Origin of the sequence: Ammoniphilus sp. YIM 78166, from assembly GCF_004522215.1 — a bacterium.
In the GTDB taxonomy this organism is placed as follows: Bacteria; Bacillota; Bacilli; order Aneurinibacillales; family RAOX-1; genus YIM-78166.
In genome coordinates this window covers 1-115,343 of sequence record NZ_SDLR01000004.1, presented here as the reverse complement: position 1 = coordinate 115,343, position 115,343 = coordinate 1, and the positions used below count along the sequence as shown (strand labels likewise).

Here is a 115,343-nt window from a genome sequence, read left to right as displayed (position 1 = left end):
TCCATTTCCCATATAGATGCCCACGTGGCCTACTGTCTTGTCGCTTCTAAATCGCCCAGGGACAGAAAAGTAAAGCAGATCGCCTGGTTTTAAATTAGCGACAGCGATGCGATTTCCTCTAGTGGCTTGAGCTCGGGCTGTACGAGGGAGCCGAATTCCTTGCTTTCCATATAAATATTGCACATAGGAAGAGCAGTCAAACGTACGGGTTTGGCCTGTTCGCGCTCCGAACTCATAAGGTCTGCCGAGATACTTTCTACCCATACTAATAATTCGGTTTGCTTCAGCTGATGAGACGGTCGGTGTTGCTTCTGTGTCCTCCTCTTTAAAGTTCTCCCAGCCATGGTCTTCTTCGGGAAAGAGGGAATTACCTACTGGTGTGACCACGAGGGAATCAGCCGTCTGTTGAACTTGATACGCATCCCCAAGCAAGGCTTGCAAGCTGGCTACGGTGGCGTAGGTTTTATTCTCAATGGTCGTTACGGTATGAGGCAAGTCCACTTGACGTTCATCCACTGTGGCTTGGGTACTGTCCTCTGTGATGGTGAAGATAGGATCCGTGTAGCCAATTTGAATTTCGCCTTGATTAGCCCGGGAAACATTATAACCAAGTGTTTGAAATAAGTTTTCAATAGGGACATAGGTCTGATCGGCTTGACGTACAATAGGAAGAGCTCCTGTATTTTCACCTTCCACAATGAGTGATAGACTGGTGTTCCCTCTTTCTTCTGGTGCAGCTGGGTTATTTAATACTCTTACAGGCTGGTTTTGGTTTTCTAAAGCCCGGGTACCCCCTTGGGCTTGTGGTTGGAAATTAGCGCAACCGCTGAGAATGATCGTCGCGCTTAAGAGGCCAATCATGGATTTTTTTAGCATATGTAATAACCTCCACCTTAACATTAATCTTCGTTTATAGCGTTCCTTACGGCAGAGGTTGTTATTCCAATTTCATTTTGACTAAGAAGAGGTTTTGGTTTACCATGGGAACATCAGAAAGCTGTAGCTTGTCAGGTGGTGGGGATTGTGAATATTAACAAGCTTAATATCAATCAAATGACAGAAAGTCAAATCTTGCTTGTCGTCATTAAGCTTATGAAGGAATTGAAGAAAGAAGACTTTAAGCTGATTATGGAGGAACTTCAGCCCTATGATATAGCCCATTTATATAAAAACTTACCAGAAAAACATCGCCATAAGTTTTTAACCTTTCTTTCCTCTAAGCAGGTAGCGATACTTCTCCAAGAATTAGATACTGATCTACAATTGCAAATCCTCCACAAGTTGGGAGTCGCTAAGTCGTCTGAGGTCATGGACCTGATGGAAAATGATGATTTGGTTGACTTGCTTCATGAGTTAACCATTGAGAATAGTGAAGAGTTCCTTGCTTCCATGAAGAAAGAAGAATCCCAAACGGTCAAGAACCTTATGCAATATCCGCGTGATACAGCTGGGGGTCTGATGACGAACCGGTTTGTCTGGATTCGGAATTACTATACCGTACGAGAAGCTGTAGATAAGCTTAAAGCTTTTGCCTCTATGGCAGAAAATATTTACTACCTCTATGTCTTAAATGAAGAGAAAAAGCTAGTGGGTGTCGTTTCATACCGAGATCTTTTGCTCGCTAACCTCAATGACAAAGTAGACAATATTATGTTTACGCGTGTGATTTCTGTTCCTGTCGATGCAGACCAAGAAGAAGTAGCTAGCTTAATTGAACGATATGATTTTATTGCTGTACCTGTGGTGGATCATGAAGAGCACGTAGTCGGGATTGTTACAGTCGATGACGTGTTGGACGTTATCATTCAAGAAGCGAATGAGGATATAGAAAAGCTATCCGCTTCAGGGAAATCCATTGATTTTCAAACGGGTGCTTTTGTTGCGTCTTTTCGGCGCTTGCCCTGGTTGATCCTTCTCTTATTTATTGGACTCATATCAGGAAGTATTATTAGCCAGTTCGAAGATACACTCCAGCAGGTAGTGTCTCTCGCGTTCTTTATGCCGATGATTGCAGGGATGACCGGAAATACAGGAACTCAATCTCTTGCTGTTGTCGTTCGTGGTCTAGTTTCTCAAGATATCGATCGGAGAACGGTCATTAAATTGGTGGTTCGAGAGTTCGGTGTCGGTTTAATTATTGGGATTGTGTGTAGTGTATTAATTACCATTGTGGCTTATGTGTGGAGAGACGACCTCGTCTTGGGCTTAGTGGTAGGAAGCTCTTTGCTGCTGACGCTAATTATTGGAACCCTTGCAGGAACGGTGATTCCTTTGTTGTTATATCGCTTTGATATAGACCCTGCTGTGGCATCCGGCCCTTTAATCACCACGTTGAATGACATTTTCTCTTTATTCGTCTACTTTGGAATTGCCTCCATGTTTTTAGCCCACATTACAGGTTGAGAAGGGTCAGAGTAATCTGGCCTTTTTTTTTTTGCAGATAAGAATTTATAAGATATCTAGAATTCTATATCTGCATAAGGGCAACTAGGCTGTCGCACAACTCACTTGATATAAAGATGTCAAGTGGAGTTTTCTGCGCCAAAGCTTGGCGCCAGCCAAGTTTTCTTTACTGATAAGGTCTGATAAGGTCGAATTTTATCAGATCTGATAGGAATTTTTGGAATAATAAATAGAGGAAACGATGATGGTTTACGAGAAACTTTAGTATTAGTAAATATACACCTAAGGGGAGAGTTTCTTTGGCAAACATCAGTGTGGTTTTAGTGGATGATAATAAGGAATTTACAGACATCCTAGCGGATTATATAGGAAGTCAAGCGGATATGTCTGTTGAGGGCATTGCCTATAATGGCAATGAGGTGTTTACTGTTCTGGAGAAGGGCATTCCAGATGTATTAATTCTCGACATTATTATGCCAAACTTAGATGGATTAGCCGTATTAGAATACTTAAGAACGATGAATTTGGCTAAGCAGCCCAAAGTTATTGTACTTACCGGATTCGGTCATGAAGACATCACGAAGCGGGCTCTTGAACTAGGGGCAAATTACTATATCTTAAAGCCTTTTAATATGGACCTTCTGATTAAGCGAATCAGGGAGGTGAGCGGCAGTGCAGACTCCACTCCCATGCCGTCACTGGTTCCGGCAGAATCCTCTTTTTCAGTGAAAAAAGGCGTAGAGTTGAACAATGGAAAGTCCCTTGATCAAATCGTGACGTCTTACTTGGTGGAGATGGGCATCCCCGCCCACATTAAAGGTTATCTCTATCTACGGGAAGCCATTTCTATGGTGTATCGTGATATTGAATTATTAGGTTCTATTACCAAGGTCCTATACCCTGATCTGGCTAAGAAGTACAATACCACGTCGGCGAGGGTAGAAAGGGCCATCAGGCATGCAATTGATGTAGGGTGGTCCAGAGGAAATATGGAATCGATAAATTCTCTATTCGGCTACACTGTTAATAAAATGAAGTGCAAACCCACGAATTCAGAGTTTATTGCAATGCTGGCCGACCAGATTCGTTTGCAATCTGTAGCAAATTAGAATAGCCAGAACAAAAAGGGCTGTAGCTAAAAGTCGATTCTCCGACCTTTAGCTACAGCTTCTTTTTCTTCTAGGAAAATCTGCAGCCCACTCACAAAATGTAGCTGCTTCAGCGGAGGAACAGCTAGCGTCGATGGAGGAGATCTCTAATTCTTCTCTCTCTTTAGGTAAGATGGCGGAGGATTTAAGAGGCATGATTGGAAAATTCAAAGTATAAGTGATGAAGGGTGACCCCATGGCTACTAGGGTCACCCTTCTTTTTTCTCTAAACTGCTTTCGTATTCGTTTCTTCGGTTTGAAGAGAAGCCGGTTGGTTTCTGTTCAGCCATTTACCTAATCCGATGACAAACACTACGCTTAAGACAGGCAGGAGCCAATTGGATCCTGGGATATTCGAAAGAATATAGGATTGGGTAAGTTTATCATGGGTAATCATCGTTCCAGCGGTGTACGCCAGGATCCCTGCTCCGATGTAAACAATGATAGGGAAACGATTCATCCAAGCTGCAATCCACTTACTTCCCCAAACCACAATCGGGATGCTGATCGCTAGACCTAGCACGACAAGGACCATATTTCCGTGAGCCGCACCGGCAATCGCTAGTACGTTATCTAAGCCCATAATCAGGTCTGCTACCACGATCGTTTGGATCGCTTGTTTTAAGGTCATCCCCGCTTGAATATGTTCGGTTTCTTCTTCGTTCTTCAGTAGCTTAATAGCCACATAGATAAGTAGAATTCCACCAATCGCTTGAAGAAGCGGAATCTTCAAAAGCCATACGGCAACTAGGGTTAAGAGTATCCGGATCACGACGGCTCCGAAGGTTCCCCACAAAATGGCTTTGTTGCGCTGGTCAGCAGGCAGGTTACGACTAGCTAGAGCAATAACAACAGCGTTGTCACCCGCGAGTACTAAATCAATTGCAATAATCGTTAATAAGGCCATCCAAAACTCGGTTTCAAACAACACGCTACCCTCTCCTTACATGAATTTTGATGTCCTTATGGCAAAAATAAAAAGACCTCTGCCATAAGGCAAAGGTCTTGCTAAGTACAAGAATATGTACCAACAAAGCCGGTGGAATCTTAATTCCACGTAATGACGACTTTGTTTCAGGAAAATCCTGAAAGCTACTCCCCTTTGTTCCAACTGATATTCATTATACTATCTAGTGGGAGGATAAATGTCAAGATAAAAAATAAACTAAATATTTATTATATTCATCTTCAAGCAGACGGTTCCGGAAAATGAAAAGAAAAAACAGCCTAAAAAGGCTGTTCTTAGCAATGCATAGGGGAGAGCTATGAGGGAGTCTCACCCAGTACAGTAATCTTTCCATTGGAGCCAGGTTCCCAGTCTAGAAATCCTTCTTGCTGCAGGGCCTTCAAATGACGGGATACCGTATTGAATGACCGTATTCCAGTCAATTCCATAATATTCTGAACGGTGGGTGAACCCTGATTCGTCTGCACGAACCCGATAACGGCTCCCAAAATCTTTTGGCGCTTTATCTCACCTTTGGACAAACCCAACGCACTCATCACCAATCCTTCAGGATATAATGGCTTTCTATAAATATATATGAATTTTAGCATAAAAATAACCCGCTGTGTACATTTCAAGCGTCGAAAAGGAGGGTTTGCCGTCATATAACAAAAAGGGCAGGAATTCCTGCCCTTCTATGTAATAAAACTCCCCCAAGTTTTAATACACAACTGCATTACTGTTGCTGCAACCATTCATAGGATCGTAAACGGATGAGTTCGATAGAGATCTGATGCAGCATCTGATCCCAATTCAGCGTCGGAAGCTGGATGTTACACTGATAGGAAGTGGCGGAGCTGTACAACACGCAGTTGACTTCCAGCGATTGTACTTCCACGTCTTTATAGAATGGGTGCTCACACTGTAAAAAAACTTCCGAAACGTTAACGAGTGTCATCCGATTCACTCCCCTTGAACTGTTGATAAGTCTATCTTAACAGTAACACCACCATCAAGGTGTGATGTAAATCACACCTTATTTCGAAGCCTGTACAAAATTATCCGGAATAAAACCCGTAACGGTCCCTGCCTTGATTTGTATCCAGCGATCCTTCTTCCCTAGGATTTGAACGGCTTGGCCATTTTTGACTGTGGCGTGAGGCTTAGTGGCAAAGCTTGGATTCTTGCGAACTCCAACCACCACGGTCGATTTAATCTTGCCTTGCACCGTGGCCGGGGTCGATCTTGAGACGACTACAGGCTGTGCTTTCGGTTGAGCAACCGTCACGCTGGGCTTTACTGCAGGGGCAGGGGGAATGGCTGCAGCGGTTACCGTTGCTGGAGGCGCTGATGTAGGCGCAGGTGCTGGTTCCGTTACGGGAATGGGTTGAGAAACCACGAGGGACGTTGAAGGTTTAGCAACCGACAATGACGTACCTGGGTAATAGAAGGATAGAATGTTCTCCATCTTCAACCCCTGATCCGCCATAGCTTTAGCCCCATACTGGCTCATCCCCACTCCATGGCCGAACCCATTTCCCTTCACGGTGTAAGATGTGCCTAAGTCTTCAACCGGCTCGACAAAGTAGCTTCTAAAGATGTGGGCTCCCCCCACCATTTTCCGTACTTCAACAAGCGAGAGGTCGCTGCGTTCAAAGCGCTGCTGTTGAGTCGTGCCTTGGGGCTCTCTGACAAGAAACTCGATAATAATCGAAGCCCTGGTTTCTCTTCCTCCTAAGGTTTTAACATTGGCCCATTCAAACTTGGGTACGGAGGTGATTTTGAGCTCTCGGCCTGCCCATCCGTTCTGCTGGAGCCAGGTTCTCATGGCATTCATCAGGCTAAGATCTTTTTCAAAGGTAGTGGTCCACCAAAGCTGCGGTTGTGACAAATCGAGAGAAGTGACATCGATCTGCTGCTTAGAGAAGGAAATGGACCATGGATTTTTGGGATCATAAGGATCATCCTGCGACAGGAGGTAGTCAAAGGGCCTCCATAAGCTGCCGCTAGCTTCCGTTTTTCCTCCGTTACTAGAAGAGTAGACAGTCTCGACCCATTCTCCTTTAAAAGTCAATACTTGCCCACTGGTTTCATTCGCTGCTTGTGTGCTGTTGACGAGCTGATTAAAGCCTCCATAGACTTGGAAATTCGTCGTATCATCAATCACTTGATTCTGGCGTCGGATTGCATAGGTCCGAATAGCAACGGCCTGAGCCTTCAATGCTTCTATGTTCCAAGATGCTGGCATTTCAAAGGGAATGACGCCTTTTACATAATCCTCAATAGGCAAGGTATTTACGGGACGGATGGTTTTCCCATTCTCCAGCGTAAAGTTCATCATTCCTAAATAGGGGCGCTGGTTAATTTTCATTATCAATTGGCCCGAGCTAGGTTTTAACGTCAAGCCCGCTTGGTTGGTGAGATACGCTTGTCCATTCTGAGAGAGGGTAAGTCTTTCATTTTCAATTCGGATTTCATAAGCCCCAGCAGCTAAGGTTAAAGAGCTTCCGTCTACGGTATAATTACCGTTTAGTTCGATTGTGAGTCGCGTTGGGTTCCCGATAAAATTAACGAGCTTTACGGAGATGGATGGTTCTTGAGCAACAGGGTTCGCGTTGCTGACCGTAGGGAAAAGCAAGGTGGTGGAGAGCATGAGTGCTAAACCCCATTTGCTTATTCTAGCTATGTATTCTTTGGTGAGCATGTTGACCTCCTTTTTCTAGTAATCTCCTATTGTATTTAGACGCATGAAGCGGAACTTGGTTCCTCGAAGATGTGACAATTACGAGGAATATATTCTATTAGTTATATCGGCTAATAAAGAAGAAAGATGAGAGTGGGGGAGGAGATTCTTTATCTGAAAATTACCCTGGAAATAAAATTAGTTTATATAGAAATAAAAATAAAAAGACCCTCAATTGAGGGTCCCGACCTTTGAAACAGCTTATTTACCTAGGAACGAACGCAGCATCCACGCGTGCTTCTCAAGAGAGGAATGAATAGCAAGAAGCATATCCCCTGTAGTCTCATCATCCTTTTGCTCAGCGATGCTCATGCCTTCTTTTAATTCTCCAATAATTTGGGAGAAATCATGGATAACCGATTGAACCATTTCCTCAGCCACTTCATTTCCCTTCGCTTCTTGTACGGAAGCCAGTTCCATTGCCCCCTTCATGGTAGCCACTGGCTGACCGCCTAGAGCAAGCAAACGCTCCGCTAACTCATCAATATGGAGGGAGGCTTCAGTATAAAGCTCCTCGAATTTCGTATGCAGGGTAAAGAATTGAGGTCCTTTCACATACCAGTGGAAGTTATGTAACTTGATGTATAATACGGACCAGTTCGCAATTTGCTTGTTTAATACCTGGGTAAGATTGGTGCCCATGATAATGCCTCCTCATGCTTATTGGATGATTTTGGATCGTTTTTCAGTATACCATTTTTTGTTGTATAATTCTTAATTAAAAATTAAGAAATTGTGAACGCCGTGATTTCTGGTCGGCAAAAAAATCGCACGGGTAAGGTGCTTGTTCCGATGCCGCGGTTTACATAGAGGGGCAGTTGTTTCTCTCCTATATAATACAAGCCATCGACATATTGCTTTGCGCCTAGGGGAGTGACGACATGACCGATCAAAGGGATCCGTACTTGCCCACCATGAGAGTGGCCAGAAAACTGAACACATACCGGATAGTCCTGACTTCGTACCACAAAATCAGGCTCGTGTACCATGAGCATAACGCAGTCTTGGTTTGATAAACCATCTAGAGCTATATCTAAATTGGGGCGACCATAGAGAACATCCTCTACTCCAGCGATATATAAACGTTGCCTCTCGTTTTCTATGAATCGGTGAGTATTTTCCAACACGGTAAACTCAGAAGCAGCAAGAGACACTTTAACTTGTTCTCTTGACCAATAATCATGGTTTCCCAACACGGCCCATTTTCCCCCTCGTGGCGTCTTTAGCTCAGATAAAAGGGAAATGGCTTGCGCAGGCCAGGGGGAGCCGGTATTGACGAGATCTCCTGTAAACAGTAGGATATCAGGATTAAGCTCATTTATTATCTCAATCACTCGTCTAAAATGCTTGGCATCATAATAAAAGCCCAGATGGGCATCACTAAAATGAACAATCTTCCAGCCCTTAAAGGCATCAGGGAGATTTTTTACGGTTAGCGGAAATGTATTAATTTTATACCAGAAACGTTCGCCCATAACGGAGAAAGCTGTACCTAGCATCCCTGTTCCCAGCAACCCTAAGTAAAACCTTGCAGACTTTTTCAGGAAAGCACGACGATTGGTTTTGGGTACGGTCACGTAGCGTGAGGCTCCTTTCCAGTGCTTGATTTTCATACAGAATATACCATATTTATCATTTTGGTAACAACTTTATGGTTACGTGCCTCTCTCATCGCTGCACCAAACTATAATCTTCAGCTTCCTAAAATAAAATAAGAGCCCTTCTGGGCTCTTATTTTAGGTTCTCAATCACCCGATCCAATACAGAAAAGCATATCTCCATTTCTTTTGGATCAATTCCCTTTGAGGTTTCTGCTAGCGTTTTCAACACAAGGGAGATTAATTCTTTTTGAATTTCACTGCCAAAAGGGCTTAAATAAATTAAATTTGTGCGTCGGTCCGTAGGATGGGGTACTCTTTTTACTAAATTCCGCTTGATCATATTATCAATTAAACGAGAGACGCTAGGCTGATCCTTATCTGTTAGGATGGCTAGATCGTTTTGAGTGAGTCCGTCATTCTCCCAGAGCTGAACCATAATGGACCATTGTTCAACCGTAATGGGCAAACCATGCTCTCGAAAGGTTTGGTTGAGGCGGTTAGTTAAAAGGCGGGATGATTTTGCTAGTTTATAACCGAGAGATTTATCTAATGAGTAATCGTGATAGTCCATAGGATCCCCCTTTATAGCTTCTCAGTTTTTGATATTACAGAATGTGAAACGTTTGTGCAAGGTCAATATGCTTGTTCAAGAAAAAAGGTTTGACAGTTTTAGTGATATTGATTATCATTAATTCTAGAAAGTTGATAGTGATTATCATTTATAAACACTCCCGTATTATTGTTTGTTCAATTGATGCATATACATTACTTGTTGTATTAATAATTGTCTAAACAATATTAAGTCACAAAGACTGAGGAAAAAGAAATGAAAAAAAGATACCTAGTCGCAGCGTTGCTTATTCTATCGTTTATCTCTTTATTTATTGGTGTTAAAGATATTCATCCATTACATATATTTTCACTCAGTGAGGATCAGCTAGAGACACTCCTCATTAGCAGGGTTCCTCGGCTTGTCAGTATAATCGTCGCGGGAATAAGCTTGAGCGTCAGTGGATTGATCATGCAGCAGCTTAGCAGAAACAAATTTGTATCACCAACTACTGCCGGAACGGATGATTCAGCAAGATTAGGAATCTTAGTGGCTATCATGCTATTCGGTTCAGCAAGCCCTCTGGCGAAGATGTTCGTGGCTTTTGCTTTTGCTTTAGCTGGCACCTTCATTTTCATGAAGATCCTCGACAGGATCAAATTCAAGGACGCGGTATTCATCCCGCTTGTAGGACTCATGTTTGGGGGGATTGTCAGCTCCGTAACGACCTTTTTTGCCTACAAGCATAATCTAATTCAAAATATTTCATCCTGGATGCAAGGAGACTTTTCTATCATCCTAAAAGGTCGATACGAGCTGATTTACTTGAGTATTCCGGTATTGATCCTTGCATATTTATACGCTCACCGCTTTACGGTAGCGGGAATGGGAGAAGAGTTTTCTAAGAATCTAGGCTTGAATTATAAATCCGTAGTGAACATTGGCTTGATCATTGTCGCTCTTATTTCATCGGTTGTGATGCTGACTGTAGGATTGATCCCCTTCTTAGGGCTCATTATCCCAAACATTGTCACCCTGTATCAGGGCGATAATCTGGAGAGAAGCTTGCCCCATACCGCTTTGTTAGGAGCTGTATTCGTACTAGCTTGTGATATTCTGGGGCGAATCATCATCTATCCTTTTGAGATTCCGATCGGTCTCATGGTGGGCGTCATCGGCAGCGGCATTTTTCTGTATTTATTGTTAAGGGGAAGGGCTTATGAATCCTAGAGTCAAAATCAGTTTCCTTGCGGTATTCGCCGTCATGCTTATTGCTACTTTTCTTTTTATTAAATTGGGGAGCAATTGGGGGTATGTTCTTCCTCGGAGAGGGACGAAGATCCTGGCCATTGTTCTGACAGGAACGGCCATCGGATTTTCGACGGTAATCTTTCAGACTATCACCAACAACCGAATTTTAACGCCAAGCATACTCGGGATTGACTCCCTTTATATGCTTGTACAGACCTTTGTCATTTTTTTGTTTGGATCCATGAGCTTCGCCATTACTAGTAAGGAGTTTAATTTCTTGCTTTCGGTTGGTATCATGGTCCTGTTTACGGGATTACTTTTTAAACTCCTGTTTCAAGGGGGAGGCAAGAATCTTTACCTACTGCTTCTCATCGGTGTCGTCTTTGGGACCTTGTTTCAGAGCCTAACCACCTTTATGCAGGTTCTCATAGACCCTAATGAATTCTTAGTCGTGCAAGATCGCATGTTTGCCAGCTTTAATAACGTCAATACCGATATTCTCACGCTGGCGATTGCCGGATTAGTATTAGCTACCCTCTATTTTATCCGGCTGTATAAATATCTAGATGTGTTGTCCTTAGGACGAGAGGCGGCTATTAACTTGGGGGTGGATTACGATTATGTAGTAAAAAGACTCCTTGTGATTATTGCTATTCTGACCTCGATTTCTACAGCTTTAGTTGGACCGATTACGTTCCTAGGTCTTCTTGTCGTCAATGTTGCGCATGAATTCCTCAAAAGCTATCAGCACAAGTACTTGATTATCGGTTCCGTTTTGATTGCTATTGTCGCTTTAGTAGGCGGGCAGCTGATTGTGGAGAGAGTGTTTACCTTCTCAACCACGTTGAGTGTCATTATTAACTTTATTGGTGGGATTTACTTTATTTATCTTCTATTAAGGGAGAATAAGTCATGGTAGAAGTTAGAAATATTACAAAGCGTTATGGCAACAAAACTGTAGTGGAAAGTGTCTCGGTCAAGATTGAAAAAGGGAAGATTACCTCTTTTATTGGGCCGAATGGAGCAGGAAAAAGCACCTTGTTATCGATGATCAGTAGACTAGCTGATCAGGATAGCGGGGAAGTCATTATTGAGAATAAGAATCTTAATCAATGGAAAAGCAATGAGCTGGCGAAAAAAGTCTCCATCCTCAAGCAATCCAACCATATCAACATTCGATTAACGATTCGCGATCTCGTAAGCTTTGGCCGCTTCCCTTATTCGCAAGGAAAACTGTCCAAGGAAGATTGGCGTCACGTGGATGATGCGATTAAGTATATGGAACTGCAAGATATGCAGGATAAATTTCTAGATCAGCTAAGTGGAGGGCAAAGACAACGGGCTTACATCGCAATGGTTTTAGCTCAAGATACGGAGTACATTCTCTTAGATGAACCGCTCAATAATCTGGATATGAAGCATTCCGTGCAGATCATGAAGGTGCTAAGAAGGCTGGTAGATGAACTAGGCAAAACCATCGTGATTGTTATCCATGATATTAACTTTGCCTCTTGCTACTCTGATTATATTGTAGCCTTGAAGAATGGCAAAGTGATAAAAGAGGGCCATACGCATGAGATTATTCAATCTCCTGTGCTCAGAGATGTCTATGACATGGATATTCAGATTGAAAGCATCAATGAAAACAAAATTTGCGTTTACTATGCATGAGTTTCATTCGATGGCTACCCATCGAGTAACTATAAAAAAGTTAATATAAAGGAGAAGAGAAGGATGAAGAGATTATCAATACTATTTTTGATGTTCATATTAGCTGTGGCTACAGCAGCTTGCGGAGGTCAAAGCGCTGCACCTGAGCAAGCTACTTCTGCGGCAGCAGCACCTGCACCGGAAGAAACAGAAATGACGATTACCCATAATCTTGGAGAAACAAAAGTAAAGAAAAATCCAGAAAAAGTCGTTGTGTTTGATTTTGGCGTATTAGATTCTTTAGACAAATTAGGAGTAGAGATTACAGCCTTGCCACAGTCTAATGTCCCTAAGTATCTTTCCAAGTATACAGATAGCAAGTATGTGAATGTTGGAACATTAAAAGAGCCAGACTTCGAGAAAATCAGCGAAATCAATCCAGATCTCATTATTATCTCCGGAAGACAACAAGAGTTGTACGACGAATTTAGCAAGCTTGGACCCACCATTTTCATGGGAGTAGATTCGGCGAAATATATGGAGTCTTATACAGAGAATGCGAAACGGCTAGGAAGCTTGTTCGGGAAAGAAGCACAGGTTGACGAAGAGCTAGCGAAAGTCAATGCGTCTCTTGAAGCTTTAAATGCAAAGGCTTCTGCAAGTGGAAAAAATGCGTTAATTATTCTTGCTAATGAAGGAAATATCAGTGCCTATGGAGCAGGTTCCCGCTTCGGGATTATCCATGATGTGATGGGCTTTAAACCAGTCGATGAGTCGATCCAGGTTACTACGCACGGACAAAGTATTTCTTTCGAATATATTGCTGAGAAAAATCCAGATTACTTGTTTGTTATTGACCGCAATGTAGCCGTTGGAACCTCCGATGCTGGAGCAAAGCAACTAGTGGAAAACCAATTAGTTCAAAAGACAAAAGCTTATGCGGATGGAAACATTGTATACCTAGATCCTGACTACTGGTACTTGTCTGGCGGCGGTTTGATCTCCGTAGCCGAGATGGTAAAGCAAATGGAAGAGGCGGCGAAGTAATGTTTATTGAAACGAAAACCATCATCGTGCAAGAAGGTCATGCGCAAAAGATCGTTGAGCGATTCAGCAAGGAAGGCGCAATTGAAAAGTCACCGGGATTCATTGATCTAAGCATTCTCGTCAAGAAAGTAAGTCGCGGGGACGAAGAAGTGATGATCTTCATCCGCTGGGAATCGGAAGAGGCTTGGAAGAATTGGGAAAAGAGTGATGTCCATATCCAAGCTCATCGTGAAAACCGAGGAAAGCCACAGCCAGAGTTTATCCTTAGCCGAGGTCATGCGAATTATTGTGTGGCAGCAACGAAACAGGCTGTTACCGTATAGGTGAGTAGGAAAGCCCCTGAGATGGGGCTTTTTTGGCAGATAAGAATCTAAACCTGAGGTACCGCCTGGCTCAGTTTTTTTCAGGGTTTGGGGTCATTTTAGTCTGGTTTTTTATGAGTGCTCTCTAAACTTTCGTTTAGAGCCTCCGATATTAAGCTGATTTTTAGGTGATTAGGCTTTTACTTTTCATCATGGCTTGGTCCTGGACCGTATGACTACTGTTTCGGTTCGGATGCTCACAAAAATTCTGATTTGCTCACGGAAAAGTGGTGGATGCTCACGAGTTGGTATCGTTTGTTCACGTACCTGTAACCATTCCAGCTAATCTCGTAGGTTTGGTCACGATACTCGGTGAGTTGCTCCCGAAACCGTAATGGATACAATTAAGATGGAGTCACTTGCTTACTTTTCTCGGGAAGCGATCGGGCATCCTGGATCACCCTGTGATCAAGCACCAAATTTAATGCCGGGGATTTTCATATTAACCCGTAGTAGGTGTAGCACCTTAATGCTAGTAAAAAACTTTTCTGAATTAGCTCCAGTCTTTCACCGTATTTTCACTAACCTTGTTTATATTTTATCTATGGTAAGTAACACCAAAACAAATACAAGGTTATGGAGGAATGAATTATGATGAAAAAGAAATTACTCGCGACAACTCTAGGTGCTGTATTTGCTTTAAGTGCATTAGGGCATGCTTTGGCAGCTGAAACTACAACAACGCAAACTCCGGTAAATCCAGCAACTCAAGTGGAGAAAACCTTCTTTGGTAAAAAAGGAGCCAAGCTTGAAGCTCTAGCAGCAGAAAAAGGAATTACTGTAGATGAACTGAAAGCTCAAATGGAAAAAGAGCGTGAAGCCAAACTAGCGGAATTAGCTGCTCAAAAAGGAGTGACCGTTGAGGAGCTTAAGGTAGAGATGGAGAAAAACCGTCCAGCTAACAAAGGCTTTGGAGGAAAAAGAAAAGTAGACTTGGAAGCCTTAGCTCAAGAAAAAGGCATCACCGTAGATGAGCTAAAAGCTCAAATGGAAGCTGAACGCGAGGCAAAACTCGCTGAGCTGGCAACCCAAAAAGGAATTACGGTTGAGGAACTAAAGGCAGAGATGGAGAAAAACCGCCCAGCTAAAAGAAGCTTAAGCCAAAGCGCAGAATAAACGGAATCGCAACTAATATCAAAAAGAAGGACTTCTCCCAACTATTATGTTAATGAGAAGTCCTTCTCTTTTTGTGTTATTGCTACCGATAACCAGAGAGGGTCTACCTCTTAAGTGGCGTAAAATTCACAATAAAGTAGCTAATGACCAGAACCAAAATAACAAAAGCATACAGCAAGGTCTTCATGGCATCATAATGATCTGCGATGATCAAGCGGATCATGGCGGTGATGCCGATGTAGAGAAGATAGCGTAAGGGAAAATGGTAGTTCTCTTGAAAATAACGGACGATCATGGCGATAAACTCAAAGTAGAGAAAAAAGACAAGAATTTGTTCCAAGAAATGTTGAAAATCCGTGTTTTGCTCAAAGAAGATCGTTTTGATGAAATGATAAACCTCTTTGGATAGTAAGAAGCATAGGATAATGGCTAACATGATCAAGGATGCATTCAAAAAGCTTTGTAGATGTCCAGCAATAAATGATAACTTGGGCTTAGCGGACTCGGATAGGGTCGCCGCCGATTCTTTTCTTCTTCCCACACCAGCAATAAGCATAGCGCTTATCCTCCCTTCTTTTCATCTCATCCAATAGATTACAAGGTAAAAATGAAGCTGGCTTTAATTCAATGTAAGGTTTTATCCTTTTCTAGTCAAAGCTTCTGTAAGATCATATGACGATGGAATCAAGAGAGCTTGAAAATGCAAGGAAATCGAATCAACCAAACGAAAATGAAGGATGATCTCCGTTTTCATTGGTTTTCAATGGCAATGATGGTCGTTTTCATGAGGGAATACGGACTTTGTCAAAAAAATCAGCAAAGAGGATAATAAAGGTACATCATTCCTGAAGGAGGTTGACGTTATGCTTAAGCTTTTGAGTGAAATCCTGGATATCGTAGACGAAGCAATCCGTTTAAGAGATGAGAGCATCCGTAAATACGGATATATGATGATCGACTAATTATGGAAAGGCTCGTTATGGTGGATAGATGAAGATGAATCAAAAAGTATGACCCTACGTTCCTCGTAAGAAGGAAAGGTAGGGTCTTTTTGCAATTTTCGATTTCCACCTTTCTCATATATCTCTCCTGATGATTTATTGATACGCTTAGCTTATGAACAAAACTTGCTAAACGAGGGATCAATAGCATGATCAATAATTTACTAAAACCCATGCTTTTGCATAAATCAGACGCCGTGCCGAGCGGTGATTTTATATACCAATTGAAGTGGGATGGGTTTCGTTGCCTATTGCACTTCGAGAAAAACCAGGTTCGTCTCTTTACCCGCAATCAAAATGAATGCACGCTCCAGTTCCCAGAGATGAAGAAAATCCAGTTAGATGTGGATAGTGTCATTCTAGACGGAGAAATGCTGGTATTAGATGAAGAGAATAAGCCATGCTTTGAAAGTGTAATGACTCGATTCCAATCCTCTAACGAATTCACGGGTAGAAGGTTGATGAAAACCTTGCCGGCCCATTTTGTAGCTTACGATATCTTATATTTAAATGGGGAGGATGTAACGAAGCTTCCAATAGAGGAACGGTTATCTATGCTTTATGAGATTGTCCATTTCTCACCCGAGATTTCGGCTTGTGAGAGCTTTGAAGATGGACAAGAGCTATTTCACTCCGTCTCTCAGATGGGGCTGGAAGGGATTGTGTCGAAGAAAAAAGGAAGCAAGTACTATTTGGATATGCGCAGTCACGACTGGATTAAAGTGAAAAATTATCAGTATGATGTCGTTGAGATTGGCGGGATACGCAAAGGGGAGTTTGCTTGGTCGCTTCATAAAGAGGGGAAATACGTAGGGACGGCTGAATTTGTTCCGTCTGCCGAACGAAGCGCCTTCTATGAAATTTCCAAGCAGCTGATTCGTGGAGAGGACAAGGAATGGATCTACTTGGACCCCTTGATCAAGTGCCAAGTGAAATTTCAATGCTGGACCAAGACGGGTGTCATGAGAACACCTAGTTTTGTGAAATTTGAGTTTTAACCCTCAAAGTTCAAATATTTCTGCTCTGAACCGGAAGAATAATGGGGAAGAGCCGGAATATAAAGGAGGGTCTTATGGATCTAGAAAAACTTGCTACGTCAGAGATGGGAACGCTGTGGACCACCTACGAGCACGACAGCATGATGGCTTATCTTTATCAGCATGCCTTCGAACGGGCGGAGGATGAAAGGTTAAAAGGAATACTGGAATCCGCCAGAGATTTTTTTCAGGGAAATATCATCGCGATAAGGGCCCTATTTCAAAAGAACGATTTTCCTATTCCACTAGGATTCACGGATAAAGACTTTCATCCGAATGCACCCAAGCTATTTACGGATGATTTTTGGGTCTACCATATCCACTTGGAATCAGCCCACTGGCTAACAGGATATGAGTTAGGGTTAACGACGGCCTCACGTGAGGATGTTCGGCGATTTTTCAAGACCTGTATCCAGAAGGCGATGGATCTCTATGAGGGGTCTTTAGCGGAACTGATGCAAAAAGGGATCTACCGCCTTCCTCCTTCGGTTTCCACTCCGAAAGAAGTGGGATTTTCGCATAAGCAAAGTCTCCTTACGGGATGGATGGGGGATCGGAGGCCCGTTAATGCGATGGAAATTACCAGCCTATTCTTCAATATTAAGAAGGAACAGCTGACAGAAGCCCTGATGCTGGGCTTTAGTCAAGTCGCCAAAGAAAGAGAATCGCGCAAGTTTTTGACAAGGATCAGAGAAGTGTGCTCTAAGCAAATTGAAGTGATGAGCTCGATTCTAGACGAAGACTTCCTTTCTTCTTCCGGTTCGTGGGAGCCGCATGTCACCGATTCTACGGCAGCCCCTTTTTCCGATAAGCTGATGATGTTTCACGGGCAAACCATGCTGAACTCTTCCATTATTTATTTTGGGGCGGGCCTCGGAACGGCGCTTCGAAGAGACCTAGGAGTTCATTATACGCGAGCGATTGCAGAGCGCATGAAACTAGCGGAAGATGGCATGAATATTGCCATTGAACATGGCTGGGTAGAGAAGCCGCCTCAAGCCGAGGATCGGAAAGCCTTAACCAAGGTATAGAGCCTTGGTTTTTTCTTGTGAAAAAATGAAAAGCCGCCAGCACTAAGCTGGCAGCTATGTCTAAAAGGAGGGGTTACTTATTATGCTCCACTTCCTAGGGTTTATACCATATACTTGATAATTCCCATAAAGTTAATTGTAAAAAGAAATTGACAAGGGATTGGATTCCCAACTATACTCTAACCTAGAGCTTTAATCCAAGCGTTTTGATCAGAATTGGAGGAAGAGACGGTGTTTCTAACAGTAAGTCAGCTTAAGAAAGCTTTCCCCCAAAAGAATAAAGAAGATTATACGGTTTTTAGTAAAATAGAGTTTGAGGTTCAAGAAGGGGAGTTTGTCTCCATTTTAGGACCATCCGGGTGCGGGAAGTCTACCTTGCTTCATATTATCGGTGGTCTAGAGCAACCGACTGAAGGCAAAGTCCTTATGAATGGGGAGGAAATCTCGGAAGCGGGACCCGATCGAGGGTTTGTGTTTCAAGAAGCTGCCTTAATGCCTTGGTTATCGGTTCAAGAAAATGTGATGTTCGGTCTTAAGCATCTACCTAAAGAGGAAGCCAAGCAGGTAGCTCTTGACCATTTAAAGCTTGTTCATCTCAGTCGATTTGCTGATTCTTATCCTCATGAGCTCTCAGGAGGGATGAGACAGCGTGTATCCATCGCGCGAGCGCTGGCCATGAATCCGAACGTTCTCTTGATGGATGAACCCTTTGGAGCATTGGATGAGCAAACGAGAATGATGATGCATAAGGAGCTTCAAGATATTTGGATGAAAACAAAGAAAACGATTCTTTTCATCACCCATAATATCCGGGAAGCCATTCAGCTTTCGGACCGTATTATTGTGATGGGAACACGTCCAGGGAGAATTATGAAAGAAATCACAGTAGACATTCCTCGCCCTAGACCATCCACCCATCCAGATTTTATTCAGTTGGAGACAGAAATTATGGATCAGCTGTCCGGTGAAATCTCCAAAGTGATGCAGGAGGAGCTCGGATATGACTATAGCATTTAGAAGGTTCGTCTTTTTTGGAGGGTTATTGCTTCTTTGGGAGTTGGTGTTCCGGCTTCAACTATGGACGCCGACGATGTTTCCAGGGCCGGTTGGGGTTGCCGATGCGCTGTTTACGGGGTTAAAGGAAGGAACGCTCGTTCTAGCCACGCTTAACAGTATGAAAAGGCTGCTTCTTGGTTTCGTGATCGCTGTCATTATCGGAACATTAATCGGCGTTCTGCTCGCTAAGTATAAATGGGCAGATGAGACCATCGGCTCTTTGGTTATCGCCTTGCAAAGTATTCCAAGTATCGTATGGCTTCCGTTGGCCATGGTATGGTTCCACTTCTCAGAAAAGGCCATTATCTTTGTCGTTATCTTAGGTGGAATGTGGTCCATGATCATGAACATGCGGATGGGCTTTAAGAATGTTCAGCCGATCCTGATTAAAGCAGCGAAAACCATGGGATCCACCGGCTTTGATTTATTCCGTCGAGTCATGATTCCCGCCTCCATTCCTTATGCGATTACCGGGATGAGATTATCTTGGGCTTTTGCCTGGAGAGCGCTGATGGCCGGAGAACTCATCGGGCCTGGACCTGGATTGGGTTATATGCTGATCTTTAGCCGAGATATGGGAAATATGAACCTCGTTGTAGCCTTGATGGTGATTATTGCGGTGATTGGAGCGATTATGGACTATGTCGTATTCCAGCCGCTAGAGAGAAAGGTATTAACACGTTGGGGCTTTGAAAAAGCAGCCTAGCGTCATGAGATGAGAGAGGATGATAATGATGAAAAAGTTAAAGCTAGCTTTATTAGCTACAACCATATTGGGCAGCATGATGCTGACCGCTTGCGGTGGCTCTGACAGTCAAACCACAGCTTCTACAGAAAAGCAAGAGATCCGTTTGGGCTACTTCCCTAATCTAGATCATGCCCCTGCCATTGTAGGGGTTAAGAAGGAAATCTTTGCGAAACAATTAGAAGGAACGAAAATATCGACTCAGGTATTCCCGGATGGAAATGCTTTTATGGACGCCTTGAACAGTAATAACTTGGATATCGGTTATGTAGGACCGGGTCCTGCGATCAATCGTTTTCTGAGCGGAAATGATGTTGTGATCTTAGCGTCTGCAGCGAATGGAGCAACATTGGTTGTCGCTCGTGAAGGTTCCGATATCGCAACGGTAAAGGACTTGGACGGAAAGAAATTCTGCTCCCCAGGAATTGGGTGCACCCATAACGTACAGCTAGAAAAAATGATGGCAGACTTAGGTCTTTACTCCAACCGTACTGGCGGTACTGTCATTCATCAGAAGCAAAACCCTGCGAACGTGCAAGCTTTATTTGAAACCAAGCAAATGGATGCAGCCGCGTTGCCTGAGCCTTGGGGAACGTATCTAGTGGAAACCGCTGGTGCAAAAGTTATCGTGGAATGGGATGAAGTGGCTTGGGGAACGACACTTCCAAGTGTAGTACTGGTTACGCGCAAAGCGTTCATGGAGGAAAACCCAGAGCTAGTGAAAAACTTCTTGAAGAGCCATGTTGAAGCGATTGACTACGTGAACAACAATAAAGAAGACTCTATTAAGGCCATCAATGAATCTTTATATGAACTTACGCAAAAGAAGCTCCCAGAAGAAGTGTTAACGAAGTCTTGGGATCGTATGACCTTCTCTGCTGAAGTACACCAGGATGCCCTGCAAGAATGGGCGGATGCCTCCTATGAGCTGAAGTTCATTAAGGAGCAACCGAAATTAGACGGTTTAGTGGACCTAACCTTGCTGGAGCAAGTATCAGGAAAATAATATAATGAGAGAGAAGCTTGTTTACCCATGCTTCTCTTTTCTTTTATATAGTCCCTAAATTTAAAGGAGATGTTAAGAGATGAATGTCTTTCAAAATATATCGGAGCTAGTCGGAAGAACGCCGCTTGTCCGTTTACAGCGCATTGTCCCAAGTGGAGCGGCGGATGTCTATGTGAAAATAGAGAAATTTAATCCTTCCGGAAGTGTTAAGGATCGTGCGGCTTATAATCTTATTGTGACAGCTGAAGAGCAAGGGCTAATTCAACCTGGGGACACCATCATTGAGCCGACGAGCGGAAATACCGGCATCGGGTTGGCGATGATGGCTGCAGCAAAAGGTTATAAGGCGATCTTGATTATGCCCGACAACATGTCTAAAGAGCGTATTAATCTATTAAAAGCTTATGGAGCAGACGTCGTCTTAACTCCAGCTGAACAGAGAATGCCGGGCTGTATCGCTAAAGCGTTGGAATTGCAGAAGGAGATCCCCGGAAGCTTTATCCCCCAACAGTTCGAGAATAAGGCGAATCCCGATATCCACCGCACAACAACGGCGCTTGAGATCTTAGAACAAATGGAGGGGAATCTTGATGCTTTTGTAGCTACAGCGGGTACAGGCGGGACGATTACAGGAACAGGAGAAACCTTGCGCGAAAAGCTGCCGAATATTCATATCGCGGTTGTCGAGCCTAAGGGATCCCCGGTCTTGTCCGGTGGCAAGCCGGGGCCGCATAAGCTTGTAGGTACTAGCCCAGGATTTATCCCGCAGATCCTTAATACCAGTGTATATAATGAAATTATACAAATTGCCGATGAAGAAGCGGTCCAAACCATCCGTGACCTCGCTCGCCTAGAAGGTCTATTGCTCGGGCCTTCATCTGGGGCTTCCGTGTTCGCTGCGATTACCGTTGCTAAGAAATTAGGCGAAGGCAAGCGGGTGGTATGTATCGCTCCGGATACAGGAGAACGATATCTAAGCATGAACCTTTTTGAGTAAGGCTATAATGGATGAAAAAAGGAGACTATTATGCCCCCATTTGTATTTAATGTTCTTCCGCTCATCTTAGTCATCAGCGGAATTATCATACGATATTCTGGCTTTGATTTTGTTGGATTCCTCATGGTCACCATTGGATTTGCTTTAATGGTTGCGAGAAAGTGGATGGATAAGAATGCGTCTAATTTTTTAAGATATCTCTATACGAGTCTGCTGGTATTGTATATCTATTTGTTTTTCTCAACAGCTTAGAACATTCGGGAATCCTTCGGGGTTCCTTTTTTCTTTTTTGGATTGGGACAAGATAGTATAATGTATTTCAAGCCGATGAAAAATAAATCCACGAAGACCGAGAAATGGAGAATGTCTTATGACGACAACAACTTTAGACCAAAGGGTCCTTACCATATTAGAAGATAAGATTGAAGTCATCCCAACGGAGGAAGGAGCCATTTATTTGGTGGGTCCTATCCAACTGCCGGTCAATTTACATAACGAGACAGTTAGGTTCCAATGGTACTGCTGGCTTAAGTGCAAGGAAGTGGTTGAGGGAACTAAAGGAATCATCGATAAGCTATCGAGTGTCAATCTCGCCGAGCTGCAGCAGTCGAGCGTACTGGTTTATGGAGATTTCCAAGAGGCAGAAGAGGCGTTAATCCGTTTCCACTCGATTTGCCACACCGGGGACATTTTTGGGAGTAAACGATGTGACTGCGGGTACCAGCTCAAGCAGGCCATGACTCATATTGTGGAGCATGGAGCAGGAGCGGTGTTTTATCTGGCCAACCACGAGGGAAGAGGGATAGGCCTGTTTAGCAAAGCGATGGCTTATGTATTGCAAGAAAATGGATACGATACAGTTGACGCTAACTTAGAGCTTGGGTTTAAAGATGATAGCCGCAGCTATAAGGATGCCATAGAGGTGCTTCGAGTGCTTCGCAATCAACCGGTTACCCTCATTACCAACAACCCGAGAAAATTAGAAGCCCTTGAACAAGCAGGGATGAACGTAGCGGGAAGAGTCCAGCTATGGGGAGATGTATCCGAGTATAATGAAAACTATCTCCGGACAAAAAGAGAGCGTTCGGGCCATCTTAAAGGTGAAAGGTGTTGTCCCAATGACTAGCCATGAATTTTATATGAACTTGGCGCTGCAGAACGCCCAAGCGATGAAGGGACAAACCGATCCGAACCCTTTAGTCGGAGCGGTGATAGTGAATGATAATCGGATTGTCGGCATCGGAGCCCATATGAAGGCGGGAGAACCCCACGCTGAGATTCATGCCATCCGCATGGCTGGAGAACAAACCCAAGGAAGCACCATGTACGTGACACTGGAGCCTTGTTCCCATTATGGCAGAACAGGCCCTTGTGCTTTAGCGGTGGTAAAGGCAGGAGTAAAGAAGGTGATCGTAGCTACGCTTGACCCGAATCCCCTCGTTGCAGGCAATGGGGTAAAAATCTTGCAAGAAGCGGGCATTGAGGTGATCGTGGGCATAGGGGAAGCCGAATCTCAAAAAATGAATGAAGTGTTCAATAAATTTATCACGCAACGGCTTCCCTTCGTTACGTTGAAATCCGGCATTACCCTAGATGGGAAAATTGCGACGGCCACATCGGATAGCAAGTGGATTACCTCGGAAGAAGCAAGGCACGATGTGCACCACTTGCGCAATCAGCATCAAGCCATCCTTGTCGGCGTAAACACGGTCTTAAAAGATAATCCTGAACTTACAACCCGCATCCCCCATGGCCGAAACCCCATACGGGTGATCCTGGATTCGGCCTTACGCATACCATTGGATTACAGAGTCGTTACGGATGGCCAAGCCCCTACTTGGATTTTTACCAGTCAGCGCCACTCCCTGGAGAAAAAAGAGCAGCTCGAGCGCCAGGGGGTGAAAGTGTGGGTGACAGACGGAGCGGAACAGGTTAATGTTAAGGACGTCGTGAGATTGCTAGGGGAGGCCTCCGTTTCCTCAGTGCTGATTGAAGGAGGAGGCGAAGTCAATGCGTCCTTCATCGAACATCAGCTAGTCGATAAAGTCGTTCTTTACATGGCACCCAAGCTCGTGGGAGGCAGAGCGGCCCCTACCTTTCTTGAAGGACGAGGGGCCGAGAAAATGCGAGATGCTCTTGATTTAACGGACGTGAGCGTCACTCCCATTGGAAATGACTTTAAGTGGGTGGGGTATCCGGTTTATCTGTAATAAGATCCTTAAGCTCGGACCAACAGCTAATTCGAGGGAATTGGACGTGCTGGTTATACGAGTTTTCCTTGGCATAGACCCGCGTATCCAGATCCCTCAGTGTTTCCAATACCGCGGGCTTATCGTCAAAGTAATAGTCCAGCCCCAGTTCTTGAATAATATCTATTTTCTCTTTATCATCCATCCCGCAATAGAAGTGACCATCTTGGACAGGGAAGCCGTTTTTTTTCATCCATTGCAGAGTGCGTTCACTGTGTTCCTTTGGTCTTGCGGTAATGTAATAGATCTCATGCCCCTGCTTGTCCAATTCCTGAAGGGTTTCTACTGCATAAGGGAACGGAGGACAGGCGGAGTAATAGATTTCGTCCGAGTGGTCTAGCCACATCTGATGCCCTTCCTGCTTGGTTAAGCCAAATAAATCGTGGATTTCTAAGGTTGGTAGTTGGTTGAATTTTTCTAGATCGACTTGTTGGCCTAGCTTTTGGTTATAAAGGTGAAAGGCGTATTCTCGCAATTTAATAAGGGTATCATCTATATCAAAACCTAGCTTCATGGGTTTCCTCGCTTTCTCTTAAGGTGGCGGACTTCGCCTAATCCTAGTTTCATGTTTACCCATTATACCTTCTTCCTATTCTCGAAAAAAGTCCAAGAGGTGAGTAGAGGTGGCGTTTCAACCGATCGACCCATCGTTTTTTCAGCTGCCAACCCTAGAGTTGGCACAATCATTGTTAGGGAAGCTACTCGTCAAGGAAACTGATGAAGGTACAGCTACGGGGTGGATTGTGGAGACAGAAGCCTATAGAGGGCCGTTAGATCAGGCGGCCCATAGCTTCAACAATCGAAGGACACCAAGGACGGAAGTAATGTTCGGTCCCCCGGGCTATGTGTATACGTATGTGATGCATACCCATTGCTTGGTTAATGTGGTTAGTGCTCCGGAGGGTCATCCAGAGGCCGTACTGATTCGAGCGGTTGAACCGTTGGAGGGTATCCATCTTATGTATGAACGTAGAGGAAAGGTTAAAAAGGAGCAAGATCTGACCAATGGCCCGGGGAAGCTAACGAAAGCCATGGGAATTGTCAAAGAAGATTACGGCAAGCCTTTTTTTGAACGGCCTCTCTATATCTCGCCAGGAAGAGAAGTGACCTCGATCCAATCCGGCCCTAGAATTGGAATAGATAACAGTGGTGAAGCCAAAGATTATCCCTGGCGCTTCTGGATAGAGGGAAACCGGTTTGTGTCGAGATAGTCCACAATTTCGGAAAAACTCCACCTTTTCGGAACCGTCTGTAATCGCTTACCTGTTCTGGTCGCTATCCTTCTGGTGGCATGATTCTTGCTTTGTAATAAGGAAAGTTAGGAATAGAAGGAAGGATACGAACTGATGCTCAATTCTTTTATCGAACTAGCTCCCCTATTGCCAAGACTATTGGGTAGAAGCAAAATTTGCGTTTGGGCGACCAATGAAGATGAATATATCCTATTTGAGAATCAAGCAGGACTGCCGTTAGGGATAAGTAAAGGAACAAAGTTATCGGATGGAGGTACGCCTCGTTTAGCGATGAAGGAGGGAAGGACGATCGAGCGAATTGTTCCTCGTGAGGTGTACGGAGTTACGTTCCGAAGTGTCTGTATTCCTGTACCTGGTGGGACAATTGGGTTATCGATTGATTTAGAGGATGAACAGCGTGTCCAGGAATCCATTGAGACTCTGTCTAGCTTCGCTGAGGAAGTAGCGGCTGCAGCAGTAGAAACGGCAGAGAAAAGCAACTCGGTACATCAGTCCGTTGAAAATGTGAGTGAATTAGCTCGGCAAGGTGTGGGTCATCGCCAATCCTTAGAAAAAGTGACCCGGGTTCTACGTGAGATTACGGATCAGCTTCAACTGTTAAGCTTGAATGCGTTGATTGAAGCGGCGAGAGCCGGTGAGCACGGAAGAACCTTCAATATCGTGGCGAATGAGGTAAAAAAACTTTCTCACACTGGAAAAGAACAGCTGACAGAAATCCATGCGGTGATTGGAGAAGTGAGTCGGCTGTTAGAGGGAATCGGGCAGGAAATAGAGTCGATTCGTTCCTTTACGACCGCTCAGACCGTCAGTGCAGGAGAGATGGCAAGCTCGATTCAGAGTGTATCTTCTCATCTGGAGAATCTAAGCACGTTGGCTAAGGGCAACAAAGAGTAGGCAGACTATTGCTGAGGTGAGCCAACTATGCTTTTCACCCCGATCCAACCGATGAGAGTGTCGATGGGTAGCCAAGCATTTGATGATCCCGCTTTTATCTTTGAACCCAAAATGGATGGAGGGCGTCTTCTAGTTCATAAGAGTGGTGAACGAGTAGAAGTCTATGCACGTAATGGGAAATGTGTATCGGACAAGTTTCCTGAGCTGATCAACGGAGCAAAAGAGATGAAAGCCAACACCTTCATCCTAGACGGGGAAGGGGTCGTGATTCGCGGGGGACGATCGAACTTCGATGACTTCAGCTATCGTGGGCGATTAGCCGATCCCTTTAAGATTGGAAAAGCACAAAGCACGCATCCGGTACATTTTGTGGCTTTTGATGTACTGTATACGAACCAGGATATCACGGGCGAGCCGCTGATGGATCGCAAGCGCCGCTTGCAAGAGCTGCTGGACCTGGGTAACTCCAGTATCACCCCCACGATGTATGTGGAAGGAGAGGGGCGAGCTTTAAGTCAACTTACACAAGAACGAGAGCTAGAAGGAATCGTAGCCAAGAAACAAGATTCCCTCTACCATATGGATAAGCGATCGGATGATTGGCTCAAGATCAAAAACTTTCGGCTGCTCGACACCATTATTTTAGGCTATCGCACCGAGCCGCATTTTGCCTTTGTCGTGGGGGTGCGTTTTCCCACAGTGAGAAGCAAGCCGGTAGCGATCGTCGAGTCCGGGATTAGCCCGGAGGAACAAGAAGCATTCCGGCAGATTGCTTCTCAGCTGCATACAGGGAGAGAACAAAACACCCAGTGGATTGAGCCTAGATTATGCTGTCGCATCGAGTATCAGGATCGATCGGAGCTTCATCATCTGCGCGGGGTTCATTTTAAAGGATTCTTATTCGATAAGGATCCAGATGAATGCTATTGGATCAGCTAAGATCCTTAAAATGACGAATAGCGGACTTTATGTCCGCTATTCGTCTGACAGAGCAACACGCCCAATCGTGGCTCAACCGCCCAAAAGTGCGCCGGTATCGCCCAATTCCAGTGGAGAATCGCCCGAATCTAGCTTGGAACCGCCCAATCGCGGCTCAACCGCCCAAAAGTGCGCCGGTATCGCCCGATTCCCATGGAGAATCGCCCGAATCTAGCTTGGAACCGCTGAGTCATCTAATATCCCAACGTCCGATCCACGACTCCCATGAGAGGGAGGCCATTCGAATACCTCTGCAGGTTTTCGATGAAAAACTGGCAAACCTCTTGAGGAATGCTTGGGCCGGATAAATGCGGCGTAATATATACATTCGGCATATCCCAGAAGGGATGCGAATCAAGCAAAGGCTCGTTCTCAAAAACGTCAAGAACGGCAGCCCTAAGATGCCCCTTCCTCATCACATCCACAAGGTCTTGCTCCACGATCAGCTGTCCTCTGCCCACATTGACCACACAAGCGGTCGACTTCATCGTAAGAAGGAGGTCGCGGTTCAGCACGCCTTCGGTTTGTGAAGTAAGAGGAAGCGTAAGAATCAAGTAGTCCAGATCTTGGACAAAGGAGTTCCATTCCGCTGGCGTGAAATGATGATCTACAAGGTCGGCGGAGCTGCCTGTAACGCTAAGCCCCTTCACCTGCATATCAAACGCCCGGGCCTTCCGAACCACTTCTTTCCCGATAGAGCCTAACCCCGCTACCCCAATTGTTTTCTTCGATAAAAAGTCCGTGAGAAACGGATCCCACGAGCGACGTTTCTGGGCAGCCGTGAGACGAGGGATGTCTTTAGTCAAATAAAGAAGATAGGCAAAGACATACTCGGCAATCGGTCCGCCAAACTGATCAACGATTCGAGTAAGCGTGATATCGGTTGAGAATCGCTCCCCGCTTACCCAATCGTTGACACCTGCTCCCATAGATTGAATCCACTTGAGCGAAGAAGGAAGTTCCACCTCATCCATAGGAAATTTCCAGCAGAGCAAAATCTCTGTGCCGTCCAGTAACGCGCGGGCTTCGTCCGCGGTGCTGGCCGAATGAACGGAGGAATATCCGGACTTTCTAATCCAGTCCGCATAAATCTCAGCTCCTTCGGGAGCATAAACGAGTATGTTCGGTTGAGATGGAATCATCTGTTGTCTTTTCCCTCATCAAACCATAAGGGATCCATATTATCCTCTTCACCGTTATAGTTGATCAGAATTTCCTCTCCTGCTTTAATGTCGGTGTAGGCATAAAAGTCAAACGTGTGGTTATCAAAATTGATTTCGTACGAGGCGTTAGGCGTGTAGGAATGATTAAACAGCATTCCATATCCTAAGAGAAGGGCCGTATGGTGAGCCCCGTACTCAAAAACATAATCAGCTAGAAACGTTTTTTCAATGTGTTCGTGTTCTTCATTACGATAAGGCAGCACGGGAGCCTCGTGGATCAGCTCACCTTTGGCGATATCTCTTGTTGCAAATACTCCTCGATTAAACTCTCCATCGCTAAGCTTAGAAGTCTTGATCTCAATCATATTAATCTCCTGTGGCATTTTTCTTAGTTTCTTATCTTAGGGTAGCACTTGGAAATGTTGAATTCAACCTTTGAACTTGCTTGAGACCAAAAAGACCAAAAAGATTAGTTTAGCTTCAAAATATCAAAGGAGGAAAAAAATCATATATACTGTGTTTAAGTTTGCTACCGCTTACAAAAAAACGATATTAGGGGGGATCACAGGTGGAACAATCCATTATGAAACAAGCATGGAATAAGAGCTGGGAAGCTCACCATAAAATCAAGCAACTTATATTTTTTTCATCCTCTGCTCAACGTAAATCTCGACCGGTTGTTGATATCAATCAAAACTGCAAAAATGAACAACCGCCGGAAAAGAAACCAGCCTACGAACGGTCTCAACTGATCGGATTAATACTCGGACCCCTGCTGTTTGTCCTCATTATGATGTTCTTTTCTCCGGAAGGATTAGAAGATAAGGCTAGAGCCGTACTTGCAACAACGCTTTGGGTAGCAGTATGGTGGATTACGGAGGCCATTCCGATTCCGGTCACATCCTTGTTACCGCTTATCCTGTTACCGATTACACAGGCCGTTAGTGGTGCGGATGCAGCGTCTGCCTATGGTGACCCGATTATCTTCTTATTCTTAGGCGGATTCTTGATTGCCTTGGCGATGGAAAGATGGAATTTGCACAAGCGTATTGCCATTATTATCGTATCGATCATCGGGGCAAGCCCTAAAAGAATCGTACTAGGCTTCATGCTTGCCACGGGCTTCTTATCCATGTGGGTATCTAATACCGCAGCGGTTATGATGATGATCCCGATTGGTACCGCGATTACGTATCAGGCCATGTCAAGCGTCAAGAAGGCCAAAGGTGAAAACGGTTCATTGAAAACGTTTGAGAAAGCGGTTATTTTCGGTATCGGTTTTGCAGGAACCATTGGAGGGTTCGGAACGCTGATTGGAACGCCTCCGAACATTATTTTGGCCGCAACGATTCAAAAGCTATACGGAGTTGAAATTTCTTTTGCCTCTTGGCTATTCTTTGCTGCACCGATTGCTCTAATCTTAATCTTCTTCACTTGGTACTACCTTGTAACGGTTGCTTTTCCGGTTAAGTTGCAAGAGCTGCCAGGCGGTAAAGCTTTAATTGACGAAGAACGCGAGAAGCTCGGAACCATGAGCTTTGAAGAGAAAGCAGTATTATCTGTATTCACATTTGCTGCCTTCATGTGGATCTCCAGAACGTTCCTATGGACCGACTTGATTCCAGGAATTAGTGATACCATGATTGCCATTTTTGCTGGGATTTTATTGTTCCTGATTCCTTCCAAAAACCAGGGAGGCAAGCTATTGGATTGGAACGTTTCTCGTGAACTTCCATGGGGAGTTCTCTTACTCTTCGGTGGAGGATTAGCGATCGCCGGCGGGTTTAAAGAAACAGGCTTAGCCGATTGGATTGGTGGGCAATTGATTGTATTAAATGGCATGAACTTCCTTCTGATCATTCTCCTGACTACAGCATTGGTTCTGTTCTTGACCGAGATTACGTCCAATACCGCGACAGCCACGATGATCTTGCCTATTTTAGCTTCGCTCGCTCTGGCAATCAATGTTCATCCTTTCGCGTTAATGGTACCAGCTGCTATGGCTGCAAACTGTGCGTTCATGCTGCCGGTCGGTACTCCACCGAATGCGATCATCTATGCAACAGAGAAAATTACCATTTCCGAAATGGTCCGATCAGGATTCTGGATTAATATCCTAGCGATTGTATTAATTGTAGGTGCTGTTTACTTCAGTTTGCCATTGATCATGGATATCAATTTAACCATTTTTCCAGGTGAGTTTAAATAAGCGTTCCGTTTGACTACTTTAGTTTAATGAAATAAACTTAAAAGAAAACGTTGTACTCGTGCCTGAGTACAACGTTTTTCTTGTATTCTTGAATAAAACGGAGAAGAACAGATGCCAAAGTGGAGATTACAAACGACTATTATCTTTTTAGTTTGTTGTGTGGTGATCTTGGCTTTAATTGTCACCAATGTTTTAGTAAGTGAAAAAATCGCAGCCTATGCGAAGGGTATTCAAGAGGAAAAAGCTAAGAACATTGCTAAGGTCGTATCCCGTGGCCCCTATGTTATTGAGGCATTAAGGGGACAATCAGATCCATCGATTATACAAGAATTCACAAAGGATATCTTAAATGCTACAGAAGTTCAGTTCATCGTCGTCATGGACATGGAAGGGATCAGAAAATCGCATCCGGACCCAGAAAAAATCGGTATGCCTTTTGTTGGTGGAGATGAGAAAAGAGTCTTGCAAGGAGAGGAATATAGTTCGATCGCCGAAGGGACACTGGGGGTGTCCTTTCGTTACTTTAGTCCTGTCTTCGATGATTCAGGTCAACAAGTAGGAGCTGTCGCTGTGGGCATCTCGCTGGATGAGGTAGAAACCGCTATACAAGAGGGACGCATGACCGTATTTCTAGGGATTAGCCTAGGTGGATTGATTGGACTTCTGGGGGCTTGGTTTTTGGCAAGAAAGATACGCAGAGTGTTGTTTGGGCTAGAACCCTCGGAAATTTCCAAGCTCTTGGCTGAACGGAATGTGATGCTAAAGTCCGTAAGAGAAGGAATCATTGCCGTCGATTCTAACGGAATCGTTACGCTGATCAATGATGAAGGCAGTCGACTATTACGAAAAGCAGGGATAATAGAATCTCCATTAGGAAGGCCAATTGAAGAGCTGGTATCGCATTCCGAGCTGGAAAAAGTGCTGGCCACGGGAACGGCTCGATATGATCAAGAACAGAATCTGAGGGGCGTAGCTCTATTGGTCAACACTGTACCGCTGTTGGTCGAGGGGAATAAAAGGGGGGCTATCGCGACCTTTCGAGATTTAACAGAGATGAGACAAATGGCGCAAGAGCTATCGGGAGTTAAGCTTTATGCGGAAGCTTTGCGCGCTCAGTCTCATGAATTTATGAATAAGATGCATGTAATCTTAGGAATGATTCAGATTGGATTTTATGACAAGCTAAAGCAGTATATTCAAGAATTAACGACTAACCAACAAACCGAGATTGGACAAGTCATGAGTAAGATCAAAGATCCGGTGATTGCCGGATTTATATTAGGTAAACTAGCCCACGCGAGGGAAAGAGGCATTACATTAGAATTAACAGGAGAAGATGTTCTTCCTGAACTGAAAAGCTCAGCCATGACCCACGAGATTGTTACCATTGTAGGAAACCTGATCACCAATGCGTTCGATGCGGTCGAAAGCTCGGAGGAAAGGAGGGTCCAGGTGGGATTTTCTTATTTTGAAGAGATGATCACGATAGAAGTAGTGGACACCGGACCTGGCATGGATGAGCTGACGTTGGGGAGAGCGTTTGAAAAAGGATTTTCGACAAAGGGAGAGGAAAACAGGGGGATTGGACTCTACCTTCTAGGCAAGAGTGTGGAGAGGCTGGATGGAGAAGTCCAGGTGGAATCCGTGAGAGGAAAGGGGACTCGCTTTACGGTGGAAATTCCCCTTCGCAAAAATGAGGTGAAGAAATGATTAAAATCTTGATTGTAGAAGATGATCCCATGGTAGCGGAGATTAATAAGCATTATCTTCAGAAGCTAGCCGGATTTGAGCTGACTGCCGTAGCTCATTCGTTTACCGAGGCGATGGCTTTATTGGAGATTCACGACATTGACCTGATTCTATTGGATATCTACATGGCAGGTAAGACGGGACTCGATCTATTGGCTCAAATACGGGAAAAAGGAATTGGAGTGGATGTGATCGTGATTTCTGCAGCCAGCGATATTCCAACCGTCAAGAAAGCCCTTCGGTATGGGGCTGTCGACTATTTAATTAAGCCTTTTGAATTCGATCGTTTTGAATCTGCGCTCTTAACCTATAAAGAAGGCTTACGAGTGATGGACCAACAGCGTGCCATCAGTCAAGAAGATCTCGATCAGCTTGTTCTCTATAAAGCGCCGGTCCTAGAACCCAAAGAGCTTCCGAAAGGCCTGACGAAATTGACCCTGAGATCGCTGTGGGAAAAGATAGAGAAGGGGTCGTTGTTCACCACCGAAGAAATTGCGAATCAGGCAGGGATTACTAGGGTCTCTGCCCGAAAGTATCTACAATTTCTAGTGGAGGAAGGGTTGTTGAATATGGAATTGATTTATGGTACCGTAGGCCGACCGATCTATAAGTATCAAGTGGTTGAAGCAAAAAAAGAGAGGATCAAGAGTTATTTATAAAACCGTTTCCGCTCAAGGAGCTTGGATGCATGCTCCTTTCTGTTATGACTTCAGGACAAAGCACATGACACTTTTGTCTTCGTTTAAGTTCCAGTCCAAGAAAATGTCAGCGATCGGTTGTTTTAAAATCTCCTCGAAACGACCTTCATTATAGCAATAGGCCTTTTCCAAGTCGTCCTTGGTGACCAAGAGAGTCTGATGAAAGCCTTTGGCTATTAATGCCTTTTCTAAAGGGATCAGAATGCCCTTGCGCATGACAAGAAAGAGCTTGGGTGAAATCCGATAGGCCTCTGTCATGTCAGGAATCTTTTGAACCATAGCGGTGATTCGTTCCGTTTCGAGTATTAGGGAGCTCCGTTCCGGAAATAGTATCATGAGCTCGTCTCCGGAGGTAACTGGTTCTTCAAACACAACGGTAATCATTCCGGTGTTCTTGTTATAGTTCCAATCGTGGTAGAACTCCAGAATATCCTGTTCAAATTCAAGCTCCAAAATCCCCTTCAATTGGGCAAGCACGCTATTCATGACGATGCTTCTGGAGATATCGATGTTATCCGCATTGCTGTGCTCAAGTAAAATGGTTTCCATAGGAGAAAGGAATCCCTGAATGTAAAAAATAAGGAAACGCTCATTCAGAAAGGCCTGACAGGACTCTGGTCCTCTGCCAAAATTTTTTCTTAACAGCTTGCTGGTGAAACTGCTAATGTCGGTTAGTTTTTGTGCAATGGGGGTCGACATGATGCCTGCCTCACTTTCTTTCTATAACGTTAGAACCACGCGATAGTTTATTCTTCTATATTTTCCAAACGAGTGCCATTTAACAACTTTCTTGTATTCCTCAACTTTTTAAGTTAATATTGAAAGGAATAGATGGATGGATGCCATCATTTGACTTGAATGGAAGTATGCTCATTAATTCATCAAACTTCATATCTCCAACCATTTGGAAGATGACCATAGACAATGCACATTGCGCTATAGCATAAGCCAAAATAGAAGCTGTTGCTTTCTATTTTGGCTTATTTTTCTTTATACATGGAGGGGTATAATTTTTGGGATAAGGGGAAACAAAAACCATGGAGTTATTAGGTGTTTATAACGTACCTTTAATGATCCTTTCATTCTTGGTGGCGGTGGTGGCTTCCTACACCGCACTCGATCTCATAGGCAGACTAACGGTATCTTCCGGTTATGTTCGGAAAATTCTGCTTATTGGTGGGGCTTGTGCGATCGGAATGGGTGTTTGGTCGATGCACTTTATTGCTATGCTATCTTACCATTTACCTATAGGGATGGAATATAGTTTATGGCATGTTTTGGCTTCACTGGGGGTTTCGATTCTTTTTGCTTTCGCCGCTTTACGGTCTATTCCGCGTATAATCCTTGGCAGTCTCTTTATGGGATCGGGGATTAGTATGATGCACTATATGGGGATGGCCGCCATTAAAGGTGAGGTGACATTAGGATATAGTTTTCCGCTCGTCCTACTTTCTATCCTCATTGCGATTCTCGCTTCTTATTGTGCTTTTTGGCTTTCCCTTTATTTCAGAAGTTCAGAAGGTCGCTTCCAGATAGGGAAGCTAGGCAGTTCACTGATCATGGGTCTGGCCATATGCGGCATGCATTACACAGGTATGGCAGCGACGAGAATCTTCAGCAACCAACCGATGAACCATGAACGCCTTGCTTTTTCTTATAACGATTATTTATTGGCCGCAAGCATCGGAATTGCGGCCCTCCTGATTTTGGGGTTTGCCCTCATTACGATGTTTATTGATCGACGCTTAAGTGAGAGTGAAAAGCATCATTATTCGTTATTCGAGCAAAATCCAGATATGGTTGTCTTATTGGATAAAGAGGGGCGTATTTTGGCGGGTAATGCCAAAGTGCAGCAGGTGACTGGTTATAGCCCGAAAGAGTTTAAAGGGCAACATTCTATCCAATTTCTGTTTTCATCCGATATCCAGCGGGGACAAACCATCTTCCAGCGTTCCCTCCAAGGGGAGGCGATTGAAGATGAACTAAAAATACAACATAAATATGGCTTTTACATCGATCTGCAGATCAAGACCATCCCGATGGTCATTGAAACGGAATTTAAAGGGGTCTATGTCATTGCTCGGGATATCACTGAATTAGTACAATCAAGAAAGGAATTAAAACTCCTAAGCCATAAGCATAAGCTAATTTTAAATTCCGTAGCGGATGGAGTCTTTGGGGTTGACAAGGAGGGTTGTGTAATATTTTGGAACCCTGCAGCAGAAAAAATAACGGGATATGCAGTGGAAGAGGTGATTGGGAAGCCGTTTGAGCTATTGGCCAGTTTAACGGAGGATGTTTTTTGCAAGAAGGATGGAAACAGGTTTCCTGTGGAATATACAAGTGCTCCCATCCTGGATCAAGGGGCTGTGATCGGCTCGGTTATCACATTTTCAGACATTACGGAAAAAAAGCAAACGGAAGAACTGATTCGAACCTCAGAAAAGCTCTCAGTAGCAGGTCAACTGGCAGCGGGCATTGCCCATGAAATTCGCAATCCCCTAACAGCCATTAAAGGCTTCCTCAAGCTGTTAGAAACCGACTTGCATGATAAAAGGCATTATGTAGACATCATGCATTCTGAAATGCAAAGGATGGAGCTCATTCTTAGCGAATTATTGGTTCTGGCCAAGCCGCAGGAAGTCACTTCAGAAGTAGAGGACCTGCAAGAATTGCTTAATCATGTAACGGCATTGTTGTCTACACAAGGGAATCTGCACAATATCATAATCCATGTGGACTATGGAGAAGATATTCCGCACATTGTGTGCGATAAGAACCAACTGAAGCAGGTCTTTATTAATATTATTAAAAACTCAATGGAAGCCATGCCAAAGGGTGGAGAAATCCGGATCGAGGTCAGGAGGGTTAAACAGATGGTGAACCTCCGATTTATCGATGAAGGCTGCGGAATTCCGGAGGATCAACTTCAAAAGATCGGCCAGCCGTTTTTCACGACGAAAGAAAAAGGAACAGGGCTAGGTTTCATGATAAGCAAAAGGATTATTGAGGAGCATGGGGGAACACTTTCTATCTCAAGCAAACTAAACGAGGGGACAACGATGGAGATAAGTTTACCCGTTTCCACCAGTGTAAAGTAAGGCTGTTATTTAGCAACAGTCTTTTTTTACATTTTTCCAAGTTGAAACCTCCGTCGCTTCGTTACGTATTCAAGGGAAACAAGCTACCGGAGGAAAGGAAATGACACTTATTTCTAAACAACCCTACATCGAGATCACACGCACCGTAGAGTCGAATGAGCAACAGCAGATCGAGTCTCGGCATCACCTGTGCTTGTATAGAGATAAGATAATCACAGAGTCTAGGGAATTTCCGCTTCATAATGTTTTAGATATCTCGTTTAAGATCATCTCAGGAGAAACCGGCTTTCTTTATCTGCACACCAACCATCAAGTGTTTTCCTTTTATCTGAGGAATCACCCTCATGAGTTTATAGAGGCGTTTAGAAAACTAAAATAAATATCATATAACCGATCCGGTGCCGTATATGGTATATTAGCTATAACATAGATTACCTAATTTTGGTAATATCTAAAATTATTCACCCTTTATAAACAAAGATGGGGGAAGCCAAATGGAGTGGAAGACCGTTTATCAAGAAAAGCTGGTACATTTACAGAGTCTGAATGATGCTTTCAATCAATCCACGATTGTAGCCATTACGGATGCCAGCGGGCTGATTACGTATGTGAATGACAAATTTTGTGAGATATCGGGCTATAGGGCGGGAAGAATTAATGGGGAGAACACACCGAATGATTAATTCGGGCTACCATCCTAAATCGTTTTTTCGCAACATGTGGAACACGATTAGCAGAGGCCAGATTTGGACGGGGGAATGTAAGAATCGAGCCAAGGATGGAAGCTTCTATTGGGTGAAGACGGTAATTGTCCCTTTCTTAGATGAGCAGGCTCGGCCCCAACAGTATGTGTCGATACGAACCGACATTACGGATCGGGTGAAAGTAGAAGCTGCGCTAAGAGAAAGTCAAGCCCTATATCAGCTTACAACGCTTCGATTGTTCAGACCATTGTTATGCTTGCCCATAATCTAGGGATTAAGGTGGTGGCAGAAGGTACGGAGACCGAGGAACAGATGAGTTTTCTGAGGGAAATTGGTTGTGATGAAGAGCAAGGCTACCTCTTTAGAAGACCCCTTCCTGCGGAGGACTTTGAGGCACTGCTGCAGCGGCGTAATTTTGTTAATATATAGGTTAAGAGGGCTTTCCTAACAGATTCGTTGGGGGAAGCTCTTTTTTGTTCATTAATCTGGTACGGTGGGATTCATACGGTGTGAAAAACTTCACTGTGGCTTTCTTTTTCCCTAACTATAATAGGCTTATAAACATGATCATATCAATTAAACCGATTCAAACTGGAGTGGTCTAGGAACTACAAGGACGGTAGAGAGGCAGGGCTATCGTTGTTTCGGAATAGATGAATTTATAAGGGGGAAGAGAAGTGTTTATAGTAGAATTTATCAATCAACCAGTACGGATGTGGATATGGAATGCTCTCTTTATTGTGTCCTTTTTAAGTGCAATCTTCTTCTCCTTATTCTATATCCCACAGTTAATGCTAGGGTAAGCGCCGGACGTTACCCTGGCTTTTATTTAAGGATTCTTTTAATGCCAACAACCCGATAGTTTTTATAGTACCAATCTAACTTATCAATCTTAACAGCTTTCGTGCCTGCATAAGCCATTTTGTTGTCCCCCATGTAAATCCCCACATAAACTAATTTGTCCGCTCCCAGTATCAAAGAAGATTTCTACTGAAACCAAACGATATAAAATATGATATAATTTTTCTGAAAAATAAATTTCTAATACTCGCGTAAACATGCTGATAAAAATGTAAAGAGAGGCTTGTTATGATGAACTACCCCTTAGAGGATGCGTATGCGATTTTAGAGCGAATTACAGATGGTTTTTTTGCGGTGGATAATCGCTGGAACTTTACTTATGTGAATACAGCGGCAACTCGCTTACTTTTTCGGAGCAGGGAAGATTTAGTTGGCAAAAACGTCTGGATTGAATTCCCTGAAGCGGTAAACCTACCTTTTTATGAGCAGTATAATAGGACGGTTAAGGAACAGGTTCCCGTATCCTTCGACGCGTATTTTCCTCCATTGGAAACATGGTATGACGTAAGGGCCTATCCATCCCCAAATGGATTAACCGTATATTTTCGAGATATTACTAAGCAGAAGCTAGAAGAGCATGAAAAAGAGCAGCACTATAAATCATTGTTTCACCAAAATCCTGATGCCGTTTTCTCTTTTGATTTAGAGGGAAATTACCTTAGTGTCAATCCGGCGATGGAACACTTATTAGGATATCGCGAAGAGGAATTCCTGAAACAATCGTTCATTCCTTTGGTGTCAAAAGATGACATTGAGCGAACCTTAGAGCACTACAAGATAGCAGCGCAGGGTACGACCCAAAGATACCAGACGAAAGTCTTACATAAGAACGGTCACATCGTTCATGTCGATGTGACAAATATGCCGATCATTGTGAACGATAAAGTCGTTGGCGTATACGGGGTTGCTAAAGACATTACCCCAAGGAAACAAGCGGAGGATGCCCTTCAGACGAAAACCCAGCAGCTAGAATCTCTAATTGAAAATAATGTGGATGCGATTCTGATTTTTAACAGGCAAGGACAGGTCACCCAAGCCAATAAGGCCTTCGAAGACCTGTTTGGGTGGACGAAACAAGAGGTCGTGGGTTTAGGATTATATGAGCTGCCGTTTATTCCGACAGAAATAATCGGTGAGGTAGAGGCATTTGAGAGCGAGGTTAACAAAGGAAACCATATCATTGGTGCGGAAACGACTCGCTTAAGAAAAGATGGGTTAAGCTTGACGGTCATGTTAAACATTTCACCCATCAAGGATTCTAGCGGGAATCAAGATGGTTGGTCGGTTACGATAAGAGATCTGACGGAGTGGAAGAAGTCCCAGGAGATCCTGCAAAACACGGAGAAGTTATCTGTGGCTGGTCAATTAGCGGCCGGCATTGCTCATGAAATCAGAAACCCTATCACCGCGATCAAGGGATTTGTTCAACTCATGAGATCAGGCTATGGGGACAGGGAAGAGTATTTTAAGATTATGTCTTCAGAGATTGAAAGGATTGAACAGATCCTTAGCGAACTGTTAATTCTCGCGAAGCCTCAAGTGAGTAAGTTTGAATGGATAGATCTGAAAGTGCTATTGACTCAACTGATTACGTTATTAGATACTCAGGCCATCTTGAATAATGTGGAGATTATTACTGAGTTCCCACCGGGGGAAATAGTCGTTCCATGTGATGAAAATCAGTTGAAGCAAGTATTTATCAACTATATTAAAAATGCCATTGAAGCCATGCCAGCAGGTGGCAAACTGGTTATTGTAGTGAGTCAGACAAACGATGAGTATGTCAGTGTCCAGTTTAGGGATGAAGGTGTTGGCATGCCAAAGGAAGTTCTCGCTAAACTGGGTCAACCTTTCTATACTACTAAAGAGAAGGGCACAGGATTAGGGTACATGATTAGTAAAAAGATTATCGAGAATCACTTTGGCGAAGTACGGATTACGAGTGAAGTAAACAAAGGAACCGTGGTAGACGTAAGCTTGCCGCTGAGGAATATGCAGTTAGTTAATCAACTAAATAAAGTGTGAAGGAATATCAGGGAGAAAAAGAAAGAGCTGCCCAATAAAAATTCAATCCTTAGTAAAAAATAGAGAATACAGGGAAATGATATTTTGAAGGTGGTTCCTATGCGAATAGTTATTTTAGGTGGAGGGTTTGGAGGACTAAATACCGCGTTGAGACTAGGCGAAAAGATGAGGGAAAGTAATCATGAAGTTGTCTTAATTGCAGATAAATCAAATTTTATATTTAGGCCTTCACTGCTATGGGTTCCCTTCGGGCAACGGAAGATAGAGGATATTTCGTTTCTTTTGGCACCGACTCTAGACAAAGCTGGGGTAAAATTTATCCAGAAGCAAGTTTCAAAGATTATGCCTAGAGAAAATAGGATCGTGTTTCATGATCAATCTGCCTTGGATTATGATTACGCTGTTATAGCTACGGGGGCATTCCCGGATTATGCGAAAATAGAAGGATTAAGGGGTAATACTTCATCGATATACTTTGCTGAAGATGCTTTAAAAACAAAGCTAGAAATTGAAAGTTTGGATTCCCAAAAACCCATTATCATTGGTGTGGCACAAGGAAACCCTTCTTCTTGGATGTCATATGAGTTTTTATTCGAATTAGACGCTTACCTTAAGCAAAAAAGACGAAACCCTTCGATTACCTACTTCACATATGAGAAAGATCTCCTTAACCATGGCGGAAAGAACGTCACAGAAATTTTAAAAACTCACATGCAAGAAAAAGGAATTGCCTACCACTGTGATGTTAACTTGCAGAAAGTTGATGAAGAGAACTTATTCTTCAGTAATGGCGTAGCTATTCCTTATGGCTTTTCACTCATATTACCCCCATACAAAGGGGCCGAGTTTATCTTTTCATCAAAAGAGTTGAATCACCAAAATGGTTTAATTACAGTGAATACCTTTCTGCAATCCGTTCAATGGGAAAATATATACGTTGTCGGAGATGCAAATTTGTTACCTAACCAGCAAGTTATTAAAACTGGACGTGCTGCAGAATTACAGGGACATATCGCTGCGGAAAACATATTGTTAAGACTAAAAGGTAAATCTCAAACTAAAGAATATGAGGACAGTTTACTAGGTCTAATGGAGCTTGGTACGAATGGGGGTATGTTTGTTTTTAGGTATCCAAATTCTAAATCGAGCTCTTCCATTATGGAGTGGGCTATGGACGGAACGGTTCCGCATTTAATGAAGATTGCATTTGAGAAATATTACTTGTGGAAATTAAGGTAGTAGCCTTAAAAAAGGGCTTCTTTCTTCAACATAACAGGTTGAGAGAAGCCCTTCTTTTGTTTTGTAAGACTCTTTTCATGATGTAGGAACGATCTGCAAATGGGACCAATCCAAGGATATTCGATTCCATTGACTGCTAAAGGAAAAGAGGCGCTGGATCCCTAGGTCGTGCATCACCACTAACGTACAGGCTTCGAGAAAAGACAAGCCGTCTTCATGATGCTCAAGCATGAGGCGTGCAGCTTCCTGCTCAATCGATTCATTTACTGCAATCACTCTCAATACCCCTACCTGCTCTGCCCGTTTCATGACGTTAATGAAAAATTGTGCCTGTTCGGGACCTGCCTGTTCGCGAATCCGTTCATGAAGCTCGTAAATCATGAGGTTGATGGTAACCAAGGGCTGTTTAAAGTCATCTAGACCGTAGAAAAAGGAGGCAGCCCTTCGATAAAACGGATGGCTCGGGTTCATGAATGCTTCTAGAGCCGACCGATCCAAAAAGACAGCTTGCTCTTGTAATTGTTCTTGTGTCATCCTAGGTCTCCTCCTCGAACACAGAGGCCTTCCAAACGTAAAAGGGGGTTTTGTTCCTTGCGTTCTTCTCTGATCTTCGGAAGGGTGTCCATTTCCTGGTGTTGGCAATATAAATCAATCGCTTCCTGGATGGCTTGGGAAAGAGGAATATTACGCTTGCGAACCGCTTTTTCAAGCTGATCGAGCTGTTCATCCCCTAAGGTGTATACCTGTATCGATTCTTTTTCTGTTCGTTTTTCCCGCCTAGACTTTCTCCTTTCCCCTTCTATCCGCTCCCATAGTTGATCCCAAGTCTTAGTCCATTTTGTATCCACTGCTTGATCTCCTTTCGCGACACGCTATCCGACCATTATAAAAGTAAAATGTATCCTTTTTATGACCAAGCTGTGATGAAAATGAGAAAGAAGGCTAGCTGAAAAGTTTTGCTTGATGTGAATACGTATGCATTATATAATTGGGATAACATAGCAGTTCAGTTTATGAGATTATGACGGGTTTTTGTGCATACGTATGCAATTAACCAGAGGGGGATTTTTCATGGCGACATTTATTAAAACAGGTAAAAGCCAAAGTGAGCAGGCAAAAGCCGAAGCACTGGTGAGACAAACAGTCGAAAAGATTATTGAAGATATCAAGCAAGGGGGAGACGCAGCGGTACGGGAATTATCGTGCCAGTTGGATAAGTGGTCGCCAGAATCGTTCCGTCTAACCCCGGAGCAAATTGAAGAGATTATTCAGGGAGTCCCCGCACAAGTAATCGAGGATATTCAATTTGCTCAAGCCAACGTAAGAAGATTCGCCGAGGCCCAAAAGTCCGCTCTACAGGATATTGAAGTAGAAACGCTTCCGGGTGTCGTGTTAGGGCATAAAAATATTCCGGTAAACAGCGTGGGATGTTATATTCCAGGTGGACGTTACCCGATGGTGGCTTCCGCTCATATGAGTGTGTTAACGGCAAAAGTAGCTGGAGTCCAGCGGGTTATTGCATGTACCCCTCCTATTAATGGAGAGATCCCTGCAGCCACAGTTACGGCTATGGCGTTGGCGGGAGCTGATGAGATCTATATTCTAGGGGGGGTTCAGGCTATGGCTGCGATGGCGTTAGGAACCGAAACTATTGCACCCGTCGATATGTTGGTAGGGCCGGGTAACGCCTATGTAGCCGAAGCCAAGCGCCAATTGTTTGGTCGAGTGGGAATTGACCTATTGGCAGGCCCAACCGAAACCTTAGTGATTGCTGATGAGACAGCTGACGCTGAGATGATCGCTACGGATCTGCTAGGCCAAGCCGAACATGGACCGACTTCACCATCGGCACTTATCACAACTTCAGAGAAGCTCGCCCAAGAAACCTTGGTTGAAATCGAACGCCAGCTCCAAGTATTGCCAACCGCTGACGTCGCACGAGTGGCATGGGAGGATTACGGTATTGTCATCGTAGTAGATAGTTTGGAAGAAGCGGTCGTAGAAGCTGATAAGCTTGCTTATGAACATGTGGAAGTTTTAACAAAGGATCCACAGTACTTCTTGGATAACATGAAAAACTTTGGAGCCCTTTTCCTCGGACCAGAAACCAACGTGGCTTACGGAGATAAAGTCATCGGAACCAACCACACGCTTCCTACCAAAGGAGCCGCTCGCTATACCGGCGGCCTATGGGTTGGAAAGTTCATCAAAACTTGCACCTATCAAAAGGTCAAGCCAGAAGCCACAGCCATGATCGGGGAGTATTGTGCCCGTTTATGTGACATCGAGAACTTTGCTGGCCATGCTGAACAAGCTCGTTTACGCGTGCGCCGCTATGGCAAGGTTGCAGTTGAAAAGTAAAACGTTCGTTGAGGGTATCCAGAATTGGGTACCCTTTTGGGGTTGTTGGGGTTGGGGGCGAGGTGAGGGCCAGGGCGGATTTTCCGGACGAGGTGCGGAAATCGCCGGACCGATCGTGAAATTCGCCGGATCAGGTTGTTTTTTCGCCGGACTGAGGTCCGGGCCTGGCAGTGGCATGGGCGGCCAGGGCGGGATTTGCCGGACGAGGTGTGGAAATCGCCGGACCGATCGTGAGATTCGCCGGACTGAGGTCCGGGCGGGCAGGTAGCATGGGCTGCCAGGGCGGATTTGCCGGACGTGGTGTGGAAATCGCCGGACCGATCGTGAGATTCGCCGGATCAGGCTGTTTTTTCGCCGGACTGAGGTCCGGGCCTGGCAGTGGCATGGACGGCCAGGGCGGGATTTGCCGGACGTGGTGTGGAAATCGCCGGACCGATCGTGAGTTTCGCCGGATCAGGTGTCCTTTTCGCCAAACCAACCGGCCCGCCTTCTACCCATCTAGCCGCCACTCCCACCCCTATCCCACAACCGAATTCGTCCGCCGAACAAATTATGATATAATCTCGTATGATTGGCTTGTTTGGGAGGGGTTGTGTATGCATAAGCAAGTGACGGCATCTGACATAGCTAAGTATCTTGGTATTTCACAGTCTACGGTATCGCGTGTGTTTACCCCTGGGGCACGAGTGGCGAAGGAAACGCGGGAGCGAGTGTTGCGGGCGGCTCAAGAGTTGGGGTATCGTCCCAATGTTTTGGCAAGGGGGCTTATTACGAAGCGGACGCGGATGATTGGGGTTGCGATGGCCGATATCCAAAATCCGTTTTACCCTGAGGTGTTGGGTGGCTTTTCGAAAAAGCTAAGGGAGCTGGGATACCAAGTGCTTTTCGTAAATATAGAAAACGATCAGATTGAGGACGCAGAGATGTCTCAATTTCTGGACTACAGCGTGGAGGGGGTTATTGTGACTTCAGCCTTGCTTTCCTCTAAGGTTGTATCATCGTTCGTGGAGAACAACATTCCTATTGTTTTGTTTAACCGTTACCATCAGAACCTGCACTGCCATACGGTCTGTTGCGATAACATGGACGCGGGTGATCAGATCGGGGAGTACTTGATTCAGAAGGGTCATAAGCGAATGGCTTACATCGCAGGAAATCCGAATACCTCGACAAGTCAGGATCGGGAGCAGGGGGTTCGGCGATCCCTTAATCGGCATGGTTATTCCTTGATCACCGATATCGGCCACTATACGTATGAAGGAGGCTTCGAGGCCTCGAAGCGTTTGTTAAGCAGCGTGGAGCCTCCAGATGCCATTTTTTGTGCCAATGATATCATGGCTCTCGGGGCGATGGATGCAGCAAAAGAGCTGGGCTTTGGCATTCCGAAGGATATCTCCTTTGTTGGATTTGATGATATTCCCTTGGCAGCGTGGTCTGGCTATTCGCTTACCACCTGGCGTCAGCCGGTAGAACAGATGATTCAATGGTCCATTGAACTGTTGATTGCTGAAATCGAAAACAAGGGAGTCGAGCGAGAGCCGATGGCCAAGTGGATTCAAGGGTCCTTGGTGGAGAGAAAAAGTGTAAGATAGCCGTGTTTAGTGTTGGATAACACTTAAACACGGCTTTTTTTTATAGCCAAGTCGTTTTTTCCTTGTAGGAAGTTCGTTTGGTCGGGGTAGCTTCTGCTTGGGGGTAACCAATAAACAAGCTTCCAACCACTTTCTTATTTTCTGGGGAGCCAATGAAACGGTAGAGTCGTTCGTCATGAACCAGTCCTACACCTCGAGTCCGCCAAACCATGCCGAGTCCCAGCTCTTGAGCCATAAGCCACATGGAATGAATCGCACAGCAGGCCGCATATTCATTATCGGTGGAAGAGGCAGGGTCACCCGGAATCACATCAGCGGTAACGACGATGATTAAAGGTGTCTGCTCTAATACTTTAACTGACTCTTGAATAAGATGTGGCTTTGTGGGAAAGCGTTCCTGTAAAAATTCTAGGGCCATCGCTTGATAGTTTTGTTTGGATTCCTCTCGGATCACGTAAAAATGCCAGGGCTCGCGCAGGCGGTCGTTCGGTGCATAAGTGGCTGCCTTGAGCAGTTTTTCAATTTTCTCCTCCTCAATGGGAGTGGATATGTAGTTGCGAATGGCTCTTCGATTAATAAGTGTTTCTACGATTGACATCGATTTCTCTCTCCTTCGTACCATTTACCTTTTAGTATAAACTTCCATTTTGGTTGTGTGAAGCTACAGTGAAAATAGAAGATAAAATTAGGTAAATAAAAGGAATTAGATGTAGCCGTTATCCTCCAGCCTTGCCAACCATCTTCTAATGGTTCTCGGGTTTCTATCAAAATGATTCACCATTTCCTTCATAGAAGGTCTATTAAAGTCTCGTTCCTTCAGAAAAAGCCACATCAAATATTCGCTTTTGCCTAAATCCAAGATGATCTTTGTACCCATTATTCCTCCACTATATTTTTTTTCATTATAGTAATACAGGTGTCTGATTTTTGGGAGACTGCATTTTTGGACTTTGTTGGACAAAAAGCGTCCCGTAAAATTAACCGAATTATCTAGTATTCATGGGATGCTCTCTCTTGTTCGATTTTGTGAAAGGAGGCACAATCGGTACTCGGACGGTTTATTCTAAGTCTATCCACTATGAGGGGTGTTTGACGGCAGGATGGAGAAAAGGCTGGACCCTTTGAAAGAGACCTGACTGCACAGGGCAATGAGGTCTTTTTCATCTTATTTCTGTATTAAAGATTTTCTGTCTGCTGCTCCCGGTTGCTTTTCTAGCCAGTGGTGTTTAACCATGATCGATAACCATTCATTGGCCAGCTTGACATAATCAACGAGGGCATTGCTGTAGGTGGCGATGACATCGGCCCTCATGGAGGTTCCTATCCCTGTACCATAATAAGCGATACCAGCACTTATCTTAAAGCCTTCGTGGAACATCATCAGCTTATCTGAAAACGGACTAATGGTCGAGGTGGTAAGGTCGGAATCCCAATTTCGGGGTACCGGAAGATGATCAGTCAGCATGATTTCACCAAGCTCGCGCAAGTGTTTTTCTGTAATTTCAACCAAACGAACTAGGAAATCGCGAACGTCCTCCGATTCGGCTACTTGTGCAAAGCCTAGTGCACCAGTCTTAGCCAGAACACCTTTTTTAAGATTGAACCAAAGGTTGGTGATTTCCGTCGCTGTTAGAGGTTTTGGATCTCCTAATAAATCAGCGATTAATCCTTTTTTGTTGACAAACTCCACATCCTCAGGCGGCGGCATTAAGGGGGACTCTGCATATTGTCCTCGTGATTTGCTAAGAGCAATAATTTTATTTAATAATTGCGCAGCTTCACTGTTACACTCGATGAAATAATCACGGATATCCTTCCGATCAGAGGTGCTGATCGCTACGCTATAAGTATTCAATCCGTGGATCGCCATAATCTCCATGAAATACAAAATAAAATCATCCGTCATGGTTCGCACTGCGTCAAAATTTACATCCTCTTCTAATGAAAAACCTTTGGGTATGGGGAAATGGGCATTGTGAAAAAAATGCCGGATCTTGGTCAGGTGAGCCTTTGACAATGATAAGGCGTATTCTAAGATGGCGCGGACTCCCTCATCCTCTACGATATGAAGAAAAAAGGAGTTAAAACAGAAGGACGAGCTATCCCCCATGTACTGATTCCACAGGTTAGCTACTTCCGAAGCGTTAAGCGTAGTTTTTTTGACATCCTTTGCATTCTCCAATACTTCCTTCACGATGTTGGCTAATTCAGCTTCTGTCAGTTTCATGTCCGGCAATACACCCTCCAGAGGAAAATAATATATCCTATTATTTCCTGGAATTGAGGGGGCTATGTATGTAGCTATTTTAATGCAATGGATGAACGGTGACGTTTTCGTATCCAAAATATGATCATTGTTTTTCAAAATTGTGAAAGGTATCACAATTAGTGAGCGCATGGTTTATACTAAAAGTGTAAAGAAGGAGGTGAGTAAATGGTTCAGAAAGGCTTAATCAAATACTTACTTTACCACTAATGAAAGGATATGATGAAAATGTTAGGCAAAATGAGAAGCACTTATATGGTTCCTTTATGGACAATTGTACGAATTTGGCTAGGGGTGCAGTGGCTGACGGCAGGATGGGGAAAGGCTTTTGGAAACTTTGATGCAACAGGGTATTTAAACGGAGCGATTGCGAAAGCCAGTGGAGAAAATCCGATTGTTAAAGGTTGGTACGCTGGGTTCCTTGAAGGCTTCGCGTTGCCGAATGTCGAACTCTTTAACTTCTTGGTGGCTTGGGGAGAAGTAGCGGTAGGCTTGGGATTGATTCTAGGTGCCTTTACCACGGTAGCTCTTTATGCCGGTGCCTTCATGAATTTAAACTTCCTGCTCGCAGGAACGATCAGCACGAACCCGATTTTACTTACTGTAGCCTTTGTTCTGTTAGGAATGGGAACTGCCGCATACGCGTGGGGCACTGACCGTTTCATGATTCCTTGGATGAAGAAATATGTGAACGAGGCGTTTAATCGCGAAGAGAAAATGACGACTTAAAGGAACAGTGGAAAAATGATAGTTATATTATGAGAAAAACCTTATTGCTAGAATGAAGCGATAGGTTTTTTTCTGTTCTTGAAAAGTTTTCATTGGTTTAAAGTTTAACTCCCTTATTTGCTATAATGAAAGAGCAAAGGCAAATAGGGGTGAAAAAAATGCAACACAAAAATAAGACGGTTGTGAAGTCTATGGATATATTGAATCTTTTTCTGGCGCACGACAAGCTGAATTTAAATGAGATGGTCGAGCTCTCTGGGATTCCCAAGACATCGGTTCATCGCATGCTCGGCTCGCTTGAAGACATGGGGTTTCTGACGAAGGATGCGGAAGGTAGGTATTCGTTAGGCCTGCTTTTTCTTCAATTTGGGCAATTAGTGGCCGACCGGTTGGATATCCGTCAGGTTGCTTTGCCGGTGATGAAGGCGCTGCGTGATGAGATAGGAGAAGCTGTGAATTTGATCGTGCGGGATGGACAAGAATCCATTTATATTGAAAAGCTGGATGCCAAACACCCAGTTCGGCTGTATACGAAGATCGGCCGCCGATCGCCGCTCTACGCAGGGGCATGCTCCCGGATCATACTAGCCCACCTCTCGGATCAGGAGAGAGAGGAATACCTAAATGAAATTGAGTTAAAGCCGATTGCTCTTGGGACCATCACAGATAGGGAGATGCTTCGCAAAACGTTAGACGAATCCAAAGCAAGTGGATATAGCGTGAGCCAGTCGGAGCTGGAGAACTACACCTCTTCGGTTGCAGCGCCCATTTTTGATCATACGGGAAAGATCCTCGGGGGACTGAGTGTGGCAGGACCTGATGTCCGGTTTAACGAGGAGCGACTGCCTTTATTAATTGAGAAGGTAAGAAAAGCAGCAAATGAAATATCGGCAAAATTTGGTTGGAAAAGTTAAGATAGGAACAGTTTACCCTTCAGTATTGTACTGGGGGGTAAAGTGTTTTTTTTTTTTTTCATGAATTTATATATTGATTTTTAGTTTTGAGATAATTATAATAAATTCAAATCTGATTCTTGGAACAATAATTCCGTATATCGGAATTAATGCTGAATTGAAATAGATTGTCAGGTTTTTTCACAAACTTATATTAAAGTGAACTGCAATCCACTAAGATGGATTCAACGGCAATATCGGAATTTACATTCCGAAATTCGAAACAAAACACGAGGGAAGGAGACACAAATGACTCAGATTGATTTGAACTGTGATCTAGGAGAGAGTTTTGGTGCTTATCAAATAGGGATGGACGAAGAGATTCTTCCGTTTGTGAGCTCGGCAAACATCGCCTGCGGTTTCCATGCAGGAGATCCAGGGGTTATGCGGAAGACGGTGAAGCTAGCGTTAGAAAATGGGGTTGCCATAGGGGCTCATCCAGGGTTGCCTGATTTGCAAGGCTTCGGTCGCAGGAATATGAATGTCTCCACCCAAGAGGCCTATGACATGGTGGTGTATCAGTTCGGAGCTTTGCAAGCGTTTGTACGCGCGGAAGGAGGAGTTGTTCGCCATTTAAAGCCACATGGAGCGTTGTATAACATGGCAGCTGTTAATCCCCAATTATCGGAAGCGATTGCAGAAGCGGTTTATCGTGTTGATCCTCAGTGCATTTTGTTTGGCCTTTCCGGAAGTGAATTGGTTCGAGCGGGTAAGAGGATCGGTTTGCAAACGGCCCATGAAGTGTTTGCAGACAGGACTTATCAAAAGGATGGAACCCTCACCCCAAGGAATCAACCGGGTGCACTCGTGGTCGATGATGATCAAGCGATTCAGCAAGTGATTCGAATGGTCCAAGAGGGCAAAGTACGTTCTCAACAAGGGGACGTCATTTCGATTGAAGCTGACACGGTCTGTATACATGGTGATGGACCTCATGCCTTGCAGTTTGCCCGCAGGATCCGAGATTCTTTTGAAAGGATTGGAATTTCAATTCGTGCGGTTGGACATAAATAAAATTAAAAATAAGGGGGAATGAGCTTTGGAACCAGCAAGAAAGCTTCCATTAGAAGAGAAGCAGGATGCACCAAAGTCAAATTGGAGTTTACTATTAGGAGCGGCGTTTCTTATGGCCACTTCTGCGATTGGCCCGGGTTTCTTGACGCAAACCACGGTGTTTACACAGCAGTTAGCAGCTAGCTTTGGCTTTGTTATTTTAGTGTCAATTATTTTAGATATAGGAGCTCAGATGAACATCTGGCGCATCCTGGTTGTTTCGGAAAGGCGTGCACAGGATGTAGCGAATATGGTGCTGCCTGGATTGGGCTATGTTCTAGCTTTCCTCATTGTACTTGGGGGGCTGGCGTTTAATATTGGAAATATCGCCGGTGCCGGCCTAGGGGCCAACGTTATTTTTGGCGTGACACCAGAGATGGGGGCACTGTTTAGTGCGGTTATTGCGGTAGCTGTCTTTGTTGTGAGAGAAGCAGGCAAGCTGATGGATCGCTTCGCACAAATTATGGGTTTCCTTATGATCGCACTTACGCTCTATGTTTTGTTTACAGCCAATCCTCCGGTAGGAGAAGCGGTCGTGAAGTCGTTTGTTCCGGATACCATTGATATGCTGGCTATCGTCACCTTAGTCGGTGGAACCGTGGGTGGTTATATTACCTTTGCCGGAGGGCATCGTTTGTTGGATGCCGGTGTGAAAGGGGTACAAGCTCTTCCTCAGGTGACGAGAGGATCGATCTCGGCAATAGGGATTGCCTCGATTATGAGAATCTTCCTTTTCCTTGCTGCTTTCGGAGTCGTCGCACAGGGATTACAGATAGATCCTGCGAACCCGCCTGCTTCAGTTTTTAAACTAGCGGCTGGAGATGTTGGATACAAGCTGTTTGGGATTGTCATGTGGTCAGCCGCGATCACATCGGTGATTGGGGCGGCGTATACATCCGTGTCATTTATCCGAACGTTAAATCGAAACATCGAAAAGTATCACAAGTGGGTCATTATTGGATTTATTGTATTTTCTACACTCGTATTTATCTCCATAGGAAGACCGGTCAAGGTCCTTATCTTAGCCGGGGCCCTCAATGGGTTGATCTTGCCGCTGTCCTTGGGCGTGATGCTCATCGCTGCTTACAAGAAGAACATTGTAGGGGACTATAAGCACCCTGCTTGGATGACCGCTTTTGGAGCGTTAGTTGTGGTTTCGATGGGGTACATGGGTGCCTATACGTTGTTTACGCAAATTCCTAAGCTGTTCCAATAAGGCTTTTAACAAACGCCGCAGGAAGGTTAAAGGCCTGCGGTTCTTTTATAACAAAGGGGGATTCATGAATGAGTAACATCGCTCAATTATCGCCAGCCGAGGCGCGCCAGTGGATTCGAGAAGGACGTTGGGTAAAGCCCACAGCGGGGATGTCCAACGGGTATGCGCAAGCCAATTTGGCCATTTTGCCGAAGGAATTGGCTTTTGATTTTCTGCTGTTCTGTCAGCGCAACCCCAAGCCTTGCCCGGTTCTAGATGTGACTGAAGCGGGATCTCCTGTCCCTCGCCTCGTGGCGCCGGATGCGGATATCCGCACCGATATTCCGAAGTATCGAATCTATCGGGATGGGGAGTGGGTCGATGAGGTGACCGATATCACAGGATATTGGCAAGACGATATGGTGGCCTTTCTTCTTGGATGCAGCTTTTCATTCGAGAGTGCCTTAATGAACAATGGGATCTCGATTCGTCATATCGAGGATGGCTGCAACGTACCGATGTATAAGACATCTATACCTTGTACTCCAGCCGGCAGGTTTGAAGGTCCTATGGTGGTCAGTATGCGCCCGATTCCAGAGAAGGACGTGGTGCGGGCGGTTCAGGTCACGTCTCGTTTTCCTGCGGTTCATGGAGCACCGGTTCATATCGGTCATCCGGAAGCGATCGGGATTCAAAATATCCACAAGCCTGATTTTGGTGATGCGGTCGCGATTAAAGAGGGGGAGGTTCCGGTTTTCTGGGCCTGTGGTGTTACTCCTCAAGCGGTAGCCATGCAAGTTAAACCCAAACTCATGATCACGCATGCTCCTGGTCATATGTTCATTACGGATCAACGGGATGAACAATATGGGGTTCTATAAATTACGGCTGGTTTACCAGCCGTTTTTTCTTGTAATTTTATTATTTAGAAAGTATTATTATTCTATAATCTAAATTTCGGAATTAACATTCCGAATTACGGTATAGGGGTGATGACATGTTCACATATGAGCTATCCCCATTGGGAGAGACGGCTGTTCGGGTGGTTTTGGGTACCGGGATTGATCCGGACATTCACCGCAAGGTGAAGACCCTGTCGGAATATTTGGACCGAAATCCTTTTCCAGGCATGATTGAATATATTCCTTCGTTTTCGAGCGTAACGGTGTTATACAATCCAATGGAATCGTCGTTTGATACTGTATCCGTTTTCTTCAGGGAAGCTTCGAATCAGATTCAAGAGAGCACGCAGTATGTACCGAAGACCGTGGAGATACCGGTTTGCTATGGCGGGGAGTTTGGCCCGGATCTGGAATTTGTCGCAGAGCAGAATGGACTCAGTGTAGAGGAAGTCATTAAGATCCATTCAGAGGCGGAATATCTTGTCTATATGATCGGATTCGCTCCTGGTTTCCCCTACCTAGGGGGGATGTCCGAGAGAATCGCGACCCCTCGGAGATCTAGCCCTAGGATCTCGATTCCAGCGGGCTCGGTTGGAATTGCCGGCAGCCAAACGGGGGTGTACCCCATTGAAACACCGGGTGGATGGCAGTTGATTGGCCGAACGCCGTTAGCGCTGTTTCGTCCGAATGAGAGTCCGCCGAGTCTACTTCAAGCTGGCGACGTCATCCGGTTTCGTCCGATTACCCTTGAGGAATACAAACAGTATGGGAGGAATGGATGATGAGTGTGGAGGTGCTTCGTTCAGGCTTGCTGACAACGGTTCAGGATCTAGGGAGATATGGATATCAGAAGCATGGAGTGATCGTTAGCGGGGCGATGGACTCCCTAGCCATGAGGTTATCCAACCTGTTAGTAGGTAATGCGGAGGGGGAGGCAGTTTTAGAGATCACCCTACTAGGTCCCACGCTGAGATTGAACAAGGATACGTTGCTCGCGATTACCGGAGGGGATTTGTCCCCAGAGATTGATGGTCTTAGCGTACCTATGCGCAGGCCGGTGTGGGTCAAGGGAGGAAGCATTCTTAAGTTTGGAGCCTGCCGATCCGGTTGCCGAGCGTATGTGGCCTTCGCCGGAGGATTCGATATTCCTGAGGTTATGGGGAGCAAGAGCACGTATATGCGTGCGGGACTCGGAGGATACGAGGGGAGAGCCTTAAAGGAAGGGGATCAGATCACGATCAAGGAGCCTACAGGACAGTCGCTTGCCTGGTTTAGTAAAGGTTCCGAAAAGTTGTCAAGTTGCCGATTCGCTACGACCTCCTGGTCCATTGCAGGAAATCCGGTTTCGAAAGGGTCAAAGCTTGTTCGAATTCGGGCAACGAAGGGTAGCCAATATGAATTTTTTACTTCAGATAGCCGAGTTCAATTTTTTAACGAGACCTTTAAGGTATCAGCGCAGTCCGATCGCATGGGATACCGGCTTTCAGGGGTAGCGATGCAATTGACGGAAAAGATCGAGATGATTTCTGAGGCAGTGGCCCTAGGAACCGTTCAAGTGCCGCCAGATGGCAATCCCATCATCTTGTTGGCCGATCGGCAAACGGTTGGCGGGTACCCTAGGATTGCTCAGGTGGCGGTGGCAGACATTCCTTTGATCGCCCAGCTAAAGCCTGGAGATGAGATTCAGTTTGAAGAAATTGCCTTGGCTGAGGCTGAACAATTATATAGGGAGAATGAAAAATTCATTCAGGAAGTGAAGACCTCAATCAAGCTGAGGATGACATAAGAAAAGGAGCTGTACGAATGCTGAAAGCACATGAATTACGCGAAATAATTAAACTGGTAGAGGAGTCCTCGTCCATTGGCAAATTCGAATTTGAACACGAATCCACGAGGCTGGTGATTACGAAAAAGGAAGGAGCAGCACAGCCGATCCTCAAGAGCGAGGGGTCTGCTGAAACGACCAAGGAAGTGAAAGAAGTCCCAGAGGTTCCTGTGCAAGCGACACCTCCAGCAGCCACAACAGAGAACACCCAAACCATCGTTTCTCCAATGGTTGGAACCTTTTATTCGGCTCCAGAACCTGGGGCTGCGCCTTTCGTCCAAGTGGGTCAGCAGGTTCAGGAAGACACTATTGTTTGCGTATTAGAAGCGATGAAACTATTTAATGAAATTGAAGCAGGGGTGAAGGGAACCATCGTCGAGGTTCTTGTAAAGGATGGCCAGATGGTCGAGTATGGACAGCCTTTGTTCAAAGTGGGGATGAAAGATGTTTAAAAAAGTACTGATTGCCAATCGGGGAGAGATCGCAGTCCGTATTATCCGAGCTTGCCGTGAGATGGGGATTGACACCGTAGCCGTATACTCGCAGGCCGATCGCCAAGCTTTGCACGTAAAGCTGGCGGATGAGGCTTATTGCATCGGGCCGGTAGCATCTAAGGAAAGCTACTTAAATATGACCAGCCTCCTCAGTGTAGCCACCCTAACAGGGGCGGATGCCATTCACCCAGGATATGGATTCCTAGCGGAGAACGCCGATTTTGCCGAGATTATTACCGCGTGTGGGATTACTTTTATCGGGCCGGATGCGGAAGCCATCAACAAGATGGGGGCCAAGGCGGTTGCGAGAGAAACCATGAACAAGGCCGGGGTACCGACGGTTCCCGGTACTGAAGGAATCATTGAAGACGTCGAAGAGGCAGTTCGAGTGGCCCGCGACATTGGCTATCCTGTGATTGTGAAGGCCACCGCTGGCGGCGGAGGAAAAGGCATGAGGGTAGCCGCCAATGAAGAAGAGCTGCTTAAATCAATTCGCCAAGCTCAGAAAGAAGCGGAAACGGCATTTGGCAATCCAGGTGTTTACTTAGAAAAGTATCTGGAAGAGCCACGGCACGTGGAGATCCAGATCATGGCCGATCGATATGGCAAGACGGTGTATCTTGGGGAGCGGGACTGTTCCATTCAACGTCGCCATCAGAAGCTTGTAGAAGAAGCCCCTTCTCCCGCGCTTAATCAAGAGTTAAGAGACCAAATGGGTCAAGCTGCGGTCAAAGCTGCACAAGCGGTCAACTATCACGGAGCGGGAACGGTTGAATTCCTGTTAGACAAGCATGGCCAGTTTTACTTTATGGAGATGAATACCCGAATCCAAGTCGAGCATCCTGTGACTGAGTTGGTTACCGGCATTGACTTAATTAAAGAACAGATCCGTGTGGCGGCAGGCTACCCGCTTTCCTTCGAGCAAGAGGACGTGAAAATTGATGGATGGGCGATCGAATGTCGGATTAACGCAGAGAATCCGGCTAGGAATTTTATGCCTTCCCCAGGTAAGGTAAATGCGTACCTTCCGCCAGGCGGCTTCGGCGTGCGAATTGACAGCGCGGTTTACACGGGCTACGAGATTTCCCCGTTCTACGATTCTATGGTTGCTAAGGTGATTGTTTGGGGAAAAGACCGCGAGGAAGCGATCGAAAGAATGAAACGGGCACTCGATGAGTTTGTCATTGAAGGCATCTCGACTACGATTCCTTTTCATCAGAGATTGCTAGAGCATGAAGGGTTTGTTAAGGGAGATTTCAATACGAAGTTTCTAGAGACTTATGATGTTATGGTGGAGGGAACGTAATAACTTATAAATAAAATGAGGGAGAAAAAGGATACAGAAGTTTGTACCCTTATTCTCCCTTTGTTGTTCAATAAACCTGAAATTTAAAGCGGTCACCATGAAATAAGATTTTGGCGTACTCGATGACTTGATTATCCTCTGCATAACTAAAATTAGATAAGCTAAAATTGCTTCCTGCAAGTAAAGTTTAATAAAGTCTGATATAATGGTTTCAGAGGAGTGTGATCAGAATGGATGAAAAACTGCTATTGCAAATCATCGAAAAGCTAGATAATTTAACAACTGATGTAAAAGAGATAAAATCAGAGCAACGGGAAATGAAACACATGCTAATAGACAGTAGAACTGAAGCAAGAAGTGAAGCAAAGCAATTGTCCGCTACCCAGACAAGACAACAGAGGGTAATCGAAATGCTCTCCTCCCGATCAGTACAAAACGAAGCGGATATAAAGTCGCTACAAGATGAAGTAGAAATTATCAAAAATCAATTACCAAAAACATAGGTGGTGGTCAGTATCCCATTTACACGGGAGAGAGATCACTACTTTTTTGTTGTCCGGGGATCGATAGCACGGGGACGACATTAACATCTGTGCAGCAATTGAGAATGCGGAGGGAGAGTACTGTGCCGTAACTGTAAGTATTGGATGTGCAGCCTTTGGAAAGTCAGATACCAACATGTTTTAGCAAAAAAATGAAAATAGAGCGAATACAAATTTTAAACTTAAAGTTTGTAAATTTCACTATAATTAGTACATCGGAAGCCTATCACAGTGGCTTGAAGGAAATGTTTCCGTTTTCATTACTATTCTGTAGGAGAAAAAAGGGGAGAAGAGCATGGCACTCAATGAACGCAAAGATGGACAGGAACAACCGTTTTGGCCGGTAGGACCTTTTAAGGTTCGATTGCCGTTTATCCATTATCGGTGGGAAAAGGCGGAGTTTGTACAGGCACTAATCATGTTTGTCGTGAGTTTAGGCATGATTCCGCTGCTGACGCAGTATCTTGGATTGCCTTATGAAGTGGCCTTGGCGTATGTTTTTATTGGCGGAGTTGGCTTTATGCTTCCGGCACTGTTAGGCGTAGCGATGGTTCCGGGCTGGATAACGCCGGCTATACCAGTAGTGCTTTTGTACTTAGGGAAGTTTGAACCCGGCCCAGAAGCGATTAAGGCATTGTTTGCCCTCCAGATCCTCGTGTTTGCGATCTTCTTCGTATTAGGGATTACCAAGTTGGGAGGGAAATTGGTGAATATCGTTCCCAACTCCCTGAAGGCTGGGATTATGATCGGAGCAGGGATTGCGGCTTTGACCGGAGAAATTCAAGCAGGTGGCCGTTTATATAATACACCCATTTCTTTAATTATCGGAAGTTTGTTAGCCGTTTACATTTTGTTTTCGCTTTCGTATCGAACGCTTGTACAAAAGGCAAAGTTCGCTAGAGTCATTGCTAACTACGGCCTGGTACCTGCCATGATTGCGGCTATGCTGATTGGCTGGGGAGTGAAGGAATATAAGTTTCCGGATGTGCAGTGGGGGATTACCCAGCCCGCTTTTGGAGATATGTGGAACTACCTTCCTTTTACGGTCGGATTCCCGACTATTGACATGTTTTTACTTGCTGTTCCTACTGCGTTAATCGCTTACATTATTGCGTTCGGTGATATCATCGTCGGGAATACCCTATTGGATCAAGGGGCAAAGGTGCGAAAAGATGAGCACATCGACATCAATGTTGATCGCGTTCACCTCGTTACCGCCATGCGAAACCTGCTGCATTCGTTTTTTGCTCCTTATCCAGGACTTGCGGGTCCGCTCTGGACACCAGTCCAAGCAACCATGATGGAGCGCTATAAGTATGGCAGAACAGCGATGGATTCCATATATAGCGGCTCGGGAACGTTCTGGATTGCAGGCTTCATCGCTTTGTTCATACTTCCGCTCGTCAGTATTTTTCAGCCGATTCTTCCGATTGCTTTATCATTGTCGCTGATTATTACGGGATATGTGTGTATTAGTGTAGGGATTGAGCAGCTGCAGACGAACACCGAACGAGGAGTTGCCGGAATGATGGCGGTCGTGCTAGCAGTTCACGGTGCTACCTATGGATTGCTGGCTGGGGTTGTGCTATATTTCATCGTAGAAAAGAAAAGCTTATTTGCTAAGAAAACGCAGGAAACGCACCTGCCGGAGGAACAAGAGAAAAGCGCGTAATGAAAAGGAGAGGGCTTCCTCTCCTTCTTTGATATAAGCGGAAAAGGAGCTGGCTGTATTGAATTTATACCAATTGTTTACCTCGGCGGCAGAGCGGTACCCGCACCATCCGGTTTTAGTGCAGGGGGACCGTCGCTATTCTTATGCCCAACTGGATGAGGAAGTCCAGCGTTTGGCCTCCGCCCTGCAAAAGCTAGGGCTAAAGCCGCATGAACGGGTGATGGTGCTGATGAAGAACCGAATTGAAACCGTTGCCCTCTTCTGGGCTATTCAACGCTTGGGAGCGGTTTTTGCACCGATCAATTTGCGCTCATCTGCAGAAGAAATCGTATATTGCGTGAATGATCTAGAGGCGAAGCTAATTGTATTCGAGGAAGCAGGCAAGCATTTGCTCAGGAAGCAAAAGTTCAATGACCGACCAATTTTCATTGGACTCGAGGCTGGAATCGGTGACGTCAGCTACGAGGAGCTGCTGAAATCGGGAGGTCATGAAACGGAGACTCATTTTGTTTCCGATGATGACCTGGCTGTGATCCTGTATACCTCGGGAACCTCCGGAAAGCCGAAGGGAGTCCCCCGCACCCATAAGAACGAATATTCTTCCACGGTAGCCCATATCATTCAATGCGGGTACCAGATGTTTGACCGAACGCTCGGCATCCCCGCCTTATCCCATACCATTGGGCTGCGCTCTCTGCTGGCCATGACGCTGCTCAATGGTCTGTATGCCCCGCTGCCTGACATGGATGCAGAGGAGTCGCTGGCTCTGATCACGAAGGAAGGCATTAGCTGCTTGTTTATGACACCGACGATGTATCATGACCTTGTTTTCCATCCCAAGGCTAATCAGTCTGATTTTTCGAGGATCCACTCCCTGGTTTACTCGGGTGCTTCGATGTCGGAAAAGCTCATACAAACCTGCGATGAGCTGATGAAACCGCGTTCGTTTGTTAACCATTACGGCAGTACGGAAATTTTCACCTTTTCCTTCTTCCTGGATGTAAGGAAGAAGCCAGGATGTGCTGGAAAACCTGGCATCCACGAGCATATGAAGCTGATCGGTGCCGATCAAGATGTGCGGGGAAAAGGGGAAGTGGGCGAAATTATTGTCAGCATGGATTCGGCGGAAGCGTTTAAAGGTTACTGGAATCGTCCCGATGCCACAAGAAAAGCCATTAAGCAGGGCTGGTATTATACCGGAGATATCGGTTACATGGATGAGGATGGAGATCTTCATGTTATTGGGCGTGCGGATGACATGATTCTTACCGGCGGGGAAAATATTTATCCCCAAGAGGTGGAGCGCGTGCTGAACGAGCACCCAGATGTGCGGGAATCGGTAGTTGTGGGCGAAGAGGATAATCGCTGGGGGCAAATCGTGACGGCTTATATCGTGGGTGATCGTCCGGAGCTGACTTCTCGGGAGCTGGATCATTTCTGTAAGGCCCATCTCCAGCTGCCAAATTACAAGCGGCCGAGGAAATATATATGGATTTCTGAAATTCCAAGAAACTCAGCAGGTAAGATTTTGCGCAGGGAATTGAGAGAGGGACAAGTGACAGGAAGGGAGATATAAGCCGTGGCTGATATTCTGATTGTGGATGATGAAATTGAAACGCGGCAGAGGATTCGCTCCCTTCTGCAAGACAGCCCGTACCACCATTTTTCCATCTGGGAGGCAGATTCGGCTGAAAAGGGCTTAACCTTGGTCAAGCACAAGTCCCCTGCCGTAATGCTTACAGATTTGTCATTAAGTGATATGGATGGCATCGAGTTTGGGAAAAGAGTCTTAAGGAACCATCCTAATACGCATGTCATTGCGGTGACCCATCTGCAAATGTTTTGTACCGTACAGGATTGCATCAATGCTGGATTCTCTGCGTACCTCCTAAAACCGATTGAAAAAAGCGAGCTGTTTCAAACCCTTGAGCGGCTCATTGCAGTCCAGTTGCTTCAGCAAACGGCTTCAATTATGGAAAAGCGAAACGACGCCCCGGAAGAGAGATTGGAAGCGGACTTGGGGAACCCCATCCAATCGGCCATTCAATATATCCAGCAAAGATACTATGAGCCCATTACGCTCAGGGAAGTCGCGGATTTTGTCTACTTGAGTCCTTCGTATTTCAGCCGGCTATTCAAGGAGGAACAAGGGTTGACCTTCGTGGAGTACTTGACAGAATACCGATTGAAAAAATCAAGAAATCTCCTGAAGATGACCTCTCTTCCAATGGATGTCATCGCAAGCCAAACTGGATTCTCCAGCCCCGCTTATTTCTCGACGACGTTTAAGCGAAGCGAGAACCAGACCCCCAGCGAATACCGGGCGATGTTTTCCAACCTTGTGAAATGAGATAAAAAAATCAAAAGCTACGAACGGAAAATTTCGAAACATGAAACTCTTCTTAACGATTACAATGATGTTGTAAGCGTTTTATAGACAGAGATTAAAGGGGAGAGGGATATGAAAATTGAAAAGCTGATGGTGGTTGGGGCAGGTCAAATGGGAAGCGGAATTGCACAGGTGCTGGCGCAATCCGGCCTGTCGGTACTCCTCAATGATGTAACGGATGAGCGAGTGCAAAAAGGGATTGAGAAAATAGCCAAACAGCTGACCCGTGAGGTGGAAAAAGGAAGAAAAACCGAAGAAGAAAAATCGGCGATCCTTTCTCGCATTTATGGCTCTACCGATTTGCGAGATGCCAAGGAAGTAGATTTGGTGATTGAGGCTGCCACGGAAAATAAAGAGATCAAGCTGGGGATTATTCGGCAATTGGATCAAACGATTCCTGCCAATGCGATTTTGGCTACCAATACCTCTTCCTTGCCAATTACCGAGCTGGCTGCAGCAACCGGGAGACCGGACCAGTTTATCGGCATGCACTTTTTCAATCCGGTTCCGGTGATGAAGCTGGTAGAAGTGATTCGCGGCTTGGCCACTTCGGAAGAAACCTATCAAGCGATTGTAGACTTGGCCAAATCCTTGGAGAAAATTCCCGTCGGCGTAGAGGATTCCCCTGGCTTTGCAGCTAACCGCATTCTGGTTCCAATGATTAATGAAGCGATTTTTTGCCTTTATGAAGGAGTTGCAACGACTGAAGACATTGACCAGGTCATGAAGCTGGGGGCCAATCATCCGATGGGTCCGCTAAAGCTCGCTGACTATATTGGGCTCGATGTGTGCCTCGCCATCATGGAAGTGCTCCATCAGGGCTATGGAGATCCGAAATACCGCCCATGCCCGCTTCTGAAGAAATATGTAAGCGCCGGCTGGCTGGGGGTGAAAACCGGGCGCGGATTTTATACATACGAATAACAGAGGAGGAAAAAGCAATGAGTTATCAAGCTGAATATCAAGCGAAGCGCTTAACGGCTGAGGATGCCGTCCGTTTTATTCAACCAGGTGACGATATTATTGTACCGGTCGCACCAGGGGAGCCTCCGGCACTGCTGAATGCTCTGCCTAGTCATTCTGGCCTGTCCGGCAACCGCCTGTTTCGCATGCTGACCGCTTATCCGATTCTGGACGTGGAAACGGAGCGCGTGAAGGAAGTTTCACTTTTTTTGAGCCGCCAAGATCGTCCAGGTTTTTTTGAGGGAAGGGTGGAATTGCTTCCGAACCACTTTTCCGATATCCCATCAGTGCTGCAACAAGTTTCTCAGAAACGTGTCATTATGACCGCGGTTTCCCCAATGGATGAAAACGGCTATTTTTCCTTAGGAACCAGCCTGTCCTATATTGGTCCTCTTTTGGAGGGGGCAAAAACGATTATTCTGGAAGTGAACGAAAACATGCCGCGCACGTTTGGCGAGCAGAACCGGATTCATATCAGCCAAGTGTCTGTCCTCATTGAAAATCATTTTCCGATTCCCACGGTGGCCAATCCTACGCTAGGCGAAAAAGATTACCAAATCGGACGGACGATTGCCGATCTGATCCGAAACGGGGATAATCTGCAAATCGGCATTGGGGCGATGCCGAACGCGGTCATGGAATTTTTGGCTGATCATCGCGATCTCGGCGTCTATACGGAAATGCTCCCGGATAAGATTGTAGACTTGTATGAATCCGGTGCCATTACCAATTCGAACAAGTCGATGTATAAAGGAAAAACCACGGCCACCTTCGCTTTCGGTACTAAGCGACTGTATGATTTCATGCATGAAAATAAAGATATCTACATGCTGCCGTGCAGTGTATCCAATCACATCTGCAATATCGCCCAAATCGATCACCTGGTATCCGTGAATGCAACCGTAGAGGTCGATTTCCTGGGTCAGTGCAATTCGGAAACGATCAATGGAAAATATTATTCTTCCTCCGGAGGCCAAGCGGATTTTGCCAAGGGTGTGAGACTCTCGAAGCATGGCCGCGGCATCATCTGCCTATACTCTACAGCGAAGGATGACACGATTTCCAAAATCGTTCCGACCCTGCCGAAAGGGGCCGTGGTCACGACCTCCAAGAACGATGTGGATACGATTGTGACGGAGTATGGAAAAGCCGAGCTGAAAGGCAAAACGATCAAAGAGCGGACCGAAGCGCTGATCCGCATCGCGCACCCGAAGTTTAGGGACGAATTGACCTTTGAAGCCATTCAGATGGGATTACTGCAGCAAAAAAACTTTTTCACGGTAGGAGGCAGGTAAAATGGAATATCGAACACTTCATTTTGAGGTTGCCGAAAATGTGGCCACGATTAGGCTCTGCCGCCCAGAGGCAGCCAATGCGATGAATCTGGAGCTGGCCAAAGAACTGATGCATGCTTCCTTGCAATGTGATGAATCCCCTGACATTCGGGTCGTAATCATTACCGGAGTAGACCGCGCGTTTAGCGTGGGAGGGGATTTGCGCAGCTTCGCAGAGCAAGGAGCCCAGCTGCCCATTCACCTTAAGGAAGTCACCACCTATCTGCATGCGGCGATTTCGCGTTTGACGCGGATGGATGCTCCCGTGATCGCAGCGGTAAACGGGGTGGCGGCCGGAGCGGGAATGAGCCTGGCGATCGCCTCAGATCTGGTGATAGCCAGCCAATCCGCTCGCTTCACGATGGCCTATACGAAGGTAGGGCTGACCCCGGATATGTCGTCCAGTTACTTTTTGCCGCGCATTGTCGGGCTCAAGCGTGCGCTAGAACTGACGCTGACGAACAGGGTGCTCTCCGCGCAGGAAGCCTATGAACTTGGATTGGTGACCCAGGTCGTGGCCGACGAAGAGGTGCTTGCACAAGCCCAGACCTTGGCTGCTCAACTGGCTGCAGGCTCGAAGGCGGCATCGGGGGCCGCGAAGCGCTTGCTGCATAGCGGATGGAGTGAAACGTTGGAAACCCAATTGGAAAATGAAACGCAATCGCTGGCCAAAATGGCGCAATCCGCAGAGGGAGTCGAGGGAATCGCAGCTTTTTTAGAGAAAAGAACTCCTGACTTTAAGGCAAAAGCATGACAAAGCTGCCATTCCGTGTTGCAGAGCACCTGTCGCTGCCCGTCATTGCGGCTCCGATGTTTCTCGTTTCAAGTCCGGAATTAGTCATCGAGACTTGCAAAGCGGGGATTGTCGGCTCGTTTCCGTTGCTCAATGCCCGCACAACGGAAATCCTGGAGGATTGGATGAAACAAATTGCCGAGGCGTTAGCCGAGGTAGAGGCTGCACCGTGGGCCGTAAATATCATCGTACATCGCTCCAATCAGCGGTATGAGGAGGATTTGGAGCTGATAGACAAGTATCAGCCTCCGATCGTCATAACCTCGCTGGGCGATCCAAGCCCAGTGGTTCGTTTGGTCCATCAATATGGGGGCCTTGTCTTTTCGGATGTGAGCCAGCTGGCCCATGCCCGAAAAGCGGCAGAGAAAGGGGTGGATGGGCTCATCCTGGTTTGCAATGGAGCGGGCGGCCATGCTGGAACCCTCCATCCTATGGCTTTTATAGGAGCAGTTAAGGAGTTTTGGGAAGGGATTACGATTCTTGCCGGTTCCATCTCAAAGGGGCAGGACATCCTCGCAGCAAAATCGCTGGGAGCAGACTTGGCTTATATGGGCACCCGCTTCATTGCCACGGATGAAAGCCTGGCCAGTCGAGAATATCAGCAGATGATCACAGAGTCCACGCTGGAAGACCTGATTTATACGGATGCCTTTAGCGGCATTCCTGCCAACTATCTGGTGCCCAGTATCCGCAAAGAGGGTCTGGATCCCAACAAGCTCGAGAAAAAAGCTTCCCTCGATTTCTCCCAGGTAGGCAACCCTTCAGCCAAGGCCTGGAAAGATATTTGGTCCGCTGGCCAGGGCGTGGGGGCAATCAAGAGGGTTCAGCCGGTGTCCGAGGTGGTGGAGGAATTAAAGAGGGAATATGATCTAGCCTTGGCATCCCTATTAAAATAGAAAAAGACAGAAAAAAGGAGTGGGGAACATTGAATTTTCTCTTATCGGAAGAGCATGACATGATGCGCAGAATGGTCCGGGAGTTTGCTTTGAATGAAGTCGCACCAACTGCAGCGGAGCGGGATGAGGAAGAAAAGTGGGATATGGGGATATGGAGAAAAATGGCCGATCTCGGGCTAACCGGTATTCCTTGGCCTGAAGAATATGGCGGAGCTGGAGCGGATTACCTCAGCTATGTATTGGCCTTAGAAGAATTATCCCGCGTGGATGCGTCCGTAGGAGTCACGCTGTCGGCGCACTGCTCGCTGGCAGGATGGCCGGTTTATAAATTCGGCACCGAAGAACAGAAACAAAAGTATTTGCGGGGGATGGCAGAAGGAAAATGGATGGGCGCTTACTGCCTGACCGAACCAGGCTCCGGTTCGGATGCGGCGGGGATGAAAACAACCGCCGTCTTGCAAGGGGATGAATGGATCCTTAACGGATCCAAAATCTTCATTACGAATGGCGGGTATGCCAATATCTATATCGTATTTGCCCAGACCAATCCGGAACTCAAGCATAAAGGCATCGCGGCTTTTATCGTGGAAAAGAGCTTCCCAGGATTTTCGGTAGGCAAAAAGGAGAAAAAGCTGGGAATCCGCTCTTCTGCCACAACCGAAGTGATCTTTGAAGATTGCCGCGTGCCAAAAGAGAATCTGCTTGGCGAAGTGGGAGAAGGCTTTAAAATCGCCATGATGACGCTTGATGGCGGAAGAAATGGTATAGCGGCCCAAGCCGTGGGCATTGCACAAGGAGCCCTGGATCATGCGGTAGCCTATGCCAAGGAACGCGTGCAATTCGGCAAGCCGATCGCCAAGCAACAAGCGATCCAATTCAAGCTGGCGGATATGGCAACCCAGATTGAAGCGGCGAGACTGCTTACTTACCAAGCAGCTTGGCGCGAAGATCAAGGAATCCCTTATGGACTACAGTCGGCTATGTCCAAATTGTTTGCCGGCGATATCGCCATGGACGTCACAGTCGAAGCTGTGCAAGTCTATGGAGGATATGGTTACACGAGGGAGTACCCGGTCGAGCGTTTCATGCGCGATGCGAAAATTACCCAAATTTATGAAGGGACGAATGAGATCCAGCGTCTTGTTATTAGTGGGTATCTAATGAAGGATTAGGGTTGTAAGATTTCCTATAAGAAAAGCCATATTTTGTGCTAAGCGCACATGAACGTGGCTTTTTTGCAATAGTTCAAATGGAAAAAATGTCTAATGGGATTAAACTGTAGAAACTGAAGCACTGGCGTTCAGTTTTTGTATCTAAGTCGTAATCAAGTCGTTTTAACTTTGTGGAATTAATTAATAAGAAACCAGCAGCTTTTGCTTTTTATGTTTTAGAGAGACTAGGGATGCTTAATGTATGGGAAAGCTTCACCTTCGACTACGTGTTCAGTTTATTCCGAGGGGAGGGCAGGTTAGCGCAACGGTTCCGATGAGTGTATCAAGTTGGGTTGTAAAATATAGTGGTAAAAAGTCCATTTATCTGAAAAAGTTATAGAAAAAAAAGCAAAATAAGTGGACAATTGGCAACTAGAGCTTCAATTTAGCTTGTAAATTTGGATTTCAGAGCTAATAGTTGGATTTTTTCCACTTACAAAATGAAATCCTACTCTATTTTAATTAATAGGTGGAGAATTTCCATCTATGCCTTCTTGCTTCCATTTTAGATGTTTACGTTCAGTGGACTTTTGGTGATTTTGTCTTTAAAAATACCCTGTAGGGGGGTATTTTTAGCTTAGTCATTATTCTAACGGAGATCGAAAGCAGGGGAAGGGATCAGCATCCATCCACTGCTTTTTTATGTACGATTGGGCAGTTAAGTTAAACTAGAGAATTGATCGATTAAATGGTGTTACAAAATGGAATGATATTCATTTAGTTAATAAAGAAATTGTATTTTTACTAATAATCTAATAATATTACTTTTTGGACACGTGGTCTTCGGTGCTTCACTTGGTGGATTGTATAAGCATGAAAACATGCATTCACAAAAAAATACGCTCTTTAGATAAAAAAAGATTACTATAAAAATATTAATCATATTTCGTATTCGAAGAGAACATTTGTAAAGCTTCTATTAGATAGCAGCTGAGTGGCTGAAGATAGTTTTGTTCAATGATCATATGTCGATTGTTGAGGAGTAGTGTTGCCATCGCTGCTTCTTTTTGGTGTACTATTGAAGAATAGTTAATAGTCGGCCCAGAAGCGATTAAGGCATTGTTTGCCCTCCAGATCCTCGTGTTTGCAATAGGGATTACCAAGTTGGGAGGGGCTCAGGGAAACTTTATGCAAGGCCACTGGGGACTGCCCCCTTTTCGCTACTTTACCGTTGGAAAACATATCCGGGTCCACGGCTATTTTCTCCGTTGAAAATACATCTGTCTAAAATCTTGCGTTCTCGATGTGATAGAATAGTAACACTTAGACCAATAAGGGTGGTGATCGAATGGGGTTTTTAATTGGAGCGATTGCGTTAATTGGTTTTATTGCTGTATTATCGAAAATTAAGTTCCAAAGCAATCGAGTTTGTCCCCGGTGTTCAGAGAAGACTGCGGTAGCAGAAAGTAGTTGTACGAGTTGTGGCTATATGTTTCCTGTTGCTGATCCAGATGATAATGTGGATTCAGGTGGCGGTGATGATGGCGGGGGAGATGGTGGAAATTAAGGTCCCAAGTGGTGGCGGTCTTTATCTTAGCTATGAAGAAACTGTGAAGTATTTGTAGCTAAGTCATGACCAATTGGTTTCAACTTTGTGAAAGGTATCACATTATTAAGTAGAATCAAGTATACTAAAAGTGTAAACAAGGAGGTGAGTCAATGGTTCAGAAAAGCATCAAACGCTTAATGAGATACTTAATCTATCAATGAGAGAAAGGATAGGATGAAGATGTTAGACAAAATGAGAAGCACTTATATGGTTCCTTTATGGACAATCGTTCGGATCTGGTTAGGGGTACAATGGCTGACGGCAGGATGGGGAAAGGCGTTTGGAAACTTTGATGCGACAGGGTATTTAAAAGGGGCTATTGGCAAAGCCAGTGGCGAGAATCCTATAGTAAAAGGCTGGTATGCTGCATTCCTTGAAGGATTCGCACTTCCAAATGTAGAGCTGTTCAATTTTTTGGTAGCTTGGGGAGAAGTGGCCGTCGGCTTGGGACTGATTCTCGGTGCATTTACGACAGTTGCGCTCTACGCCGGTGCGTTCATGAATTTGAACTTCCTGCTTGCAGGAACAATAAGCACCAACCCGATTTTGCTCACGGTAGCCTTTATCTTATTGGGCATGGGAACAGCCGCCTATGCTTGGGGTGTTGACCGTTATATGATGCCTTGGCTCAAAGGTTTGGTCGTGAACTTTAACCGTAATGACCGTAAAGCAAAGGCGAATTAATAAGAAATGAGAGAAATGAATATGTGTTGGATGGAATGAAAGGACCTTGTTGCATGGAGCGATGGGGTCTTTTTCATGTTTGGAAAGACCGTCTCCACATGAGCATGGCTTTTTTTCCATAATGAGATGAAAGCAATTATGGTAACCTAATTGTGGGATAGAAATGAACGGGGGGTAAGTAAAAAAGAACATGACAATCAAGACAACCGATACCGTGCAGGATGCTATTCGAATCTTTGCGGCCAGTGGGAATGACGTTCTGGAAGTGCAAACGGAAGAGGGGGAAGTAGTCGGATTTTTTGCAGCAAGTGATTTGCAGGCGGCCATCGAGAACGGAAAAATAAATGAGAGGATCGGCAACCTCCTCCACCATCCTCTTACACCCACCTATCAATCCCCTTTGCCAAAGCTAAGTGATGAGGAATATTCCCAGCTGATTCAAAGCCAAGTGTTCTCTGATATTCTGGATTCCTTATATGATGGGGTCTATATTACGGATGCCAAGGGCATCACCATCAAGATCAATCAGGCGTATGAAAGGATTACCGACATCAAGGCGGAAGAGGTTCTGGGCTTTCATATGGAGGATCTGGTTAGAGAGGGTTATATTTCAAAATCGGTGTCTATCGAAGTGCTGAAGCAAAAACGGCCCATTACCATGATGCAAACGGCAAAAAATAAAAGAAAGGTGATTGTATCGGGTAAGCCCATTTATGGGAGGCAGGGATCCATCTTATATGTCATCAATAGTGTGCGAGATATTACGGAGCTTTTAAGATTGAAGCATGAGATTGAGGAGCTTCAGGACCTGAAGAAGCTTCGCCAAACGGCAGGAAATATGCACAGGGCCACTTATGACGAAATCCTCCGTTCCATTATTATGAGTGAGGAAACGTTGGAGGTTTATCAGCTTGCGGAGCGGGTGGCTTCAACGGACATTAAGGTATTGCTCCAGGGTGAAACGGGAGTAGGAAAGACGCTGGTAGCAAAATACCTTCATGAGAAAAGCCCTCGATCCAAGCAAGCCTTTGTCGAGTTGAACTGCGGCGCCCTGCCCGCCAATTTAATTGAAGCAGAGCTATTCGGGTATGAACCGGGAGCGTTTACGGGGGCCTCGCCCAAGGGGAAAAAGGGGCTGCTGGAATTGGCGGACCAAGGCACGCTGTTTCTGGATGAAATCGGGGATTTGCCTTTGGAGCTGCAGGTGAAGCTGTTGAAGGTGATTGAGGAAAACAAATTTATGCCGGTCGGGTCCGTTGATGTCAAAACCGTAGATGTGCGCATTATATCGGCATCCCACAAGGATCTAAAGCGCTTAGTGGAGGAAGGGAGATTTCGGGAGGATCTCTATTACCGCTTAAGTGTCGTGCCAATTATGATTCCTCCCTTGCGGAGAAGAACCAAAGAGCTGTTTCCGCTGATTGATTATTACTTGGACAAGTTTAATGCCAAGTATGGTTTCCGTAAAGAAATCACGATTGAAGCCCTGGATGCGATGACGGAGTATCATTGGCCGGGCAACATCCGTGAACTGATCAATATGATTGAGAGACTCGTTGTCGTGGTCAAGGGCAAGCAAATTCGCCTTTCGGATTTGCCGGATGAAATTCTGCAGCGCTCGGGAATAGGGGAAGTTGGAGAAGGGGGAATCATTCCCCTCAAGCAGGCCACGGAAAAGCTGGAACGGCAATTAATCACTCAAGCCATGAAACAATATAAAACGACGAGAAGGGCTGCAGAAGCCCTGCAAGTTAGTCAAGCCACGATCGTACAGAAAATGAAAAAATGGGAAACCTTCGATTGAAAAAATAATCAAGACGTGCGTTTTGATTATTTTTTTGTTCGAATTTGTCGTATTTGTGTCTGAAAGAATATCCGTCTTTGCTTGGCTAGCATGAGACCATACCCAAAACAAAAAAGTTGGCATGAATCTTGCTTATAAAAAGGACAAAGGAGGAGGATGACAGCATGAATATTTCAACTTTTAAAATGGCAAACAAATTAATTACTGGCGAAGGAGCAACTCAACAGCTGCTTGTGGAAGCCAGACGGCTAAATATGAATAACCCTTTGATTGTTACCGATGAAATCCTTCAAAAGGTAGGAGTAGTGGATCAAGTTCAATCGATTTTGAAAGGGATTGCAAATGGGGTTTACACCGGAGTCAAGCCAGAGCCCGAAATCGCTCTGGTGGAGGAGTGTGCCGAGGCTTTTCGTAAAGGGCAGCATGACGGTCTCATTGCCGTTGGCGGTGGAAGCGCGATTGATATTGCGAAGAGCGTGTCAGCCTTTGCTCGATTTGCAGGAAGGATTGACGAGTTATTCGGAACGGACTTGGTTCCGGAAAAAGGGGTTCCGATTATTGCCATCCCGACGACAGCAGGAACGGGTTCGGAAGTTACGAATATCGCCATTCTTTCGGATACGAAGGCCCAATTGAAAAAGGGAATAGTAAGTGATTATATTCTCCCCGATGTAGCCATTGTCTCTCCGGAAATGACCTTGACGATGCCGAAGTCGGTGACGGCGGCAAGTGGAATCGACGCTTTAGTGCATGCCATTGAGGCCTATATTTCCTTACATGCATCCCCGATTACGGATGCTCTTGCGCTGGGTGCCATGAAGCTGATTGCGCAAAACCTGCCTAAAGCCTATGCGAACCCCAATCATATGAAGGCTCGCGAAAACATGGCTACAGCCAGTCTCATGGCAGGTATGGCCTTCGGAAATGCAGGCGTGGGGGCGGTTCATGCGCTGGCCTATCCGCTTGGTGGCAGATTCCACATTCCCCATGGCGTGAGCAATGCGCTGTTATTGCCTTACGTGATGGAGTGGAACAAGATCAGCTGTGTGGAGCGTTTCCGTGACATCGCCGAGGCGCTAGGGGAAAAGGTGAGCGGACTCACGGACTTCGAAGCTGCGGATCGCGCGGTAGAAGCCATGCGCCGCCTATGTGACGCTGTGAATATTCCGAGAGGGATGCGCGCCTTCCAGGTGCCGGAAGAGGCCATTGGGGCCATGGCGGAAGATGCCAGCAAAATTGAAAGGCTGCTTAAAAACAATCCTCGTTGGCTATCCCAGGAGGACATTGAGAAGATTTATAGATCAGCGTATTAAAGCAACGAAAGGGGGAAAAAAGAAATGTGGAAAAATCGCAGGCATGGCCAGGAATCACCTTATATTCCATTAGGGCCTTTTAAGCTGAGATTGCCTTTTATCCATTATAAATTTGAATGGCCGGACTATGTGCAAGGGTTATTGATGTGTGCCGTAGACTTGGCGGCCATTCCATTAATGATTGAGCTTCTCGGGATGCCTTTTGAAGTCGCCTTAGCTGTGGTGATGCTAAATGGAGTCCTCTATCTATTGCATCACTTGCTGGGAGATCCCGTAGTGCCGGGGTGGATTACCCCCGCAATCCCATTGATCATGGCCTATTGCTCGGCTTTTCCGGAAGGTCCCGAGCGCGTTCACGCGCTGTTTTCCTTCCAGCTCACGTTAGGAATTCTCGCCTTATTGCTGGGGATGACCGGCATGGCGAGTAGGGTAGTTACCCTTGTTCCACCCGCGATCAAATCAGGCGTCATTCTTGGGGCAGGGTTTGCCGCTGTCATTTCGGTATTTCAAGTGGGCGGACGCTTTGAAACGTTTCCTTGGACGATTTCGATCGCGATCGGCATTGCATTTTATCTGATTTTCTCAAAGCATTTCAGTACGTTAAAGGCAAAAAATAGAGCATGGATGTTTATTTCTAACCTCGGCATTTTTCCTATTATTTTACTCGCTGTCATCCTTGCGCCCATATTTGGGGAAGCGACGTGGCCTCAAATCGAGTGGGGCTTCAGCAAGCCGGACTTTGTCACCCTATGGAATGAATATACGGTCTTTGGTCTTGGATTGCCTCCTTTCATGATGTTTATCTCGGCGATCCCCACGGTTCTGGCGACGTATATCGTGTTGTTTGGGGATGTGCTGCAAAGCCGGGCCCTAGTTCAAGAAGGGGAAAGATCCAGGCCAGACGAGAAAATCGATTATAACCCGAATCGCGCCCATCTGATCTTCGGTAGCCGGAATACAGTCATGAGTATTCTAGGTCCCGATGTGACTATGGCAGGTCCGCTATGGGCAGCGATGCAGGTCGTGGTGGTGCAGCGCTATAAAGAAGGCAAGAAGGCCATGAATTCCATTTTTGGCGGCTCCGGATCCTTCCGCTGGGGAACGAATACCGGTCTGCTTTTACTTCCGATTGTCAGTTTGGTGAAACCGATCTTGGGGATCGCTCTAGCCCTTACGTTATTGATTCAAGGGTATGTAAGTGTGAAAATTGGAATCTTGGAGTCCCGCAGTCAACGCGATCTGGGTATTGCCGGCATCATTGGTGCCGTATTGGCAACTAAAGGGGCAACCTGGGCGTTCGCCGTAGGAATTCTATTATGTCTTTTGATATATGGAAAGGATTTCTTCAAAGGAGAAAACGATCAAACTTTCACCAAGGATATAGAGCTTGAGCATAAAATCGAGAAAATTTCGTAAGGAGGATTATATCCGATGCAGCATTATTCCATGTATATCAATGGCCAATGGGTGGGAGAAGAGCTTTCTCGCATCGAGGTTTCCAATCCAGCTACACATGAAGTCGTGGCTACCGTACCGCTAGGCGGGGCCAAAGAAGCCAAGGAGGCGGTTGATGCGGCGTATGAAGCTTTTCAAACTTGGTCTCAATTTTCCGCCTATGAGCGCGCGGAATTGATTCGAAAGTGGCATGATTTAATCGATCAAAATAAGGAAGAGCTGGCGAAAATCATGACCACTGAGCAAGGCAAGCCGCTAAAAGAAGCGCTCGGGGAAATGAATTACGCCAATGGATTTTTTGCTTGGTATGCAGAAGAAGCGAAGCGGATATACGGAGAGATCATCCCGGCTACCCAACGGAATAAGCGCCTCTTTGTTCACAGGCAGCCTGTGGGCGTGGTCGCTGCTATTACACCATGGAATTTCCCAGCCGCTATGATTACACGTAAAGTAGCGCCAGCCTTAGCGGCGGGGTGTACCGTGGTGATTAAGCCGGCCGAACAAACACCCATCACCGCCATTAAGTTGGCGGAACTGGCAGAGCAGGCGGGCATTCCGAAAGGCGTTGTCAACGTGGTTACCGGCGATCCAAAAGCGATCGGCCAGGTATGGCTGGAAGACGATCGCGTCCGTAAGCTGACTTTTACGGGATCCACTGAAGTAGGCAAGCTCTTGATGCGGGGAGCGGCGGACACCGTCAAAAAGGTCTCGCTTGAGTTAGGAGGTCATGCTCCTGTGATCGTCATGGACGATGCGGACATCGATAAGGCCGTAAAAGGTGTCATGGAAGCCAAGTTCCGCAACGCGGGGCAAACCTGTGTCTGTTCCAATCGGATTTTCGTGCACGAATCGATCTACAGCCAATTTGTCGAACGGTTCGTTTCTAAAGTCCAGGAATTGAAGGTAGGCCACGGATTGGAAGAAGGCGTTGAAATTGGGCCGCTTATCGAGCAAGCTGCTGTAGATAAAGTCCTTCATCATATTGAAGATGCCGTCAAGCGGGGAGCCAAGGTAGAAACCGGCGGGCGAGTAAAGGAAGGATTATTCGTTGAACCTACGGTGCTCTCTGATGTGAATGATGAGATGCTCTGCATGTTTGAAGAAACCTTTGGCCCGGTAGCTCCGATTACCCCTTTCCAATCGGAAGAGGAAGTGATCAAGCGAGCGAATGATTCGGTATTCGGATTGGCGGCTTACGTGTTCACAGAAAACATTACACGCGGTATACGCATCTGTGAAGCCTTGGAATATGGAATTGTTGGGCTTAATGATGGTTTGCCGTCTACGCCTCAAGCGCCATTCGGAGGATTCAAGCAAAGCGGTTTAGGCCGTGAAGGCGGGCATTATGGAATCGAGGAATTTTTGGAAGTCAAGTATATCTCATTAGGCTTATAATAGGGAAGGCGAACTCCAACTGGATTTCGCCTTTTTTTGTATTTAATCCTATAAAAACAGCATTTCATTAAATTAGCAGAAATGGGGAAAATAATTAAATGATGGAATACCCATTAAGGAGATGGCGGGATGTTTATCTCGAGATGGTTCAAAAACAAGAAACAGAAAAATCAGGCACAGGCTGTAGCACCACATCAAGTGGTGGAAAAACATAAAGATCAGAAAGTCAAGGGGAATATCGCTGACACCCTTCAATTCATTCAGGAGATTCTTGGTGAGAATGATGATCTAATCATCCGCCGGTTTCATGTATTTGGTTTATATGATGCGGTTATGATTTATTTTTCCAATTTCGTAGACATCCAACAAGTAAATGAAGACATCCTGAAGCCTTTGATGCAAGTCCCTCGGCATCTCGAGGGGAAGAAGTTCAATTCCTCCCAATTAAAAGAAGTTTTAATAGAAGATATCCTTTACCATAGCGCGATTCAATCGGAAAGCCAAATAGAAAAGATCATTCACGCAATCGTGCGCGGTGAAACAATTATTCTGGCTGAAGGTCTTGATGATGCTCTTGTCATTCCGACTCGAAAAGTAGACAAGCGAGCGATTGACCAACCAGGTACGGAACAGACGATTCGTGGACCGCGTGAAGGATTCATCGAGCAAATCGGAACCAACATCGCGCTTCTTCGCTATCGGCTGCAGACCCCGGATTTTCGGGTGAAAACCATGGAGATAGGAAGAATCTCTAAATCCAAGGTGGTTATTTGCTATCTAGAGGGAATTGCTAATCCTGATTTAATCGAGGAGGTGAAAGACCGGTTATCGGCAATTGATATCGATGCCGTGTTAGATGCAGGCTATCTGGAACAATATATCGAGGATCATCACTTCTCCCCTTTTCCGCAGATTCAGAATACGGAACGTCCGGATAAGGCCGTCGCACAGATTTTGGAGGGGAGAGTGGTTATTCTGGTGGACGGGTCGCCGTTTGGCCTAATTGTTCCCACCGTGTTCCATCAGTTTTACCAGACGAGTGAGGACTATGTGGAGCGGTTTATCATGTCGAGTGCGATTCGGCTAGTCCGGTTAGTCTCCTTGTTTTTTTCACTGATTACTTCCTCTCTTTATGTGGCGATCATCTCCTATAATCCGGAATTGATTCCTACCCAATTTGCCGTCGCGGTAGCCGGGGGGAGGGCGGGAGTCCCATTCCCGGCTGTTGTTGAAGTTTTTTTAATGGAAGTCATTATGGAAATCCTGCGGGAAGCGACCGTTCGATTGCCTCAGCAGGTGGGGGGAGCCTTGTCGATTGTCGGGGTACTTGTCATTGGACAAGCGGCAGTGTCTGCCGGATTTGTCAGCCCGATCACGGTGGTCGTAATCGCCCTCACCACGATTGGATCCTTTGCTACACCGGCCTATAATGCGGCTATGGCCTTGCGCCTCTTGCGCTTTCCCATTATCTTCATGGCTGGTACGTTCGGGTTATACGGCTTAATGGTTGGGGTCATTTTGATTATTAATCACATGCTTTCTTTAAGGTCGTTCGGCGTGCCCTATATGAGCCCGATTGTTCCCGGGAATTTTCAGGGAATGAAGGATATTATCATCCGCGGTCCTCACTGGTGGATGCCGAAGAGGCCGGCATCCTTACATACGAGAAATCGGAATCGCTTGGGAGATCGTATTCAGGAGTTCAAAGAGGCGCCAAGCAACACGCTTGATCCCGTTAATGTCGGAAATGAAAGGGGGAATGTGGATGGAGACACCACGTGAAATAACGGTCCTGCAAGCCGCTATCATTGTGGTTAGTTCGATTATTGGGGTAGGAATTCTGGCTCTCCCGCGTCTTGCGGTTCTTTCAGCGGATACGGTGGCACCGCTTGTTACGCTGTTAGGGACGGTCATTGCCCTAATGGGACTGATCATGGTCACGCTCTTAGGCATGCGCTTTCCGAAGCACAGCATCATTCGTTATAGTGAATTCATCATTGGAGCCTGGTTAGGGCGAATCGGGAGTGCTTCCATTATTTGCTTTTTTGCGGTATTAACAGCTCTTACGGCTAGGGAATTCGGCGAGGTGGTGGTCACCGCGGTTCTGCAGAGAACGCCATTAGAGGTAACGGTTATTGTCATGCTGCTTCTCGCTGCGTTCACGACTCGCAATGACATCACCACCTTTGCCTATATCCATCATTTTTACTCCCCTATTATCTTGGGACCAGCCATTTTGATCGTTGTCCTTTCCTTGAAGAATGCCGAAGTGGTCCGACTGCTTCCTGTATGGGGGACTGAACCCGCCCGGATGCTGATGGGGATGTTAACGGTGGCGGCCCTTTTTCAAGGCTTCTTTATAATCACCATGGTCATTCCTGCCATGCGCCGCCCACAGAAGGCGATGCTCGCGAGCTTATGGGGTATATCCATTTCGGGCGTGCTTTATTTAATGATCGTCGTTGCAACCCTCGCCGTCTTTGGAGCGGAGGAGCTGAAATTGCTTCTGTGGCCGACACTGGAATTGGCTAAGACGACATCCTTGCCTGCGGCTATTCTGGAAAGGCTGGATGCAGCGTTTTTAGCGGTATGGGTAACCGCCGTGTTTACGACCCTCTTGTCCAGCTATTTTTTAACGATCCAGGCTACGAGTGAGCTTTTTCGGTTACGAAACCATCGAATGTTCTCTTTCTTTGCCTTACCCTTCATTTTTGTGATTGCCATGGTACCCAGCAATGATCTGCAAATGTATCAATGGATTGAAACCGTCGGTCGGATTGGCCTCTTTATCACCATTGGATATCCTTCGGTGTTGTGGGCGATCGCATGGATTCGAAACAAAAGGGGGGATCAGCTTGCATCCCAATCGATGGGTCAGAAGCGTTAAGTGCGTAGGAATCCTGCTATGCTTTGTCCCTTTATTATCTGGCTGCTGGGATCGTCTCGAAATTGAAGAAAGGGCCGTTGTACTAGCTATCGCTGTCGATGAGGAAGATCCGGAGGAGGTAAGCGAAGAGAGTGCTGTCGCCCATTTAGGGGGGAAGGTTCCAGAAGAACAAAAAAGGCTTATTCGCTTGACCGTTCAGATTGCCGTGCCCGGGCGCATCCCCTTAGGTCCAGGAGAAGGCGGCGGCGGAGGCACAGAGAAGCCGGTTTGGGTAATCGACGTTGTCGGGCACACGGTAGAGGATGCGTTTTCCAATCTTCAGCAGCTAGTTTCGGATCGCTTGTTTTTCGGGCATTTACGCATCATTGTCGTCAATGAAAAGGTCGCCAGAAAAGGACTTCAAAATCTAAACGATGCGTTAAGGCGCAATGCGGAGGTTAGAAGGGCCGCCTGGATGATTGTCTCTAAAGGCAAAGCTGCCGAGCTCGTCAGCCTAGAACCTGAATTGGAGCGCGTCCCCGCTCTCTACTTATTGGCCACCATGGATGGCTCGGTAGAGCTGGGTAAGCTGCCTAATTCTTTTTTGGGGGTATTCTGGAGCGCCATGACTAGCAAGGGGCAGGAAGGTTACCTCCCATATGTGGAGCTTCAAAAGAATCAATCGGTCCTGATATCGGGTTTAGCTTATTTCAAGGGAAGCAAAATGGCAGGGATCACCCTGCCGATTGAAATTGGGAATTACATGGCGATCAAGGGGATAAACCCTGGCGGATATACTGTTTTGGTCGAAGTTCCGGGAGAGGCGGGAGCTGTGATGTTCGAATCCACGGAGCGCAAATCCAAGATCGAAGTGAAGATGAAAGACGGGAAACCGCATGTAAAGGTCAAGGTTCATATTGAAGGAAACCTTATCGAAAAAAGTAATGCCCAGTTTAAGGTAGGTAGCTCCGCAAGTCTTCACAAAATTGAAAGTCAGATAGGGAAAAATGCGGAAGAGGCTTTCATGAAACTCATCAAGAAAACGCAAAAGCAAGGGTCAGACATTTTCGGCTTTGGTGAACATGTCCGGGGGAAACATCCGACCTACTGGAGTCAGCACATTAAGGAGAAGGAGAAGTGGCAGGCCATGTACAAGGAGATTCCGGTTCATGTGCAAGTAGATATTAGCATTCGGCGCATAGGCATGAAAGCAAGCTAGCGGCAACTGGAGGTCCGAAATGATTGGCTATATCAATTATATGGTGATGTTATTAGGGGCGACGGGAATCCTGATCCTCATTTTTGATGTGAAGGCGTACAGCCTATCGAAATTGAAGAAGGAGGAAAAGGCTGCCCGCTATATCGGGTGGTTCAATGTTTCTCTTGCCATTCTGGCTTTTGTAGGTAACTGGGCCTATCAACAGTGGCTCTGGTAGGGAATAGGGAATTAAAAAGGTGTCCCGACAGTAAGGGACACTTTTTTTTATGCCTAGGAAGTGTATTACTAGTTAGGTTTTAATATGCTATATTTATAGAGTTAATAGATGGAAAACTTATTATTGTTCAATATTTTAAGGTTTAATCCGGACCTAAGGAGCATCAGCGTGACAAGCTATTTGATTATTAATGCCGCACTTTTTTTGTCTATGGTCTTTATCATTCACTACTATATTTGCAAGGAGCCGGTTTTCAGAGATTCCCCGCTGCGATCACGGCTTATTCTAGGCATTAGCTTTGGTTGTGTCAGTTCGGTTCTTATGTTCTTTCGTTATGAACTGGAAAGTGGGTTCGTGGACCTTAGACACCTTCCTATTTTATTAGCTGCTTTCTATGGAGGATGGGCTTCCGCTCTCCCGGCATGGATCGTGGCCTCTATCGGACGAATCTTTCTATCTGAAACACTTGGCGGTGATTATTCTATTCCCATCCTAATTCTCGGACTGGATGCTATCATTGGGGTAATCCTTCCTCCTCTGATTCGGTCTCATCGCTTTAGCTGGTATTTTACGCTTGGTTTCAATGTGTTGCTGTTGCTGTTGATTCTACCTGGCGTTTTACATATCCGAGGTTTTTATTTTTGGTCCTTTTATTCTAGTGTGATCATTCTAGGTGGAGCCGTTGCTTTTCATCTCATTGAATCCTTGCGAAATTCTCAGCAGACTCTGTTGAAGCTCAAAGAGTCCCAAGAGGATATGGAAAGGACGGCTTACCGATTGCATGAAGCCAAAGAACAGCTTGAGTCCTATATTGCCCATAATGCCGATGGCATTGTTATCCTAGACCGTGAAGAACGCATCATTAAAATCAACCCTGCATTTGAAAAGATGTCCGGATGGACTGCCAAGGAAGTATTGGGGTGGAATACCCTTCCATGGATTCCTGCTGAATTTCAAGAAGAGGCATCCCATTTCCGCAAACAAACCAAGACAAATGGGTCCATAATCGGCTATGAAGCTGTCCGATTGCGAAAAAGTGGAGAGCCTTTTCATGTGGGCATTTCTATTTCCACCATTTACGATAGGAATGGCAATGTCATTGGATACTCAGGCGTGTATCGAGATATTACAGAACAAAAGCAGACAGACGAATTTTTGCGGAATTCGGAGAAATTATCGCTTGTGGGAGAGCTGGCAGCAGGCCTCGCTCATGAAATTCGGAATCCGCTAACGACGCTAAAGGGTTTTATCCAGTTAATCCAGAAGGACCATCCTTCCTCTTACCTTGGGATCATGGGTGATGAGCTAAATCGTATCGAAGCGATTACGAATGAATTATTATACTTAGCGAAGCCGTTAGCAGCGGAAATGAAGACGGTTCCTATGAGTGAGATATTAGAACAGGTAACACTCCTGCTTACTCCTCAAGCTACACTACATAATATCCAGCTGTTGGTCGAAATCGATGAAGAACCTCCAATGGTTACTTGTAATGTCAATCAGATTAAACAGGTCTTCATCAATCTGATTAAAAATGCAATGGAAGCCATGCCTGACGGTGGAGGAGTCATTAAGGTGATCATTGGACCTGATAGGGAAGATAGTATTTTGGTATCGGTAATCGATAATGGCATGGGGATTCCTAAAGACCGGATGGGAAAATTAGGGCAGCCTTTCTATAGCTTAAAGGAGAAGGGGACAGGGTTGGGTCTTACCATTTGTAAAAAGATTATCCAGGAGCATCAGGGCAGTCTGTCGTTTGAGAGTGAGGTGGGAAAAGGAACCGCGGCACATGTAAGATTGCCTTACTGCCAGGAGGGGAGCTCCCATCGTGCAAGGCTAGTGACCCATGGTTGAGTTACAGGGAACTTCACCCCATCATGGGGTGATTTTTATTTTGGGTGTTGTGGAAATAATACTCAAAACCGACAACCATAACAGGGGGAATGGAAAAAATGGAAAGCCATCATAATATTCGTTTAACCTCAGCCGAAATAGCATCCCTATGGACGACCTATATGGGCGATACCATGTCAAGATGTGTTTTGAGTTATCTTTTAAACAAAGTAGAAGATACAGAAATAAAACCGGTCGCTGAGTATGCTCTATCTATTACGAATAAGCATATCCAAACCGTCACGGAAATCTTCAATCACGAGAATGTGCCGATTCCGATGGGTTTTACCGAAAAGGATGTTAATGTGAATGCCCCACGCCTCTTTGATGACATGTTTATCATTGCTTACCTTCGGTATATGGGGAGATTAGGTGTAGCATCGCACAGTTTTGCCTATCCACTCACGACACGTTCGGATGTGCATGATTTTTTTAAGGAGTGTATAACTTCCGCTGCAGAATTAGAAGATCAAGCGAGAAAAGTGATGCTCTCAAAAGGGCTTTACGTAAGACCACCCTATATTTCTACACCTGAAAAAGTGGATTTTATCAAGAAACAAAGCTTCTTAACAGGCTGGTTCGGGGAGCGTAGACCTCTTACAGCGATCGAAATTACACATCTCTATTCAAATTTACAAACCAATATATTAGGCAAATCCTTGATTATGGGATTTAGCCAAGTGGCGAAGGATGATGAGGTAAGGGATTATTTTCTTAGGGGCAGGGATATATCTGCAAAGCACTACGAGATATTTAGTTCAGTGTTAAGCGAGGAACATATTCCAGTACCCACAACATGGGATCACACGGTTATGGATTCAACCCAAGCCCCCTTTTCGGATAAGCTCATGATGTTCCATATTAGCGGCTTAAATGCAACGGGGATCACGAATTACGGTGCAGCTATTGCATCAAGCCCAAGGCGTGATTTAGCACCGCATTATACCCGACTTTCTACGGAGATCTTGAAGTATGCGGAAGACGGATTCAATATCATGATTGATCATGGTTGGATGGAGCAGCCTCCACAAGCTGATGACCGTGATGAGTTAGCAAGGAGATAAATACAATCCTTGTATAAAATAGCAATAGATCAAAGAGAATAAGCCATAAGTAGAATGCTATGGGCGGTGATCAGTTTATGGGTGAGAGTTTAACAGCGATGGAATTAGCGAATCTGTGGGGAGCTAATTATGTAAACAGCTTAATGACCCAACTTATTCTATACTTTCAAAACCATTCGAAAGACGAAGAGATTAGTCAAGTGTTAGGGGAAGCCCTTGGGTACTGTCAGCGTATTTTAGGCGAAACGGAAAAATTCCTTGAACAGGCTGGGCATCCTTCTCCAACAGGATTTTCAGAAGGAGACGTCGATCTTAGCGGACCGAAAATTTTCACGGATGAATACTGCTTATTGATGCTGAATACGCAAGCTCTTTATGCTCAAACGGTATATGGCTTGGGAATATCCTCTGCTTATCGGGAAGATGTCCGTAAATTCTTTAAACATTCTTTGGACATGGCTGTTGATTTATTTAATGTATCGATGAATCTTATGATGGCCAAAGGATTGCATCGCCCTGTTATTTTGTCCCCATCCCCTGAACAAGCGAGTTATATTGAAAACACGTCTTTTATGGGTAAACTTTTTGGGGAAGAACGTCCTTTATCCGTCATGGAGACATCCAACTTAGTCCTTAATCTTAGGGGGGCTGCCGTTGCTGCTGCTTTTGCAAAAGGAGTAATACCCACGGTAGACTCGCCTGACATACGTGATTACTTAGTCAGAGGAGAGAAGCTGGCTAAAGAGCATGTTCAATCCTTACAAAAGTTCTTATCTGAAGAGGGAATGGCTACTTTCCCTACTTGGGAAAGTGAAACGATAGAGGTCCAGGGATCTCCCTTTTCGGAGAAAATGATAATGGCAGTCTGGACGCAGTTTGTTCAAGCCGCTATCGGAAGGTATGGAACCTCTCTAGCTACCAGCCAACGCAGAGATTTAGGGGCTCAATATGCTAAAATCATTGGCGATACATCGTTATATGGAGCTGAAGGAGCGAAGATTGGAATCAAACATGGGATCCTGGAACAGATTCCACTCATGAAGTAAGCTTAGAAGCCATGTTTAGTGTTGAACACACTTCATCATGGCTTCTTTTTCAATGCACCTTGTTTAAATTTTAATCGATAGGTTCCTCTGGATCATGTCACCAAAGGTTTCAAAAAATTGCTCTGCGCTCAGGGGTCTACCGAGTAAATAACCCTGGGACATATCGCAATGATGTTGCTGTAAAAACGCATATTGCTCCTTCGTTTCTACGCCTTCCGCCACAATGGTTTTCTTTAGTGTGTGGCCCATCGCTATGATGGTGGCTACGATGTCGCGATCATTGGAGTCTGTCGTAATGTCTCGTACAAAAGACTGATCGATTTTTAACCGATCAATGGGCAGTCTTTTTAGGTAATTTAGAGAGCTATAGCCCGTACCAAAATCATCAATGGCAATCTTAACTCCCAAGGACTTGAGATCCTCGAGCGTGGCCATTGCGGTTTCCACGTTCATCGTCATGGATTCCGTAATTTCGAATTCCAGGTAGGATGGGCTCACTCCCGTTTCCTTCAGGATTTTTTTAACTGATGCCACAAGATTTCGCTGATTGAATTGGCTAACGGATAAGTTCACGGACATTATCAAAGGGGGAAAGCCCCCATCTGCCCAACGTTTAGCTTGAAAGCAAGCCGTACGGATGACCCATTCACCAATAGGTACAATCAAACCCGTTTCTTCGGCCAAGGGAATAAATTTACTCGGTGGAACCATACCAAGTAGAGGGTGGGACCAACGGATGAGGGCTTCTACCCCTTGAATGCGGTTTGTCTTGAGATCAATCTGCGGCTGATAATGAAGAATAAACTCTTGCTTTTCTAATGCTCTTCTCAGGTAGGCTTCAATTTCTAGTTTCTCATTTAAAATGGTTGCCATGGTATCCATGTGGGGTTGAAAAACTTGAAAGTTATTTTTCCCTTGTCTCTTCGCCTGGTACATCGCCTGGTCTGCTTTTAAGATGAGGGCTTGGATATCTCTAGCATGACTCGGGTATAGGCTGATGCCAATACTTGGGGTAATGACAATTTCATGCCCTTTATGGTTGAAAGGTTTAGATAGAGCTTGTTTAATATTCTCTGCTATGTACTCGGTTTCTAGGGGGGTGGTCTGTTCAAGTAAAATGAGAAATTCATCTCCACCGTGACGGCATACCGTATTGCTTTCCCCTACACACGCTTTTAGGATTTGGGCTACTTGTTGGAGAAGCCGATCCCCGATATAATGACCCATCGTATCGTTAATAAACTTAAAACGGTCAAGATCGATAAAGAGCACGGAAAGAGTATAGTTCCCTTTATGGGCTTGCTTGATAGCGTGCTCAAACCGTTCTTGAAACAACCGCCGGTTCGGAAGCCCTGTCAATGGATCATGTAGAGCAAGAAAATGGTTATGTTCCTTTGTCTTATGATGCAAAATTGCTAGTTTAGCTAAATGGATCGCGCGATCTAATAGGGTAGATTCATAAGCATCAGGACTTCGAGGGATACGATAATAGATACAGAACGTCCCTAAGACCTCTCCTTGGTTATCCAGGATGGGTGTAGACCAACAAGCTTTTAAACCGTACTGATTGGTCAAACCTAGATATTCGGACCAATTGGGGTCGGTGTCAATGTGGGGTACAATGACCCTCTTCTTGTTACGAATCGCGATCCCACATGATCCCTTGATGGACTCTACTAAAGCTCCGTGGAAATGTTGGGTAAACTCCACAGGCAAACGGGGCGACACTCCGTGGAGAAGATTTTTTTTGTCATCACTTAAGAGATAAACCGCGGCAATTCCCCCTGGCGATAACCCTTCTACAAGACAAACAATGGCTTCTAAGATTTCTTTCAAAGGACGCACGCGAGCAATCATTTCATGAATATAGTTATGTCCCTCTAATAGGAAATCGTATCGGCTCTTCTCCGTTATATCTTTCATAATGCCAAAGACCCCAGCGACTTGCTCATTTTCATAGATGGGGACATTGGTAATGCGAACCATGATCTTTTCCTTCTTTTTGCTATATAAGGCGGTGTTGTAACGTTGGGTTTCGCCCTCTTTGGCCTTTTCAAACTGGACCATTGTGCGTTGTAGCTCATCAGGTACAAGGAGAGAAGCCATAGGGGTATGTAGGAGTTCTTCCCTAGAGTAACCCGTCAATTTCTCCATCATCGGGTTTACACTTGTTAAATATCCTTTCAAATCTACAGAAAAGACAGGATCCGGATTATGCTCGAAAAGAGACTGGTAACGGTACTCGCTATTCTTCAACTGTCTTTCCGTATAGGTTTGATGCGTGATATTACGGGCGATCCCCGTAATCCCCCGAAGCTCGTTCCCCGCGATGACTGGAACCGTTGTCATAATTCTTAATTCTACTCGTTGCCCCTCTTTATTGCGTACCGTAATCACCACGCCCTCCTGTTGCTCTGGGTCTGGTGTATTGTGGTTTAGGCTCTCCTGGAAAAGTTGACGGATCCAGTCCCGTTGCTCGGAAATAATGAGCGCTTCATAAGAAAGGGAGATTAACTCTTCTTTGGTATATCCCAATATTTTCTCACCAGCAGGATTGATGTTAAGAATACGCCCCTCAAGATCAATCGAAAAGATGATATCTGTATTATTTTTGAATAAAAGGTCAAACTGCGTGATCATGTCGTTTAAAGTTTGAATTTTTACAAAACTTTGGATAGGTAGGTCTGTTTCTGCGCTCATCCATTTTCACCCCGTCGTTGCGTACAATCCTAGATGTTCTCTTCTATTTTATCGTTTCATATCCAAATAGGATAGATGTAGATTCAACTTTCCTTAGAAAATACAAAGACTCTGTCTCACTATATAGGTTAGTAGTTGAATACTGGAGCCTTTAACTGGAAAAATTATGAGGGTCTACTATTACGGAGGCTTCGAATGGAAAGGTGAGCAAATGGAGATCGAAAAACTAACCCCTTCTGAAATCACAAATTTGTGGAACTCCTATTTAACCAACACCATGGCTTTTTGGGTGACTAAGTATTTTATTACAAAAACACAAGATGAAGAATTACGTAAGGTTCTTGAGTATGCAGAAGAAATCGCCAAGATTGAAGTGGAAAAATCCAAGGCATTTTTAGAGGATGTAAACCACCCTCTCCCACAAAAGTTTGATCAACATGACGTGGATTTGAATGCCCCAGCCATATGTACGGATGATTTTACAGCTATACTCAAGTATGAAATGGCTAAAGTTGCGAACGTAGTTTATTCCATGTCGGTAAACACGTCTACTCGCAAAGATATCCGTGAGTTCTATCAAGAATGCTCAAAGAACTCAACTGAACTCACTAACCGTTTCGGTGATCTTATAGCCAAAAAAGGTTTGCACCACCCTGTGGTTCATATACCAACTCCAAATCAAAGTGAAAAAGTGAGTAAACAACGTTTTTTGGCAGGTTGGTTTGCCGATCGTCGTCCTCTTAATTCCGTTGAGATTGGTCAGCTGGTGTATAATTTTAAGTCCACGGAAATGACCCGAACTTTTATCAAAGCTATGGCCAAGGTTACACCAACCAAGTCATTACAGAAGCTTTTTGAACGTGGTGTAAGTTTGTATGAGAAGCATCTGGACATTTTCCAATCTATAGTTTCTGAAAATCATCTTCCTCATCTGCGAACGTGGGAGGATCAAATCTTAGATAGTGCGGTATCACCATTTTCGGACAGATTGATGTTGTATAAAATGCATTTATTAGCTTCAGCAACCGTGGGGCGATATGGAACCTCTCTTTCTATCGCGCAAAGAAGAGATTTAGCTTCCCATTATTCGAGATTAATGACAGAGGTTTTACAATTTGCAGAGGACAGTGTGAATCTTATGATCGAACTTGGATTTATGGATCAATTACCGATGGCTAGAGAAAAAGTAAATCATCTCAATTAAAAGAGGCCCAAACATGAGCAACAAGATAACCCTGTCTCCATCAGAAATTTCCAACCTGTGGAATGTCTATCTTACTGAAACCATGACCACCCATGTCACCAAATATTTAATTAAAATGGGAGACAAAGATGACGATCAGTTTATCAAAACATTAGAATTCGCATTAGACATTTCACAAATGGGAGTAGAAGTGGCAGCAGACTTCTTTAAAAGAGCAAATTTTCCACTCCCAGAAGGATTCTCCGAACAAGATATTAATTGGGATGCACCTAAAATTTATTCTGACAATGCCGTGATTTTAGTTAAGAAAAAACTGGTAGAGGATGCTCTTGTAGCTAATACCTTGTCATTGGGAAGTTCGTTTCGAAAAGAGATTCGGGATTTTTTTGAAAAACAGCTGGTAAATGGTACGAAGCTCCTTAATATGCTTTTGGACCTGATTTATCAAAGAGGGTTACTCCATCCCTTACATATTTCAACTCCGGAACGAATTGAAAAAGTTAAGCATTCCTTTTTATTCTTAGGGGGAATCATGGAAGGCAACCGGCCTTTAAATACGGCAGAAGTCTTTAATTTAGAATTAAACTTTCACGAAACGGAGGTTCTGTCTCTTTTCTTTAAAAGTTTTGCCCAATTTGATTTAACCAAGGACAAAAAGTTAGATCAACACTTTTTGCGTGGAGCAGAAATTATGGATAAGCATCTACAATTATTCCAAAATCGATTATCGGAGAGTGAGTTGCCAGAACTCCCAACATGGGAAAGTGAATTGGGCGATAGTACGATTTCACCCTTCTCAGATCGGTTAATGTTGTTCAAATCTGCCGTCATGCTCTCAGCAACAGCGTCAAGATATGGAGTTGCACTTTCGACTGTAATGAGAAAGGATATTGGTACAGATTTCGCAAGATTGATGACAGAAACTCTTAAATATGCAGAAGACAACATGAATATCATGATCGAAAAAGGGTATTTCGATGAACATCCCTCAGCCAAAAAGTAAATACAACGGTATCAAGAGGTTATGGAATTACTCATCCTAATATTATGGAGTATTGCCATGGGTTGTTTTGGTTACATTAATTCAAAACGTTTGATGGGCGGATGAGAATGAATGAAGAACTAAGAGAACGTATAGATAAAGCCTATGCAGAAATAGCTAGAGTCAATATTGAGTTTTTTCCCATATGGAAAGAACAGTTCTTTTTAAAGCCGTTCTGGTGGGTAAGCTTTGGACTGACCATAATTCCATGGGCATTTTGGATTTATTTTCGGAAGAAAGAAAGTACAAGCAGATTATTGTTTGCTGGCTTCTACGTTATGCTGATCTCTTCTTACTTTGACTTTTTGGGGATAAGCTACGGACTTTGGGATTACCATGCCAAAATTGCTCCTCACTTTCCGACTTTCATCCCTTGGGATTTATCCTTAATGCCTGTAACCATCATGACATTCATTCAGTTAAAACCTACCGTTTCACCTATTTGGAAGGGGCTTCTTTTCTCGGGGATTACAGCGTTTGTCATAGAGCCTATCTTAGTTTGGGTTGATTATTATTATATAATTAAATGGGAATACATGTATTCGTTTCCTATTTACTTCCTCATTTACTTATCGGCAAATTGGTTAAGTAAAAGAAAAAGCTTTGATAATATTGTTTAAAATGGCTTCCTTCCTAGGTGGCCATTTTTTTGTCTATTAAACCAATTGTGAGTTCAATAGTTGAAAAACTAGTTCAACATATTTGAATAGTTCGAAGGACTAAAAAATTTTATGTCGAAATTAATCAAGTAAACACGAACAAAAGGGGTATTGATGAAGAATGGATCACTTTCTCCCTCACGGCTATTGCTTCTCTTGGAGACTTGATTTAGTTACTTTGCACGCACTTTCAGATATGGTAATCATGTTGTCTTATTATTCAATCCCCATTTCGATCTTACTATTTATACGGAAAAAGAAAAACATCCGGTTTAGAGCCATAGCATTGCTCTTTATTTTATTCATTTTTCTTTGTGGAACCACTCATTTTGTTTCCTTGATTACCATTTGGAAGCCGATTTATTTTACGGAAGGATTATTCAAATCCATAACTGCCATTGTTTCGCTAGTAACGGCTATCTACATCTGGTTTTGGATGCCTAAACTTCTATCGCTACCGACGACAAAGGAACTAGAAGAAGTGAATCATCAACTTAAAGAAGAGCGGGACTTTATCGATGCCATACTCCACACCATGGATGCCTTGGTGTTGGTTCTAGACCCCCAAGGGAAAATCATTCGTTTTAACCAAGCTTGTGAAAAGCTAACTGGATATACAGCCAAAGAAGTGGAGGGAAAGATTTTCAGTGATCTCCTTCTGCCTTCATCTGAACGTGAAAGCGTTTGGCAGGTTCAACAGGAATTACTGAATGGAAGCCTTATTAATCATCATCAAAATCAATGGGTTACAAAGTCTGGAGAGCATCGCTTAATTTCTTGGTCAAATACCGTGATTCGGGAAGATCACGTGACAGTGAAGTATCTCATTGGTACGGGGATTGACATTACACACCGAGCACAAATGGAGAAAGAGCTATATCGAGTTCAACAGGAATTCCGCGAAACCGTAAGGCAACACCAAGGGGTATTGTTTAAATTTAAAAAAGTAGATGGGCGTTTTATCTATACGTTATGTGAGGGGGCTCTATTAGAACAAGCGGGCATGCTACCCGAAAAGGTGATAGGGAAATCTCCAGAAGATATCTTTCCTCCCCCTTTGGTAATCTTGATCATGGAACCATACGAACGAGCTTGGCAAGGAGAAAGCCCTGTCTTTTTCGAAATGACTCTTAACCGAATCCCATGTTCCGTATGTTTAAAACCAGTTTGGCGTGATGGAGAGATCGTGGAAGTCATTGGCACTGTGGCTGACATGTTAGAACGGAAACAATTTGAACAAGAACTAAAAGAAGCGAAGGATCAGTTGGAATCCTTCTTTCAACAAAGTGTTGATGGAATTATGGTGAAAAATTTAACTGGGCGTATTATTAAAGTGAATCCGGCCTTAGAACGTATGTTAGGTTGGAAGGAAGCAGAGTTACTGACCGATGATTTTAACAACCAGCATATTCCCCCGAATTATAGGCAAGAAACCCAGGATCTAATGGAAAAAGTTCAACGAGGGGATGAGGTGGTTGGTTATGAAACTATACGCCAGCGCAAGGATGGTCAGCTCTTAACGATCCAAATGACCTTATCGTGCATTAGAGATCATCAAGGTCATCCCGTCGGAATATCCCTTATCCTAAGGGATATTACAGAATACAAAAAGACGGATGAACTCATACGAAAGTGGGAACGAGTTTCATCCATTGGTGAAATGGCCGCGAGCATCGCCCACGAAATCCGCAATCCGCTAACCACGTTAAAAGGGTTTGTTCAATTTATAAAGCATGATGACAGCCAAGGTACTTATCTTCAAATTATGCAGGATGAACTAAACCGGATCGAAATGATTACCAATGAGTTTTTGATGTTAGCCAAACCGCAGGCCATTCAGTTTAAGCCGATCTCGATATTAAACTTGTTAGATAGTGTGATCATCTTGGCGAACATGCAAGCGTTGACGAAAAGCCTGATTCTCCAAAAAGAATTATCGCCTGAGGTTGCACACTTTTATGTGTTTGGAGAAGAAAATCAATTAAAACAGGTATTGATAAACTTGATGAAGAATGCAATCGAGGCCATGCCGGAAAATGGAACCATTCGAATTCGAGGGTTTCGTGAAGAGAACCAATGTGTACTTCAAGTGATAGATGAAGGGTGCGGAATTCCTAATGAATTGATCCCGCGGTTAGGAGAGCCCTTTTACACCTTAAAAGATAAGGGAACAGGTTTAGGCTTAACCGTATGTTATAAAATCATAAAAGAACACAAGGGGACTATCGAAATCAACAGTCATGTTGGGGAAGGAACGATCGTGACAATAAAGTTTCCATTGATAGAGTAGCTTAGGATTGATAGCATGGAGCCATTACCTTGCAGAACTAACTTTCATTCCTTTCTTAAACCAGAGAAAAAATCGAGAATGACTTCAAAGAGGGTAATCAAAGCGGTGTATACGATGTAATACTCTCCGATGCCATGGTTTTCTTTTGGGGAGATATAGGGTAAACATCACACACAAAACAGGGAAGGCCATGAATTCAAATAAGAAGCTTGTTCGATTTGCCTTTTCTGCAGCCTCGAACAAAACGACTGGATACTTAATCAGCTCAAATTCAACGACAACTAATCCGAAGTACCAATTGAAGGTTTGCATAAAAAGAAAGATTAGCCACGCTTCTCTTTTCTTTTTTTTAGGCACAAAAACCTTAAGCAGGATTATGGAAATAATCCAGGAGGAAACAAGAATACTTCTTTCAAGAGTCATGGGTGTTAACCTCAGTGCATGTTTTTAAAAATAATCTAACCATGTAAGATGTAAAATATGTAAGATAGGACTTTATAAAGCAAAACTTGCAAAAAGGGATAGCTCCCTATCTGAGGAGGTATCCCCGTAGTGAACAGCCATATCCATATCCATATAAGACAAGCTAAGCCGTAAAGCTCATTCAACCTCTCAGCACACTTGAAAAACAAGAGCGGAATGATCTCACGGAAATTCCATCTCGATTCCCTTCCATGTAGATTCTACATACGACACAATTCTACCTTCGTAAGGGTAGTGATTGCTCCGTTCCTCACCGCGTTTATCTTCAATTGTTAGCAAAATCCCTTTGTTCAGAAAGGCAAGCCTTAAGCGATTATAACTTGAAGGACCCTTGAATTTCTTCTGCTTTGTTGTGATTCATCCCTCCTAGTATGATCCCTGATCATTTCAATGTATTTCATCACTCTAGTATAATTTATTAAGTTACTTGACATTAGTAAGTGAATAGCATTATTATATTTACATAAAGTTTTATCTAATAAAAAATAAGTAAATAACAAAATATTAAGATCTCTTTATCATCATTGGTTGTCATTAATTAAGAAATACTAAAAACACAACATAAGAGGAGTGATTTAAATGGGAATACTAAGCGATCTTTTCAATCCAAAAACTGAGGAAAATGTAAATGCAAAGGACTTTTATACTGCGGTTGAAGATAGAAGATCTTATTACGGAATTAGTAAAGAATCACCTGTTTCGGATCAAAGAATTCAAGAGGTGATTGAACATGCTGTGAAACATACTCCTTCCGCGTTTAATTCGCAAAGTACTCGAGTAGTTCTATTACTTGGAGAACAACACAATAGATTGTGGGATATTACAACGGAAACATTAAGAAAGATTGTACCGGCCGACCAATTCAGTTCCACGAAAGAAAAAATGGATTCATTCCGTGGTGGATATGGAACGGTGTTATTCTTTGAAGATGTGAGTGTGATTGAGCAGCTCCAAAGTAATTTCGCATCTTATGCTGAGAATTTCCCGATCTGGTCGCAGCACACTTCTGGAATGCATCAGTATGTAATATGGACAGCGTTAGAAGTTGAAGGATTCGGGGCATCTTTACAACACTATAATCCTTTGATTGATGAGGATGTAAAAAAAGAGTGGAATATTCCATCAGAATGGAAACTCATCGCACAGATGCCGTTTGGAAAACCAACGATGCAACCGGGAGAAAAGCAATTCCAACCATTAGCAGATCGCATTAAAGTGTTTAAATAATGAAACAAGTGGAAGGAGTATGATGCTCCTTCCGTTTTTGTGTTACTCGCGAGGTTCATTTTCCTAACTGTACATGGATCCCAATGGAAACCAAGTAAAAACCAATAACGAACGTATTCTATCGATTGGCAGGAACGTCGTTCATACGGCAGCATCGATCAACCAAATGAAAGACCATGCCCTTTCCTAGCCTTCATTCGTATTCCGAGCGTTTAGCAATCGAAATGTTGTGAAGAGCGTGAGGCGGTTCTTCTAGCCATTGATTTTCAATCATCAAATTTGCCCCATCCTCTGCGTAGGCAATGGCTGCGGTAATCATCTTCATAAACAAACTTCCCAAATCACGTCTTGAACAGGTTCCCAATGCTGTTCCATAGATCCCAATCGATAGACCGCTAATGGCTGTTAAATGGTACATCATTAATTTGTCTGAGAACGGTGGGGTTGTGGAGTTTAGCACGTCTGAATCCCAGGTAGGGGATACATTGATATTTTCTTCGGCTAGCTTATGTGACAATTCCTGTATGTTGTTGAAGGCAATGTCTATTCCTCTTATGAAATACTCTCGAACCTTTTTGGAGCGTGCAACCTGGCTGAATCCAATAAGTAATGTTTTTCCAATGCCATTTCTTTGGATATTGTAATAACACTGGGTAATCTCCAATGCATTCATCGGTCTTCGATTTCCTAGCCATCCTGTCAAATAGCTCTGCTTTTGGATGAACTCGACTTTTTCAGGGATAGGGATGTGGGCTGCTCTGCTATATAATCCTTTAGATAACAGGCATTGTAAACTTTTTTCATATAACTCTTTAGCCGATACATAGGCCTTTGTAAAAATGTCCAATATATCTTTTCGAGCAACCGATGACACGGACAACCCATAGGTGGTCATCGCCAGTTTAGCCATATTATGTACGTAATTTAAGAAGTAAGTATCGGAGTATAGTGCAGGAGCATTGATATCAACGTCTTGATCACCAAACCCTACAGGAATGGGATGACCTTCTTGGTTGAATATTTCGGTTATAGCTCTAATATGAGTTTGGCTTATACTCAGAGCAAATTCCAAGATAGGGAGTATTTCCGTATCTTGAGTTTTAGCAATAAAATATTTTAGAACACAGTCTGACATGCTATCTGTCATATAGGTTGACCATAGATTTCCGATTTCTGAAGAGGTTAGTCTAATATTGTGTTCTGTTTTTGTCTCCATTCCTTATATCCTCCTAAAACGTTTGTTTTAGTTTTCCCTGGAGAATTTACAAATATATTTCTGAAAACGTTTTTGATCAGTCAACCGACAATCGATTGATCGACCCGTCTCTTGCTCCGTTATTGCGGTAATAACGAGGTTTCAGTCAGGATTGCTCGGTAAAGGAATTATAGTCATTGCGTAGAAACCATATTAGTGGTTTCTTATTATCATTCAGGAGTGGAGAGGTAATGAATAATGCTTGGAATAAAGTTGTATATAAACTAAAAGGGCTACATCAATGTAACAAGGTACATAAAACCAGAACCAAAAATAAGTCCAAACAAGAACACACTCCAAAGCGGAGGTTTCATTTTAATAAGTAAAAACAATGAAACTAACGTTATGATAGGACTAGCCCAATCTTGAAATACCTCTATGGACAGACGAATTAAAAAGTTTGCTGTTAATCCGACCACCGCTGCACTTACCCCAGCTAAATAAAGCTTAATTCCCACATTTTTCCTCAGTGATTCAAAGTAAGGAGCACCCAATAATACGAATAGAAACGCCGGTAAGAAGATGAAGAATGTTGCCAGAGTAGCTCCCCAAAAGCCGTGGGCTGCAAAACCTACAAATGCCGCAACCATAATGAGTGGACCAGGTGTTAGTTCATTAATAGCCAAACCATCAATGTATTGTTGAGTCGTTAACCAACCATAATAATCGACTGCCTCAAATTGCAGTAACGCAAGAACAGTGTAGGCTCCTCCAAAGCTTAGGGCACCAATTTTTAAAAATAACCAGGACACATTAGCAGATAACGAGGAAGCAAATCCTACAGATGAAGCCAGTAAGACAGGTTCAACTGCAAAACCATGTAAAGTCGAGTTATCTTTCTTCACCTTATTTTTTTCTGTTAACTTATTTACTAACATATAGATAAAACCCATTGCTAAAAGAAGAAGGATTAGATCAACGGTTGTAACAAAACTAAGAACAATCATTAATATTGTGATAAATAGTAACTGACGGTTTGTTAGTACACCAAATTTATGGGATAAACGGTATAGACTAAAGGCAACGATAGCAACCATTGCTGGTTTTACTCCGAATAACAACATTTGAGCAATATTAGATGTCGCAGCATATTGGAAATATACCCAGGCTAATAAGGTAATCATAATAAAGTTAGGAAGCATGAACCCTAATCCAGCTATGATTCCGCCCAAGACACCCCTTTTGTGATAACCCACATACATACAAAGTTCAGCCGCTTCGGGCCCAGGAAGCATTCCACAAACCGCATAGGCATCCTTAAATCGGTCATTATCAATCCACTTCTTCTTTTCAACTGCGTCTTCATGGATAACTTGAATTTGAGCTACGGGACCACCCCAGCCTTGAAGTCCAATTTTGATGTAATTTATAAATAGTTGCCATAGGCTCGGTTGAGACATTCTTTCCCCTCCAATAATAAATGAATAATGTTTTTTACTATAGAACCCATTATAATATAAATGTAATACTGGTTACACTTTTTATTAGGCTCGAGGAGGAGAAAGTTTGAACACCTGGCTGCATTTATTGTATAAAATCCCACGGAATCCTAGCAAAATACGGGTGTACGTTTGGCGTAAGTTAAAGCGTCTAGGTGCTGTTCTTCTTCATGAATCTGTATGGTGTCTCCCTTCGACCCCTAAAACGAGAGAACAATTTCAATGGTTGGTCGTGGAAATCCAGGAGCTTGGTGGTGAAGCTTCTCTATGGGAAACAAAGTCGGTTTTTAGGGAGCAAGATGAGACAATCATACAAGAATTTCTTGACCAAGTGGATAAAGAGTATGAAGAGCTATTAAATGCCCTAAAAGATAAAGAACCTGATCTTTTAGCCATTTCAAAGAAATATCAGCAGGTAAAAATACTGGATTACTTTCATTCTCAACTAGGTGAGAGGGTACGCAAAGAACTACTTGAAAGAAAAGGCGGGAAGTTATGAAGTGGGTTACATGGGAAAATGTTGGGGTAGATAGAATGGCTTGTGCTTGGTTGATTCGCAAATGGATTGATTCTGAGGCGGAATTCTCCTTTGTTCCTCTCGGTTCAAAGCCATTACCAGAAGGAGCTGAACCATTTGATATTCCTGGGGTTCGTCTTACTCATCGAAGGGGACATTGCACTTTCCATACCATGTTAAGGGAATACGATATTAAGGACCCCATTCTGGATAGAATTGCTCAGATAGTAGACGAAGCCGATACGGTACAAGAGGTGTTTTTAGAGCCGGTTGCACCAGGACTTGATTATATTTGTGACGGTATTCGCTTATCGAGTCCTGATGACTTAACAGCGCTAGAGCGTGGAAGTATCATTTTTGATGCTCTATATGCACATCTTCAAGTTAAATAATGGTTGTTTTTCATATATTTTCTCCATCTATTCAATGGGAGTTGTTAGCCACGGAGCAGTCACGACGACTGCTCACTTTTTGTATCACGCAACTAAAATTATGATGAACAGCAACAAGGGGACTAGTCAGTTTTACAATCTAACCAACTTGGGTGGAAGAATCGACAACATTCGAGCAATTTCGGGGAGTGACAGGCACTCTCGTAGGCACTCTCGTAGCAATATTTATTAAAAAACAATTGACTGATGAAATAATGTTTCATAGAATAAAAATATCATAAATATTAGTTCAGTGAGTGGAGGCGATTATGAGCGGGCTTTCCTAATAGGCTTAGCGCTGATCTTTGCTATTGGATGGATCACTCGATGCGATCCGTAGCTTGCTTGCTCCTCATATCCAAGGTTCCTTGGACTTGCCCTTTCTCAGATGGGTTTGTTGCTGGCTGGAGCTCCATTGGGCATCCCCTTGTCGGGCCTCGTTGCGGGTAAATTACTGGATCGGCTTGGGATGCAGAAGATACTATTTATTTTCAGTCTGTTTGTAACCGTTGCCATGCATGCTATGTCTAGGGTTATGTCTCATTCGGGGTCATCAGGGACAGGGAGTTGGAAATATTCATTTTCGTTTGTCGGACTCTTCTATTCTATTATTTCTCCTGTTCTCATTGCCCTTGCTTCAAGAGATTACCCTGGACAGTCTGGTACGGTAATTGGTTATCTGTCAACGGCCGCAGGAGGAGGGGCGATGGGATCCGCTTGGTTAATTGGAATGTTTGGGAGAGTGGATCGGATATCAGACCGCATTTTGGTTGCCTGTAGGGTTTATTGGGATCGTGGCAGGGCTGGCCTATTTTGGCCAGAAGGTTTACAAGCAATCCTTGATGGGAGGAAAAATAAATGGATTACCTAAATGACGACCGATGGCAAAGTTACCGGGAACGTCATGAACACTGGCTGATCGGAATGATGTCAGGGACTTCGCTGGATGGGATTGACGCGGCGTTAGTGAAGATCACCTCGAATGAGGAAAAACAGATAGAGGAGGTAGCTCTAGTAGAGTTCAATTATCTTCCCTATTCCGATGAATTAAGAAGGCGTTTGAATGACCTTTGCTCTCCTGAAACGGCTAGGTTGGATCAGTTAGTAGAGGCTCATTATGGAGTAGCTGAATGGTATGCCTACTCGGTACATCAATTACTAGAAAAGGCAAACTTCAAGCCAGAACAAATCGATGCGATCTGCTGTCATGGCCAGACCATCTGGCACGCTCCGGTTGATCAAGCCTTTCCGGGTCCAGAGGGTCCGCTGCCTGTGAGATCGACCCTTCAGATCGGGGAGATGTCAGTGCTGACAGAACGGACAGGGATTCCGGTCATCGGAAACTTCCGTGCTAGAGATATGGCTGCTGGTGGGGAAGGGGCGCCAATGGTTCCTTTTGCCGATCGAATCTTGTTTGGAGAAGCGAGCAAAGGCCGGATTATGCAGAACATTGGGGGCATCGGCAACTGTACGTTTATCCCTGCGGGCTCTCCCACGGATGGCATTTTTGCCTTTGATACCGGTCCAGGGAACATGATCATGGATGACTTGGTGATGATGCATACCCAAGGAGCCGAGCGTTACGACCGCGGGGGAGAAATCGCCTCCCAGGGGAAGGTGGATGAAGCCATGCTTCAGCAGAGTTTATCCGACCCTTATTATGGGAGAAGACCCCCGAAGAGCACAGGCCGTGAAGTGTACGGGACCTTTTTTACGGAGAAGTTTCTTGAAGAAGGAAAGAAGCGGGGCTTGAACTTCGAGGATATCCTGGCGACCGCCACTGCGTTAACCGCGCACACGATCACGAATGCTTACAAGGATTTTATTCTGCCTCATCATGAGGTGGGAGAGGTCATCGTTTCGGGTGGCGGAGCTCATAATCGGACCTTAATGAAGATGATTCGGGAGCAGTTGCCGGAGTCCATTTCATTAAAGACGGCAGCCCATTATGGGGTACCGGATGATGCGAAGGAAGCAATGGCCTTTGCCATTCTCGGTCATGAGACGATGATGGGCCGACCGAGCAACGTCCCTTCTGTGACAGGAGCACGGCGTGCGGTTCGGTTAGGCCAAGTGTGCTGGTAAAACGAAGAGTAAGTTAATCAACTAATTAAAAAATAGGGGGATACACATGAAAAAGAATTGGGTTTCAGCCTTTCTACTTACCTTGAGTGTTGCATTAACAGCCTGTGGCGGTGGCGGCCAGTCTACCACTCAACCGGCCGATAAGCCAGCCGAACCAGCGAAGGAAGCCGCAGCTCCTGCTGCACCCGCTAGAGAAAATGTATTAATTGTAGCGGCAGACCAAGATCCAGTAGGTTTAGACCCTCATAAGGTCCCTGCTGCTTCAAGTGCTAGAATCTACGGATTGATCTATGATGGACTAACCAAGATGGATCCGGAATTTAACGTGATTCCGAATCTAGCTACGAAGTGGGAGTTTTCCGAAGATGGAAAAATGCTAACCTTCCTCCTTCAACCGGGAGTGAAATTCCACAACGGAAGAGAAATGACCTCGGAAGACGTAAAATACAGCTTTGAGCGAATCTTGAACCCGGATACCGGTTCTACGGTCAAGTCGTTCTTTGCTAGTATCGAAGCGATTGAAACTCCGGACGCCAATACCGTAGTTTTCAAGTTGGCGAACCCTGATTCTGCGATTGTAGCGAATACCTCCAGTGCTCAAGTAGCGATCGTTCCGAAGGAAGTAGCGGACTTGAATACAGAAGCCGTGGGAACAGGTCCTTTCATGATGGAGAAGATGGAGTCTGGCCAATACGTTCAATTAAAGAAGAATCCTAACTACTTTAAAGAGGGATTACCGAAGGCCGACGGAGTCAAGTTTACCATTATGAAGGATGAAGCACAGCGTACCGCTGCGATCCGTTCCGGTAAGATCGATATCGCCTCCGTCAATGCAGATACCGCCATGTTGTTAGAAAAGACTCCCGCGTTAAAAATCGAAAGCTATCAATCGGCTGAATACGGCTATCTTGGAATCAACACCGCGAAGAAGCCTTTTGACAATCCGAAAGTAAGACAAGCGATCAGCTATGCCGTGAACCGCGATGAAATCGTGCAAACCGTATGGAAAGGGCAAGCGGAATTAACGGGCCCGATCTCTCCGGCACAGAAGAGCTGGGCATTAGATACGTCCTCCTTTGCCTCTTATAAGCAAGATGTAACCAAAGCAAAAGAGTTATTAAAGGAAGCTGGATTAGCTGATGGATTTAAGACCACGCTTTATACCGCCTCGACTTATCCAGATATGATTGAATCCGCTCAAGTCATTCAACAGCAGTTAAAAGCCATCGGCATTGACGCCCAGATTAATCAATTAGAGTGGGCCGCTTATATCGAAATGTGGAAATCCAAAGATACGGATCTTCTAGTAGGGCGCAACACTTCTGGAACAGACCCTGACCGCTCCATGCGTTTCTTCTTCTCCACGACAGGATCTGCGAACGTGTGGAATTATACCAACCCTGCTTACGATCAAGTCGTTCAAAAAGCGCTAGAAACAACAGATCCTGCTGGACGTAAGGAACTCTACAACCAAGCCCAACAGATGCTAGTGGAGGACGCTCCGAATCTATTCTTAGCATCACCTAAAAACTTCTACGCCGTGAGCGAACAAGTCGATGGCTTCGTTCCGACGGCTGCGGGAGAAGCGTTTGCGATCGTACGTGCATCTATAAAGTAAGAGTGGTGGCGGGTGGGGTTCCTACCCGCCGCATCTTTTCCAAAGGGAGGGGAAAGAATGGGCCGTTATATCCTTAAGCGCCTCATGACGCTGGTCCCCATTATTATCGGGATCTCCATTCTGGTGTTTATGATTTTACATCTTGTCCCGGGTGATCCGGCTTCAATCATGCTCGGAACGAATGCCACACCCGAAGCGATAGAAGCCTTGAATCGCAGCATGGGACTCGATCGACCTCTGATCGTTCAATACTTGACATGGGCCAGCGGCCTTGTGCAAGGGGATTTTGGCGTATCGATTCACTCGGGGGAACCGATATTGCCTGCGATTTGGAATCGGTTTTTAGTCACTTTTCAATTAACCATCTTTGCTGCCTTGATTGGCTGGAGCATTGCCATCCCAGTTGGGATTCTTTCCGCCGTGAAGGCTCACTCCGCTGTCGATGTGGCGGGAAGAGTGGTGGCGATGCTTGGCATCTCCGTTCCGAACTTCGCGATTGGAACCTTATTGCTTCTTGGACTTTCGTTGTATTTCGGCTGGTACCCTCCGATCGATTATGTCCACTTCTGGCAGGATCCGGTGGAAGCTTTTAAAATTTTCATCTTGCCGTCGATTACGATGGGAATCGTCTTAGCGGCAGGGATTATGAGAATGACGAGATCGGCTCTTTTAGAAACGTTGGATAAAGAGTTTATTCGCACCGCGAGAGCCAAGGGGAATGGGGAGTGGACGGTTATCATCGGGCACGCGCTTAGGAACTCTACGATTCCTGTAGTCACCATTGCGGGGATGCAGATCGGGTACTTGCTTGGGGGAGCGGTTATTGTCGAGCAATTGTTTTCCGTACCGGGATTAGGGCAGTACATTTTAGATGGGATCCATCAACGGGATTATCCGATTGTCCAAGGCGGCGTGTTGTTTATCGCCCTGATCTTTGTGCTGGTTAATCTTTTCGTCGATGTGATTTATACGTGGATCGATCCTCGGATCAAGTATTAGGAAGGAGAAGCAAAAGTGAACTCATTTCGTACTCGTTTTTTCCGTAATAAAACTGCTGTTGTTTGCTTGATCTTGCTGTTCCTTCTCGTGGCTGCCGCGGTACTTGCTCCGTTCATTGCTCCGCATGATCCTACCGAGATGTTTAAAGATCACCGCCTGGAAGGAAGCTCGGCAGAGTTCCTGCTTGGAACAGATCAATTCGGCCGGGACCTGTTCAGCCGTATTTTGTACGGTGCCAGAATTTCCTTACTCGTGGGGATTAGTTCGGTGGCCATTAGTGTGATTTTTGGTTCTTTATTTGGATTGCTGGCCGGATACTTTGGCGGCCGGATGGACGGCATCATCATGCGAATCATGGATATCCTTTTCGCATTTCCAGAAATCTTGCTGGCTTTAGCGATTGTCGCGGCTCTAGGGCCGGGGATGTTTAATACGATTTTGGCCATTGGGATCGTCAATATTCCCGTCTTTACCCGTTTGGTTCGAAGTACCGTGTTAAGTATTAAAAATTTGGAGTATGTGGAAAGTGCCCGTTCGATTGGAGCAAGTACAAGCCGCATTATGTTTCTCGAGATTTTCCCGAACGTCAATGCTCCGTTGCTTGTGCAGTCTACTCTAGCGATTTCGGGTGCGATTCTGACCGAGTCGGCGTTAAGCTTCCTCGGTTTAGGGATTCAACCGCCAGATCCGTCATGGGGTGGCATGATTTCGGAGTCTCGCCGATATATGGAGCTCGCTCCCGGTATGATTATCTGGCCGAGCGTAGCGATGACGATCACGATCCTATCATTTAATTTATTCGGAGATGCGCTGCGAGACTTGCTTGATCCTCGCCACCGCAGCAAATAAGGAGGGAGACTCATGAACGAACAATTGGTATTAGAAGAAAGCTTGACGGATGGGATCGAGCAAGGCTTCTTCCCGACGGCGATTGCGGGCCTAAAGAGGGAGGGAGAATCTCCGATCCTGGCCATGAAAGGGGTACACGAACATACGGTGTTTGATGTGGCTTCCTTAACGAAGGTTGTCGTCACGCTACCGGCCATTCTTCTAAGTGTTCAGGCCGGGAAGCTCTCCTTATTTGATCGGGTAGCCAGGCATATTCCGGAATTTACGCTGGGCTTCGATCGAGAGAAAAAAGAGCAAATCACCCTTCATCAGCTGTTGACCCATACGTCGGGTCTCCCTGCATGGCGTCCTTTGTTTATCACGTGCCAGGGGCGGCAAGCTTATATCGAAGCAATCGGAAAGGAACCTTTAATCGGAGAGCCAGGCAAGCAAGTCGTTTATAGTGATCTGGGCTTCATGCTTCTGGGTTTTATTTTAGAGCGAACGTGGGATCTTCCGTTGGAGGAAATTGCGAAGCGGTTGATCTTTCAACCGTTTTCCATGAATCATACAGGCTATGGAACAAGGAAAGAGTGGGACGTAGCTCCGACGGAAGAGGGAAATGAATACGAAAAGCAGATGGCTTGGAATTACCTGCAGGATCATCCGGCCGGTTCCCTGGCTTTTACGGAGGAGGAATGGAAGAGTGTTCCTTGGCGCAAAGGAATCATTCAAGGGGCGGTGCATGATGGAAATGCTCATTACGGTTTAGGCGGTGTGAGCGGCCATGCAGGATTGTTTTCTACCGTAGGGGATCTCCTTTCCTATATGAAATTATGGTCGGACCCTGCGGGATTTTATTTAGATCTCTTGTTGCGAGACTTCGCCATTCAATGTCAGAGTGGTGCCTTGGCCCCAAGAAGAGCATTGGGGTGGGAGCATTCCATAATGGGGGGCAATCAGGAGCAAAAAGCTAGGGGCTGCAGCGGTGGGGATTTGGTTTCCGCATCGGGCTTCGGTCATACCGGGTTTACGGGAACCTCCATCTGGCATGATCCGAAGCGCCAAGCGACGATCGTCACGCTGACGAACCGTGTCCATCCCAAGGTGAAGGACGGCATCATTCGTTGGCGCCATATGCATCATAATCGGGTTTTTGCTTGTGTAGGACTAGGAAAGCAGAAAGGAGGGGAATAGATTCATGGCACCGATCCTAGAAGTGCGAAATCTAAAAACGACGTTCAAGCAATCCAGAAGCTCCATTACGGTAGTCGATGGGGTGAATTTTACACTAGAACCGGGGGAAACCCTAGGGATTGTGGGGGAATCTGGCTGTGGGAAAAGTGTGACGAGCTTATCCATTATGCGATTGCTCGGTAAGAATGCCGTGACCGATGGCACGATTGCCTTTGAAGGAAAGAACTTGCTTGAACTCAGTGAAAAGGAAATGAAAAAGGTGCGGGGAAATCGAGTGGCCATGATCTTTCAGGAGCCCATGACCTCTCTTAATCCGCTTCACTCGGTCGGAAAACAGATATCCGAGCCGCTGCGCAATCACTTAGGTCTGTCGAAGGCGCAAGCCAAGGAAAAAACGATCCAGCTGTTAAAAGCCGTGGGAATTCCGCGGGCAGACGAAATTTTCTCCTCGTATCCTCATCAGCTATCTGGGGGGATGAGGCAGCGCGTCATGATCGCCATGGCGATGGCCTGTCAGCCGAAGCTCATCATTGCCGACGAACCGACAACCGCCTTGGATGTCACCATCCAGGCTCAGATATTAGAGCTCATGAAAAAGCTAAAAAAAGAAAATGGGACCTCGATTGTCATGATCACCCATGATTTGGGTGTCGTGGCCGAGATGTGTGAACGTGTCATCGTAATGTATGCCGGTCAGGTGGTGGAAGAAGCGGATATCCGAAGCTTGTTCCGAAGCCCGAAGCATCCTTACACGATCGGATTGATGAAATCGATGCCGGACTTTGCCGAGGACCAGGATCGTCTTCAAGCGATACCCGGGACCGTTCCTCTTCTGAGCGATCTGCCTAAATGCTGCCGATTCGCTCCGAGATGTGAGTGGGCAACCGATCGCTGTCATCAGACGGCGCCGGAGTTCATTTCTGTAACCGAGCAGCATCGCGTGCGTTGCGTGTTGGTGGAGGAGGAGAAAGTATGAGTTGTCAGCCTCTATTGGAAGTGAAAGCTTTAACGAAGCATTTTGCCACGACCAGCGGATTCTGGGGGAAAACGAAAACCGTGCGAGCCGTCGATGGCGTGGATTTAACTATCTATGAAGGGGAAACGGTGAGCCTTGTCGGTGAGTCCGGCTGCGGAAAGTCCACCACCGGACGATGTCTCACCCGTCTGATCGAGCCGACGGCAGGGGAAGTGTGGTTTCAAGGGAAGAACATTCTAACCCTGTCTCCTGAAGAGATGAGACAGATGCGTCGGGATGTGCAGTTCGTCTTCCAGGATCCGTTCGCTTCGCTGAACCCGCGGAAGACGATTGCCCAAATTTTAATGGATCCGTTAATTGTTCATGGAATAGGTACTCCGGCTGAGAGACGCAAGAAAGTAGAGGAAATGATCGAGATCGTGGGACTGACCACCAAGCATCTTGATCGCTACCCCCATGAGTTCTCCGGAGGACAAAGACAGCGAATCGGGATTGCCCGTGCCCTGATTCTGCGGCCGAAGCTGATTGTCGCAGATGAACCGGTTTCGGCATTGGACGTATCCATTCAAGCCCAAGTATTGAACCTCATGCAGGATTTGCAGCGGGATTTTAAACTCACCTATCTTTTTATCTCGCATGATTTAAGTGTCGTTAAACATATTTCAGATCGCGTAGCCGTGATGTATTTGGGCAAAGTCGTGGAGGTTGCGGAGAAAGGGGCCTTATACCGAGCTCCAAAACATCCGTATACCAAAGCGTTGTTGTCTGCTGTACCCGTGGCTAACCCGGATGCGGTGAGGGAGCGGATTTTACTCGAAGGGGATCTGCCAAGTCCGTCTAATCCCCCTTCAGGCTGTACGTTTCACCCGCGCTGTCCCTCCTGCATGGACATTTGTCGAACCACAACACCTACATTAAAGATCACGGATGAGGGGCACTACGTTTCTTGTCATTTGTAAGAACTGGAAGGAGAGGATGAGGGGAAGATGATAGATCAATTAAATCGTCTAACGACAGAAATGAGAAATGAAGCCACGCAAAATCTAGATTCCTTAACGACGCGCGAAGTGGTTGAACTCATGAACCGTGAGGATCAAACGGTGGCTTATGCGGTAGAGAAAGAGCTGGAGGCGATCTCCCAAGCGATAGATTTCATCGTTGAATCCATGGAAAAAGGCGGTCGTTTGTTTTACTTTGGTGCCGGGACGAGCGGCCGGTTGGGGGTCTTGGATGCTTCGGAGTGCCCGCCGACGTTTGGCACGGAACCGTCTCTTGTGCAGGGCGTCATTGCGGGAGGCTATAAGGCTTTAGTCGAAGCCATTGAGGGGGCTGAAGATCTGCCAGAACTAGGTCGAGAAGATGTCGTGAAATACGGCGTCCAGTCGGGTGATGTGGTGGTAGGCATTGCGGCAAGCGGGCGTACTCCCTATGTTATCGGCGCGTTACAGGCGGCCAAAGAGATCGGGGCGGTGACCGTTTCGCTCTCCTGTAACTCCACTTCGGAGTTAACAGGGGAAGCTAATGTCGCAATCAATGTGGTGGTCGGACCCGAGGTGGTGACAGGCTCTACTCGTCTCAAGGCCGGTACCGCCCAGAAGATGGTCTTAAACATGCTGACGACAGGAGCGATGATCCGGTTGGGGAAGGTTTACGGCAACTGGATGGTGAACGTTCAAGCGACCAATCATAAATTGCGCGAACGCGTAAAACGGATCATTATGGAAGTGACGGGAGTGTCTTATGAGGAAGCTTCGGTGCTATCGGAGCAGTCGTCCGGTGGAGATGCGAGAATCGCTATCGTCATGCAGCAAACGGGATTGGGTTACGATGCGGCGGTTGAGCTGTTGGAGAGGACCAGAGGTCGTGTGCGTGAGGCGATTGCGCAGGGATAATGGGGCTTTTTCAGATTCGGTATGATAACCTTCGAAAAAAGGAGTCTGACCTCCGGCCGCTCTAGGCCACGCGGTATCGGACTCCTTTTTTCCCTTTATCTACATACGGTTGAAAAAAACAATGGATAAACTATGCATTTTTTATAGCTAATTTATGATCAATTTTTTTCAACTTTGTGAAGACTATCACATGAGGATGTGAAATCGATTATACTAAAAGTGTAAAGAAGGAGGTGAGTAAATGGTTCAGAAAGGCTTAATCAAATACTTACTCTATCAATAGTGAAGGGATATGATGAAAATGTTAGAGAAAATGAGAAGCACTTATATGGTTCCATTATGGACGATCGTACGAATCTGGTTAGGGGTACAATGGCTGAAAGCAGGATGGGGAAAGGCTTTTGGGGGCTTTGATGCGACAGGGTATTTAAATGGAGCGATTGCCAAAGCGAGCGGGGAAAACCCCATTGTGAAAGGCTGGTACGCCGCTTTCTTAGAAGGCTTCGCGTTGCCGAATGTCGAACTCTTTAATTTCTTGGTTGCCTGGGGAGAAGTAGCGGTAGGCTTGGGATTGATTCTAGGGGCCTTCACTACAGTGGCTCTTTATGCCGGTGCCTTCATGAATCTAAACTTCCTGCTCGCCGGAACGATCAGCACCAACCCGATTTTACTTACTACAGCCTTTATCCTGTTAGGAATGGGAGCTGCCGCTTATGCTTGGGGCGCTGACCGCTTTATGATTCCTTGGATGAAAAAATTCGTGAATGAGACGTTTAAGCGAGAACATAGAATGAATGTGTAAAGGGAAAATGAAAATGGTATCAATGTGTTGAGAAAAGACCTTATTGCTCGAGCGATGGGGTCTTTTTTTAATACTGAAGTGAGAAAACCAGCTACCGCTCTTTCCGGTGGCTGGTTTTTTAAGTGCTTTGGCGATCCCCTCGCTGGTAAGTAGTCCGCTTAAGGACTTCTAGAAAAGCTCGTAAAGATAACTTAGCAAGAATGACGGTAAGAAAAGAGTGAATGCCTGTCCATCCATTCTGGAATTTAATTAGATTAGTCTTTCTCTCCGCTAAAACTTCAAAACCAGCTTGAGGGACAGCAAAGAGAAAGGATTTAAATAGGATCCCTTTTAATTTAGAAGCATAGGTGGCCTGACAAACCCAAACGGAAACTAACGGGCATATGAGATGATCATACAAAGCACTATGCTTTATTCCAGGTATGAGTTTGACGGGATATTTGAGATACCCCTTCTTAACTAGATAATTGTCTAAGAAATAATTAAACACGGAGTTTATCATAAAAATGGTTACAAAATATTTTGCAGGGGGTTTTCTAACTACTGTAGGCAAACATGCCATACCAATGATTAGGAATAGCTTGAGAATGTCCTTGTCCTTCAAGATGCACCTCCATTCTAAAGATAGTATATATCGGGAGAACATTTTCTAATCTAATCCATGAGAGAATGCCCTTCTCCACGAGTATTTGGGAGGATTAATAAGAATAAAAGGGCTGCTGGTTAGAGGACATGGATTTTTGAATTAATATACCAGGATATTACAAGTAGGCCCAATTTCCATAACTACCCAAATGGTATAAACTTAAGAAAGTGAAAAATTGCATAACGGCCTAATTCCAGTGCACTGGGAGCGGAGGAACCAAGTAAGTGGGGTTAATTCTACAGTTGTAGAAGGGATGAGAAAGCTCTTTCGCCATCCTACCCGTCAGCTAACTTCGTCGGCTAAAGCGAAGGAGGTCATAGACCGCCAAAAAATCAAGGGGGCTTTTTGTACCTCTATTGGTTCGATAAATCTGCAGGTCTTTTTGTGCTGCCCAAATGGCGAGTAGTCAGCACGAGGACAAACATATTTGCGATGTAATACTCTAAAGAAATGAGGGCGGATAAATGAAGGTATGTAAATTTGGCGGGACTTCTCTGGCTACAGCGGCACAGGTGAAAAAAGTAAGTGACATTATATCAAGTGATCCCACTCGAAGAATCGTAGTGGTATCGGCACCGGGCAAACGCTATAAAGAAGACATAAAGGTGACCGATCTATTGATTTCCTGTGCGGAGAAATACTTAGCGAATAAACCATACCAAGAGATTTTTTCTGAAGTGCTTTCTCGTTACGAAGAGATGGTTCGTGGTTTGGAGCTGTCTGGTGAAATCCTCGATGACATCAGGACGGATCTTACTAAGCGTCTATATTCGGATTCACTAGATCGAACGCAGTATATGGAATTGCTTAAAGCGAGTGGAGAGGATCATTGCGCGAAGCTCGTGGCTGCCTACTTGCGCACGAAAGGAGTCGAGGCTCATTATATCGATCCTAAAGAAGCAGGGCTGCTTTTGACTAAAGAAAATGGGAAAGCCCAGGTGCTCCCGGAGTCCTACCTTCGTCTCCGAGTCCTCCAGGAAAAATCAGGGATACTGATTTTCCCAGGCTTTTTCGGCTATACGCCAGAGGGGACGGTTGTGACCTTTTCCCGTGGGGGATCCGATATTACGGGATCGATCCTTGCTGCAGCCGTCCAAGCGGATCTATATGAAAACTTCACAGATGTCGATTCGGTATTTGTCGTCAATCCGAATATTGTCAACAACCCTCGTGGCATTAATAAGTTGACTTTCAAGGAAATGAGGGAGCTTTCTTATTCAGGGTTTGAAGTTTTTCACGACGAAGCCCTGATTCCCGCTTTTCGCGCGAAGGTTCCTATCTGTATCAAAAACACAAACAATCCAGCCGCACCGGGAACCATGATCGTCAGCAGGCGAGAAGCAGACTCCAACTTAGTGGCTGGCATTGCTTCTGATGAAGGCTATTGTAGTATTTATCTTTGTAAATATCTCATGCATGCTGAGCCGGATTTTGGGTTTAAGCTAAGGAAAATCCTCGAGGAAGAAAATCTTCCGCTAGAATATAATCTGTCTGGTAATGATGATATTTCTCTGTTATTCCGAGAAGAGGATTTAAGCCGAGAAAAAGAGGCGCGTGTAACCGCACGAATGAAAGCCGAGCTCGCCGTAGATCAGCTCGTGGTTGGCCGCGATCTGGCTGTCGTGATGCTAGTAGGGCCAAAGATGAGAAATAATCTTTCTGTTTTATCTAAAGCTTCGGGCGTCCTCTCCAGGCAAAAGATCAATGTGGAACTCATCAATCAAGGTTGCTCCGAAGTTGGCATGATGTTTGGGGTGAAAAAGAATCACATGAAAAAAGCCGTTCATGCCCTCTACCAGGAGTTTTTTGGGGTGTATAGTACGAATAAGGGAAAGGTAGCCAGTTTGTCTGTGTAATAAGCAAAACTAAGAAAGGTAAGCAACCGAATAAGCGAGAAACATGTACCTGAAAGAGTATCTATAACTTTATGTAAGTAACATAAAAAGACCCTATCATCCATCTAACTACAGATGGAAGATAGGGTCTTTTGTGTTGGGTTTACATCAGTTCTATGTTTCCTCTTCGGCTATCTTTGCTACCTTTGTGAGCAAATCCACTTTGCTTCTCTTCGCAACATCCCTCATTTATAAGAAAACCTAATAAGTACTATCGATACATTCTATTATTAGTTAATCATTTATTAATAAAACAGCGCATTCCCGTTAACATAAGCATGCGATGATAGAACCTGTAAGAAATAGAGAGGGGTGAACCAAACACTTGATAACTATTGAAAACTTGAGCAAAAGCTTTGGAGACCATCTAGTGCTGGATCAGGTGAATTTCTCTGTGAAGGATCAAGAGTTCCTCGTCATCTTAGGATCTAGCGGAGCAGGGAAGTCCACACTACTGCGGTGCATGAATGGCTTGGTGCAGCCGACTGGCGGGCAAATCAGGGTGGATGATACGATCTGTGAAAAAAAGAATATTCGTCAAATAAGAAAAAAAGTAGGCTTTATCTTTCAGCAATATCAAGTCATCGGCAATCTTTCTGTCCTGCAAAACGTACTGCTCGGCTTGCTCGGGACCAAATCGTATTGGAATATCTTCTTTTCTAAGGAGGAGCGGGTAAAAGCGGAAGAAGCGATTGAATTAGTTGGACTGGCGGATAAAATCCATGCCCGAGTAGACCAATTAAGCGGTGGGCAGAAGCAACGGGTAGGAATTGCTCGGGCGGTCCTACAGAATCCAAAGGTCATTTTGGCTGATGAGCCGGTCGCCAGCCTAGACCCCGTAACGAGCGAGGAAATTCTTTCTTTGCTCAAGCGCATCAATCAAGAAAAAGGAACCACGATGATTTGCAATCTGCATCAGCTGGAATATGCCAAAAGATACGGTGAACGAATCGTCGGGATTCGAAATGGAAGGATTCAGTATGATGGACCGGCCTTACAGCTAGGGGATTCGGATATCATGCACATTTACGGCCGGCAAGACCTGGGGATGAAAAAAGAAAAGGAAGCGGAAAAGAAACGGACGGGCTCGCTTGTCCTCACCTAAAACCAAGGAGGCTTTTTGAGATGAAGAAGGGCATGATTCTCTTATTGATTTTAAGTATAACCGCTATGCTTTTTGTGGGCTGTGCGAATGATGATGCATCGACAGGTGCAAGCAAGCCAGACAAACTTAAAGTGGCTCTTCTGCCGGATGAATCACCGTCAACGGTGATCAAAAATAATGAACCGCTAAAAACTTATTTATCGGATGCCTTAGGGATGGATGTAGAATTGGTGGTAACGACGGATTATTCTTCGATGATCGAAGCAATGAGAAATGGAAAAATCGATATCGGTTATTTCGGCCCTCTATCTTATGTGCTGCTGAAGCAGAAGATGGAGAAGGCGGAAGCCTTTGCGGCCAAAGTAGAAAAAGGGTCGCCCACCTACCAAGCTGTCGTGATTGCCGGAACCGAAACAGGAATTGAAACGTTAGGGGATATCGAAGGGAAGACGGTTGCTTTCGGGGATGTGGCTTCCACTTCCAGCCATATGATTCCAAAGGAAATGATCCTCGCAGAAAGCAACCTTGAGCATGATCAGGACTACCAGCAGCAATTCGTAGGGGCGCATGATGCCGTAGCAATGGCTGTGCAAAATGGAAACGCGCAAGCAGGAGGCTTAAGCAAGCCGATCTTTGAAGCTCTCGTGGAAAAAAGCATGATTGATGCCAGCAAAGTGAAGGTGATTGCCGAATCGGCGCCTTATCCGAATTACCCGTGGGTCCTGAGCTCTGACCTGGATCCGGAGCTGCAAGAATCCATTAAGCAAGCTTTCTTTAACCTGAAGGACGCATCAGTGCTAGAGGCCTTGAAAGGGGAAGGCTTTGCCCCAATTCAGGACCAGGACTATGATGTCATCCGCAATATGGTGAAACTTCTAGGCCTCGATTTGGAGAAGATGTAATGAAACGAGAACAGCAAGCGGCCATAACCTTAAGACAATCACCCGCTCCACAACGGAGCTTGTGGACGGGCTGGGGTTGGATAACGGGAGTTTTTTCCCTATTAGTGTTAGGATCCTTCTTTTACACCCTGATGGTAAGCTGGGATTCTTTAACCTCAGGCGATATCTTAAAAAATCTGTCGCGAATCGTTGGGGAAATGTTTCCCCCTGATTTTGCCGTGGTTACGACGTTAGGAAAACCGGTTATCGAAACGCTGGCCATGAGCGTCATGGCTACCCTGCTAGCCGTGGTCCTAGCGTTTCCTCTAGGCTTTATGGCAGCCGAGACGACATCGGTTCATCCAACGGTCCGTTATCTAGTCAAGGGATTATTCAATGCGCTTCGTACCATTCCGGAATTAATTCTAGCGATCATATTTGTCGCCTCCGTGGGCTTTGGTATTTTGCCGGGAATCCTGGCGTTAGGCTTGCATTCCGCCGGGATGCTGGGGAAGTTCTATGCAGAAGCCATTGATAAGGTGGATAAAGGGCTGATTGAAGCTGTAGAAGCCTCCGGAGGCTCTCGCTTCCATGTAATTGTGTTTAGTGTCATCCCTCAGATCATCAGTCATGGTATAGATTTTACCCTGTACCGGTGGGAATATAATTTCCGCGCGTCGACTGTGGTCGGCATGATTGGAGCAGGTGGAGTAGGCTTTCAATTGATCGCCTCGTTGCGTGTGATGCAGTATCAAGAGGTGCTGGCCATCCTGGTCGTTGTCTTCCTCATGGTGCAGCTCGTGGACGCCTTTGGAAATACCATACGAAAAAAATTGAACAGTTAGGAGAGATAACGTTGAACAGACCGAAAGTGTTTATTTCCCATTGGATGCCAGATGTCGGCGTTGAAATGATTAAACAATCCTGTGAAGTGGATTATTACGATGGAATCGTCCCATTAAGCAAGGAGCAATTTATCGCGCGAGCAGCGGATGCGGATGCTCTCTTGATCTTTGTGCCGGATGTTATTGATGCGGAGATTCTTGACCATTGTCCCCGGGTGAAGGTTGTCAGCAGCTTCGGCAAAGGATACGACAATATTGATGTGGAGGAATGCACGCGGCGCGGCATCATGGTTACCATCAACCCAGATGCCCTCACCGATTCCACGGCCGATCTGGCCATCGGTTTACTCTTGGCTGTCTCCCGAAATCTCTTGCTGGGTGATCCCCATGTAAGACAAGGAGCTTTTTCCGGTTGGCATGCCACCCATCTACTGGGCAAGGACTTTCACCATTCCAAGCTCGGTATCATCGGACTAGGCTCCATCGGCGAAGCGATTGCAAGAAGAGCCAAAGGATTTGACGTAGAGATATGCTACACGGATGTAACGCCTTTTCCAGAAAAGGAGGAGAGGCTGGGAATTCAGTACAAGGACTTGGACAGCTTGCTGGCAACCAGTGATTTTGTGATCGTAGCGGTCAATTTAATGGAGGAAACCTATCATCTGATTGGTGAAGAACAGCTTATGGGGATCAAAACGGGAAGCTACTTAATCAACATTAGCAGGGGATCCACCGTGGATGAACAAGCGGTAAGCCAAGCGCTAAAGCAAGGAAAGCTTGCCGGATACGCGGCAGACGTCTTTGAATTCGAGGACCCTATGAATCCTCACCGTCCGGATTACATTCCGGAGGAGTTGATAGGCGAGCAAGCAAAAACCGTGTTCACTCCGCATATTGGAACAGGAACGGTAGAGGCCAGGAATCGATTAGCCCTGTCCAGTGCCCGTCAGCTGCTCGCAGCCCTTCAAGGGGAACAGCCGTCAGGAGCTGTGAATGGAGTAAAAATTCAAGCCTTGGTGAAATAAGAAAAGTTGTATGCTAAGGAAAGCTTTCCCCCTTCGGGGAAAGCTTTTTATGAATCAAAATACCGGAGGATAAAATGTAAAAACGTTTCAGATTGATTCGGCAATACTTTGCTTTTATCATACACGAGGTAAAAAGAACGGCGGAAATGTAATCCCTTCATGGTAAGGATTTTTAGTGTTTGCAATTTGAGCTCACGCTGCAAGGCGAATCGGGATAGAATGGAGAGGCCCATTCCGGTTTCTACAGCAGCCTTCACGGCTTCCGTGTTCCCTAACTCCATCACGATATGAAGCTTTCCGGGGTCGAGATCCAGCTTATCTAAGCTTTCTTCAATGACTTGCCTTGTTCCCGAGCCGGGCTCCCTCAAGATGAGGGGGAGAGAAAACAATTCATAGGGTGTGATGGAATCCCTGTCTCCAAGCAATGGATGAGGAGAGGTCCTGGAACTGACGACGACCAGCTCATCTTCAAGCAGAGGTTGATAATGGAGCTTGGGGTGGCGCAACGTGGACTCAACGAATCCGAGCTGAATTTCTTGATTTGACAGCTGATCAATAATTTGCTGTGAATTGTTAATATGCATGCGAAGGGTGACCTTCGGGTACTCCATTTTAAACTTGCCGAGGACATAGGGAAGCACATGCTCTCCAATGGTCGTACTGGCTCCGATGTGAATCTCACCAGTTAGGGCCTCGGATAGCAGGGATATTTCTTTTTCTGCGCTTTCTGCCAGATGGATAATTCGCTCAGCGTAATGGAACAAGATGTTCCCGGCTTCCGTCAATCGTATGGACTTCGTGGTGCGTTCAAAGAGCTTGGTGTTCAGCGCGTTTTCTAGCTGTTGGATTTGCTGGCTGACAGAGGGCTGAGAGATATGCAAAGCCTTAGCCGTTTGAGAAAAATTTTTCTTTTCTGCTGCGATATAGAACACTCTAAGCTGGTCAAGGTTCATGATTATCTCCTGCTTCTGATACTCATCATGGTTTTAGAGCATGGATGATTTAATTATAGGAAATTTGTAACCATCATTATACCATACTTAGTTCAGCTAATAATGTTGCTATACGGATTGGGGATGAATAATAATCTCTTGGAAGGTGGTCCATCCTGTTAAACAAGCGTGCTCATTGTGTGTAAAGATACCAATCCCCGAATGTGCGAAGGTTCCTATCTGTATAAAAAACACAAACAATCCATCTGCACCGGGAACCATGATTTCAGCAGGCGAGAAGCAGACTCAAACTTAGTGGCTGGCATTGCTTCTTCTCCAGGCAAAAGATCAATGTGGAACTCATCAATCAAGGCTGCTCAGAAGTCGGCATGATGTTTGGGGTTAAGAAGAACCACATGAAAAAAGCCGTCCATGTCCTCTACCAGGAGTTTTTTGGGGTTTATAGTAATACTAAAGGAAAAGTGGCAAGTTTGTCTGTGTAATCCACGGTGTGGTAAGAGGCGATTTTCAATTCGATGAACTGTTGTTCGGTGCAAGCAGGAGGTTATCGGTTCGATCCTGTTCAGCTCAACCTTGCATAAAGTGTCAGCAAGCTGTTTTCCTTCTTATGAAGGAAAACAGCTTTTTTTGTGAAAATATCTTAACGTTTTAACAATTTCTATACTGAATCGTTACAAGATTTCAATATGTAATTAAAGTTTCAAAGCTATTCTACTATTAGTGCTATAAAAAAAGTAGATAGGAGAGAGATTTAATTATGAGCAATCAAAATTCTAAAAATGGCATGAACAGACGAGACTTCTTGAAAGCAGGAGGAATGGGTACTCTTGCTTTGACTCTCGGATCCGCAGGAATCTTTTCTCTTAATTCTTCTGAAGTTTTAGCAGATGCTGCCGATAATCCAACCAGTGGATTTGGCGGGTATGGCCCTTTAGTTTCGGATCCAAATGGTATTCTTGATCTTCCAAAAGGCTTCCATTACAAGATTATCTCCAGAGAAGGCGAGCTCATGACAGACGGAGCTAAGATTCCTGGAGCCTTTGACGGAATGGCAGCTTTTGAAGGGCCTAACAATACGACCATTCTTGTCCGCAACCATGAACTGGGGGCGGGTCCAGCATTCGGAAGCAACCCTTATGATGCGTCTGCTCAAGGGGGTACCACTGCTCTAGTTGTAGGTCCAAATCGTGAAGTGATCAAAGAATATGTAACCTCTTCAGGTACGATACGCAATTGTGCTGGAGGAGCAACTCCTTGGGGTACTTGGCTAACCTGTGAAGAAACCCGTTCTGCTACACACGGATATGTATTCGAAGTGGATCCGCAGCAGCCGGAGAACGACCTTTCTAGAACCCCAATTAAAGATATGGGACGCTTTGCCCATGAAGCCTGTGCCATTGATCCAGCGACTGGATATGTATACTTGACAGAGGATGCAAGCCCAAGCTACCTTTATCGCTTTATTCCAAATGACACGAGCCAAAAGCCGGGAGCATTACAAAAAGGCGGTAAGCTGTATGCGGCGGCCATTGAAGCGGTAACGGATCCATCTGCAAGCACCTTTAAAACAGGGCAAACGTTCCAGATTGTTTGGAAGCAACTAGATCCTCACCTTTGCCGCGAGGATGCTAAGGCACAAGGTTGCATTGAATTCAGCAGACTAGAAGGAGCCTTTTTCCAAGCGGGTGTTTTCTGGTTCGATGACACCTCTGCCGGAGAGAAAAAGCTTGGACGTGTTTACCGCTATGTCCCGGCGACCAATACATTGGAGCTTTTCTACGAGGGATCGGATGCGAAAGATATGGAGTATCCGGATAATATCTGCATGACACCATGGGGCGATCTTTGGTACGCAGAAGATGGTTCAGGCGACGATCGTCTGATGGGAATTACCCCAGAAGGCAAAGTCTATCCGTTTGCCCACAACCGTCTAAATAATTCTGAGTTGGCAGGTCCTACCTTCTCGCCTGATGGAAATACGCTTTTTGTCAATATTCAAAGCCCTGGTATCACCTTTGCCATCTGGGGACCATTCCAACGGAGAAACTCTGCGCGCGCAAGGGAAATGTCTTACGCTGTTCCAGCGAAGCCGTTTACTCCAGAGCTTTCGGACAAGTTTGCCCAGTTAGCTGATCGTAACGGTATGTCTGTTCTTGAAGCGGCAGCATTTGAACGCCTCGGCTTGAAAATCTAAAAAACATTCAAAAAAGATGTAATCCGGACAGTCTCCGGTTTACATCTTTTTTCTTTTTTGATATTAAGCAACTAGGAACTTCCGACAAATGGACGGATGGGCGATCTTGGTTCAAACGCTCCATTAGTGATAACTGGACCAAACATTTTACTTGGAGAGGCCAAGGGGAAATACCTGCTGTGGAACGCGAGAAACTGAATAAAACGAAGACTCTTGATTTCCAGAGGGAGGAAAAAACTGACCATTGCGAGAATTCAAAAGATATAACAAGAGATAAACCTGATAATAATGTAAAGGAAAGGATGTCAGTCAACATGTCCTCCACGCCTTTTAAGTATCTTATGCCAACGCGAGTAGA

113 protein-coding genes and 2 riboswitches (1 of these 115 running past the window's edge) are annotated in these 115,343 nt (G+C 45.1%); of the genes, 88 read left to right on the top strand and 25 right to left on the bottom strand.

Annotated features, from left to right (window positions below):
• On the bottom strand, positions 1-876 hold the 5' portion of the coding sequence (locus EIZ58_RS17170; RefSeq protein ID WP_167577769.1) for a C40 family peptidase. Its footprint begins 99 nt before the window's first position; only the first 876 of its 975 coding nucleotides appear in the window; the start codon lies at positions 874-876; its stop codon lies off the left edge, out of view.
• Positions 877-1,053: 177 nt separating this feature from the next.
• On the opposite strand from EIZ58_RS17170, the gene mgtE reads away from it, so the two are divergent.
• Complete coding sequence (gene mgtE, locus EIZ58_RS17165; RefSeq protein WP_134702846.1) at positions 1,054-2,403, top strand: magnesium transporter; 1,350 nt, start codon at positions 1,054-1,056, stop codon at positions 2,401-2,403.
• Between the two features lie 299 nt (positions 2,404-2,702).
• Complete coding sequence (spo0A, locus tag EIZ58_RS17160) at positions 2,703-3,512, top strand: sporulation transcription factor Spo0A (RefSeq protein ID WP_134702119.1); 810 nt, start codon at positions 2,703-2,705, stop codon at positions 3,510-3,512.
• 265 nt (positions 3,513-3,777) lie between these two features.
• Here spo0A and EIZ58_RS17155 read toward each other — a convergent pair whose 3' ends face one another.
• From EIZ58_RS17155 to EIZ58_RS17125, 7 genes are all read right to left on the bottom strand, one after another.
• Positions 3,778-4,458 (bottom strand): TerC family protein, encoded by a 681-nt coding sequence (locus EIZ58_RS17155; protein WP_134702845.1) that lies wholly within the window; start codon positions 4,456-4,458, stop codon positions 3,778-3,780.
• Positions 4,459-4,561: 103 nt separating this feature from the next.
• Positions 4,562-4,666, bottom strand: a riboswitch (yybP-ykoY riboswitch).
• A gap of 148 nt (positions 4,667-4,814) precedes the next feature.
• Entirely contained in the window at positions 4,815-5,054 is a 240-nt protein-coding gene (locus EIZ58_RS17150; protein ID WP_167577768.1) for a LexA family protein, read from the bottom strand.
• Between the two features lie 179 nt (positions 5,055-5,233).
• A complete protein-coding gene (locus EIZ58_RS17145) occupies positions 5,234-5,455 on the bottom strand; it encodes a hypothetical protein (protein ID WP_134702117.1) in 222 nt (73 codons plus the stop codon).
• Between the two features lie 78 nt (positions 5,456-5,533).
• Positions 5,534-7,201: a SpoIID/LytB domain-containing protein gene (locus tag EIZ58_RS17140; RefSeq protein ID WP_134702116.1), complete on the bottom strand. Its 1,668-nt coding sequence runs from the start codon at positions 7,199-7,201 to the stop codon at positions 5,534-5,536.
• 240 nt (positions 7,202-7,441) lie between these two features.
• Positions 7,442-7,882 carry a Dps family protein gene (locus tag EIZ58_RS17135; protein WP_134702115.1) on the bottom strand — a complete coding sequence of 147 codons (441 nt, stop codon included), beginning with the start codon at positions 7,880-7,882 and terminating at the stop codon, positions 7,442-7,444.
• An 83-nt stretch (positions 7,883-7,965) separates the two neighbouring features.
• Positions 7,966-8,817, bottom strand: a complete 852-nt coding sequence (locus EIZ58_RS17130) for a metallophosphoesterase (protein WP_167577767.1) — start codon at positions 8,815-8,817, stop codon at positions 7,966-7,968.
• Between the two features lie 154 nt (positions 8,818-8,971).
• Positions 8,972-9,412 carry a MarR family winged helix-turn-helix transcriptional regulator gene (locus EIZ58_RS17125; RefSeq protein WP_134702113.1) on the bottom strand — a complete coding sequence of 147 codons (441 nt, stop codon included), beginning with the start codon at positions 9,410-9,412 and terminating at the stop codon, positions 8,972-8,974.
• Positions 9,413-9,667: 255 nt separating this feature from the next.
• On the opposite strand from EIZ58_RS17125, the gene EIZ58_RS17120 reads away from it, so the two are divergent.
• From EIZ58_RS17120 to EIZ58_RS17095, 6 genes are all read left to right on the top strand, one after another.
• Positions 9,668-10,621, top strand: coding sequence for an ABC transporter permease (locus EIZ58_RS17120; protein WP_134702112.1), 954 nt, complete (start codon positions 9,668-9,670; stop codon positions 10,619-10,621).
• On the top strand, positions 10,611-11,561 hold the full coding sequence (locus EIZ58_RS17115) for an iron chelate uptake ABC transporter family permease subunit (RefSeq protein ID WP_134702111.1): 951 nt from the start codon (positions 10,611-10,613) through the stop codon (positions 11,559-11,561). Before EIZ58_RS17120 ends, EIZ58_RS17115 begins: the two co-directional genes overlap by 11 nt.
• The gene (locus EIZ58_RS17110; protein WP_134702110.1) at positions 11,555-12,313 is read left to right on the top strand and encodes an iron ABC transporter ATP-binding protein; all 759 of its coding nucleotides are present in this window, start codon (positions 11,555-11,557) and stop codon (positions 12,311-12,313) included. Before EIZ58_RS17115 ends, EIZ58_RS17110 begins: the two co-directional genes overlap by 7 nt.
• Positions 12,314-12,376: 63 nt before the next feature.
• Positions 12,377-13,339, top strand: coding sequence for a siderophore ABC transporter substrate-binding protein (locus tag EIZ58_RS17105; protein ID WP_134702109.1), 963 nt, complete (start codon positions 12,377-12,379; stop codon positions 13,337-13,339).
• The gene (locus EIZ58_RS17100; RefSeq protein ID WP_134702108.1) at positions 13,339-13,662 is read left to right on the top strand and encodes an antibiotic biosynthesis monooxygenase family protein; all 324 of its coding nucleotides are present in this window, start codon (positions 13,339-13,341) and stop codon (positions 13,660-13,662) included. Before EIZ58_RS17105 ends, EIZ58_RS17100 begins: the two co-directional genes overlap by 1 nt.
• Positions 13,663-14,292: 630 nt before the next feature.
• A complete protein-coding gene (locus tag EIZ58_RS17095; protein ID WP_205672249.1) occupies positions 14,293-14,817 on the top strand; it encodes a phenylalanine--tRNA ligase subunit alpha in 525 nt (174 codons plus the stop codon).
• A 103-nt stretch (positions 14,818-14,920) separates the two neighbouring features.
• Here EIZ58_RS17095 and psiE read toward each other — a convergent pair whose 3' ends face one another.
• The gene (gene psiE / locus EIZ58_RS17090) at positions 14,921-15,373 is read right to left on the bottom strand and encodes a phosphate-starvation-inducible protein PsiE (protein ID WP_134702107.1); all 453 of its coding nucleotides are present in this window, start codon (positions 15,371-15,373) and stop codon (positions 14,921-14,923) included.
• 618 nt (positions 15,374-15,991) lie between these two features.
• Here psiE and EIZ58_RS17085 point away from each other — a divergent pair.
• From EIZ58_RS17085 to ribD, 9 genes are all read left to right on the top strand, one after another.
• Positions 15,992-16,816 (top strand): ATP-dependent DNA ligase, encoded by an 825-nt coding sequence (locus tag EIZ58_RS17085; RefSeq protein ID WP_240689152.1) that lies wholly within the window; start codon positions 15,992-15,994, stop codon positions 16,814-16,816.
• Between the two features lie 74 nt (positions 16,817-16,890).
• Entirely contained in the window at positions 16,891-17,886 is a 996-nt protein-coding gene (locus EIZ58_RS17080; protein ID WP_167577766.1) for a DUF3231 family protein, read from the top strand.
• A 231-nt stretch (positions 17,887-18,117) separates the two neighbouring features.
• A complete protein-coding gene (locus EIZ58_RS17075) occupies positions 18,118-18,903 on the top strand; it encodes an ABC transporter ATP-binding protein (RefSeq protein ID WP_134702104.1) in 786 nt (261 codons plus the stop codon).
• On the top strand, positions 18,887-19,648 hold the full coding sequence (locus tag EIZ58_RS17070; protein WP_134702103.1) for an ABC transporter permease: 762 nt from the start codon (positions 18,887-18,889) through the stop codon (positions 19,646-19,648). Before EIZ58_RS17075 ends, EIZ58_RS17070 begins: the two co-directional genes overlap by 17 nt.
• Positions 19,649-19,676: 28 nt before the next feature.
• On the top strand, positions 19,677-20,693 hold the full coding sequence (locus EIZ58_RS17065) for an aliphatic sulfonate ABC transporter substrate-binding protein (protein WP_134702844.1): 1,017 nt from the start codon (positions 19,677-19,679) through the stop codon (positions 20,691-20,693).
• 79 nt (positions 20,694-20,772) lie between these two features.
• Positions 20,773-21,690 (top strand): cysteine synthase A, encoded by a 918-nt coding sequence (gene cysK, locus EIZ58_RS17060; RefSeq protein WP_134702102.1) that lies wholly within the window; start codon positions 20,773-20,775, stop codon positions 21,688-21,690.
• A gap of 30 nt (positions 21,691-21,720) precedes the next feature.
• Positions 21,721-21,942 carry a hypothetical protein gene (locus EIZ58_RS17055; protein ID WP_134702101.1) on the top strand — a complete coding sequence of 74 codons (222 nt, stop codon included), beginning with the start codon at positions 21,721-21,723 and terminating at the stop codon, positions 21,940-21,942.
• A gap of 118 nt (positions 21,943-22,060) precedes the next feature.
• Positions 22,061-22,816 (top strand): GTP cyclohydrolase II, encoded by a 756-nt coding sequence (locus tag EIZ58_RS17050; RefSeq protein WP_134702100.1) that lies wholly within the window; start codon positions 22,061-22,063, stop codon positions 22,814-22,816.
• Positions 22,809-23,900 (top strand): bifunctional diaminohydroxyphosphoribosylaminopyrimidine deaminase/5-amino-6-(5-phosphoribosylamino)uracil reductase RibD, encoded by a 1,092-nt coding sequence (gene ribD, locus EIZ58_RS17045; protein WP_134702099.1) that lies wholly within the window; start codon positions 22,809-22,811, stop codon positions 23,898-23,900. The genes EIZ58_RS17050 and ribD overlap by 8 nt, the downstream gene beginning before the upstream one ends.
• On the opposite strand, the gene EIZ58_RS17040 is transcribed toward ribD, so the two are convergent.
• The gene (locus EIZ58_RS17040; RefSeq protein WP_134702098.1) at positions 23,869-24,453 is read right to left on the bottom strand and encodes a 5' nucleotidase, NT5C type; all 585 of its coding nucleotides are present in this window, start codon (positions 24,451-24,453) and stop codon (positions 23,869-23,871) included. The genes ribD and EIZ58_RS17040 overlap by 32 nt on opposite strands.
• Positions 24,454-24,562: 109 nt before the next feature.
• Here EIZ58_RS17040 and EIZ58_RS17035 point away from each other — a divergent pair, with 109 nt between their 5' ends.
• The 4 genes from EIZ58_RS17035 (at position 24,563) to EIZ58_RS17020 (ending at position 27,239) form a co-directional block, all read left to right on the top strand.
• A complete protein-coding gene (locus EIZ58_RS17035; protein WP_134702097.1) occupies positions 24,563-25,150 on the top strand; it encodes a DNA-3-methyladenine glycosylase in 588 nt (195 codons plus the stop codon).
• Between the two features lie 135 nt (positions 25,151-25,285).
• On the top strand, positions 25,286-26,086 hold the full coding sequence (locus EIZ58_RS17030) for a methyl-accepting chemotaxis protein (protein WP_134702096.1): 801 nt from the start codon (positions 25,286-25,288) through the stop codon (positions 26,084-26,086).
• Between the two features lie 27 nt (positions 26,087-26,113).
• Positions 26,114-27,025 (top strand): ATP-dependent DNA ligase, encoded by a 912-nt coding sequence (locus tag EIZ58_RS17025; protein ID WP_134702095.1) that lies wholly within the window; start codon positions 26,114-26,116, stop codon positions 27,023-27,025.
• The gene (locus EIZ58_RS17020) at positions 27,003-27,239 is read left to right on the top strand and encodes a hypothetical protein (RefSeq protein WP_134702094.1); all 237 of its coding nucleotides are present in this window, start codon (positions 27,003-27,005) and stop codon (positions 27,237-27,239) included. Before EIZ58_RS17025 ends, EIZ58_RS17020 begins: the two co-directional genes overlap by 23 nt.
• A gap of 19 nt (positions 27,240-27,258) precedes the next feature.
• Here the strand turns inward: EIZ58_RS17020 and EIZ58_RS17015 are convergent, their stop codons facing one another.
• Together EIZ58_RS17015 and EIZ58_RS17010 are read right to left on the bottom strand one after the other, a co-directional pair.
• On the bottom strand, positions 27,259-28,206 hold the full coding sequence (locus tag EIZ58_RS17015) for a D-2-hydroxyacid dehydrogenase (RefSeq protein WP_134702093.1): 948 nt from the start codon (positions 28,204-28,206) through the stop codon (positions 27,259-27,261).
• Complete coding sequence (locus EIZ58_RS17010) at positions 28,203-28,592, bottom strand: SET domain-containing protein (protein ID WP_134702092.1); 390 nt, start codon at positions 28,590-28,592, stop codon at positions 28,203-28,205. Before EIZ58_RS17010 ends, EIZ58_RS17015 begins: the two co-directional genes overlap by 4 nt.
• 218 nt (positions 28,593-28,810) lie before the next feature.
• Here EIZ58_RS17010 and EIZ58_RS17005 point away from each other — a divergent pair, with 218 nt between their 5' ends.
• The 3 genes from EIZ58_RS17005 (at position 28,811) to EIZ58_RS16995 (ending at position 32,844) form a co-directional block, all read left to right on the top strand.
• Positions 28,811-30,436: an SLC13 family permease gene (locus tag EIZ58_RS17005; RefSeq protein ID WP_134702843.1), complete on the top strand. Its 1,626-nt coding sequence runs from the start codon at positions 28,811-28,813 to the stop codon at positions 30,434-30,436.
• 111 nt (positions 30,437-30,547) lie between these two features.
• Positions 30,548-32,146 (top strand): DcuS/MalK family sensor histidine kinase, encoded by a 1,599-nt coding sequence (gene dcuS, locus EIZ58_RS17000; RefSeq protein WP_134702091.1) that lies wholly within the window; start codon positions 30,548-30,550, stop codon positions 32,144-32,146.
• Positions 32,143-32,844, top strand: coding sequence for a response regulator (locus tag EIZ58_RS16995; RefSeq protein ID WP_134702090.1), 702 nt, complete (start codon positions 32,143-32,145; stop codon positions 32,842-32,844). The genes dcuS and EIZ58_RS16995 overlap by 4 nt, the downstream gene beginning before the upstream one ends.
• A gap of 42 nt (positions 32,845-32,886) precedes the next feature.
• On the opposite strand, the gene EIZ58_RS16990 is transcribed toward EIZ58_RS16995, so the two are convergent.
• On the bottom strand, positions 32,887-33,582 hold the full coding sequence (locus EIZ58_RS16990) for a Na-translocating system protein MpsC family protein (protein WP_134702089.1): 696 nt from the start codon (positions 33,580-33,582) through the stop codon (positions 32,887-32,889).
• Positions 33,583-33,920: 338 nt separating this feature from the next.
• Between EIZ58_RS16990 and EIZ58_RS16985 the strand changes: the two genes are divergently transcribed.
• The 7 genes from EIZ58_RS16985 (at position 33,921) to EIZ58_RS16960 (ending at position 40,813) form a co-directional block, all read left to right on the top strand.
• A complete protein-coding gene (locus EIZ58_RS16985; protein ID WP_134702088.1) occupies positions 33,921-35,984 on the top strand; it encodes a PAS domain S-box protein in 2,064 nt (687 codons plus the stop codon).
• A 100-nt stretch (positions 35,985-36,084) separates the two neighbouring features.
• The gene (locus EIZ58_RS16980) at positions 36,085-36,363 is read left to right on the top strand and encodes a hypothetical protein (protein ID WP_134702087.1); all 279 of its coding nucleotides are present in this window, start codon (positions 36,085-36,087) and stop codon (positions 36,361-36,363) included.
• Positions 36,364-36,478: 115 nt separating this feature from the next.
• Positions 36,479-36,667, top strand: coding sequence for a PAS domain S-box protein (locus EIZ58_RS34480; RefSeq protein ID WP_240689150.1), 189 nt, complete (start codon positions 36,479-36,481; stop codon positions 36,665-36,667).
• The gene (locus EIZ58_RS34475) at positions 36,660-36,959 is read left to right on the top strand and encodes a PAS domain-containing protein (protein ID WP_240689148.1); all 300 of its coding nucleotides are present in this window, start codon (positions 36,660-36,662) and stop codon (positions 36,957-36,959) included. The genes EIZ58_RS34480 and EIZ58_RS34475 overlap by 8 nt, the downstream gene beginning before the upstream one ends.
• On the top strand, positions 36,941-37,117 hold the full coding sequence (locus EIZ58_RS16970) for an EAL domain-containing protein (RefSeq protein ID WP_134702086.1): 177 nt from the start codon (positions 36,941-36,943) through the stop codon (positions 37,115-37,117). Before EIZ58_RS34475 ends, EIZ58_RS16970 begins: the two co-directional genes overlap by 19 nt.
• A 663-nt stretch (positions 37,118-37,780) precedes the next feature.
• On the top strand, positions 37,781-39,574 hold the full coding sequence (locus tag EIZ58_RS16965) for a PAS domain S-box protein (protein WP_167577765.1): 1,794 nt from the start codon (positions 37,781-37,783) through the stop codon (positions 39,572-39,574).
• 99 nt (positions 39,575-39,673) lie between these two features.
• Positions 39,674-40,813 (top strand): NAD(P)/FAD-dependent oxidoreductase, encoded by a 1,140-nt coding sequence (locus tag EIZ58_RS16960; RefSeq protein ID WP_134702084.1) that lies wholly within the window; start codon positions 39,674-39,676, stop codon positions 40,811-40,813.
• A gap of 75 nt (positions 40,814-40,888) precedes the next feature.
• On the opposite strand, the gene EIZ58_RS16955 is transcribed toward EIZ58_RS16960, so the two are convergent.
• On the bottom strand, positions 40,889-41,347 hold the full coding sequence (locus EIZ58_RS16955) for a type II toxin-antitoxin system VapC family toxin (RefSeq protein ID WP_134702083.1): 459 nt from the start codon (positions 41,345-41,347) through the stop codon (positions 40,889-40,891).
• Entirely contained in the window at positions 41,344-41,661 is a 318-nt protein-coding gene (locus EIZ58_RS16950) for a hypothetical protein (protein WP_134702082.1), read from the bottom strand. Before EIZ58_RS16950 ends, EIZ58_RS16955 begins: the two co-directional genes overlap by 4 nt.
• A gap of 223 nt (positions 41,662-41,884) precedes the next feature.
• Between EIZ58_RS16950 and hisD the strand changes: the two genes are divergently transcribed.
• Positions 41,885-43,174 (top strand): histidinol dehydrogenase, encoded by a 1,290-nt coding sequence (gene hisD / locus EIZ58_RS16945; protein ID WP_134702081.1) that lies wholly within the window; start codon positions 41,885-41,887, stop codon positions 43,172-43,174.
• Between the two features lie 338 nt (positions 43,175-43,512).
• On the opposite strand, the gene EIZ58_RS16940 is transcribed toward hisD, so the two are convergent.
• On the bottom strand, positions 43,513-43,776 hold the full coding sequence (locus EIZ58_RS16940; protein ID WP_134702080.1) for a hypothetical protein: 264 nt from the start codon (positions 43,774-43,776) through the stop codon (positions 43,513-43,515).
• Here EIZ58_RS16940 and EIZ58_RS16935 point away from each other — a divergent pair.
• Entirely contained in the window at positions 43,771-44,766 is a 996-nt protein-coding gene (locus EIZ58_RS16935; protein WP_134702079.1) for a LacI family DNA-binding transcriptional regulator, read from the top strand. The genes EIZ58_RS16940 and EIZ58_RS16935 overlap by 6 nt on opposite strands.
• A 40-nt stretch (positions 44,767-44,806) precedes the next feature.
• Here EIZ58_RS16935 and EIZ58_RS16930 read toward each other — a convergent pair whose 3' ends face one another.
• The 3 genes from EIZ58_RS16930 to EIZ58_RS16925 all read right to left on the bottom strand — a co-directional run bounded on the left by EIZ58_RS16930 (position 44,807) and on the right by EIZ58_RS16925 (position 46,993).
• On the bottom strand, positions 44,807-45,364 hold the full coding sequence (locus tag EIZ58_RS16930) for a nitroreductase family protein (RefSeq protein WP_134702078.1): 558 nt from the start codon (positions 45,362-45,364) through the stop codon (positions 44,807-44,809).
• A gap of 105 nt (positions 45,365-45,469) precedes the next feature.
• Positions 45,470-45,643 carry a helix-turn-helix domain-containing protein gene (locus EIZ58_RS33490; RefSeq protein ID WP_167577764.1) on the bottom strand — a complete coding sequence of 58 codons (174 nt, stop codon included), beginning with the start codon at positions 45,641-45,643 and terminating at the stop codon, positions 45,470-45,472.
• 288 nt (positions 45,644-45,931) lie between these two features.
• Positions 45,932-46,993 carry a DUF3231 family protein gene (locus tag EIZ58_RS16925; RefSeq protein ID WP_167577763.1) on the bottom strand — a complete coding sequence of 354 codons (1,062 nt, stop codon included), beginning with the start codon at positions 46,991-46,993 and terminating at the stop codon, positions 45,932-45,934.
• A gap of 279 nt (positions 46,994-47,272) precedes the next feature.
• On the opposite strand from EIZ58_RS16925, the gene EIZ58_RS16920 reads away from it, so the two are divergent.
• The 31 genes from EIZ58_RS16920 (at position 47,273) to EIZ58_RS16770 (ending at position 81,797) form a co-directional block, all read left to right on the top strand.
• The gene (locus tag EIZ58_RS16920) at positions 47,273-47,761 is read left to right on the top strand and encodes a DoxX family protein (protein ID WP_134702842.1); all 489 of its coding nucleotides are present in this window, start codon (positions 47,273-47,275) and stop codon (positions 47,759-47,761) included.
• Positions 47,762-47,919: 158 nt separating this feature from the next.
• The gene (locus tag EIZ58_RS16915; RefSeq protein WP_134702076.1) at positions 47,920-48,675 is read left to right on the top strand and encodes an IclR family transcriptional regulator; all 756 of its coding nucleotides are present in this window, start codon (positions 47,920-47,922) and stop codon (positions 48,673-48,675) included.
• A 288-nt stretch (positions 48,676-48,963) separates the two neighbouring features.
• On the top strand, positions 48,964-49,728 hold the full coding sequence (locus tag EIZ58_RS16910; protein WP_134702075.1) for a 5-oxoprolinase subunit PxpA: 765 nt from the start codon (positions 48,964-48,966) through the stop codon (positions 49,726-49,728).
• 112 nt (positions 49,729-49,840) lie between these two features.
• The gene (locus tag EIZ58_RS16905; RefSeq protein WP_134702841.1) at positions 49,841-50,983 is read left to right on the top strand and encodes an NRAMP family divalent metal transporter; all 1,143 of its coding nucleotides are present in this window, start codon (positions 49,841-49,843) and stop codon (positions 50,981-50,983) included.
• A gap of 68 nt (positions 50,984-51,051) precedes the next feature.
• Complete coding sequence (locus tag EIZ58_RS16900; RefSeq protein WP_134702074.1) at positions 51,052-51,843, top strand: putative hydro-lyase; 792 nt, start codon at positions 51,052-51,054, stop codon at positions 51,841-51,843.
• Positions 51,844-51,959: 116 nt separating this feature from the next.
• Positions 51,960-52,646: a 5-oxoprolinase subunit PxpB gene (gene pxpB, locus EIZ58_RS16895; protein WP_134702073.1), complete on the top strand. Its 687-nt coding sequence runs from the start codon at positions 51,960-51,962 to the stop codon at positions 52,644-52,646.
• Positions 52,646-53,650, top strand: a complete 1,005-nt coding sequence (locus EIZ58_RS16890; RefSeq protein WP_134702840.1) for a 5-oxoprolinase subunit C family protein — start codon at positions 52,646-52,648, stop codon at positions 53,648-53,650. Before pxpB ends, EIZ58_RS16890 begins: the two co-directional genes overlap by 1 nt.
• A gap of 17 nt (positions 53,651-53,667) precedes the next feature.
• The gene (accB, locus tag EIZ58_RS16885; RefSeq protein WP_134702072.1) at positions 53,668-54,141 is read left to right on the top strand and encodes an acetyl-CoA carboxylase biotin carboxyl carrier protein; all 474 of its coding nucleotides are present in this window, start codon (positions 53,668-53,670) and stop codon (positions 54,139-54,141) included.
• Positions 54,134-55,489, top strand: a complete 1,356-nt coding sequence (gene accC, locus EIZ58_RS16880; protein ID WP_134702071.1) for an acetyl-CoA carboxylase biotin carboxylase subunit — start codon at positions 54,134-54,136, stop codon at positions 55,487-55,489. The genes accB and accC overlap by 8 nt, the downstream gene beginning before the upstream one ends.
• Before the next feature lie 230 nt (positions 55,490-55,719).
• Positions 55,720-55,992 (top strand): hypothetical protein, encoded by a 273-nt coding sequence (locus EIZ58_RS16875; protein ID WP_134702070.1) that lies wholly within the window; start codon positions 55,720-55,722, stop codon positions 55,990-55,992.
• Positions 55,993-56,326: 334 nt separating this feature from the next.
• Positions 56,327-57,703 (top strand): solute carrier family 23 protein, encoded by a 1,377-nt coding sequence (locus EIZ58_RS16870; protein WP_134702069.1) that lies wholly within the window; start codon positions 56,327-56,329, stop codon positions 57,701-57,703.
• 58 nt (positions 57,704-57,761) lie between these two features.
• On the top strand, positions 57,762-59,279 hold the full coding sequence (locus EIZ58_RS16865) for a class I adenylate-forming enzyme family protein (protein ID WP_134702068.1): 1,518 nt from the start codon (positions 57,762-57,764) through the stop codon (positions 59,277-59,279).
• Positions 59,280-59,282: 3 nt separating this feature from the next.
• Complete coding sequence (locus EIZ58_RS16860; protein WP_134702067.1) at positions 59,283-60,053, top strand: helix-turn-helix domain-containing protein; 771 nt, start codon at positions 59,283-59,285, stop codon at positions 60,051-60,053.
• Positions 60,054-60,164: 111 nt separating this feature from the next.
• Complete coding sequence (locus EIZ58_RS16855) at positions 60,165-61,016, top strand: 3-hydroxybutyryl-CoA dehydrogenase (RefSeq protein WP_134702066.1); 852 nt, start codon at positions 60,165-60,167, stop codon at positions 61,014-61,016.
• Positions 61,017-61,033: 17 nt separating this feature from the next.
• Positions 61,034-62,350, top strand: a complete 1,317-nt coding sequence (locus EIZ58_RS16850; protein ID WP_134702065.1) for an acetyl-CoA hydrolase/transferase family protein — start codon at positions 61,034-61,036, stop codon at positions 62,348-62,350.
• Position 62,351: 1 nt separating this feature from the next.
• Positions 62,352-63,143, top strand: coding sequence for an enoyl-CoA hydratase/isomerase family protein (locus EIZ58_RS16845; RefSeq protein WP_134702064.1), 792 nt, complete (start codon positions 62,352-62,354; stop codon positions 63,141-63,143).
• Entirely contained in the window at positions 63,140-64,078 is a 939-nt protein-coding gene (locus EIZ58_RS16840) for an NAD(P)H-dependent flavin oxidoreductase (RefSeq protein ID WP_134702063.1), read from the top strand. Before EIZ58_RS16845 ends, EIZ58_RS16840 begins: the two co-directional genes overlap by 4 nt.
• Before the next feature lie 29 nt (positions 64,079-64,107).
• Positions 64,108-65,250, top strand: a complete 1,143-nt coding sequence (locus EIZ58_RS16835; RefSeq protein WP_134702062.1) for an acyl-CoA dehydrogenase — start codon at positions 64,108-64,110, stop codon at positions 65,248-65,250.
• A 1,327-nt stretch (positions 65,251-66,577) separates the two neighbouring features.
• Positions 66,578-66,796 (top strand): hypothetical protein, encoded by a 219-nt coding sequence (locus tag EIZ58_RS16830; RefSeq protein WP_134702061.1) that lies wholly within the window; start codon positions 66,578-66,580, stop codon positions 66,794-66,796.
• Between the two features lie 216 nt (positions 66,797-67,012).
• Positions 67,013-67,522: a DoxX family protein gene (locus tag EIZ58_RS16825; protein ID WP_240689146.1), complete on the top strand. Its 510-nt coding sequence runs from the start codon at positions 67,013-67,015 to the stop codon at positions 67,520-67,522.
• 190 nt (positions 67,523-67,712) lie between these two features.
• Positions 67,713-69,326, top strand: a complete 1,614-nt coding sequence (locus tag EIZ58_RS16820; protein ID WP_134702060.1) for a sigma 54-interacting transcriptional regulator — start codon at positions 67,713-67,715, stop codon at positions 69,324-69,326.
• Between the two features lie 164 nt (positions 69,327-69,490).
• A complete protein-coding gene (locus EIZ58_RS16815) occupies positions 69,491-70,639 on the top strand; it encodes an iron-containing alcohol dehydrogenase (protein WP_134702059.1) in 1,149 nt (382 codons plus the stop codon).
• 24 nt (positions 70,640-70,663) lie between these two features.
• Positions 70,664-72,055 (top strand): hypothetical protein, encoded by a 1,392-nt coding sequence (locus EIZ58_RS16810; RefSeq protein ID WP_134702058.1) that lies wholly within the window; start codon positions 70,664-70,666, stop codon positions 72,053-72,055.
• Between the two features lie 15 nt (positions 72,056-72,070).
• Positions 72,071-73,489, top strand: coding sequence for an NAD-dependent succinate-semialdehyde dehydrogenase (locus tag EIZ58_RS16805; protein WP_134702057.1), 1,419 nt, complete (start codon positions 72,071-72,073; stop codon positions 73,487-73,489).
• Positions 73,490-73,618: 129 nt separating this feature from the next.
• Complete coding sequence (locus EIZ58_RS16800; RefSeq protein WP_134702056.1) at positions 73,619-75,271, top strand: spore germination protein; 1,653 nt, start codon at positions 73,619-73,621, stop codon at positions 75,269-75,271.
• Positions 75,255-76,376, top strand: a complete 1,122-nt coding sequence (locus EIZ58_RS16795) for a GerAB/ArcD/ProY family transporter (RefSeq protein ID WP_134702055.1) — start codon at positions 75,255-75,257, stop codon at positions 76,374-76,376. Before EIZ58_RS16800 ends, EIZ58_RS16795 begins: the two co-directional genes overlap by 17 nt.
• The gene (locus EIZ58_RS16790) at positions 76,345-77,574 is read left to right on the top strand and encodes a Ger(x)C family spore germination protein (protein ID WP_134702054.1); all 1,230 of its coding nucleotides are present in this window, start codon (positions 76,345-76,347) and stop codon (positions 77,572-77,574) included. Before EIZ58_RS16795 ends, EIZ58_RS16790 begins: the two co-directional genes overlap by 32 nt.
• Before the next feature lie 19 nt (positions 77,575-77,593).
• Positions 77,594-77,791 (top strand): CLC_0170 family protein, encoded by a 198-nt coding sequence (locus EIZ58_RS16785; RefSeq protein ID WP_134702053.1) that lies wholly within the window; start codon positions 77,594-77,596, stop codon positions 77,789-77,791.
• A gap of 168 nt (positions 77,792-77,959) precedes the next feature.
• Positions 77,960-79,648: an ATP-binding protein gene (locus tag EIZ58_RS16780; RefSeq protein WP_167577762.1), complete on the top strand. Its 1,689-nt coding sequence runs from the start codon at positions 77,960-77,962 to the stop codon at positions 79,646-79,648.
• A gap of 98 nt (positions 79,649-79,746) precedes the next feature.
• Entirely contained in the window at positions 79,747-80,751 is a 1,005-nt protein-coding gene (locus tag EIZ58_RS16775) for a DUF3231 family protein (RefSeq protein ID WP_134702051.1), read from the top strand.
• Positions 80,752-80,828: 77 nt separating this feature from the next.
• On the top strand, positions 80,829-81,797 hold the full coding sequence (locus EIZ58_RS16770; RefSeq protein WP_167577761.1) for a DUF3231 family protein: 969 nt from the start codon (positions 80,829-80,831) through the stop codon (positions 81,795-81,797).
• A gap of 63 nt (positions 81,798-81,860) precedes the next feature.
• Here EIZ58_RS16770 and EIZ58_RS16765 read toward each other — a convergent pair whose 3' ends face one another.
• Positions 81,861-84,497 carry a bifunctional diguanylate cyclase/phosphodiesterase gene (locus tag EIZ58_RS16765; protein ID WP_134702049.1) on the bottom strand — a complete coding sequence of 879 codons (2,637 nt, stop codon included), beginning with the start codon at positions 84,495-84,497 and terminating at the stop codon, positions 81,861-81,863.
• Between the two features lie 211 nt (positions 84,498-84,708).
• Here EIZ58_RS16765 and EIZ58_RS16760 point away from each other — a divergent pair, with 211 nt between their 5' ends.
• The 4 genes from EIZ58_RS16760 to EIZ58_RS16745 all read left to right on the top strand — a co-directional run bounded on the left by EIZ58_RS16760 (position 84,709) and on the right by EIZ58_RS16745 (position 89,692).
• Positions 84,709-85,701 (top strand): DUF3231 family protein, encoded by a 993-nt coding sequence (locus tag EIZ58_RS16760; RefSeq protein ID WP_167577760.1) that lies wholly within the window; start codon positions 84,709-84,711, stop codon positions 85,699-85,701.
• Positions 85,702-85,714: 13 nt separating this feature from the next.
• A complete protein-coding gene (locus EIZ58_RS16755) occupies positions 85,715-86,704 on the top strand; it encodes a DUF3231 family protein (protein WP_134702047.1) in 990 nt (329 codons plus the stop codon).
• Between the two features lie 107 nt (positions 86,705-86,811).
• Positions 86,812-87,363 (top strand): CBO0543 family protein, encoded by a 552-nt coding sequence (locus tag EIZ58_RS16750; protein ID WP_134702046.1) that lies wholly within the window; start codon positions 86,812-86,814, stop codon positions 87,361-87,363.
• A gap of 160 nt (positions 87,364-87,523) precedes the next feature.
• The gene (locus EIZ58_RS16745; protein WP_134702045.1) at positions 87,524-89,692 is read left to right on the top strand and encodes a PAS domain-containing sensor histidine kinase; all 2,169 of its coding nucleotides are present in this window, start codon (positions 87,524-87,526) and stop codon (positions 89,690-89,692) included.
• Positions 89,693-89,776: 84 nt separating this feature from the next.
• On the opposite strand, the gene EIZ58_RS35170 is transcribed toward EIZ58_RS16745, so the two are convergent.
• Complete coding sequence (locus EIZ58_RS35170) at positions 89,777-90,115, bottom strand: CBO0543 family protein (RefSeq protein WP_370297714.1); 339 nt, start codon at positions 90,113-90,115, stop codon at positions 89,777-89,779.
• 639 nt (positions 90,116-90,754) lie between these two features.
• Here EIZ58_RS35170 and EIZ58_RS16740 point away from each other — a divergent pair.
• Positions 90,755-91,402, top strand: coding sequence for a nitroreductase family protein (locus tag EIZ58_RS16740; RefSeq protein WP_134702044.1), 648 nt, complete (start codon positions 90,755-90,757; stop codon positions 91,400-91,402).
• 193 nt (positions 91,403-91,595) lie between these two features.
• Here EIZ58_RS16740 and EIZ58_RS16735 read toward each other — a convergent pair whose 3' ends face one another.
• On the bottom strand, positions 91,596-92,618 hold the full coding sequence (locus EIZ58_RS16735) for a DUF3231 family protein (RefSeq protein ID WP_134702043.1): 1,023 nt from the start codon (positions 92,616-92,618) through the stop codon (positions 91,596-91,598).
• Between the two features lie 272 nt (positions 92,619-92,890).
• On the bottom strand, positions 92,891-94,057 hold the full coding sequence (gene chrA, locus EIZ58_RS16730) for a chromate efflux transporter (RefSeq protein WP_134702042.1): 1,167 nt from the start codon (positions 94,055-94,057) through the stop codon (positions 92,891-92,893).
• Positions 94,058-94,220: 163 nt separating this feature from the next.
• On the opposite strand from chrA, the gene EIZ58_RS34465 reads away from it, so the two are divergent.
• The 12 genes from EIZ58_RS34465 (at position 94,221) to EIZ58_RS16670 (ending at position 105,441) form a co-directional block, all read left to right on the top strand.
• A complete protein-coding gene (locus EIZ58_RS34465) occupies positions 94,221-94,595 on the top strand; it encodes a Chromate resistance protein ChrB (RefSeq protein ID WP_370297769.1) in 375 nt (124 codons plus the stop codon).
• A complete protein-coding gene (locus EIZ58_RS16720) occupies positions 94,592-95,005 on the top strand; it encodes a chromate resistance protein ChrB domain-containing protein (protein ID WP_134702040.1) in 414 nt (137 codons plus the stop codon). The genes EIZ58_RS34465 and EIZ58_RS16720 overlap by 4 nt, the downstream gene beginning before the upstream one ends.
• Before the next feature lie 508 nt (positions 95,006-95,513).
• Positions 95,514-95,915 (top strand): hypothetical protein, encoded by a 402-nt coding sequence (locus EIZ58_RS16715; protein WP_134702039.1) that lies wholly within the window; start codon positions 95,514-95,516, stop codon positions 95,913-95,915.
• Complete coding sequence (locus tag EIZ58_RS16710; protein ID WP_134702038.1) at positions 95,903-97,129, top strand: anhydro-N-acetylmuramic acid kinase; 1,227 nt, start codon at positions 95,903-95,905, stop codon at positions 97,127-97,129. The genes EIZ58_RS16715 and EIZ58_RS16710 overlap by 13 nt, the downstream gene beginning before the upstream one ends.
• Positions 97,130-97,175: 46 nt before the next feature.
• A complete protein-coding gene (locus EIZ58_RS16705) occupies positions 97,176-98,747 on the top strand; it encodes an ABC transporter substrate-binding protein (protein ID WP_134702037.1) in 1,572 nt (523 codons plus the stop codon).
• 57 nt (positions 98,748-98,804) lie between these two features.
• Positions 98,805-99,746 (top strand): ABC transporter permease, encoded by a 942-nt coding sequence (locus tag EIZ58_RS16700; protein ID WP_134702036.1) that lies wholly within the window; start codon positions 98,805-98,807, stop codon positions 99,744-99,746.
• Between the two features lie 15 nt (positions 99,747-99,761).
• Positions 99,762-100,595: an ABC transporter permease gene (locus tag EIZ58_RS16695; RefSeq protein ID WP_134702035.1), complete on the top strand. Its 834-nt coding sequence runs from the start codon at positions 99,762-99,764 to the stop codon at positions 100,593-100,595.
• A 12-nt stretch (positions 100,596-100,607) separates the two neighbouring features.
• A complete protein-coding gene (locus EIZ58_RS16690; RefSeq protein ID WP_134702034.1) occupies positions 100,608-101,771 on the top strand; it encodes a serine hydrolase domain-containing protein in 1,164 nt (387 codons plus the stop codon).
• 4 nt (positions 101,772-101,775) lie between these two features.
• Positions 101,776-102,747, top strand: coding sequence for an ABC transporter ATP-binding protein (locus tag EIZ58_RS16685; protein WP_134702033.1), 972 nt, complete (start codon positions 101,776-101,778; stop codon positions 102,745-102,747).
• Positions 102,744-103,706 (top strand): ABC transporter ATP-binding protein, encoded by a 963-nt coding sequence (locus tag EIZ58_RS16680; RefSeq protein ID WP_134702032.1) that lies wholly within the window; start codon positions 102,744-102,746, stop codon positions 103,704-103,706. The genes EIZ58_RS16685 and EIZ58_RS16680 overlap by 4 nt, the downstream gene beginning before the upstream one ends.
• 27 nt (positions 103,707-103,733) lie before the next feature.
• Positions 103,734-104,639 carry an N-acetylmuramic acid 6-phosphate etherase gene (gene murQ, locus EIZ58_RS16675; RefSeq protein ID WP_134702031.1) on the top strand — a complete coding sequence of 302 codons (906 nt, stop codon included), beginning with the start codon at positions 103,734-103,736 and terminating at the stop codon, positions 104,637-104,639.
• Positions 104,640-104,934: 295 nt separating this feature from the next.
• Positions 104,935-105,441, top strand: a complete 507-nt coding sequence (locus EIZ58_RS16670; RefSeq protein WP_240689142.1) for a DoxX family protein — start codon at positions 104,935-104,937, stop codon at positions 105,439-105,441.
• A 118-nt stretch (positions 105,442-105,559) separates the two neighbouring features.
• Here EIZ58_RS16670 and EIZ58_RS16665 read toward each other — a convergent pair whose 3' ends face one another.
• Positions 105,560-106,045: a CBO0543 family protein gene (locus tag EIZ58_RS16665; RefSeq protein ID WP_134702030.1), complete on the bottom strand. Its 486-nt coding sequence runs from the start codon at positions 106,043-106,045 to the stop codon at positions 105,560-105,562.
• A 216-nt stretch (positions 106,046-106,261) separates the two neighbouring features.
• A riboswitch (cyclic di-AMP (ydaO/yuaA leader) is annotated at positions 106,262-106,403 on the top strand.
• 148 nt (positions 106,404-106,551) lie between these two features.
• On the opposite strand from EIZ58_RS16665, the gene EIZ58_RS16660 reads away from it, so the two are divergent.
• The 5 genes from EIZ58_RS16660 to EIZ58_RS16640 all read left to right on the top strand — a co-directional run bounded on the left by EIZ58_RS16660 (position 106,552) and on the right by EIZ58_RS16640 (position 111,838).
• Entirely contained in the window at positions 106,552-107,943 is a 1,392-nt protein-coding gene (locus EIZ58_RS16660; protein WP_134702029.1) for an aspartate kinase, read from the top strand.
• Between the two features lie 364 nt (positions 107,944-108,307).
• Positions 108,308-109,087 (top strand): phosphonate ABC transporter ATP-binding protein, encoded by a 780-nt coding sequence (gene phnC / locus EIZ58_RS16655; RefSeq protein ID WP_134702028.1) that lies wholly within the window; start codon positions 108,308-108,310, stop codon positions 109,085-109,087.
• A gap of 20 nt (positions 109,088-109,107) precedes the next feature.
• On the top strand, positions 109,108-109,989 hold the full coding sequence (gene phnD / locus EIZ58_RS16650) for a phosphate/phosphite/phosphonate ABC transporter substrate-binding protein (RefSeq protein WP_205672247.1): 882 nt from the start codon (positions 109,108-109,110) through the stop codon (positions 109,987-109,989).
• The gene (phnE, locus tag EIZ58_RS16645) at positions 109,989-110,813 is read left to right on the top strand and encodes a phosphonate ABC transporter, permease protein PhnE (RefSeq protein WP_134702027.1); all 825 of its coding nucleotides are present in this window, start codon (positions 109,989-109,991) and stop codon (positions 110,811-110,813) included. The genes phnD and phnE overlap by 1 nt, the downstream gene beginning before the upstream one ends.
• 11 nt (positions 110,814-110,824) lie before the next feature.
• On the top strand, positions 110,825-111,838 hold the full coding sequence (locus tag EIZ58_RS16640; protein ID WP_134702026.1) for an NAD(P)-dependent oxidoreductase: 1,014 nt from the start codon (positions 110,825-110,827) through the stop codon (positions 111,836-111,838).
• Between the two features lie 47 nt (positions 111,839-111,885).
• Here EIZ58_RS16640 and EIZ58_RS16635 read toward each other — a convergent pair whose 3' ends face one another.
• A complete protein-coding gene (locus tag EIZ58_RS16635) occupies positions 111,886-112,791 on the bottom strand; it encodes a selenium metabolism-associated LysR family transcriptional regulator (protein ID WP_134702025.1) in 906 nt (301 codons plus the stop codon).
• A gap of 368 nt (positions 112,792-113,159) precedes the next feature.
• Here EIZ58_RS16635 and EIZ58_RS35340 point away from each other — a divergent pair, with 368 nt between their 5' ends.
• Both EIZ58_RS35340 and EIZ58_RS16630 read left to right on the top strand, forming a co-directional pair.
• Positions 113,160-113,273, top strand: coding sequence for a hypothetical protein (locus EIZ58_RS35340; protein ID WP_483296329.1), 114 nt, complete (start codon positions 113,160-113,162; stop codon positions 113,271-113,273).
• Positions 113,274-113,548: 275 nt separating this feature from the next.
• Positions 113,549-114,985 (top strand): alkaline phosphatase PhoX, encoded by a 1,437-nt coding sequence (locus EIZ58_RS16630; RefSeq protein WP_134702024.1) that lies wholly within the window; start codon positions 113,549-113,551, stop codon positions 114,983-114,985.
• Positions 114,986-115,343: the final 358 nt, after the last annotated feature.

What these genes read in the sequence shown, in the direction of transcription:
- mgtE (WP_134702846.1), top strand. Translation starts at nt 1,054, where the DNA reads ATGACAGAAAGTCAAATCTTGCTTGTCGTCATTAAGCTTATGAAGGAA.
- EIZ58_RS17155 (WP_134702845.1), bottom strand. Translation starts at nt 4,458, where the DNA reads ATGGCCTTATTAACGATTATTGCAATTGATTTAGTACTCGCGGGTGAC.
- EIZ58_RS17150 (WP_167577768.1), bottom strand. Translation starts at nt 5,054, where the DNA reads ATGAGTGCGTTGGGTTTGTCCAAAGGTGAGATAAAGCGCCAAAAGATT.
- EIZ58_RS17145 (WP_134702117.1), bottom strand. Translation starts at nt 5,455, where the DNA reads ATGACACTCGTTAACGTTTCGGAAGTTTTTTTACAGTGTGAGCACCCA.
- EIZ58_RS17140 (WP_134702116.1), bottom strand. Translation starts at nt 7,201, where the DNA reads ATGCTCACCAAAGAATACATAGCTAGAATAAGCAAATGGGGTTTAGCA.
- EIZ58_RS17135 (WP_134702115.1), bottom strand. Translation starts at nt 7,882, where the DNA reads ATGGGCACCAATCTTACCCAGGTATTAAACAAGCAAATTGCGAACTGG.
- EIZ58_RS17125 (WP_134702113.1), bottom strand. Translation starts at nt 9,412, where the DNA reads ATGGACTATCACGATTACTCATTAGATAAATCTCTCGGTTATAAACTA.
- EIZ58_RS17120 (WP_134702112.1), top strand. Translation starts at nt 9,668, where the DNA reads ATGAAAAAAAGATACCTAGTCGCAGCGTTGCTTATTCTATCGTTTATC.
- EIZ58_RS17115 (WP_134702111.1), top strand. Translation starts at nt 10,611, where the DNA reads ATGAATCCTAGAGTCAAAATCAGTTTCCTTGCGGTATTCGCCGTCATG.
- EIZ58_RS17110 (WP_134702110.1), top strand. Translation starts at nt 11,555, where the DNA reads ATGGTAGAAGTTAGAAATATTACAAAGCGTTATGGCAACAAAACTGTA.
- EIZ58_RS17105 (WP_134702109.1), top strand. Translation starts at nt 12,377, where the DNA reads ATGAAGAGATTATCAATACTATTTTTGATGTTCATATTAGCTGTGGCT.
- EIZ58_RS17100 (WP_134702108.1), top strand. Translation starts at nt 13,339, where the DNA reads ATGTTTATTGAAACGAAAACCATCATCGTGCAAGAAGGTCATGCGCAA.
- EIZ58_RS17095 (WP_205672249.1), top strand. Translation starts at nt 14,293, where the DNA reads ATGATGAAAAAGAAATTACTCGCGACAACTCTAGGTGCTGTATTTGCT.
- psiE (WP_134702107.1), bottom strand. Translation starts at nt 15,373, where the DNA reads ATGCTTATTGCTGGTGTGGGAAGAAGAAAAGAATCGGCGGCGACCCTA.
- EIZ58_RS17085 (WP_240689152.1), top strand. Translation starts at nt 15,992, where the DNA reads ATGCTTTTGCATAAATCAGACGCCGTGCCGAGCGGTGATTTTATATAC.
- EIZ58_RS17080 (WP_167577766.1), top strand. Translation starts at nt 16,891, where the DNA reads ATGGATCTAGAAAAACTTGCTACGTCAGAGATGGGAACGCTGTGGACC.
- EIZ58_RS17070 (WP_134702103.1), top strand. Translation starts at nt 18,887, where the DNA reads ATGACTATAGCATTTAGAAGGTTCGTCTTTTTTGGAGGGTTATTGCTT.
- EIZ58_RS17065 (WP_134702844.1), top strand. Translation starts at nt 19,677, where the DNA reads ATGAAAAAGTTAAAGCTAGCTTTATTAGCTACAACCATATTGGGCAGC.
- cysK (WP_134702102.1), top strand. Translation starts at nt 20,773, where the DNA reads ATGAATGTCTTTCAAAATATATCGGAGCTAGTCGGAAGAACGCCGCTT.
- EIZ58_RS17055 (WP_134702101.1), top strand. Translation starts at nt 21,721, where the DNA reads ATGCCCCCATTTGTATTTAATGTTCTTCCGCTCATCTTAGTCATCAGC.
- EIZ58_RS17050 (WP_134702100.1), top strand. Translation starts at nt 22,061, where the DNA reads ATGACGACAACAACTTTAGACCAAAGGGTCCTTACCATATTAGAAGAT.
- ribD (WP_134702099.1), top strand. Translation starts at nt 22,809, where the DNA reads ATGACTAGCCATGAATTTTATATGAACTTGGCGCTGCAGAACGCCCAA.
- EIZ58_RS17040 (WP_134702098.1), bottom strand. Translation starts at nt 24,453, where the DNA reads ATGAAGCTAGGTTTTGATATAGATGATACCCTTATTAAATTGCGAGAA.
- EIZ58_RS17030 (WP_134702096.1), top strand. Translation starts at nt 25,286, where the DNA reads ATGCTCAATTCTTTTATCGAACTAGCTCCCCTATTGCCAAGACTATTG.
- EIZ58_RS17025 (WP_134702095.1), top strand. Translation starts at nt 26,114, where the DNA reads ATGCTTTTCACCCCGATCCAACCGATGAGAGTGTCGATGGGTAGCCAA.
- EIZ58_RS17020 (WP_134702094.1), top strand. Translation starts at nt 27,003, where the DNA reads ATGAATGCTATTGGATCAGCTAAGATCCTTAAAATGACGAATAGCGGA.
- EIZ58_RS17015 (WP_134702093.1), bottom strand. Translation starts at nt 28,206, where the DNA reads ATGATTCCATCTCAACCGAACATACTCGTTTATGCTCCCGAAGGAGCT.
- EIZ58_RS17010 (WP_134702092.1), bottom strand. Translation starts at nt 28,592, where the DNA reads ATGATTGAGATCAAGACTTCTAAGCTTAGCGATGGAGAGTTTAATCGA.
- EIZ58_RS17005 (WP_134702843.1), top strand. Translation starts at nt 28,811, where the DNA reads ATGAAACAAGCATGGAATAAGAGCTGGGAAGCTCACCATAAAATCAAG.
- dcuS (WP_134702091.1), top strand. Translation starts at nt 30,548, where the DNA reads ATGCCAAAGTGGAGATTACAAACGACTATTATCTTTTTAGTTTGTTGT.
- EIZ58_RS16995 (WP_134702090.1), top strand. Translation starts at nt 32,143, where the DNA reads ATGATTAAAATCTTGATTGTAGAAGATGATCCCATGGTAGCGGAGATT.
- EIZ58_RS16990 (WP_134702089.1), bottom strand. Translation starts at nt 33,582, where the DNA reads ATGTCGACCCCCATTGCACAAAAACTAACCGACATTAGCAGTTTCACC.
- EIZ58_RS16985 (WP_134702088.1), top strand. Translation starts at nt 33,921, where the DNA reads ATGGAGTTATTAGGTGTTTATAACGTACCTTTAATGATCCTTTCATTC.
- EIZ58_RS16980 (WP_134702087.1), top strand. Translation starts at nt 36,085, where the DNA reads ATGACACTTATTTCTAAACAACCCTACATCGAGATCACACGCACCGTA.
- EIZ58_RS34480 (WP_240689150.1), top strand. Translation starts at nt 36,479, where the DNA reads ATGGAGTGGAAGACCGTTTATCAAGAAAAGCTGGTACATTTACAGAGT.
- EIZ58_RS34475 (WP_240689148.1), top strand. Translation starts at nt 36,660, where the DNA reads ATGATTAATTCGGGCTACCATCCTAAATCGTTTTTTCGCAACATGTGG.
- EIZ58_RS16970 (WP_134702086.1), top strand. Translation starts at nt 36,941, where the DNA reads ATGCTTGCCCATAATCTAGGGATTAAGGTGGTGGCAGAAGGTACGGAG.
- EIZ58_RS16965 (WP_167577765.1), top strand. Translation starts at nt 37,781, where the DNA reads ATGAACTACCCCTTAGAGGATGCGTATGCGATTTTAGAGCGAATTACA.
- EIZ58_RS16960 (WP_134702084.1), top strand. Translation starts at nt 39,674, where the DNA reads ATGCGAATAGTTATTTTAGGTGGAGGGTTTGGAGGACTAAATACCGCG.
- EIZ58_RS16955 (WP_134702083.1), bottom strand. Translation starts at nt 41,347, where the DNA reads ATGACACAAGAACAATTACAAGAGCAAGCTGTCTTTTTGGATCGGTCG.
- hisD (WP_134702081.1), top strand. Translation starts at nt 41,885, where the DNA reads ATGGCGACATTTATTAAAACAGGTAAAAGCCAAAGTGAGCAGGCAAAA.
- EIZ58_RS16935 (WP_134702079.1), top strand. Translation starts at nt 43,771, where the DNA reads ATGCATAAGCAAGTGACGGCATCTGACATAGCTAAGTATCTTGGTATT.
- EIZ58_RS16940 (WP_134702080.1), bottom strand. Translation starts at nt 43,776, where the DNA reads ATGCATACACAACCCCTCCCAAACAAGCCAATCATACGAGATTATATC.
- EIZ58_RS16930 (WP_134702078.1), bottom strand. Translation starts at nt 45,364, where the DNA reads ATGTCAATCGTAGAAACACTTATTAATCGAAGAGCCATTCGCAACTAC.
- EIZ58_RS33490 (WP_167577764.1), bottom strand. Translation starts at nt 45,643, where the DNA reads ATGGGTACAAAGATCATCTTGGATTTAGGCAAAAGCGAATATTTGATG.
- EIZ58_RS16925 (WP_167577763.1), bottom strand. Translation starts at nt 46,993, where the DNA reads ATGAAACTGACAGAAGCTGAATTAGCCAACATCGTGAAGGAAGTATTG.
- EIZ58_RS16920 (WP_134702842.1), top strand. Translation starts at nt 47,273, where the DNA reads ATGAGAAGCACTTATATGGTTCCTTTATGGACAATTGTACGAATTTGG.
- EIZ58_RS16915 (WP_134702076.1), top strand. Translation starts at nt 47,920, where the DNA reads ATGCAACACAAAAATAAGACGGTTGTGAAGTCTATGGATATATTGAAT.
- EIZ58_RS16910 (WP_134702075.1), top strand. Translation starts at nt 48,964, where the DNA reads ATGACTCAGATTGATTTGAACTGTGATCTAGGAGAGAGTTTTGGTGCT.
- EIZ58_RS16905 (WP_134702841.1), top strand. Translation starts at nt 49,841, where the DNA reads ATGGCCACTTCTGCGATTGGCCCGGGTTTCTTGACGCAAACCACGGTG.
- EIZ58_RS16900 (WP_134702074.1), top strand. Translation starts at nt 51,052, where the DNA reads ATGAGTAACATCGCTCAATTATCGCCAGCCGAGGCGCGCCAGTGGATT.
- pxpB (WP_134702073.1), top strand. Translation starts at nt 51,960, where the DNA reads ATGTTCACATATGAGCTATCCCCATTGGGAGAGACGGCTGTTCGGGTG.
- EIZ58_RS16890 (WP_134702840.1), top strand. Translation starts at nt 52,646, where the DNA reads ATGAGTGTGGAGGTGCTTCGTTCAGGCTTGCTGACAACGGTTCAGGAT.
- accB (WP_134702072.1), top strand. Translation starts at nt 53,668, where the DNA reads ATGCTGAAAGCACATGAATTACGCGAAATAATTAAACTGGTAGAGGAG.
- accC (WP_134702071.1), top strand. Translation starts at nt 54,134, where the DNA reads ATGTTTAAAAAAGTACTGATTGCCAATCGGGGAGAGATCGCAGTCCGT.
- EIZ58_RS16875 (WP_134702070.1), top strand. Translation starts at nt 55,720, where the DNA reads ATGGATGAAAAACTGCTATTGCAAATCATCGAAAAGCTAGATAATTTA.
- EIZ58_RS16870 (WP_134702069.1), top strand. Translation starts at nt 56,327, where the DNA reads ATGGCACTCAATGAACGCAAAGATGGACAGGAACAACCGTTTTGGCCG.
- EIZ58_RS16855 (WP_134702066.1), top strand. Translation starts at nt 60,165, where the DNA reads ATGAAAATTGAAAAGCTGATGGTGGTTGGGGCAGGTCAAATGGGAAGC.
- EIZ58_RS16850 (WP_134702065.1), top strand. Translation starts at nt 61,034, where the DNA reads ATGAGTTATCAAGCTGAATATCAAGCGAAGCGCTTAACGGCTGAGGAT.
- EIZ58_RS16845 (WP_134702064.1), top strand. Translation starts at nt 62,352, where the DNA reads ATGGAATATCGAACACTTCATTTTGAGGTTGCCGAAAATGTGGCCACG.
- EIZ58_RS16840 (WP_134702063.1), top strand. Translation starts at nt 63,140, where the DNA reads ATGACAAAGCTGCCATTCCGTGTTGCAGAGCACCTGTCGCTGCCCGTC.
- EIZ58_RS16830 (WP_134702061.1), top strand. Translation starts at nt 66,578, where the DNA reads ATGGGGTTTTTAATTGGAGCGATTGCGTTAATTGGTTTTATTGCTGTA.
- EIZ58_RS16825 (WP_240689146.1), top strand. Translation starts at nt 67,013, where the DNA reads ATGAAGATGTTAGACAAAATGAGAAGCACTTATATGGTTCCTTTATGG.
- EIZ58_RS16820 (WP_134702060.1), top strand. Translation starts at nt 67,713, where the DNA reads ATGACAATCAAGACAACCGATACCGTGCAGGATGCTATTCGAATCTTT.
- EIZ58_RS16815 (WP_134702059.1), top strand. Translation starts at nt 69,491, where the DNA reads ATGAATATTTCAACTTTTAAAATGGCAAACAAATTAATTACTGGCGAA.
- EIZ58_RS16810 (WP_134702058.1), top strand. Translation starts at nt 70,664, where the DNA reads ATGTGGAAAAATCGCAGGCATGGCCAGGAATCACCTTATATTCCATTA.
- EIZ58_RS16805 (WP_134702057.1), top strand. Translation starts at nt 72,071, where the DNA reads ATGCAGCATTATTCCATGTATATCAATGGCCAATGGGTGGGAGAAGAG.
- EIZ58_RS16800 (WP_134702056.1), top strand. Translation starts at nt 73,619, where the DNA reads ATGTTTATCTCGAGATGGTTCAAAAACAAGAAACAGAAAAATCAGGCA.
- EIZ58_RS16795 (WP_134702055.1), top strand. Translation starts at nt 75,255, where the DNA reads ATGGAGACACCACGTGAAATAACGGTCCTGCAAGCCGCTATCATTGTG.
- EIZ58_RS16785 (WP_134702053.1), top strand. Translation starts at nt 77,594, where the DNA reads ATGATTGGCTATATCAATTATATGGTGATGTTATTAGGGGCGACGGGA.
- EIZ58_RS16775 (WP_134702051.1), top strand. Translation starts at nt 79,747, where the DNA reads ATGGAAAGCCATCATAATATTCGTTTAACCTCAGCCGAAATAGCATCC.
- EIZ58_RS16770 (WP_167577761.1), top strand. Translation starts at nt 80,829, where the DNA reads ATGGGTGAGAGTTTAACAGCGATGGAATTAGCGAATCTGTGGGGAGCT.
- EIZ58_RS16765 (WP_134702049.1), bottom strand. Translation starts at nt 84,497, where the DNA reads ATGAGCGCAGAAACAGACCTACCTATCCAAAGTTTTGTAAAAATTCAA.
- EIZ58_RS16760 (WP_167577760.1), top strand. Translation starts at nt 84,709, where the DNA reads ATGGAGATCGAAAAACTAACCCCTTCTGAAATCACAAATTTGTGGAAC.
- EIZ58_RS16755 (WP_134702047.1), top strand. Translation starts at nt 85,715, where the DNA reads ATGAGCAACAAGATAACCCTGTCTCCATCAGAAATTTCCAACCTGTGG.
- EIZ58_RS16750 (WP_134702046.1), top strand. Translation starts at nt 86,812, where the DNA reads ATGAATGAAGAACTAAGAGAACGTATAGATAAAGCCTATGCAGAAATA.
- EIZ58_RS16745 (WP_134702045.1), top strand. Translation starts at nt 87,524, where the DNA reads ATGGATCACTTTCTCCCTCACGGCTATTGCTTCTCTTGGAGACTTGAT.
- EIZ58_RS35170 (WP_370297714.1), bottom strand. Translation starts at nt 90,115, where the DNA reads ATGACTCTTGAAAGAAGTATTCTTGTTTCCTCCTGGATTATTTCCATA.
- EIZ58_RS16740 (WP_134702044.1), top strand. Translation starts at nt 90,755, where the DNA reads ATGGGAATACTAAGCGATCTTTTCAATCCAAAAACTGAGGAAAATGTA.
- EIZ58_RS16735 (WP_134702043.1), bottom strand. Translation starts at nt 92,618, where the DNA reads ATGGAGACAAAAACAGAACACAATATTAGACTAACCTCTTCAGAAATC.
- chrA (WP_134702042.1), bottom strand. Translation starts at nt 94,057, where the DNA reads ATGTCTCAACCGAGCCTATGGCAACTATTTATAAATTACATCAAAATT.
- EIZ58_RS16720 (WP_134702040.1), top strand. Translation starts at nt 94,592, where the DNA reads ATGAAGTGGGTTACATGGGAAAATGTTGGGGTAGATAGAATGGCTTGT.
- EIZ58_RS16715 (WP_134702039.1), top strand. Translation starts at nt 95,514, where the DNA reads ATGCAGAAGATACTATTTATTTTCAGTCTGTTTGTAACCGTTGCCATG.
- EIZ58_RS16710 (WP_134702038.1), top strand. Translation starts at nt 95,903, where the DNA reads ATGGATTACCTAAATGACGACCGATGGCAAAGTTACCGGGAACGTCAT.
- EIZ58_RS16705 (WP_134702037.1), top strand. Translation starts at nt 97,176, where the DNA reads ATGAAAAAGAATTGGGTTTCAGCCTTTCTACTTACCTTGAGTGTTGCA.
- EIZ58_RS16700 (WP_134702036.1), top strand. Translation starts at nt 98,805, where the DNA reads ATGGGCCGTTATATCCTTAAGCGCCTCATGACGCTGGTCCCCATTATT.
- EIZ58_RS16690 (WP_134702034.1), top strand. Translation starts at nt 100,608, where the DNA reads ATGAACGAACAATTGGTATTAGAAGAAAGCTTGACGGATGGGATCGAG.
- EIZ58_RS16685 (WP_134702033.1), top strand. Translation starts at nt 101,776, where the DNA reads ATGGCACCGATCCTAGAAGTGCGAAATCTAAAAACGACGTTCAAGCAA.
- EIZ58_RS16680 (WP_134702032.1), top strand. Translation starts at nt 102,744, where the DNA reads ATGAGTTGTCAGCCTCTATTGGAAGTGAAAGCTTTAACGAAGCATTTT.
- murQ (WP_134702031.1), top strand. Translation starts at nt 103,734, where the DNA reads ATGATAGATCAATTAAATCGTCTAACGACAGAAATGAGAAATGAAGCC.
- EIZ58_RS16670 (WP_240689142.1), top strand. Translation starts at nt 104,935, where the DNA reads ATGAAAATGTTAGAGAAAATGAGAAGCACTTATATGGTTCCATTATGG.
- EIZ58_RS16660 (WP_134702029.1), top strand. Translation starts at nt 106,552, where the DNA reads ATGAAGGTATGTAAATTTGGCGGGACTTCTCTGGCTACAGCGGCACAG.
- phnD (WP_205672247.1), top strand. Translation starts at nt 109,108, where the DNA reads ATGAAGAAGGGCATGATTCTCTTATTGATTTTAAGTATAACCGCTATG.
- phnE (WP_134702027.1), top strand. Translation starts at nt 109,989, where the DNA reads ATGAAACGAGAACAGCAAGCGGCCATAACCTTAAGACAATCACCCGCT.
- EIZ58_RS16635 (WP_134702025.1), bottom strand. Translation starts at nt 112,791, where the DNA reads ATGAACCTTGACCAGCTTAGAGTGTTCTATATCGCAGCAGAAAAGAAA.
- EIZ58_RS35340 (WP_483296329.1), top strand. Translation starts at nt 113,160, where the DNA reads ATGATGTTTGGGGTTAAGAAGAACCACATGAAAAAAGCCGTCCATGTC.
- EIZ58_RS16630 (WP_134702024.1), top strand. Translation starts at nt 113,549, where the DNA reads ATGAGCAATCAAAATTCTAAAAATGGCATGAACAGACGAGACTTCTTG.